General features: G+C 32.5%; 113 protein-coding genes, 2 pseudogenes and 1 riboswitch (2 of these 116 running past the window's edge). Of the genes and pseudogenes, 38 read left to right on the forward strand and 77 right to left on the reverse strand.

Features of this window, described 5'->3' with window-relative positions; translation table 11 throughout:
* The 30 genes from der to rsfS form a co-directional block, all read left to right on the forward strand.
* Positions 1 to 1,157: the 3' portion of a ribosome biogenesis GTPase Der gene (der, locus tag T537_RS0101595; RefSeq protein ID WP_027437515.1), read on the forward strand. 172 nt of this gene lie to the left of the window's left edge; only the last 1,157 of its 1,329 coding nucleotides appear in the window; its start codon lies off the left edge, out of view; its stop codon occupies positions 1,155 to 1,157.
* A complete protein-coding gene (gene plsY, locus T537_RS0101600; RefSeq protein WP_031555873.1) occupies positions 1,157 to 1,825 on the forward strand; it encodes a glycerol-3-phosphate 1-O-acyltransferase PlsY in 669 nt (222 codons plus the stop codon). The genes der and plsY overlap by 1 nt, the downstream gene beginning before the upstream one ends.
* On the forward strand, positions 1,812 to 2,822 hold the full coding sequence (locus tag T537_RS0101605) for an NAD(P)H-dependent glycerol-3-phosphate dehydrogenase (protein ID WP_027437513.1): 1,011 nt from the start codon (positions 1,812 to 1,814) through the stop codon (positions 2,820 to 2,822). Before plsY ends, T537_RS0101605 begins: the two co-directional genes overlap by 14 nt.
* 154 nt (positions 2,823 to 2,976) lie before the next feature.
* Positions 2,977 to 4,314, forward strand: a complete 1,338-nt coding sequence (locus T537_RS0101610) for an AAA family ATPase (RefSeq protein WP_031555875.1) — start codon at positions 2,977 to 2,979, stop codon at positions 4,312 to 4,314.
* A gap of 19 nt (positions 4,315 to 4,333) precedes the next feature.
* On the forward strand, positions 4,334 to 5,461 hold the full coding sequence (locus T537_RS0101615; protein ID WP_031555876.1) for a helix-turn-helix transcriptional regulator: 1,128 nt from the start codon (positions 4,334 to 4,336) through the stop codon (positions 5,459 to 5,461).
* A 95-nt stretch (positions 5,462 to 5,556) separates the two neighbouring features.
* Positions 5,557 to 6,117, forward strand: coding sequence for a 16S rRNA (guanine(966)-N(2))-methyltransferase RsmD (gene rsmD / locus T537_RS0101620; RefSeq protein ID WP_031555878.1), 561 nt, complete (start codon positions 5,557 to 5,559; stop codon positions 6,115 to 6,117).
* Between the two features lies 1 nt (position 6,118).
* Positions 6,119 to 6,598 (forward strand): pantetheine-phosphate adenylyltransferase, encoded by a 480-nt coding sequence (gene coaD / locus T537_RS0101625; RefSeq protein ID WP_031555879.1) that lies wholly within the window; start codon positions 6,119 to 6,121, stop codon positions 6,596 to 6,598.
* Positions 6,599 to 6,616: 18 nt separating this feature from the next.
* Entirely contained in the window at positions 6,617 to 7,246 is a 630-nt protein-coding gene (locus T537_RS0101630) for a FliH/SctL family protein (RefSeq protein ID WP_031555880.1), read from the forward strand.
* 117 nt (positions 7,247 to 7,363) lie between these two features.
* The gene (locus T537_RS0101635) at positions 7,364 to 8,740 is read left to right on the forward strand and encodes an RsmF rRNA methyltransferase first C-terminal domain-containing protein (RefSeq protein WP_031555882.1); all 1,377 of its coding nucleotides are present in this window, start codon (positions 7,364 to 7,366) and stop codon (positions 8,738 to 8,740) included.
* A gap of 1 nt (position 8,741) precedes the next feature.
* A complete protein-coding gene (locus tag T537_RS0101640; RefSeq protein ID WP_031555884.1) occupies positions 8,742 to 9,515 on the forward strand; it encodes a pseudouridine synthase in 774 nt (257 codons plus the stop codon).
* Positions 9,516 to 9,536: 21 nt separating this feature from the next.
* Positions 9,537 to 10,091 (forward strand): hypothetical protein, encoded by a 555-nt coding sequence (locus T537_RS0101645; protein WP_031555885.1) that lies wholly within the window; start codon positions 9,537 to 9,539, stop codon positions 10,089 to 10,091.
* Positions 10,092 to 10,114: 23 nt separating this feature from the next.
* Positions 10,115 to 11,125 (forward strand): RluA family pseudouridine synthase, encoded by a 1,011-nt coding sequence (locus T537_RS0101650; RefSeq protein ID WP_031555888.1) that lies wholly within the window; start codon positions 10,115 to 10,117, stop codon positions 11,123 to 11,125.
* The gene (locus T537_RS0101655) at positions 11,083 to 11,616 is read left to right on the forward strand and encodes a Holliday junction resolvase RecU (RefSeq protein ID WP_031555891.1); all 534 of its coding nucleotides are present in this window, start codon (positions 11,083 to 11,085) and stop codon (positions 11,614 to 11,616) included. Before T537_RS0101650 ends, T537_RS0101655 begins: the two co-directional genes overlap by 43 nt.
* A 47-nt stretch (positions 11,617 to 11,663) precedes the next feature.
* Positions 11,664 to 12,146, forward strand: a complete 483-nt coding sequence (locus T537_RS0101660) for a caspase family protein (RefSeq protein WP_031555893.1) — start codon at positions 11,664 to 11,666, stop codon at positions 12,144 to 12,146.
* Positions 12,147 to 12,349: 203 nt separating this feature from the next.
* Positions 12,350 to 13,564 carry an ATP phosphoribosyltransferase regulatory subunit gene (gene hisZ, locus T537_RS0101665; protein ID WP_031555896.1) on the forward strand — a complete coding sequence of 405 codons (1,215 nt, stop codon included), beginning with the start codon at positions 12,350 to 12,352 and terminating at the stop codon, positions 13,562 to 13,564.
* Positions 13,561 to 14,208 carry an ATP phosphoribosyltransferase gene (hisG, locus tag T537_RS0101670; protein WP_031555898.1) on the forward strand — a complete coding sequence of 216 codons (648 nt, stop codon included), beginning with the start codon at positions 13,561 to 13,563 and terminating at the stop codon, positions 14,206 to 14,208. The genes hisZ and hisG overlap by 4 nt, the downstream gene beginning before the upstream one ends.
* A gap of 15 nt (positions 14,209 to 14,223) precedes the next feature.
* The gene (hisD, locus tag T537_RS0101675; RefSeq protein WP_031555902.1) at positions 14,224 to 15,513 is read left to right on the forward strand and encodes a histidinol dehydrogenase; all 1,290 of its coding nucleotides are present in this window, start codon (positions 14,224 to 14,226) and stop codon (positions 15,511 to 15,513) included.
* 13 nt (positions 15,514 to 15,526) lie between these two features.
* Positions 15,527 to 16,129 (forward strand): imidazoleglycerol-phosphate dehydratase HisB, encoded by a 603-nt coding sequence (gene hisB, locus T537_RS0101680; RefSeq protein ID WP_242839147.1) that lies wholly within the window; start codon positions 15,527 to 15,529, stop codon positions 16,127 to 16,129.
* 24 nt (positions 16,130 to 16,153) lie between these two features.
* Positions 16,154 to 17,245 (forward strand): 1-(5-phosphoribosyl)-5-[(5-phosphoribosylamino)methylideneamino]imidazole-4-carboxamide isomerase, encoded by a 1,092-nt coding sequence (hisA, locus tag T537_RS0101685; protein ID WP_027437498.1) that lies wholly within the window; start codon positions 16,154 to 16,156, stop codon positions 17,243 to 17,245.
* A gap of 69 nt (positions 17,246 to 17,314) precedes the next feature.
* On the forward strand, positions 17,315 to 18,559 hold the full coding sequence (locus T537_RS12275) for a ribonuclease E/G (RefSeq protein ID WP_031555905.1): 1,245 nt from the start codon (positions 17,315 to 17,317) through the stop codon (positions 18,557 to 18,559).
* Positions 18,552 to 19,073 carry a phosphatase PAP2 family protein gene (locus T537_RS0101695; protein ID WP_031555908.1) on the forward strand — a complete coding sequence of 174 codons (522 nt, stop codon included), beginning with the start codon at positions 18,552 to 18,554 and terminating at the stop codon, positions 19,071 to 19,073. The genes T537_RS12275 and T537_RS0101695 overlap by 8 nt, the downstream gene beginning before the upstream one ends.
* A 47-nt stretch (positions 19,074 to 19,120) precedes the next feature.
* A complete protein-coding gene (locus T537_RS0101700) occupies positions 19,121 to 20,512 on the forward strand; it encodes a family 4 glycosyl hydrolase (RefSeq protein WP_031555910.1) in 1,392 nt (463 codons plus the stop codon).
* A gap of 116 nt (positions 20,513 to 20,628) precedes the next feature.
* The gene (gene rplU / locus T537_RS0101705; RefSeq protein WP_031555912.1) at positions 20,629 to 20,937 is read left to right on the forward strand and encodes a 50S ribosomal protein L21; all 309 of its coding nucleotides are present in this window, start codon (positions 20,629 to 20,631) and stop codon (positions 20,935 to 20,937) included.
* Between the two features lie 14 nt (positions 20,938 to 20,951).
* Entirely contained in the window at positions 20,952 to 21,278 is a 327-nt protein-coding gene (locus T537_RS0101710) for a ribosomal-processing cysteine protease Prp (RefSeq protein WP_027437493.1), read from the forward strand.
* Between the two features lie 5 nt (positions 21,279 to 21,283).
* The gene (gene rpmA, locus T537_RS0101715; protein ID WP_027437492.1) at positions 21,284 to 21,568 is read left to right on the forward strand and encodes a 50S ribosomal protein L27; all 285 of its coding nucleotides are present in this window, start codon (positions 21,284 to 21,286) and stop codon (positions 21,566 to 21,568) included.
* Positions 21,569 to 21,733: 165 nt separating this feature from the next.
* On the forward strand, positions 21,734 to 23,032 hold the full coding sequence (gene obgE / locus T537_RS0101720) for a GTPase ObgE (protein WP_031555914.1): 1,299 nt from the start codon (positions 21,734 to 21,736) through the stop codon (positions 23,030 to 23,032).
* A 49-nt stretch (positions 23,033 to 23,081) separates the two neighbouring features.
* Positions 23,082 to 23,390 (forward strand): ribosome assembly RNA-binding protein YhbY, encoded by a 309-nt coding sequence (gene yhbY, locus T537_RS0101725; protein WP_031555917.1) that lies wholly within the window; start codon positions 23,082 to 23,084, stop codon positions 23,388 to 23,390.
* Positions 23,390 to 23,992 (forward strand): nicotinate-nucleotide adenylyltransferase, encoded by a 603-nt coding sequence (nadD, locus tag T537_RS0101730; RefSeq protein WP_027437489.1) that lies wholly within the window; start codon positions 23,390 to 23,392, stop codon positions 23,990 to 23,992. Before yhbY ends, nadD begins: the two co-directional genes overlap by 1 nt.
* A gap of 17 nt (positions 23,993 to 24,009) precedes the next feature.
* Positions 24,010 to 24,603, forward strand: a complete 594-nt coding sequence (yqeK, locus tag T537_RS0101735) for a bis(5'-nucleosyl)-tetraphosphatase (symmetrical) YqeK (RefSeq protein ID WP_027437488.1) — start codon at positions 24,010 to 24,012, stop codon at positions 24,601 to 24,603.
* Positions 24,604 to 24,658: 55 nt separating this feature from the next.
* Positions 24,659 to 25,003: a ribosome silencing factor gene (gene rsfS, locus T537_RS0101740; RefSeq protein WP_027437487.1), complete on the forward strand. Its 345-nt coding sequence runs from the start codon at positions 24,659 to 24,661 to the stop codon at positions 25,001 to 25,003.
* A gap of 407 nt (positions 25,004 to 25,410) precedes the next feature.
* Here the strand turns inward: rsfS and lexA are convergent, their stop codons facing one another.
* Positions 25,411 to 26,031, reverse strand: coding sequence for a transcriptional repressor LexA (gene lexA, locus T537_RS0101745; protein ID WP_027437486.1), 621 nt, complete (start codon positions 26,029 to 26,031; stop codon positions 25,411 to 25,413).
* A 293-nt stretch (positions 26,032 to 26,324) separates the two neighbouring features.
* Here lexA and T537_RS0101750 point away from each other — a divergent pair, with 293 nt between their 5' ends.
* From T537_RS0101750 to T537_RS0101760, 3 genes are all read left to right on the forward strand, one after another.
* Complete coding sequence (locus tag T537_RS0101750; protein ID WP_051637129.1) at positions 26,325 to 26,657, forward strand: LysM peptidoglycan-binding domain-containing protein; 333 nt, start codon at positions 26,325 to 26,327, stop codon at positions 26,655 to 26,657.
* Positions 26,658 to 26,900: 243 nt separating this feature from the next.
* Positions 26,901 to 28,049, forward strand: a complete 1,149-nt coding sequence (locus T537_RS0101755; protein ID WP_027437485.1) for a DEAD/DEAH box helicase — start codon at positions 26,901 to 26,903, stop codon at positions 28,047 to 28,049.
* Between the two features lie 253 nt (positions 28,050 to 28,302).
* Entirely contained in the window at positions 28,303 to 29,361 is a 1,059-nt protein-coding gene (locus tag T537_RS0101760) for a tyrosine-type recombinase/integrase (protein ID WP_027437484.1), read from the forward strand.
* Positions 29,362 to 29,940: 579 nt separating this feature from the next.
* Here T537_RS0101760 and T537_RS0101765 read toward each other — a convergent pair.
* The 55 genes and pseudogenes from T537_RS0101765 to T537_RS0102035 form a co-directional block, all read right to left on the reverse strand.
* Entirely contained in the window at positions 29,941 to 30,336 is a 396-nt protein-coding gene (locus T537_RS0101765; RefSeq protein ID WP_027430767.1) for a methylglyoxal synthase, read from the reverse strand.
* A 198-nt stretch (positions 30,337 to 30,534) separates the two neighbouring features.
* On the reverse strand, positions 30,535 to 31,710 hold the full coding sequence (locus T537_RS0101770; RefSeq protein ID WP_031555920.1) for an FtsW/RodA/SpoVE family cell cycle protein: 1,176 nt from the start codon (positions 31,708 to 31,710) through the stop codon (positions 30,535 to 30,537).
* 27 nt (positions 31,711 to 31,737) lie between these two features.
* Positions 31,738 to 32,016: a cell division topological specificity factor MinE gene (minE, locus tag T537_RS0101775; RefSeq protein WP_027437483.1), complete on the reverse strand. Its 279-nt coding sequence runs from the start codon at positions 32,014 to 32,016 to the stop codon at positions 31,738 to 31,740.
* 36 nt (positions 32,017 to 32,052) lie between these two features.
* A complete protein-coding gene (gene minD, locus T537_RS0101780; RefSeq protein ID WP_027437482.1) occupies positions 32,053 to 32,853 on the reverse strand; it encodes a septum site-determining protein MinD in 801 nt (266 codons plus the stop codon).
* A gap of 139 nt (positions 32,854 to 32,992) precedes the next feature.
* A complete protein-coding gene (gene minC / locus T537_RS0101785; protein WP_027437481.1) occupies positions 32,993 to 33,706 on the reverse strand; it encodes a septum site-determining protein MinC in 714 nt (237 codons plus the stop codon).
* A 115-nt stretch (positions 33,707 to 33,821) separates the two neighbouring features.
* Complete coding sequence (locus T537_RS0101790; protein WP_031555921.1) at positions 33,822 to 36,575, reverse strand: penicillin-binding transpeptidase domain-containing protein; 2,754 nt, start codon at positions 36,573 to 36,575, stop codon at positions 33,822 to 33,824.
* Positions 36,556 to 37,089 carry a rod shape-determining protein MreD gene (mreD, locus tag T537_RS0101795; RefSeq protein WP_031555923.1) on the reverse strand — a complete coding sequence of 178 codons (534 nt, stop codon included), beginning with the start codon at positions 37,087 to 37,089 and terminating at the stop codon, positions 36,556 to 36,558. The genes T537_RS0101790 and mreD overlap by 20 nt, the downstream gene beginning before the upstream one ends.
* A gap of 69 nt (positions 37,090 to 37,158) precedes the next feature.
* Positions 37,159 to 38,004, reverse strand: coding sequence for a rod shape-determining protein MreC (mreC, locus tag T537_RS0101800; protein ID WP_027437478.1), 846 nt, complete (start codon positions 38,002 to 38,004; stop codon positions 37,159 to 37,161).
* A gap of 24 nt (positions 38,005 to 38,028) precedes the next feature.
* Positions 38,029 to 39,042 carry a rod shape-determining protein gene (locus tag T537_RS0101805; RefSeq protein WP_027437477.1) on the reverse strand — a complete coding sequence of 338 codons (1,014 nt, stop codon included), beginning with the start codon at positions 39,040 to 39,042 and terminating at the stop codon, positions 38,029 to 38,031.
* A 40-nt stretch (positions 39,043 to 39,082) separates the two neighbouring features.
* Positions 39,083 to 39,766: a RadC family protein gene (radC, locus tag T537_RS0101810; protein ID WP_027437476.1), complete on the reverse strand. Its 684-nt coding sequence runs from the start codon at positions 39,764 to 39,766 to the stop codon at positions 39,083 to 39,085.
* Positions 39,767 to 39,790: 24 nt separating this feature from the next.
* A complete protein-coding gene (locus tag T537_RS0101815; protein ID WP_027437475.1) occupies positions 39,791 to 40,051 on the reverse strand; it encodes a DUF4321 domain-containing protein in 261 nt (86 codons plus the stop codon).
* Between the two features lie 193 nt (positions 40,052 to 40,244).
* Positions 40,245 to 41,522: a methionine gamma-lyase family protein gene (locus T537_RS0101820; RefSeq protein WP_027437474.1), complete on the reverse strand. Its 1,278-nt coding sequence runs from the start codon at positions 41,520 to 41,522 to the stop codon at positions 40,245 to 40,247.
* Positions 41,522 to 42,180, reverse strand: a pseudogene (miaA, locus tag T537_RS11905) (tRNA (adenosine(37)-N6)-dimethylallyltransferase MiaA). The gene T537_RS0101820 and the pseudogene miaA overlap by 1 nt, the downstream one beginning before the upstream one ends.
* Before the next feature lie 11 nt (positions 42,181 to 42,191).
* The gene (mutL, locus tag T537_RS0101830) at positions 42,192 to 44,138 is read right to left on the reverse strand and encodes a DNA mismatch repair endonuclease MutL (RefSeq protein WP_031555926.1); all 1,947 of its coding nucleotides are present in this window, start codon (positions 44,136 to 44,138) and stop codon (positions 42,192 to 42,194) included.
* A gap of 72 nt (positions 44,139 to 44,210) precedes the next feature.
* Complete coding sequence (gene mutS / locus T537_RS0101835) at positions 44,211 to 46,865, reverse strand: DNA mismatch repair protein MutS (protein ID WP_031555928.1); 2,655 nt, start codon at positions 46,863 to 46,865, stop codon at positions 44,211 to 44,213.
* 92 nt (positions 46,866 to 46,957) lie between these two features.
* Positions 46,958 to 48,430: a tRNA (N6-isopentenyl adenosine(37)-C2)-methylthiotransferase MiaB gene (miaB, locus tag T537_RS0101840; protein WP_031555934.1), complete on the reverse strand. Its 1,473-nt coding sequence runs from the start codon at positions 48,428 to 48,430 to the stop codon at positions 46,958 to 46,960.
* 12 nt (positions 48,431 to 48,442) lie between these two features.
* Complete coding sequence (locus T537_RS0101845) at positions 48,443 to 49,021, reverse strand: 5-formyltetrahydrofolate cyclo-ligase (protein ID WP_027437469.1); 579 nt, start codon at positions 49,019 to 49,021, stop codon at positions 48,443 to 48,445.
* 3 nt (positions 49,022 to 49,024) lie between these two features.
* Positions 49,025 to 49,291: a DUF896 domain-containing protein gene (locus tag T537_RS0101850; protein ID WP_027437468.1), complete on the reverse strand. Its 267-nt coding sequence runs from the start codon at positions 49,289 to 49,291 to the stop codon at positions 49,025 to 49,027.
* 60 nt (positions 49,292 to 49,351) lie between these two features.
* The gene (locus T537_RS0101855) at positions 49,352 to 50,593 is read right to left on the reverse strand and encodes a hypothetical protein (RefSeq protein ID WP_031555937.1); all 1,242 of its coding nucleotides are present in this window, start codon (positions 50,591 to 50,593) and stop codon (positions 49,352 to 49,354) included.
* A 15-nt stretch (positions 50,594 to 50,608) separates the two neighbouring features.
* Positions 50,609 to 51,460, reverse strand: coding sequence for a glutamate 5-kinase (gene proB / locus T537_RS0101860; protein ID WP_031555940.1), 852 nt, complete (start codon positions 51,458 to 51,460; stop codon positions 50,609 to 50,611).
* An 83-nt stretch (positions 51,461 to 51,543) separates the two neighbouring features.
* Positions 51,544 to 53,205: an NAD(P)/FAD-dependent oxidoreductase gene (locus T537_RS0101865; RefSeq protein WP_242839148.1), complete on the reverse strand. Its 1,662-nt coding sequence runs from the start codon at positions 53,203 to 53,205 to the stop codon at positions 51,544 to 51,546.
* Positions 53,186 to 54,463, reverse strand: a complete 1,278-nt coding sequence (locus tag T537_RS0101870; protein ID WP_031555946.1) for an aminoacetone oxidase family FAD-binding enzyme — start codon at positions 54,461 to 54,463, stop codon at positions 53,186 to 53,188. Before T537_RS0101870 ends, T537_RS0101865 begins: the two co-directional genes overlap by 20 nt.
* Before the next feature lie 53 nt (positions 54,464 to 54,516).
* Entirely contained in the window at positions 54,517 to 54,924 is a 408-nt protein-coding gene (locus T537_RS13210) for a cytidine deaminase (RefSeq protein WP_278244458.1), read from the reverse strand.
* A 3-nt stretch (positions 54,925 to 54,927) separates the two neighbouring features.
* Positions 54,928 to 55,434: pseudogene (ybeY, locus tag T537_RS13215) on the reverse strand (rRNA maturation RNase YbeY); the annotation flags it as partial.
* Between the two features lie 15 nt (positions 55,435 to 55,449).
* The gene (locus T537_RS0101880; protein ID WP_027437463.1) at positions 55,450 to 56,454 is read right to left on the reverse strand and encodes a PhoH family protein; all 1,005 of its coding nucleotides are present in this window, start codon (positions 56,452 to 56,454) and stop codon (positions 55,450 to 55,452) included.
* 78 nt (positions 56,455 to 56,532) lie between these two features.
* Positions 56,533 to 56,709, reverse strand: a complete 177-nt coding sequence (rpsU, locus tag T537_RS0101885; RefSeq protein WP_005603101.1) for a 30S ribosomal protein S21 — start codon at positions 56,707 to 56,709, stop codon at positions 56,533 to 56,535.
* A 115-nt stretch (positions 56,710 to 56,824) separates the two neighbouring features.
* Positions 56,825 to 59,461, reverse strand: coding sequence for an alanine--tRNA ligase (gene alaS, locus T537_RS0101890; protein WP_031555952.1), 2,637 nt, complete (start codon positions 59,459 to 59,461; stop codon positions 56,825 to 56,827).
* 368 nt (positions 59,462 to 59,829) lie between these two features.
* Positions 59,830 to 59,982, reverse strand: a complete 153-nt coding sequence (locus T537_RS12815) for a hypothetical protein (RefSeq protein WP_155895220.1) — start codon at positions 59,980 to 59,982, stop codon at positions 59,830 to 59,832.
* 117 nt (positions 59,983 to 60,099) lie between these two features.
* On the reverse strand, positions 60,100 to 61,773 hold the full coding sequence (locus T537_RS0101900; protein WP_031555953.1) for a MutS-related protein: 1,674 nt from the start codon (positions 61,771 to 61,773) through the stop codon (positions 60,100 to 60,102).
* 11 nt (positions 61,774 to 61,784) lie between these two features.
* Complete coding sequence (gene deoD / locus T537_RS0101905) at positions 61,785 to 62,501, reverse strand: purine-nucleoside phosphorylase (protein WP_031555955.1); 717 nt, start codon at positions 62,499 to 62,501, stop codon at positions 61,785 to 61,787.
* Positions 62,502 to 62,613: 112 nt separating this feature from the next.
* The gene (locus tag T537_RS0101910; RefSeq protein WP_027437459.1) at positions 62,614 to 63,138 is read right to left on the reverse strand and encodes an adenine phosphoribosyltransferase; all 525 of its coding nucleotides are present in this window, start codon (positions 63,136 to 63,138) and stop codon (positions 62,614 to 62,616) included.
* 130 nt (positions 63,139 to 63,268) lie between these two features.
* Positions 63,269 to 63,499, reverse strand: coding sequence for a hypothetical protein (locus T537_RS0101915; protein ID WP_027437458.1), 231 nt, complete (start codon positions 63,497 to 63,499; stop codon positions 63,269 to 63,271).
* 14 nt (positions 63,500 to 63,513) lie between these two features.
* Complete coding sequence (gene recG / locus T537_RS0101920; protein ID WP_031555959.1) at positions 63,514 to 65,568, reverse strand: ATP-dependent DNA helicase RecG; 2,055 nt, start codon at positions 65,566 to 65,568, stop codon at positions 63,514 to 63,516.
* Positions 65,569 to 65,635: 67 nt separating this feature from the next.
* A complete protein-coding gene (locus tag T537_RS0101925) occupies positions 65,636 to 67,330 on the reverse strand; it encodes a DAK2 domain-containing protein (RefSeq protein WP_031555960.1) in 1,695 nt (564 codons plus the stop codon).
* Positions 67,331 to 67,380: 50 nt separating this feature from the next.
* Entirely contained in the window at positions 67,381 to 67,740 is a 360-nt protein-coding gene (locus T537_RS0101930; protein WP_027437455.1) for an Asp23/Gls24 family envelope stress response protein, read from the reverse strand.
* 248 nt (positions 67,741 to 67,988) lie between these two features.
* Positions 67,989 to 68,174 carry a 50S ribosomal protein L28 gene (gene rpmB, locus T537_RS0101935; RefSeq protein WP_027430797.1) on the reverse strand — a complete coding sequence of 62 codons (186 nt, stop codon included), beginning with the start codon at positions 68,172 to 68,174 and terminating at the stop codon, positions 67,989 to 67,991.
* A 96-nt stretch (positions 68,175 to 68,270) separates the two neighbouring features.
* Complete coding sequence (locus T537_RS0101940; RefSeq protein ID WP_027437454.1) at positions 68,271 to 68,660, reverse strand: GerW family sporulation protein; 390 nt, start codon at positions 68,658 to 68,660, stop codon at positions 68,271 to 68,273.
* A 107-nt stretch (positions 68,661 to 68,767) separates the two neighbouring features.
* Positions 68,768 to 69,712 carry a hypothetical protein gene (locus T537_RS0101945; RefSeq protein WP_027437453.1) on the reverse strand — a complete coding sequence of 315 codons (945 nt, stop codon included), beginning with the start codon at positions 69,710 to 69,712 and terminating at the stop codon, positions 68,768 to 68,770.
* Positions 69,713 to 69,723: 11 nt separating this feature from the next.
* The gene (locus T537_RS0101950; protein WP_027437452.1) at positions 69,724 to 70,050 is read right to left on the reverse strand and encodes a hypothetical protein; all 327 of its coding nucleotides are present in this window, start codon (positions 70,048 to 70,050) and stop codon (positions 69,724 to 69,726) included.
* An 86-nt stretch (positions 70,051 to 70,136) separates the two neighbouring features.
* Positions 70,137 to 71,516, reverse strand: a complete 1,380-nt coding sequence (locus tag T537_RS0101955) for a hypothetical protein (RefSeq protein ID WP_027437451.1) — start codon at positions 71,514 to 71,516, stop codon at positions 70,137 to 70,139.
* A gap of 120 nt (positions 71,517 to 71,636) precedes the next feature.
* Positions 71,637 to 72,914: a diaminopimelate decarboxylase gene (locus T537_RS0101960; protein WP_031555965.1), complete on the reverse strand. Its 1,278-nt coding sequence runs from the start codon at positions 72,912 to 72,914 to the stop codon at positions 71,637 to 71,639.
* A gap of 210 nt (positions 72,915 to 73,124) precedes the next feature.
* The gene (locus T537_RS0101965; protein WP_031555968.1) at positions 73,125 to 73,889 is read right to left on the reverse strand and encodes a PBECR4 domain-containing protein; all 765 of its coding nucleotides are present in this window, start codon (positions 73,887 to 73,889) and stop codon (positions 73,125 to 73,127) included.
* Positions 73,890 to 74,060: 171 nt separating this feature from the next.
* Entirely contained in the window at positions 74,061 to 74,837 is a 777-nt protein-coding gene (locus T537_RS0101970; protein ID WP_031555970.1) for a hypothetical protein, read from the reverse strand.
* 111 nt (positions 74,838 to 74,948) lie between these two features.
* Positions 74,949 to 76,031: a hypothetical protein gene (locus T537_RS0101975; protein ID WP_031555973.1), complete on the reverse strand. Its 1,083-nt coding sequence runs from the start codon at positions 76,029 to 76,031 to the stop codon at positions 74,949 to 74,951.
* A 316-nt stretch (positions 76,032 to 76,347) separates the two neighbouring features.
* Positions 76,348 to 76,423, reverse strand: a riboswitch (cyclic di-GMP riboswitch).
* A 349-nt stretch (positions 76,424 to 76,772) separates the two neighbouring features.
* Entirely contained in the window at positions 76,773 to 77,087 is a 315-nt protein-coding gene (locus tag T537_RS0101985) for a leucine-rich repeat protein (RefSeq protein WP_031555979.1), read from the reverse strand.
* A gap of 100 nt (positions 77,088 to 77,187) precedes the next feature.
* The gene (locus T537_RS12280; RefSeq protein WP_051637131.1) at positions 77,188 to 78,198 is read right to left on the reverse strand and encodes a lytic transglycosylase domain-containing protein; all 1,011 of its coding nucleotides are present in this window, start codon (positions 78,196 to 78,198) and stop codon (positions 77,188 to 77,190) included.
* Between the two features lie 65 nt (positions 78,199 to 78,263).
* On the reverse strand, positions 78,264 to 78,890 hold the full coding sequence (locus T537_RS0101995) for a PilZ domain-containing protein (RefSeq protein ID WP_027438183.1): 627 nt from the start codon (positions 78,888 to 78,890) through the stop codon (positions 78,264 to 78,266).
* 135 nt (positions 78,891 to 79,025) lie between these two features.
* Entirely contained in the window at positions 79,026 to 80,456 is a 1,431-nt protein-coding gene (locus T537_RS0102000; RefSeq protein WP_027438184.1) for a peptidoglycan D,D-transpeptidase FtsI family protein, read from the reverse strand.
* Complete coding sequence (locus tag T537_RS0102005; protein WP_031555985.1) at positions 80,434 to 81,762, reverse strand: FtsW/RodA/SpoVE family cell cycle protein; 1,329 nt, start codon at positions 81,760 to 81,762, stop codon at positions 80,434 to 80,436. The genes T537_RS0102000 and T537_RS0102005 overlap by 23 nt, the downstream gene beginning before the upstream one ends.
* Positions 81,763 to 84,315, reverse strand: a complete 2,553-nt coding sequence (locus tag T537_RS12285; RefSeq protein WP_031555988.1) for a U32 family peptidase — start codon at positions 84,313 to 84,315, stop codon at positions 81,763 to 81,765.
* 99 nt (positions 84,316 to 84,414) lie between these two features.
* Entirely contained in the window at positions 84,415 to 84,816 is a 402-nt protein-coding gene (gene zapA, locus T537_RS0102015) for a cell division protein ZapA (RefSeq protein WP_031555991.1), read from the reverse strand.
* Between the two features lie 99 nt (positions 84,817 to 84,915).
* Positions 84,916 to 85,920 (reverse strand): Holliday junction branch migration DNA helicase RuvB, encoded by a 1,005-nt coding sequence (gene ruvB, locus T537_RS0102020; protein ID WP_031555993.1) that lies wholly within the window; start codon positions 85,918 to 85,920, stop codon positions 84,916 to 84,918.
* Positions 85,921 to 85,938: 18 nt separating this feature from the next.
* The gene (gene ruvA / locus T537_RS0102025; protein WP_031555996.1) at positions 85,939 to 86,547 is read right to left on the reverse strand and encodes a Holliday junction branch migration protein RuvA; all 609 of its coding nucleotides are present in this window, start codon (positions 86,545 to 86,547) and stop codon (positions 85,939 to 85,941) included.
* 11 nt (positions 86,548 to 86,558) lie between these two features.
* Entirely contained in the window at positions 86,559 to 87,872 is a 1,314-nt protein-coding gene (locus T537_RS0102030; RefSeq protein WP_031555999.1) for an ATP-binding protein, read from the reverse strand.
* Complete coding sequence (locus T537_RS0102035) at positions 87,856 to 90,756, reverse strand: YfhO family protein (RefSeq protein WP_031556003.1); 2,901 nt, start codon at positions 90,754 to 90,756, stop codon at positions 87,856 to 87,858. Before T537_RS0102035 ends, T537_RS0102030 begins: the two co-directional genes overlap by 17 nt.
* 593 nt (positions 90,757 to 91,349) lie before the next feature.
* Between T537_RS0102035 and T537_RS0102040 the strand changes: the two genes are divergently transcribed.
* Entirely contained in the window at positions 91,350 to 92,666 is a 1,317-nt protein-coding gene (locus T537_RS0102040; RefSeq protein WP_197018729.1) for a sensor domain-containing diguanylate cyclase, read from the forward strand.
* Between the two features lie 183 nt (positions 92,667 to 92,849).
* On the opposite strand, the gene T537_RS0102045 is transcribed toward T537_RS0102040, so the two are convergent.
* Genes T537_RS0102045 through rsxC form a run of 6 tightly spaced genes read right to left on the reverse strand, consistent with a single transcriptional unit; the run spans position 92,850 to position 97,903 of the window.
* The gene (locus tag T537_RS0102045) at positions 92,850 to 93,650 is read right to left on the reverse strand and encodes an RnfABCDGE type electron transport complex subunit B (protein WP_031556008.1); all 801 of its coding nucleotides are present in this window, start codon (positions 93,648 to 93,650) and stop codon (positions 92,850 to 92,852) included.
* A gap of 15 nt (positions 93,651 to 93,665) precedes the next feature.
* A complete protein-coding gene (gene rsxA / locus T537_RS0102050; RefSeq protein WP_027438193.1) occupies positions 93,666 to 94,238 on the reverse strand; it encodes an electron transport complex subunit RsxA in 573 nt (190 codons plus the stop codon).
* Position 94,239: 1 nt separating this feature from the next.
* A complete protein-coding gene (gene rsxE, locus T537_RS0102055) occupies positions 94,240 to 94,944 on the reverse strand; it encodes an electron transport complex subunit RsxE (protein ID WP_027438194.1) in 705 nt (234 codons plus the stop codon).
* The gene (locus tag T537_RS0102060; RefSeq protein ID WP_027438195.1) at positions 94,944 to 95,582 is read right to left on the reverse strand and encodes an RnfABCDGE type electron transport complex subunit G; all 639 of its coding nucleotides are present in this window, start codon (positions 95,580 to 95,582) and stop codon (positions 94,944 to 94,946) included. The genes rsxE and T537_RS0102060 overlap by 1 nt, the downstream gene beginning before the upstream one ends.
* 3 nt (positions 95,583 to 95,585) lie before the next feature.
* Positions 95,586 to 96,569 (reverse strand): RnfABCDGE type electron transport complex subunit D, encoded by a 984-nt coding sequence (locus T537_RS0102065; RefSeq protein WP_027438196.1) that lies wholly within the window; start codon positions 96,567 to 96,569, stop codon positions 95,586 to 95,588.
* 14 nt (positions 96,570 to 96,583) lie between these two features.
* The gene (gene rsxC, locus T537_RS0102070) at positions 96,584 to 97,903 is read right to left on the reverse strand and encodes an electron transport complex subunit RsxC (protein WP_027438197.1); all 1,320 of its coding nucleotides are present in this window, start codon (positions 97,901 to 97,903) and stop codon (positions 96,584 to 96,586) included.
* 307 nt (positions 97,904 to 98,210) lie between these two features.
* On the opposite strand from rsxC, the gene T537_RS0102075 reads away from it, so the two are divergent.
* Positions 98,211 to 99,335, forward strand: coding sequence for a ribonuclease H-like domain-containing protein (locus tag T537_RS0102075; RefSeq protein ID WP_031556013.1), 1,125 nt, complete (start codon positions 98,211 to 98,213; stop codon positions 99,333 to 99,335).
* Positions 99,336 to 99,364: 29 nt separating this feature from the next.
* Here the strand turns inward: T537_RS0102075 and T537_RS0102080 are convergent, their stop codons facing one another.
* Entirely contained in the window at positions 99,365 to 100,144 is a 780-nt protein-coding gene (locus T537_RS0102080; protein ID WP_027438199.1) for a CheR family methyltransferase, read from the reverse strand.
* Positions 100,145 to 100,389: 245 nt separating this feature from the next.
* Here T537_RS0102080 and T537_RS0102085 point away from each other — a divergent pair, with 245 nt between their 5' ends.
* On the forward strand, positions 100,390 to 101,148 hold the full coding sequence (locus tag T537_RS0102085; RefSeq protein WP_031556016.1) for a YlmH/Sll1252 family protein: 759 nt from the start codon (positions 100,390 to 100,392) through the stop codon (positions 101,146 to 101,148).
* A gap of 141 nt (positions 101,149 to 101,289) precedes the next feature.
* Here T537_RS0102085 and rpsA read toward each other — a convergent pair whose 3' ends face one another.
* Genes rpsA through T537_RS0102110 form a run of 5 tightly spaced genes read right to left on the reverse strand, consistent with a single transcriptional unit; the run spans position 101,290 to position 105,822 of the window.
* Entirely contained in the window at positions 101,290 to 102,369 is a 1,080-nt protein-coding gene (rpsA, locus tag T537_RS0102090; RefSeq protein ID WP_027438201.1) for a 30S ribosomal protein S1, read from the reverse strand.
* Complete coding sequence (ispH, locus tag T537_RS0102095; protein WP_027438202.1) at positions 102,335 to 103,198, reverse strand: 4-hydroxy-3-methylbut-2-enyl diphosphate reductase; 864 nt, start codon at positions 103,196 to 103,198, stop codon at positions 102,335 to 102,337. Before ispH ends, rpsA begins: the two co-directional genes overlap by 35 nt.
* Positions 103,199 to 103,209: 11 nt before the next feature.
* On the reverse strand, positions 103,210 to 103,875 hold the full coding sequence (gene cmk, locus T537_RS0102100; RefSeq protein ID WP_027438203.1) for a (d)CMP kinase: 666 nt from the start codon (positions 103,873 to 103,875) through the stop codon (positions 103,210 to 103,212).
* A gap of 24 nt (positions 103,876 to 103,899) precedes the next feature.
* Positions 103,900 to 105,177, reverse strand: coding sequence for a BaiN/RdsA family NAD(P)/FAD-dependent oxidoreductase (locus T537_RS0102105; RefSeq protein WP_027438204.1), 1,278 nt, complete (start codon positions 105,175 to 105,177; stop codon positions 103,900 to 103,902).
* A 21-nt stretch (positions 105,178 to 105,198) separates the two neighbouring features.
* Positions 105,199 to 105,822 (reverse strand): hypothetical protein, encoded by a 624-nt coding sequence (locus T537_RS0102110; RefSeq protein ID WP_027438205.1) that lies wholly within the window; start codon positions 105,820 to 105,822, stop codon positions 105,199 to 105,201.
* 173 nt (positions 105,823 to 105,995) lie between these two features.
* Between T537_RS0102110 and T537_RS0102115 the strand changes: the two genes are divergently transcribed.
* A complete protein-coding gene (locus tag T537_RS0102115; RefSeq protein WP_031556019.1) occupies positions 105,996 to 107,348 on the forward strand; it encodes a sodium-dependent transporter in 1,353 nt (450 codons plus the stop codon).
* Between the two features lie 37 nt (positions 107,349 to 107,385).
* Here T537_RS0102115 and T537_RS0102120 read toward each other — a convergent pair whose 3' ends face one another.
* The 9 genes from T537_RS0102120 to T537_RS0102160 form a co-directional block, all read right to left on the reverse strand.
* Entirely contained in the window at positions 107,386 to 107,820 is a 435-nt protein-coding gene (locus T537_RS0102120; RefSeq protein ID WP_051637132.1) for a hypothetical protein, read from the reverse strand.
* Positions 107,821 to 107,899: 79 nt separating this feature from the next.
* Positions 107,900 to 108,166 (reverse strand): hypothetical protein, encoded by a 267-nt coding sequence (locus T537_RS0102125; RefSeq protein WP_027438207.1) that lies wholly within the window; start codon positions 108,164 to 108,166, stop codon positions 107,900 to 107,902.
* Positions 108,167 to 108,369: 203 nt separating this feature from the next.
* Positions 108,370 to 108,699: a hypothetical protein gene (locus T537_RS0102130; protein WP_031556023.1), complete on the reverse strand. Its 330-nt coding sequence runs from the start codon at positions 108,697 to 108,699 to the stop codon at positions 108,370 to 108,372.
* A 104-nt stretch (positions 108,700 to 108,803) separates the two neighbouring features.
* Positions 108,804 to 109,193 (reverse strand): hypothetical protein, encoded by a 390-nt coding sequence (locus T537_RS0102135; RefSeq protein ID WP_031556026.1) that lies wholly within the window; start codon positions 109,191 to 109,193, stop codon positions 108,804 to 108,806.
* Positions 109,194 to 109,449: 256 nt separating this feature from the next.
* Positions 109,450 to 110,883 carry an oxaloacetate decarboxylase subunit alpha gene (locus T537_RS0102140; protein ID WP_031556029.1) on the reverse strand — a complete coding sequence of 478 codons (1,434 nt, stop codon included), beginning with the start codon at positions 110,881 to 110,883 and terminating at the stop codon, positions 109,450 to 109,452.
* 17 nt (positions 110,884 to 110,900) lie between these two features.
* The gene (locus T537_RS0102145; protein WP_031556031.1) at positions 110,901 to 112,052 is read right to left on the reverse strand and encodes a sodium ion-translocating decarboxylase subunit beta; all 1,152 of its coding nucleotides are present in this window, start codon (positions 112,050 to 112,052) and stop codon (positions 110,901 to 110,903) included.
* Positions 112,053 to 112,125: 73 nt separating this feature from the next.
* Entirely contained in the window at positions 112,126 to 112,488 is a 363-nt protein-coding gene (locus T537_RS0102150; RefSeq protein WP_031556034.1) for a biotin/lipoyl-containing protein, read from the reverse strand.
* Between the two features lie 33 nt (positions 112,489 to 112,521).
* A complete protein-coding gene (locus T537_RS12290) occupies positions 112,522 to 113,352 on the reverse strand; it encodes an OadG family protein (RefSeq protein ID WP_051637133.1) in 831 nt (276 codons plus the stop codon).
* 18 nt (positions 113,353 to 113,370) lie between these two features.
* A complete protein-coding gene (locus T537_RS0102160; RefSeq protein ID WP_027438212.1) occupies positions 113,371 to 114,819 on the reverse strand; it encodes an acyl-CoA carboxylase subunit beta in 1,449 nt (482 codons plus the stop codon).
* A 281-nt stretch (positions 114,820 to 115,100) separates the two neighbouring features.
* Here T537_RS0102160 and T537_RS0102165 point away from each other — a divergent pair, with 281 nt between their 5' ends.
* Positions 115,101 to 115,343 carry the beginning of a thiamine diphosphokinase gene (locus tag T537_RS0102165; protein ID WP_031556039.1) on the forward strand. The gene runs 417 nt beyond the window's last position, so 243 of the gene's 660 nt are visible here — the first part of the coding sequence; its start codon is at positions 115,101 to 115,103; its stop codon lies off the right edge, out of view.

Below are 115,343 nucleotides of genomic sequence, written 5' to 3' on the forward strand. Positions count from 1 at the left end.
CTGGTGGTATTGAACCAGATTCAAGGGATATTATTTTATCCCAGATGCGTGAACAAGCACAGATTGCTATTGATACAGCAGACGTTATTGTATTTATGACTGATGTTAAGCAGGGTCTTGTAGATTCTGATGCTAAGGTAGCTGATATGCTTAGACGCTCACATAAGCCTGTTGTACTTTGTGTTAACAAGGTAGATAATTTTGACAAGCTTATGCCAGATGTATATGAATTTTATAATTTAGGAATTGGCGATCCAATGCCAATTTCAGCTATTAGTAAATTAGGTCTTGGTGATTTACTTGATGAAGTTATTAAGTATTTCCCTGAAGAAGCAGATACAACTGAGGAAGATGACAGACCTAAGATTGCAGTTATTGGTAAGCCTAATGTTGGTAAATCTTCACTTATCAATAAGCTTATGGGTAAGCAAAGAGTTATTGTAAGTAACATTGCTGGTACAACTAGAGATGCTATCGATACTGTAATTAAATACAATAAAAAAGATTATGTATTTATTGATACAGCCGGTCTTAGAAGAAAAAGTAAAATTAAAGAAGACTTAGAGCGTTATTCAATAATTCGTACAGTAGCAGCAGTTGAGCGTTGTGACGTTGCCATCTTAGTAATTGATGCAACTGAAGGCGTTACAGAACAGGATGCTAAGATTGCTGGTATTGCCCACGAAAGAGGTAAAGGTATTATTATTGCCGTTAATAAATGGGACGCTATTGAGAAAAATGATAAGACAATCTATGAATTTACTAACAAAATCAAAGATACTTTATCATTTATGCCATATGCTGAAATCATGTTTATTTCAGCTCAGACAGGACAACGTCTACCTAAGATTTATGAATTAGTTGATGAAATTATTGATAGTCAGACAATGCGTATACCTACAGGTGTACTTAACGAAATTCTTACTGAAGCAGTTGCTATGAAGCAGCCACCTTCAGATAAGGGTAAGAGACTTAAGATTTATTATATGACTCAGGTTTCTGTTAAACCACCTACATTCGTAATGTTTGTAAATGATAAGGAATTAACTCACTTCTCATATACAAGATATATTGAGAACAGAATTAGAGAATCCTTTGGTTTTAGAGGAACACCTATTAGATTTATCAACAGAGAGCGTAAGGAGAAAGACTTGTAATGTTAGCACGAATTATATGTTTAGTTTTAGGCTATCTTTTAGGTTCAATTATTCAGGGCGGATATTGGCTTGGAAGATTTAATCACATTGATATTAGAAACTATGGTAGCGGTAACGCAGGTACAACTAATGTTATGCGTACCCTAGGAAAAAAATACGGTGCATTAACTTATCTATTAGATATTTTCAAAGTTATATTAGCAGGTATTATTGTTAATTTCTTTATTGCACCTCATTTTGATGTATCAGAATTATTATTATTTTTATATGCTGGTTTTGGTACAGTACTTGGACACAATTTTCCATTTTACTTAGGATTCAAAGGTGGAAAGGGTATTGCAGCTACATCAGGACTTGTAATTGCACTTATTCCATTCCCTCATTATTGTTTTGCATTTACACTTTTTGGACTAATTACATTCCCATTAGTGTTATTCTTAACTAAGTATGTATCTTTAGCATCACTTATTGGAATTGCAGGATTTTTTATTGAATTTGTAATTTGGGATTTACTAGGTTTCTTGCCTCTTAATGGGACTGAACATATTGAAGGATGCGTAATTGTATTCTTATTTGCTGCACTAGGATTCATAAGACATGCAGCTAACATAAAAAGACTTATAAATGGAACTGAAAGAAAGATGGGAGAGAAAAATGGCAAAAATTAGTATTATGGGCGCTGGAAGCTGGGGCTTAGGTTTATCTATTTTACTTAATAATAATGGACACGATGTTACTGTATGGTCAGTTTTTGAACAGGAATTAGACGTATTAAGAACTGAGCACGAGAATAAAAAATGTTTACCAGGGGTTAAAATCCCAGACACAATTAAATTTAATGGTAATACACAAGAAGTCGTTGAAAGTGCTGATATTTTAGTACTTGCAGTTGCTTCTCCATATACACGTTCAACATCTAAGCTTCTTGCTCCTTTTGTAAAAAAAGGACAATATATTGTTAATGTAGGTAAGGGTATTGAAGAAAGTACTCTTATGACACTATGCCAGGTTGTTGAGGATGAAATTCCACAAGCATGTGTTGCTGTACTTTCAGGACCTAGCCATGCAGAGGAAGTTGGTAGAGGTATTCCAACAACTTGTGTAATTGGTACTAAGTCTAAATCAGATGCTGTTTATTTACAAAACGTATTTATGAGCGATGTATTTAGAGTTTATATCAGTCCAGACGTATTAGGTATCTGCCTTGGCGGATCACTTAAAAATGTAATTGCTCTTGCAGCAGGTATTGCAGATGGCCTAGGTTATGGCGACAATACTAAGGCAGCCCTCATTACAAGAGGTATTGCTGAAATTAGTAGATTAGGTGTAGCTATGGGTGCTAAAGTTGAGACTTTTGCTGGTTTATCTGGAATCGGTGACTTAATTGTTACTTGTTCTAGTATGCATTCTAGAAATAGAAGAGCAGGTATCTTAATTGGTAAAGGATATACTAAAGACCAAGCAATGGAAGAGGTTTCAATGGTTGTTGAAGGTGTTTATTCAGCAAAAGCAGCCCTTCTTCTTTCACAGAAATACAATGTTTCAATGCCTATTGTTGAACAGATTAATAAAGTTTTATTTGAAGATATGAATGCATCAAAGGCTGTTTCTGAGCTTATGCTTAGAGATAAAAAAATCGAAGCCGAAAATATTTCATGGGAATAAATAAAATAATAATAGTAGGATAATCAATGGGGCTAATGTATCATTAGTCCCATTGTCATAGGTATAATGGTATAGATTTACTATTTTTTTATTGAGAAGTTTGATTTATACTATTTTTGTTGGGAAAATTAAGAAAGAGAGAGGATAGTTACACATGGCGCATATTAAACAATTACTAAACAGAGCTTATATATCAACAAAATTAAAGGACAAATTAAGCTCATTTGAGCAGTACAGATATAGTTTTATCTGTGCGCCAACAGGATATGGCAAATCAGCAGTTTGCCGTACATTCTTTAAGAATTATCCAGGATATACAATTCTTTGGATAGACGCTGATTCTTCAAAGGAAGTTTTCTGGACAAATTTATGTAATGCAATTAAGCTTGTTAGTCCAAGCCATGCATCTCAGTTTATGTCCCTTAAGTTTCCTGAATCTGAAGAGGATGTTAATGAATTATGTGCTTTAATGTCTAATTTGACTAATGAAAGAGCACAGACAGTAGTTATTATCGATAATTTCGATAATGTTTTTGATGAGAATATTGCTAATTTCTTTAAGATTAATCATGCTGCATCTACTCCTGGTTTGAAGTATGTATTTTTAATTCATGAACTTCATTATCAGAGTATTTTAAGCCTTATTAGCAAGAATTCCATCGGATTAATTGATAAAAATGACCTTAGTTTTTCACCTGAAGATATTTATGATTATTTCAGACTTAATGAGAACTTAATCGATATTGAAATTGCTAAGGATATATATAACAAGACTATGGGATGGCCATATATTGTTGAACTTTATATGGATCAGAATTCTGATAAGGCTAAGTTAGCATCTGGCGAAAGTCTTGATAATTTTATTGAAACTAACATTTGGTATAATTTGGACAATCCATTAAGAGATTTCTTAATTAACCTTTCTGTTTTTCATAAATTTACAATTAGCCAGTGTGTAACACAAACTGGTCTTGATGAGAAGCTTTGTCTTGAATATTTACACAAGGTTTCATTAATAGATTATGATAAGCTTTCAAGAACATATAGCTTTAATCCTGTCTTTAGAAATTTTATGCAAAAAGTTTTTAAAGAAAAGCCTATTAATGAGATTAAGGAAATCACAATGAGAGCTGCTGACACATACCTTTCAAATTGTGATTATTTCTATGCTATTAAGCTTTATAATGAATCTAATGAATATGGCAAAATTTATACTTGTGATGCAACACTTAATAGCTTATATAGCTACATTATTCGTGAGAATAAGGATATGTTCTTTAATGTGGCTAACCAATATTGGAACGTAGACAAAAAGGGTAAATATCAATTTTCAATTGTAATTTGTTTTGCTATGTTTTTATATAACGAGAAGAATACAATGGAAAGTATCTTAAAGGATATTGAGAATGATATTAAAAACGACCCGCTAGTTGATGATATTATGCGTAATACATACTTAGCTGAAATCCAGTATATTAACGCATTTTTTTAACTTCAATGACTTTAATAAGATGAATGAAGATTTTAAAAAGGTTACATACCTTACAAAATCTCCTGTAAACTTAATTGCTTCACAATATCCATTCAGTTTTGAAAGTCCTTCTATTATGGCTCTTTACCATAGAAGAATAGGTGGATTAGATGTGGAAATGTTCTCATTAGAGGATTGCGCACCTAATTACTATAGAATTACTAATGGACATGGTAAGGGATTTGAAGCTTTAATGAAGGCTGAAAGTCTTTATAACCGTGGTGAAATTGATGGTGCTGAGATTCTTTGTCATAAAGTTATTTATATGGCTGATAGTAGAAACCAGCATGATATCTATATTGCAGCTAACTTCCTTATGGCTCGTATTTCTATTTATCATGGAGCTAATGATGCCTATAAGGAATATATGAACAATATAGAATTTAGATTAACATCTCATGAAGATGCATCTAAGAACCTTTCTAAGATGGTTGATGTTTGTAAAGCATTTATTTACACAGACCTAGATGAAGTTGATAAAATTAGTAACTGGTTAAAGGACGAGAAGCGTATTGAAGATCAAGCTAACTTTATTTCCCTTAGCTACACTAATGTTGCTTTATGTAAATACTTAATCTTAACAGAAGATTATCACCATTTCTTAGGAATTAGTGGTCAGTTAATTGGTTTGAGTAAGTTATTCTCATACATAATACCAAGAATTTATACATATATTTTCTTAAGTATTGCCAATAACGAAACTAACGATAGCGAAAAAGCTAAGAGATTCTTACTTGAGGCTATGGAATTAGCTGTTCATGATAGAATCATTATGCCATTCGTTCAAAATTATAAATACATAAGCGATATGTTAGATGAAATCACAGTAAGTAAGACACTTTCACCTTTCGTAAAAAATATTAATAAGCATGCTAAAAACTACGAAAAGGGTGTAAAGCAGGTTAAAAAAGCAGGAAGAATCCTTGCTGACTTTGGTTTAACTGTTAGAGAAGCAGATGTTGCAAAATTAGCAGCACAGCGTCTAACTAATAAAGAAATCGCAGAACAGCTCTTCATTGCTGAAAGTACTGTTAAATCTAACATGAAAGTTATCTTTAACAAATTAGGAATTAATTCACGTGGCGACCTTAAGAATTTTTTCGAATAGTGTAGTTAAAAATCTCTGATTTTTCAAGACATTACGTCCACCTATTGCGAAGCAATCTTTAATGCGGGCTTTCGCCACGTTAAGAAAGGAAACATATGAGAGTTATTGCAGGTAGTGCGAGACATCTTCCACTAAAAACAATCGAAGGGCCAGATACTAGGCCAACAACTGATAGAATAAAAGAGACATTATTCAACATTTTACAAAGCGATATCTCTGGATCTAATTTTCTAGATTTATATTCAGGCAGTGGTGCAATTGCCATTGAAGCTCTAAGTCGAGGAGCTAGAAGCGCAACTCTTGTTGAAAGCTCTAAAAATGCATGTAAGGTAATTAAAGAAAACCTTGAATTTACTAAATTAGCTCCTAAGGCTAATTTAATGGAATGTGATTGCTTGTCTGCAATTAATCGTTTAAAAAATAAAGAGGTTTTTGATATTATTTTTATGGATCCTCCATATGGTAAGGATTTTGAATACGAAACTCTTAAGGCAATTAAAGCAAGTAATATAGCTGATGAATACACAATTATTATCATTGAAGAAAAGCTTGATACCAACTTAGATTATGCCGAAAGCCTTGGCTTTGAATTAGTAAGAGCCAAGACATACAAAACTAATAAGCATTTATTTTATAAACTAAAGGGAGACAATTAAATTGAAAAAAGCAATTTATCCAGGAAGTTTTGATCCTGTGACACTTGGACACTTAGATATTATAGAAAGATCGTCAAAATTAGTAGATCATTTAATTGTAGGGGTTTTAAATAACAATGCAAAAACGCCATTGTTTTCAGTAGATGAACGTGTTAATATGTTAAAAGAGGTAACAAGTCATCTACCTAATGTAGAAGTTATGTCATTTAGCGGATTATTAGTAGAATTTGCTAAAGAACATAAGGTAAATGCAATTATTAGGGGACTTCGTGCTGTAACTGATTTTGAATATGAATTAGCTATGTCACAGACTAACAAAGTAGCAGCTCCAGAAATTGATACTGTTTTCTTAAATACAAGCCTTGAATATGCCTATTTAAGTTCAAGTATAGTTAAGGAAATGGCTATGTATAATGGGGATATTTCAAAATTTGTTCCAGAGGCAATCATAGAAAAAGTTAGGCAAAAATATAAACAATAATTTTAGAGGGAGAAGCATATGAGCAGAATTGAACAGATGATTAGCGACATTGAAAGTTATATTGATAGTTGTAAATTTTATGGTTTATCAAAGAATAAGATTATTGTAGATAGATCAGAGATGGAAGATATGTTAAAGGAGCTTCGTTTAAAGACTCCTGAAGAAGTAAAGAAATATCAAAAAATACTTAATAATAAGGATGCTATCATAGCAGATGCTAAGGAGCAAGCTGAAGCAATTCTTAGAACTGCACAGGTTCAAACAGAAGAGTTAGTTAATGAACATGAAATTATGCAAAGAGCATATTCTCAGGCTAACGAACTAATAGAAACTGCAACTTCTCAAGCACAGCAAATATTAGATAGTGCTACACAGGAAGCTAATGATATTAGATATGGTGCTATGCAATATACTGATGATATGCTTGCAAAATTACAGTTTATTATTGAACATTCAATTAGAGATAATAAGCTTAAATATGATTCATTATTAGATGGATTAGAAGATGTTTTATCTGTTGTTAATAACAACAGAAATGAATTAAAGGGAGCTACTAAAGAAGCTGAAGAAGATAATAATGCCAGTGAGGCTGCTGATGTAACTTCAGTAGAACTAGAATCTGAAGTAGCTGCTGATACAGATAATTAATATTTTTAAAATTACCAAAGTATATTAAATACATATACTAAAGCTGTTGGTTAGCTAATAAGCTTTGGTGTATGTATTTTTTTAGGACTTGTAATAATTTATACGATAGGAGTAGTTATGAATTTACCAAATAAATATTTAGAGTCAATGAAAGAAATGTTAGGCCAGGACTTTGACGCTTATTTAAAGAGCTTTGAAGATACAAGACTTTATGGCTTAAGAGTAAATAATCTTAAAATATCAACTGAGGATTTTCTTAAAATTTCACCTTTTAAGCTAACTCCTATACCATGGATAGAGAATGGTTTTTATTATGAAGAAGATGAAAAACCAGCTAAACATCCATATTACTATGCTGGACTTTATTATATTCAGGAGCCAAGTGCCATGACTCCTGCTAATGTCTTACCAATTAATGAGGGAGATGTTGTACTTGATATGTGCGCAGCACCTGGTGGTAAATCAACTGAACTAGCAGCTAAACTTAATAATACAGGTCTTTTAGTAACTAACGATATTAGTAATTCAAGAACAAAGGCTCTTTTAAAGAATGTTGAAATTAACGGATGTAACAAGATTTGCGTACTTAACGAAGATCCTAAACTTATTGCTGATAGATTTAGTGAATTTTTCGATAAAATATTAATTGATGCTCCATGTTCAGGTGAGGGTATGTTTAGAAAGGACAACAAGCTTATTAAAGCTTGGGAAAAGACAGGACCTGAGGTTTTTTCTGAAATCCAAAAAAGCGTTATTATGTCTGGTGCTAAAATGCTAAAACCTGGCGGAATGATGCTTTATTCAACATGTACTTTCTCCAAATTAGAAGATGAAGAAACAATTATGCATCTTTTAAATAACAGGGATGACTTTGAACTAGTAGATATTAAGCCATATGAAGGTTTTTCTCATGGATTTGAAATTAGTAATGAAGCTAAGGCTAAAAATATAAATAAGACTGTACGAATTTTCCCTCACAAAATGAAAGGTGAAGGTCATTACGTTGCATTACTAAGAAAGAAAGGCGACAATGAAATAAATAACATTCGCTATATTTCTCAAGGCTTTAATAGTAAAGTACCAACTGAAGTAACAGATTTTCTTGATTCCTTTAATTTTGAATATGACAAGAAATATATAAATATTAGAGGAACTTATGTATATTTAGTATCTAAATATATGCAGGAAGAAAAGGGACTACGAATCATTAGAAATGGCTTATTACTTGGTGAAATCAAGAAAAATAGATTTGAACCAAGTCAGGCTCTTGCCATGGCTTTAAAACTATCTGATTACCCTAATGTCATTAATTTAGATGTTAAGGATGAAAGAGTGGTTAAATACCTAAAAGGTGAAACCCTTGACTGTGATGACTTTACTGATGTTAAAGACGGTTGGGTATTAATAGGTGTTTCTGGTTACTCTCTAGGATGGGGTAAATTTAAAAACGGTCAGGTTAAAAACAAATACCTTGCTGGTTGGAGATGGATGTAATATGTTAGAAAGATTAGATAAATACTTGGTTGAGGCAGGTATTGCCTCAAGAAGTAAGGTTAAAGAGCTAATTAAAAAAGGTAGAATTAGCGTAAATGACAATAATAAAGTAAAAGCTGAATTAAAAATTAATACAGAAACTGATATTGTTAAATTTGATGGTAGGGAAGTGCTTTTAGAAGAATTTGAATATTTTATGCTAAATAAACCTGCTGGAATTATCTCTGCTAGCATGGATAAAAAAGCTAAGACCGTAGTTGATTTAATAACTGATAAAACAAGACATGATCTTTTTCCTATTGGTCGATTAGATAAGGATACTCATGGGCTATTAATTATTTCAAACGATGGTGATTTAGCCCACAGATTATTATCACCAAAAAAACATGTTTCAAAGACATATTTTGTAAAGGCGAGAGGTCATATAAGAGATGAGGCTATTAAGCTTTTTAATGATGGACTAGTTGTTGATGAAGAACTAACAGCTAAACCAGCAACTTTAAAAATTCTTAATACAGCCCATGAGACTATTAATTATATTGATGAAAATTCTAGACAGGAATGCCAATACAGTGGTGAAGTTACTTATTGCGAAGTAACTATCAAAGAAGGAAAATATCATCAAATTAAGCGTATGTTTAAAGCCATTGATTCTGAGGTCCTTTATCTAAAAAGACTATCCATGGGTAATCTAAAATTAGATGAAAGCCTAGATGAGGGTCAATATAGACCTTTAACTCAAAAAGAATTAAAGGACTTACAGGAAAATTTTTAAAAAAGAGGGAAGAAAAAGGATATGGAAAAGGGATGTGCAGGATATATAAAAAAGAAACGTAGTAGAAATCTAGCTATTATTCTAGCTTTTGCCGTGGTAATTGTGGGATTAATAGTTGCAGGATTAATTCTTTTTAAAACTAAGAACAATTATTGTACTTTATTAGCTGTTGTTCTATGTTTGCCTGCTGCCAAATTTGTTGTTAATTATATAGTAGTTAAAAGTGCTAAGCCAATTAATAAGGATTTTTTAGAAAAATTAAACTCAATTGATAATGCTTTTATCCTTTATGATTTAATTATTTCTGGCCAAAACAAGCCTGAATCTGTGGAAGCTGCAATTATAAACGGCAACAATATATACCTTTATTCTAAGAAAATAAATACAAAAGATTCTATTATTACAGATATAAATAAATTCCTTAAAAACGTTAAGATCAACGCAAGTATTAACGTAGTTAGTGATAATCTCAAATTTATAGAAATTGCTAAAAATAAGAGTGTGGATAAAAACGACATAGCTCTAATAAAAAAATCAGAATATGTAAAGAAGGAATTTTTAAACATGTGTATCTAAACTATGTATAAAAAGGACATTATATGAAAGAAATTATTATTAATGATAAGAATGCCAATCAAAGATTAGATAAGTATTTATGCAAATACTTATCCAATGCGCCATTGAGTTTTATATATAAAATGCTAAGAAAAAAGAATATAACTCTTAATAATAAAAAAAGTGATGGTAAAGATGTATTGAAAAAAAATGACGTCATTAAAATTTTCTTTTCAGATGATACATTGGATAAATTCACAAAAAATAAGGATTCTAAGGAGACTAACGCTCTTGAATCCTATTATAAAAAAATCTATAAAGCACTAGATGTAATTTATGAAGATGACAATTACATTTTTATTGATAAAGCTAGTGGGGTACTGACTCAAAAGGCAAAGCCTAGTGACGTTTCCCTAAATGAGTTAGTTATTGCCTATTTATTACATACTGGCTTTTTAAAGATTGAAGACCTTGAAAGTTTTAAACCTAGCGTGTGCAACAGACTAGATAGAAACACAACTGGAATTGTAGCCTGTGGTAAGACTATTAAAGGACTTCAAGATTTATCCCTTGGATTTAAAGAAAGAAGCTTTGATAAATACTACATTACAATTGTTAAAGGCGTTATAGATAAGCCTAGTATTATAATGGGCACTCTAACTAAAGATAACAAGACTAACAAAGTTACAATTACTAAAAATAAGGGAGAATCCTACATTGAAACCGGCTATACGCCAATTGCAAATAACGGACAATTAACCCTTTTAAAGGTTCATTTAATTACTGGTAAAACTCATCAGATTAGAGCCCATCTTGCTAGTATAAATCACCCATTAATCGGGGATTACAAATACGGAGATGCTAAATTTAATAACATTTTTAAAGAAAAATATGGACTTTCAAATCAGCTTTTAACAGCCTATGAACTCAATTGCAAATTGGATAAAAAAGACTTACAATGTAGAAGTAAAATTCCAAAACAATTTTTAAATATTTTAGAGGGAGAAGGATTATGGGAACCTGGAATTCAAGAGGCCTTAGAGGAGAAGCACTAGAAGAATTTATTAATTTATCCATTGATAAATATAAAGAAAAGCACCTTGCCTTAATTCAAAAAATTCCCACTCCAATTAAGCCTATAAAGCTTGATCCTAAGACAAGACAAATAACACTTGCTTTTTTTGATAAAAAAAGTACTGTGGATTATATAGGTGTTGTGCAGGGAATTCCTGTATGTTTCGATGCTAAAGAGTGTCAGACAGATACCTTTCCTCTAGCTAATATTCATAAACATCAGATGGAATTTATGCGAGATTTCGAAGAACAGGATGGTATCAGCTTTATTATTCTTTATTTTAGTAACCGCAACGAATTCTATTATGTTCCCTATAGAGACATTTTATTTTTTTGGGAAAGAATGGAAAATGGCGGTAGAAAAAGCTTTACCTATGACGAAATTGATAAAACTTATAAAATTGGCCATGCCAATAACATTATTGTGCACTTTTTAGAGCCTTTAAATATTGACTTAGCCTCTAGAGATTAGTTAAAATTACTATTGATAAAAATATTAATTTTAAAGGAGTTTTTACAATGGCTAAGTTAACAAGAAAAACTACAAAATTACTTGCCTTATTAGTTTTTGTAACTGCAATTTTTAGTTTGAATGCATGCAATAAAAAAACTAGTGAGCTTCCAACTGATGAACATGTGGTTATGATGACTGCAACATGTACTAATATTGGTACATTTGATGAAAATGAGGATTATTGGGAGAATTCATCCTGGACTGTTTATTATGACGGTCAGGTTTGCTACACTTCCACATATAATAAATCAGGAGTACTTAAAGATGAAATCTTTGATTTAAGTAAGGAGGATTTAAAGACACTTTATACCTTACTAACAGAGATGAATGAATTTGAAGATGAAGAAATAACAAGTGAATACGGAAATTCATGGTATATTACCTACTTTGATGATAAAGGACAGATGTTAGACTCATTTAGCGGTGATCTAACAAACAAGTCAACGCTTACAGATATAGAAGACATAATCGAATCACCATTGCAATAAGATAAAGCCACCAATTAAGCACCACCCGTGACTTATTTGGTGGCTTATGTTGTAATTAGCTAATATTAGCTAATTACAAGAAACTACAATTGACATAATTGCGATTTTTCTATATAATCATTTCATCTTAGTAGTATACTACTATGCTAATTAATTAACGTGTTAAAGTGATGCGATTTTTTTAAATAAATTAGGAGGTGTCCATGAAGAAGGATTTATTACATACCCCAGAGGGTTTTAGAGATATTTACAATGGTGAATGCTATCAGAAGAAGATTTTGGAGAAGAATTTACATAAGGTATGTCATTCTTATGGATATAACGATATTGAGACACCAACTATGGAGTTTTTTGATGTCTTTAATAAAGAAAGGGGATCTATTCCTTCTAATGAAATGTTTAAGCTATTTGACAAATACGGCAATACTTTGGTTTTAAGACCTGATTTTACTCCTTCAATTTCAAGAGTAGCAGCCAAGTATTTTGAGGATAGTGTATTACCTATTAAACTATGTTATCAAGGCAATACCTTTATTAATGATAACAAGTATTATCAAGGAAGATTAAAAGAGAACACTGTAATTGGTGCTGAACTTATTAATGAAACTTCCCTTGAAGCTGATTTTGAAATTATTGCCATGCTTATTGACTGCATGAAAGCTTCTGGACTTAAGGAATTCCAGGTAGAAGTAGGTAACGTGGCTTACTATAACGGATTATTACATGAAGCTAATATTAGTGGAGAGATGGCTGAAGAACTTACCAACTTGATTCGTGAGAAAAACTATTTTGGTGTAGAGGAATTGCTTAACTCCCTAAATATAAATCCTGATATTAAGAAGACTTTATTAGAGCTTCCACAGCTTTTTGGATCTGTTGAAATCTTAGATAGAGCAAAGCAGTTAACAATTAATGAAGAAATGACAGATGCCATTACACACTTACAAAACCTATATAAGCTTCTAACCGATAATGGATATGATGAATATATAAGCTTTGATTTAGGCTCTTTATCAGTTCATTCATACTACACAGGAATTATTTTTTCAGCTTATACCTTTGGTATGGGAAGAGCAGTAGCAACTGGTGGTAGATATGATAAATTAATGGGACAGTTTGGTCAGGATAAGGCTTCTATTGGTTTTTCAATTATAATTGACGCAGTTATGGCAGCCATTGAAAGACAAGGCATTCGTTTGGAAACACATGGCGAAAGCTATCTACTAGTTTATTCTAAAAATTCTTACAAAACTGCTCTTAAAAAAGCTACCAAGCTAAGAAATGAAGGTATTAAAACTTGCATTATAAAGAATAATTTAAGTAAAAACGATGCCGACTATTTAGAATATGCTAAGAATGCGTATTTAAACAAGGTGATTTTTATAGATGATAATGGAAATGAAAGGGAATGCTTATGAGATATATTACAATAGCCTTAGCTAAAGGTAGACTTGCAAAAAAAGCTTTGGAAATTTTTGAACAGGTTGGCGTTAGCTGTGAAGAAATGAAGGATGAGAAGACAAGAAAGCTCATATTTACTAATGAGGAACTTAAGCTTAAATTCTTCCTTGCAAAACCATCAGACGTCCCAACTTATGTGGAATACGGCGCTGCTGATATTGGTATTGTTGGTAAGGATACAATTCTTGAAGAGCAAAGAAATCTTTACGAGGTTTACGATTTAAATATTGGTAAATGTAGAATGTGTGTATGTGGTCCTGCAAGCGCTAAGGATAAATTAATGCATCACGAACTTATTAGAGTTGCATCTAAATATCCTAATATTGCTAAGGATTATTTCTACAACAAAAAGCACCAGACAGTAGAAATTATTAAGCTTAACGGTTCAGTTGAGCTTGCACCTATTGTTGGCTTAGCTGAAGTAATTGTAGATATTGTTGAAACTGGTGCAACTCTTAAGGAAAATGGTCTTGAAGTTTTAGAAGAGATTGCTCCTTTATCTGCAAGAATCGTTGTTAACCAGGTTAGCATGAAGATGGAAAATAAGCGCATAACAAAGCTTATTAATGACGTTAAAAATTACTTAGAAAGTAATGATTAATTTTTGGAGGAAGAAATGAGAATTATTGAATTAAATGAAGATAGTAAGAAAGATATATTAAACACTCTATTAAAGAGGAGTCCCAATAACTACGGTAAGTTTGAGGATGCTGTAGCCGAGATTTTACTTAATGTTAAACTCAAAGGTGATGAAGCACTATTTAGTTATACTAAGCAATTCGATAAGGCAAATATTAATGAAAGCAATGTACTTGTTAGTACTAAAGAACTTGAGGAAGCTTACAAACAAGTAGACCAAGAACTTATTGATGTTATTAGAAAAGCTCTAACTAATATTAAAGAATATCACGAGAAGCAAAAGCAGTACAGCTGGTTTGATTCTAAGCCAGATGGTACAATTCTTGGTCAAAAGGTTACAGCCCTATCAAGAGTTGGAGTTTATGTCCCAGGTGGTAAGGCAGCTTATCCATCATCAGTTTTAATGAACGTTATTCCTGCTAAGGTTGCTGGAGTAGAAGAAATTATTATGTGTACTCCATGTGATAAGGATGGCAATGTCTATCCAACTACACTTGTGGCAGCCCATGAAGCTGGAGTTGATAAGATTTTTAAGGTGGGCGGTGCACAGGCAATTGCAGCTATGGCTTATGGAACAAATAGCATTCCAAAGGTAGACAAAATCGTTGGTCCTGGCAATATCTTTGTTGCATTAGCTAAAAAAGCTGTATTTGGCTATGTGAGCATTGATTCTGTTGCAGGTCCTTCAGAAATTCTTGTTCTTGCTGATGAAACTGCTAATCCGAGATTTGTAGCTGCAGATCTTTTATCCCAGGCAGAACACGATGAAATGGCTTCAGCTATTCTTATTACCACATCGAGGGAAGTTGCTAATGCTGTATCTACTGAAGTTGATAAATTCACTAAGGAATTATCAAGAAGGGAAATCATTGAAAAATCCCTTGAAAACTTTGGATATATCTTACTTGTTAAATCACTTGATGAGGGAATTGAAGTTGCCAATGAAATTGCTTCAGAACACTTAGAAATTGTAACTAAGAATCCTTTTGATGTTATGACTAAGATTAAAAATGCCGGTGCTATTTTTATGGGTGAATATTCATCTGAGCCTTTAGGTGATTATTTTGCTGGTCCAAACCACGTACTTCCAACTAACGGAACTGCTAAATTTTTCTCACCTTTATCAGTTGATGATTTCATTAAGAAATCAAGCATTATTTCATACTCAAGAGAAGCACTAGAAAAAATTCACCTTGATATTGAAAAGTTTGCCACAGCTGAACACCTTACAGCTCACGCAAATTCTATAAAAGTACGATTTGAATAATTAGGAGGGGATTATGTCAAATAATCAAATAGCTAGAAGAGCAACTATTAAAAGAAAAACAAGTGAAACAGAAATCAGTCTTTTTATAAATCTTGATGGAAAGGGCGATGCAGATGTAAATACTGGCATAGGCTTTTTTGATCATATGTTAAAAAGTTTTGCAAAGCATGGACTTTTTGACTTAAAGTTACATGCACAGGGAGACTTAATTGTTGACTGTCATCACACTATTGAGGACGTGGGAATTGTTCTTGGAGAGGCAATTAGAGAAGCCCTTGGAGATAAAAAGCAAATTAAAAGATACGGGAATTTTTATTTACCAATGGATGAAGCATTAATTCTATGCGCCATTGATTTAAGTAATAGACCTTATCTTGTATTTGATGCAGACTTTAAAAGCGACTCTGTTGGCTATTTTGATACACAGATGGTTAAGGAATTCTTCTATGCAGTGTCTTATTCAGCTAAGATGAATATCCATATTAAAAAGATGTGGGGTGAGAATGACCATCACGTAATAGAGGCTATGTTTAAGGCATTTGCTAAGGCTCTTGATGAAGCTAGTAGCATAGACGAAAGAATAACTAACATACTTTCTACAAAGGGAAGTTTATAATTTATAAAGGGAAGGACTAATAAAATGAGATTATATCCAGCTATTGATATTAAAGATGGTAAATGCGTTCGTCTTAAAAAAGGACTATTTAACGAAGTGACCATTTATTCAGAAAAACCTTATGAAATTGCCATTGATTTTGAAAAAAAAGGTGCAAAGTTTATTCATGTTGTTGACCTTGATGGCGCTCTTAAAGGTTATAGGGTCAATGCTAAAACAATAGCTAAAATTGTAAAAAGCGTAAATATCCCTGTAGAATTAGGTGGTGGCATTAGAAGCATTAGTGATATAGAAGATGCCCTAAAGTTAGGAGTTAGCAGGGTAATTATTGGTACTAAGGCTGTTGAGAATCCTGATTTTATAAAAGAAGCTATATTAAAATTTGGTCCAGAAAAAATCGTTGTTGGAGTTGATGCTAAGGATGGCCTAGTTGCCATAAATGGCTGGGAAGACTTATCAAATCAAACAGCCCTTTCATTATGCCTTGCTATGAAGGAAATTGGCGTTACTAACATTGTCTATACAGATATTTCAAAGGATGGTATGTTAGTTGGTCCAAATGTAGAACAAACTAAGATTTTATCTGATAAAACAGGAATTAATATAATTGCATCCGGCGGTATGTCTTGTATTAAAGATTTACAAAATATATCAGATGCTGGAATTCACGGAGCAATTATAGGAAAGGCTATTTATGAGGGACGCATTGATTTGACTGAGGCTGTTAAGGCTTTTGAATCTGGTGATAGCCTAGAATTTGAGAAGAATAAAGAACATATTGATATTCCCTCATGGCAGGATTTAAAAAAAGACAGCAATGGTCTAATTCCAGTTGTGGTACAAGATTACATATCCAATGAAGTTTTAATGCTTGCATATATGAATGAAGAAGCTTTTATAAAAAGCTGTGAAACTGGCATTATGACTTATTATTCAAGAAGTAGACAAGAACTTTGGATTAAAGGTCTTACATCAGGTCATTTCCAATATATTAGCTCATTATCAATTGACTGTGATAATGACACAATTCTTGCAAAAGTTAGACAAGTTGGCAGTGCTTGTCACACAGGAAATAGAAGCTGTTTCTACAGAAATTTCTTTATAAAGAACATATAATTACTTTAAAAGATTAAAAAAAAGAGTTATAATACCACTTAGAATGAATTTATTCTAGGTGGTATTTTTATGTCTACTAAATATATTTTAACTAATTATGATGACAAACTAATTAGCGCAAAATACATTAATGATGAATGTAGCATGCTTAATGTATGCGATAATGAACATTTTATAGGCGATATTTTTATAGGAAGAGTAGAGAATGTCGTAAAGAATATTAATGCATGTTTTATACAGTTTAATGAGGACTGTAAAGGCTATTATGCATTATCTGAAAATGATAAACATATTTTTCTTAATAATAAAAATAATAAGCTCCCAAATATCGGAGATAAAATCCTTGTGCAGGTTAAAAATCCTCCACACAAAACAAAACCTCATACTTTAACATCTAAGATAGAAATTCCAGGAAATTTTCTAGTATTATCAAGAGATGTCTCAAATGTATTAGTTTCTAAAAAAATCCAAAGCAATGAAAATGCAAAGAAACTAGGAACTATGCTTTTTTCTAATTTAGAAGATCTAAATAATGATATTAAGCATGAGCTTTCAAATGCATTTACTAACACAAATACTGATCTTTCTTTTGGTTTTATCTTAAGAAGCAACGCAAAAGATGCTACTTTTAGCCAAATTATTGAGGAGGCTACTAAATTAAAGGACATTTATAAAGACCTACTAAGAAAGGCTATATATGGGCTTTTTTATACAAAGGTTTTTGAAAGTGCACCTTCATACATATCTGATATTAACCATCTAATGTATGAGAATGATTTTGAAGTTATTACTGATAGCGAGGAAGTCTTTAATTTAATTGCTAAAAGAACTAATATTGATAGTAATAAGCTTAGACTATATAAAGACGATTTATTGCCTCTATATAGCCTATATTCAATAAAAAGCAACATCACAAACGCTTTGAAAAAAAATGTATGGCTAAAGTCTGGTGCTTACCTTGTTATTGAAGAAACAGAAGCATTAACAGTTATTGATGTTAACTCAGGAAAATTCATTTCCAAAAAGGGTAAGGACAAAGATTTGTCAAATTATCGTGTTAATATTGAAGCTGCAAAGGAAGCCTTATTACAACTTCGTCTTCGAAACATCTCTGGAATCATTATTATTGATTTCATAAATATGAAAAGCGAAGAGCTAAATTCCAACTTATTAAGGGAACTAAGGGGACTTGCTAAATGTGATGAGCTTCCTACAAAAATAGTGGATATGACCAAATTAGGACTAGTAGAAATTACAAGAACTAAAAAAGGCCAAACATTAAAAGAAAGAATGGGATTAAACAAAAATGAGTAATTATAAAACTAGATATGATAAAGTTAGTGCTTTTTTTAATAGTCATAAAAAAGCGCTAATGACTTTGAAATTTTTTTACCGCTTTTTAATCATACCTTTTATTATTAGCTATGCTTACCTTCTCATTAAGCTTTTTAAACTTTCTGGAGATGGTAATCTAGATAATATAAATCAACTAATTAAGGCCATTTTAGCGCCAGGAACCAGCTTTATAGTTATGTCTATTCTAAGACTAGCCCTTGATGCTAAAAGACCATATGAACTTTACGATATTAAGCCACTTATAGCTAAAAATAAAAAAGGGCAATCAATGCCAAGTAGACATGTCCTTAGCGCAACACTTATTGCAATGACAGTACTTTATTTTAATCAAAGTTTAGGAATTATCCTTTTAATTCTTACTTTTTTTGTTGCAATTACAAGGGTTTTAGCAGGAGTACATTTTATTAAGGATGTCTTTATGGGAATATTAATTGGTGTGATTTGCACAATTTTTGGCTTATGGCTAATATAAACTAAAGCGACTTATAAGAATTTGACTAATCTAAGGGGGAGCAAAAAATGAAGAAAATTAAAATTGCCTATATAGGCGGGGGTTCAAAGCAATGGGCTAGAGTTTTTATGTATGATTTAGCCCTTGTAAATGATTTATGCGGAGAAATCGGACTTTATGATATTGATATAGAGTCTGCAAAAAGAAACAAAGCTATAGGTGAAAATATTAATAAAGCACCAAATGTAGTAACAAAGTGGGATTATAAGGTTTATAGTGATTTAGATTCATGCTTAAATAATGCTGATTTTGTTGTGATTTCAATTTTACCTGGAAGCTTTAATGAAATGAGAGTTGATGTTGAAACACCTATTAAATACGGCATTTATCAGTCAGTAGGTGATACTGCTGGACCGGGTGGAGTAATGAGAGCACTAAGGACTGTGCCATTTTACGAAGAATTTGCTAAGGCTATAAAGAGGATTTGTCCTAAAGCTTGGGTAATTAACTTTACAAATCCAATGACAATTTGCACTAAGACTTTATATGATGTATTCCCAGAAATTAAAGCCTTTGGTTGCTGCCATGAAGTATTCCACACACAGGATTTTTTATGTGATGTACTAAAAGAAGAAAAGGGCTATAGACCTAATAGAAACGAAATTTATACTGAGGTTTCAGGAATCAATCACTTTACATGGATAACTAGTGCAAAATATAAAGATGATGAGATTTTTGACTATTTAGATGACTATATTGACAAGCATTTTAAAGAAGGTCATTATGAACACGGCAGTAATGAGCAGTATAAAACTGATCCATTTGCCTATGCTAACAGAGTAAAAATGGACCTTTATAAAAGATATGGCGTTTTAGGTGCAGCCGGTGACAGACATTTAGTAGAATTTTTTAATAATAACTGGTATCTTAAAAACCCTGAAATGGTTAATGAATGGAAATTCGCCCTTACATCAATTGATTTTAGAGTAAATCAGATGTATGAAAGAATCCAAGAATCTAAGGATTTAGCCAGCAAAAAAAAGCCTATTGAATTAAAGAAATCTGATGAAGAGGCTGTGGATTTAATGCGTGCTATTTTAGGACTTACTAGTAAAATTAGTAATGTAAATCTTATAAATGAGGGACAAATGCCACAAATTAAGCTTGGTAGCATTGTTGAAACAAATGCAGTATTTACACATGACTCTGTTAGACCAATTATGGCTAAGCCATTACCAGAAGCAGTACTAGCACAGGTTAATAGATGCCAGACAAATGTTGAAACATTATATGAAGGCATTAAAAATAGAGATTTAAAAACTGTTTTTGCTTCTTTTGTAAATCAGCCTTTATGCTCAAATCTTACTTTAGAGGATGCCAAGGCTTTATTTAAGGAGATGTGTGAAAAAACAAAGGATTATTTAACAGTATATAATCTAGATGATCTAAATTCACTATAAAATATATTGACATACGCAATTAATTGATATAAACTTATATAGTATGCCGCTCAGTTAGGATATAAGTGGATTTTATTCCCTCCAAAACTGGCGAGTAATTAATTAGGAGGTGCCATATGTACGCAATTATCGCAACAGGTGGTAAGCAGTATACTGTTTCTGAAGGTGACGTTATTAACGTTGAGAAGCTTTCAGTTAACGCTGGTGATACTGTAACATTTGACCAGGTTCTTTTCGTTAACGACGGTGAAGCTAAGGTTGGTGAACCAACAGTAGCTGGCGCTACAGTTACAGCTTCAGTTATTGAAGAAGGTAAAGAAGCTAAGGTCGTAGTTTACAAGTACAAGAGAAAGACTGGATATCACAAGAAGAATGGTCATAGACAGCCATTCACAAAGGTTAAGATTGAGAAGATCAATGCTTAATTAAGGAGTTATCCATGACTTTGGTAGACTTATACAGAGATAGTAAATCTCATGAAATTGTTGGTTTTAAGGTGGATGGACATGCTGGTTTTGCTGAATATGGGCAAGATATTGTATGTGCTGCTATCTCAGTACTAACAATTAATACGGTAAATTCTATTGAAGAATTTACCCAAGATAAATTCGAATTAAAGACTGATGAAGACGCTGGTCTAATTGAGATTAGGTTATCTTCATTAAGTAATGAATCGAAAGTTTTATTACAGTCATTTGCACTAGGCATTAATTCTATTGCTCAGGGTAATGATGGGTATTTATTGATTAATATCAAGGAGGTGTAATTACTATGATGAATTTGAACCTTCAATTCTTCGCTCATAAAAAGGGTGTTGGTTCTACAAAGAACGGTAGAGATTCAGAATCTAAGAGATTAGGTGCTAAGAGAGCTGATGGTCAGTTTGTTTTAGCTGGTAATATTCTTTACAGACAGCGCGGAACTAAGATTCATCCAGGTGTTAACGTAGGTCGTGGTAACGATGATACATTATTCGCACTTGTTGATGGACGTGTTAAGTTCGAAAGAAAGGGTAGAGATAAGAAGCAGGTTTCTGTTTACCCAGTTGCTGAATAATATTATTCTCATCAAATTAGATGATTATCCTTGGGTTTAATTTTTCCTAAGGAGAAGCGTGAAATTGTGGCTCCAAGTCTTCGGATTTGGAGCTTTTTATTTAATTAGTATTAATTACTTACTATAAGCCAGTTAGCATTATTTGAATGCACATGGAGGTTATATATGTTTTCTGATAGAGTTAGAATCTTCATCAAATCAGGTAAAGGTGGAGATGGACACGTTTCATTTAGACGTGAATTATACGTGCCAGCCGGCGGCCCTGATGGTGGAAATGGTGGCCATGGTGGAGATATTATTTTTCAAGTAGATAAGGGTTTAAATACTCTCGGTGATTTCAGACACAATGCTAAATACGTGGCTGAAAGTGGTCAAGAAGGTGGAAAAAAACGTTGTACTGGAAAGGATGGCGAGAATTTAGTAATCAAAGTTCCAGAAGGTACTGTTATATATGATGATGCATCTGGCAAGGTTATTGCTGATATGTCAGGTGACAATCAATGCGAAACAATTCTTAGAGGTGGTCGCGGTGGTAAAGGTAATATGAATTATGCCACATCTACAATGCAGGCTCCTCAATATGCACAACCAGGTCAAGATGCCCAGGAATTATGGGTTAGACTTGAACTTAAGTGTATTGCAGACGTTGGTTTAGTTGGTTTCCCTAATGTAGGTAAATCTACATTCCTTTCAAGAGTAACTAACGCTAGACCAAAGATTGCCAATTATCACTTTACAACACTTAATCCAAACTTAGGTGTTGTTGATGTAGAAGGTGGTAGAGGTTTTGTTATTGCTGATATCCCAGGTCTTATTGAAGGAGCATCTGAAGGTATTGGTCTTGGACATGAATTCCTTCGCCACATTGAAAGAACTAAGGTTATTATTCATATTGTAGATGCCGCTTCAACTGAAGGACGTGATCCAATAGCTGATATTAAGGCTATAAATAAGGAATTAGAAAACTATAATCCAGATCTTTTAAAACGTCCACAAGTTATTGCAGCTAACAAAATCGATGTAATTTATGATGATGGAGAAACTGATCCAATTCAGGCTCTTAAAGATGAATTCGAACCAGAAGGTATTAAGGTTTATCCAATGTCTGCTGTTACAGGTAAAGGTGTTAAAGAGCTTTTATATGCAGTTAGAGAATTACTTGATAACTTCAAGGATGAACCAGTAATCTTTGAAAGAGAAATCTCTGAAGAAGAAATGTTTGATAATCCTAATGAAAGCTTCGAGGTATACTTCAACGAAGAAGAGAATATGTACATTATTGAAGGACCAAGAATTGATAAGATGCTAGGTTATACTAACCTTGAATCTGAAAAGGGATTTGATTTCTTCCAGAAGTTTATGAAGACTAGTGGTGCTATTGATAAACTAGAAGAATTAGGAATTGAAGAAGGCGCTACTGTTAGAGTCGGCGAATATCTACAATTTGATTATTATAGAGCTTAATTTTAAATATATAGATTAGGAGGAAAGCTTTTTTAAGCTTACATTAATTATGACAAGTAAACAAAGAGCATACTTAAAAAGTCTTGCTATGAATATTGACCCAATTTTCCAATTTGGTAAAAATAGTCTTACTCCTGAAAACACAGCTGCTATTGCAGAAGCATTAGAAAAGCGTGAACTTATTAAAATTCATGTTTTACAAAACTGTGCAGATGATCCTAAGGTTATTGCAGCTATTGTTGCTGAAAGAACTAGATCAGAAGTTGTTCAGGTAATTGGAAAAAAGATTGTTTTATATAAAGAATCTAAGGATCATAAAAATATCGAGCTTCCAAAGGCAAGAAAAGAGGGAAAATAATGGCAAACGGTGTTATAGGAATTATGGGAGGAACCTTTAATCCCATACATCTTGGACATTTAGAATTAATTAAAGCAGCCCATAAGCAATTTGATCTAAACAAGATTCTAGTAATGCCAAGCGGTACACCAGTTTATAAAGATCAATCTTTAATTGTAAGTGCTACACATCGTTGTAATATGGTAGAACTTGCAATTAAAGACTATAATTATATGGAATTATCTACTATTGAAATTGATAGAAAGGGTAATACATATACTGCTGATACACTTAGACAAATTGGCAATGATTATGATAAGATTTATTTTATTATTGGCGCTGATTCTTTATTTGCCATAACTGATTGGTATAAGCCACAATATATTTGTGCTAATTGCCATTTACTATGTGCAAATAGAGGGGAATATGAAATTGAAGAGCTAAATCGTCAGAAGAACCTCTTAGTTTCTAAATACAATGCAAAAATAGATTTTATAAAATGCGAATCAATTCCTATAAGCTCAACAGAAATAAGAAACAGGCTTAAAAACCATGAATCCATAGAAGATATGGTTGGAAAGGATGTTGAGCAGTATATTTTAGATAATAATTTGTATATATAATCTAGATTGGAGTAATTATGGATAATGCATATATAGATGAATTATGTAAAAAAGTACAAGAAGCACTTAAAGACGACTACAATCGCTTTAAGCACTCAATAGGTGTAGCAAATACAGCAGCGTGTCTTGCAATGCGTTATAATTCAAGTATGGAAAGAGCCTATATTGCTGGTTTATTACATGATTGCGCTAAATGCGTCCCAGATGATATTAAAATAGAAGAGTGCAAAAGAGCTAACTTAAGTATTTCTGAAATTGAATACAAAAGCCCTTATTTACTTCATTCTAAACTAGGTGCGCTTTATGCCAAAGAAAAATATAACATAGATGACAAAGAAATATGTTCAGCAATTGAATATCACACAACAGGTAAACCAGATATGTCCATTCTTGAAAAAATCATTTTCATAGCCGACTATATCGAACCTTATAGAAATAAGGCCTGGGACGTTGATATAATTCGTGGTCTTGCATTTGAAGACATTAACGAAGCTGTTTATTTCTGTTTAAAAGACACTCTTGAATACTTAGAAAGCTCAAACAAAGACATAGATGAAATGACAAGTAAAGCATATGCCTACTATGCAAGTAATAGGCTTGAGAATATATAGCTTAATATCTATTCATCAGAAACTACAAGTAAACAAAATATAAGTGAGGTAGAATATGAATTCTAATCCAAAGGAAATGGCTAAAATTGCCTTAGACGCTCTTTTAGATAAAAAGGGTGAAGATGTAAGAGTTATTGATATTAGCGAAGTATCAACTATTGCAGATTTTTTTGTAATTGCAAGCGGCTCAAATATCAATCAGGTTCAAGCATTAGTTGATAATGTAGAAGAACAAATGCATAAAGCCGGATATGTAGATCCAAAAATCGAAGGTCACGGCTCATCAACATGGGTATTAATGGACTATGAAGATATTATAGTTCATGTATTCTCAGAAGAAGATAGAAGTTTCTATAATCTAGAACGTATATGGAAAGATGGAAAAGAAATCGAATTATAACTTGTTGCAATCACAAGTGATTGCAATATAGCCTCATGCCTGCGCGAAGCGCATTTAAATGCATGAGGTTCGAGTATTGTTGCAATTGCGAAGCAATTGCAATGTAGCCTTGCGTAGCCGAAGGCTCTATAATCGCAAGGTTCTAAATTGAAAAATTGTAACAAATTCAAAACATCACAAAAAAATCCCCAGTAAAATCTATTACTGAGGATTTTTTTTGTTAATTGTTGCAATTGCGAAGCAATTGCAATGTAGCCTCATGCCAGTGCGAAGCGCATTTAAATGCATGAGGTTCCAGTAATTGTTGCAATCACAAGTGATTGCAATGTAGCCTTGCGTAGCCGAAGGCACTATAATCGCAAGGTTCCAGATTGAAAAGACTACTTAGTATTACTAAGTAGATAGTATTACACAATACCTATTCTAATAAGACCAATTACCTTACCTAATATTTCACAATCATCTACAATAATTGGATCCATAAAATCATTCTCAGGCTGAAGTCTAATATGACCATTCTCTTTATAAAATCTCTTTACAGTTGCAGAATCGTCAACTAAAGCAACCACAACCTCTCCGTTATTAGCAGTACTTTGCTTTTTAACAATGATCTTATCGCCTTCGTAAATTCCCATATTAATCATACTATCACCTTTAACAGTGAGCATAAATGTCTCTTCATTAGGAAGACACTCCTGTGGAATAGGGAAGTAGTTAGTAATATTCTCAACTGCTAGTAAAGGCTGTCCTGCAGCAACCTGTCCCAATAATGGAACATTAACAACTTCACGACGAACTAAATTAAAATTATCATCAATAATCTCTATAGTTCTTGACTTAGATGGATCTCGTCTAATATAACCATTCTTTTCTAAAGTCTCTAAATGCGCATGAACAGAAGATGTTGATTTTAAATTGACAGCTGCACATATATCACGTACTGAAGGCGGATAACCCTTATTAAGAATCTGGCTTTTAATATATTCAAGTATTTCTTGCTGTTTAGCAGTAATTCTACCGTATGCCATAATAAACCTCCTCAAACAAATTATCGTTAATGTTACAATTAATAAGCAATTGCAATTTAGCCCCGTTTAGCCATAACATAGGCAATAATGTACACGAGGTTTCTTTTATATAAAACAATTTTATCACAATAGCCAAATATTTACAAACAGAAATTCGGAAAAAATGTTCGAAATTTTTGTTCGAAATTTATTGACAAACGACTGTTCGGGTTCTATAATCCAAATTAAGAACAAGTGTTCCTACAGATGTAACTATACATATTACTATGATTCTTTTAATTTAGGAGGGTTTTATGAATACAAGAAGATTTGCAACCAAGAATACTACTAATACTGATAAGAATGGGGTATTAATATTACTATTATGTTTAACACTAGCCTTAAGTATAACTATTGCTATATTCAGCATCAATGCTAAAGCATCTACTAAGCTAAATAAGCCCCTCACTAAATATTACACAAGCATAGAGATAGAATCTAATGACAATCTATGGGACATAGAAACTAAATATAATAATGGATCTGAATCAAAAGACAGCTATATAAAGAACATAAAGCAACTAAACAACTTAAACTCAGATAAAATCTTTAATGGCCACAGTCTAATTGTTTATTATTATGAATAACTTGTTGCAATCACACTTGTGATTGCAATGTAGCCTCATGCCAGCGCGAAGCGCACTTGGATGCATGAGGTTCTCGTATTGTTGCAATCACACTTGTGATTGCAATGTAGCCTTGCGTAGCCGAAGGCACTAATAATCGCAAGGTTCCATAACATAAGCTAAAGCCGCATAATATGGACTTTCTAAGGCTTTTTTGATAAAATTATAGGGTAGATTAAATTATAAAATAAAGAAGGAAATACTATGCAATTTAATGAAATTAAAGAAATCAACAATGATATAATAGAATACTTAAATACTAATAAGATTACAGAAATGACTCCAGTACAAGCTCAGAGTTTTAAACATATTTACAACAATAAAGATATGATAATTTGTTCAAGCACAGGAACAGGAAAGACTTTAGCTTATTTATTACCGATCATTTCAAGATTAGATCCTTCAAATAAGAATATCCAAGCTTTAGTTGTAGTACCTACAGGTGAATTAGCTGCACAGATTAATTCAGTTGCTAATGATTTATTAGAAAAGAATCCAAATCTTAACGCTAATTTTGTCGTTGGAGAAGCTAATATCAAAAGACAGATAGAAACACTTAAAAAGACAAAGCCTAGCATATTAATTGCAACACCTGCAAGACTACAAGAATTAATACATACTAAGAAGATTAAAGTTCACGAGGTAAAGACATTAGTATTAGATGAATCAGATAAACTACTTAATAAGACATTTATAAATACAATTGAAAATATACGTAAATCACTAATGAAAAGGACTCAAGTAATACTTACATCCGCAAGTATTAACAACAAAACAAAAGCTTTTGCTAAAGATAATTGTTTTAATCCAATATATATGGACATTAATTCTAATTTAAACAATGAAAGCCTAATACCTAAAACAATTAAACATTTATATTTCTTTTCAGATAGACGTGAAAGAATCGAGAATTTAAGAAAGATAATCAAAGCTGCAAAGCCTAAAAAATGCATAGTTTTCATTAATTCTAAATACGATTTAGAAGAAAGCTATCAAAAATTACAATATCATAATTACAACGTAGCATGTCTTTCAAGTAAAAATAGCTCAATTGAGAAAAAACATTCAATTGAAGACTTTAAATCAGGTAAAGTAGATATCCTTATTGCAACAGATATTGCAGCTAGAGGCCTTCAAATTGATAATATAGATACAGTAATAAATGTAAATCTACCAGAAGAGAATGAAGAATATATTCACAGAGCAGGTAGATGTGGACGTAATGGAAATCCTGGAACATGCATTTCCATAATAACAGAAAATGAAACTAATAAAATAAAGAACTATCAGAAATCATTTAAGATTAACATGTTAGCTAAAAAATTATATCAGGGAAAGATCGTAGCAAAGTAATTGTTGCAATTACAAAGCATTTGCAACAATTACTTGGAACCTCATGCATTTAAATGCGCTTCGCGCTAGCATGAGGCTACGTTGCAATCACTTGTGATTGCAACAAATACCATAAGCATTTGTCCAAATATTGTATTGTAAAGGATTTTTGCTTATGGTATAATAATATTAAAGAATAACTTCGTTAAACTGGACTTTAGCGAAGTTATAAATAATTGATTAACTAGTCTCACACTGGCATTTAGGAGGATTTATGGCTGCTAATAAGAATTATGTTGAAACAATGAATAATAAATACGCTAAACAACTCAATAATCTTCTTGATGAATTACCAGATTTTTGTGTTGAATACTTTGATAGTTTAGAATTTAATAAACAACCACGTACAAAAATTGCATATGCTCTAGATATAAAGGGATTTTTTGAATATCTAATCGATGATACAAAAAGATTTGCCAACTATAAGCTTAAGGATTTTGTTGTATCTGATTTAGATAAAATAACTGGTCAGGACATAACTAATTATTTAAGATACATTAAATCCTATAATAGACATGGTAAAGACGTTCAAAATTCTGCTTCATCAGCAAAACGTAAATTATGTGCTTTAAGAAGATTCTACAACTACTACTTCCGCTATGAATTTATCAAAACAAATCCAAGCTTAAAAGTAGATATGCCAGTCATTCATGAAAAGCCAATTGTACGTATGGAGCCTAATGAAGTTGCAGAATTTCTCGATAACGTTGAATCAGGCAACAAATTAACTTCTAATCAATTAGCTAAGCATGAAAAACTAAAAACACGAGATCTCGCCCTACTTACACTTATGCTTGGTACTGGTATCCGTGTTTCAGAATGTGTAGGATTAGACATTGACGATGTGGATTTTGACAATGATAGAATCCATATCTATCGAAAAGGTGGCGCCGAAAGTTTCGTTTATTTTGGAGATGAAGTTCGATCTGCTCTTCAGGATTATTTAGTTGAACGTGAGAAAATTGAAGCTAAAGAAGGACATGAGAATGCGCTTTTTCTATCTAATGTAAAGAAACGCTTATGTGTACGCTCCGTTGAATTACTCGTAAAAAAATACTCACGTACTGTAACAACTGTTAAACACATCACACCACATAAATTAAGAAGTACATATGGTACAAATCTCTACCAGGAAAGTGGCGATATCTACTTAGTTGCAGATGTTCTTGGACATAAAGATGTTAATACTACTCGTAAACACTACGCAGACCTAGTAGATGAAAATAAACGTGCAGCAAGAAATCTTGTCAGACTAAGAAAAGAACAAAAATAAACCTTACTATTTTAATGTTTTGCCTACATGAGAAATGTGTGGGAAAGCATATAGTCTTCTAGAATTACGGAATATAGTATCTTAATCTGTGTTTTACCGTAAAGAGCGATTTTGGAAATAATACAAGTAATTTAAGCTTACGGTAAAACACAACAAAACATTATTTTTTTCTGTAAAATTTCCCTTCTAAATTCAAACATGAAAATATACTTTACAGAAAAAGTCCTAAAATAACCTTCTTTTCTGTAACAAAAATAAACATCTAAATAATTAGAAATTTATTACTACGGAAATTCCACAATAATGCGGCAACTATACCGTAGTACAAAGAATTCATTAAAAGATTAGAAGATAGTGATTACGGAAATTCTAGTATTATATGACAATTTTACCGTAATGTTAAAATTCTTGTTCTAAAAAATACCCATGTACATAAGTACATGGGTATTTATTTCCCTTATCTATTTAGTATTACTAAATACTGCAAGTCCACAATTGCAACAGTTACCAGAACCTCATGCATTTAAGTGCGCTTCGCGCGGCATGAGGCTACATTGCAATCACAAGTGATTGCAACAGTTACTGATATATTTGTCTCCATTCCATATCGCCACGTTCAAGAGACTTTATTAATAATTCAGCTGTTGCTAAATTTGTTGCTAATGGAATATTATACATATCGCATAATTCACAAATATTATTAGGATCTGGTTCATGCATAAGCGGACCCTCTACTTCTCTTAAAAATATAACTAAATCCAATTGATTATGTTCAATCTGTGAGCACAATTGTTGATCTCCACCTAAATGTCCTGCCAAAAACTTATGAACCGAAAGGTTAGTAGCCTCCTCTATTAATCTTCCTGTTGTACCTGTAGCAAATAGTTGATTCTTATTTAAAATCCCCTTATATGCTATGCAAAAATTCTGCATAAGCTTTTTTTTGGAATTATGTGCTATTAAACCAATGTTCATATTACTACCTCATCTTTTTATAAATTCTACATAGATATTATACCAATTTTTGAAAGAAATTTCATCCTTTTTTGTGTAATTTTTACAATTATTTCAACTGCTTCGCAGTTGCAACAAGTACTTAGAACCTCATGCATTCAAGTGCGCTTCGCGCCGGCATGAGGCTACATTGCAACTGCATCGCAGTTGCAACAAAAATTAACCCTTAAAATCAGGCGCAAATAAATCTTCATCTCTTTCTACCTTAGTATGTAAACCAACGTTTAATACGATACCCATTGATGTATATAAAGTTATAAGTGAAGTAATACCTGCACTAAAGAATGGCAAAGGAATACCTGTATTAGGCAAAATCCAAGTAACAACACCAATATTAAAGAATGTTTGGAATCCTATGTAGGCTGCAATACCACAACAAATAAGTCGTCCAGCTAAATTCTGAGCTTTCGCTGCCGTAATAAGACATTCCGTAACAATCAGGAATATAAGTAAAATTGTAAATACACTTCCAATAAAGCCTAGTTCTTCACCAATAACTGCAAAAATAAAGTCATTTTGCGCTTCGGCAATGTAACCTGCATTTTTTAGTGAAGTCGAATCATCGTTATTAAGACCCTTACCTGACAACTGACCAGATCCAATGGCCTGAACGGCATAATTTTGCTGATAAGTATCATCTTCACTTACTTCATCTTCTTCATCATCACCTACATCATAGTTACTGTTAATAAATGTCATAATACGGTTTCTTTGATATTTCTTAACAATAACCTGATTTTCATCAAGAATGATATATGCAAGGACAAGAATAATTAATGGAATTGCAATCGCAAGTATTCTACCAATAATTCTATATTCTAGTCCCGCACAATAAATTACCACAACACAAATTAAAAAAGTAAGTAATGTAGTAGATAAATCCGGCTGACTAAGAACAAGCAATAACTGGAAACCTGCAGTAGCAGCTAATACTCCAACAAATTTATAAGTATTAAGTTTTTCCTTATACATTTGAATAAGTTTTGCCAAAACAAGAATCAATATAAGCTTAGTAAATTCCGATGGCTGAATTGTAAATGAGCCAATACCAAGCCATCTCTTAGCACCTTTAGCACTTACACCAACAACCTTTACAGCTAAGAGAAGAATGGTAGAAATTATGTACCATAACCAATAATATTTAATGATCCAATTATAATCTATAAAAGACACTACAATCATAACAACAAAAGACAGAAGCATACCAATGCCCTGTCTTGTTGTATATGATGAATTAGCACTATTCACAACTAAAAGCGAGTAAATACTTGTAATTACAAGTAATGCTACAAGTCTAAAATTATAAGATCTTAGTTGATATTTCTTAAAAAACATTTGCGTACCTCTAATTATTTCAAGAAACTATTCTCTAGAACCGCCTCTCATATCTTTAATAGGAATATTAGCAAATAGTGTTGGAACATTACCCGCATCCCCTTCTAGAGGAGTTGATGTAATCTGAATATCCAATCCATCTGTATCAATATCCATATATTTTGAAATAACTTCAATTATTTCGTTTTTAATTTTTTCCATAGTTTCAGGAGAACAATTAGTTCTATCAGAAACTAATAAAAATTGCAATCTATCTTTTGCTACTTCAGAAGAACCCTTCTTCTTGAATAAATCTAATAAACTCATAATATTCCCTCCCACTAATTTTAATTTTGAAAAATTTTATTTCTTGAATGCAGAAACTAACTTCTTAAAGAAGCCATTCTTGCTGCTTAAATCAAGGAAAGGAACAGAATCACCAAGTATTCTCTTGCAAATATTAAAGTAAGCCTGACCTGAAAGTGAATCATCACCAACAAGTGGCTGTCCCTTATTAGTTGCAACAACTATATTCTCATCATCAGGAACTGCACCGATTAAATTAAGATGAAGAATATCATTAACATCATCAATAGACATCATATCGCCATTCTTAACCATATCTACTCTAATTCTGTTAACAATTAAATCTTCCTTGCCTCTAAGACCATTAGAATCTAAAAGGCCAACAATTCTATCAGCATCACGAATAGCTGATAATTCTGGTGTTGTAACTACTAAAGCTCTATCAGCACCAGCAATGGCATTCTTAAAGCCCTGTTCAATACCGGCAGGACAATCTAAGATAATATAATCGAAATTTTCAGGATCAGACTTAATCTCATCTAAAACCTTAATCATCTGTTCTGGAGTAACAGCATCCTTATCTCTTGTCTGTGCAGTAGGTAAAAGGTAAAGATTAGGACATCTCTTATCACTAATCATAGCCTTACGAACTGGAACAGTACCTTCAGCAACATCTACAAGATTGTAAACGATTCTATTCTCCAAACCAAGAACAACATCAAGGTTTCTTAATCCTGTATCAGTATCAATCATAACAACTTTCTTACCTAATTTTGCAAGACCAGTACCAACATTAGCTGTAGTTGTAGTCTTACCAACACCACCTTTACCAGATGTAACAACAATTACTTCACTCATTCTTTATTTCCTCCCTAAGAAAAAATTATTAAAATAGATTCTATTTATTTCGTATGCCCCTCTGACATCAAAATACCACGTTGTTTAACACATATAATTATGCAAGAAAACAGATGTTTTTTCAAGCATTTTAGTAAAATTAAAATTGAATATCTGATAAAACATCCTGTGAAAATTCTTCAATATAAATGTTATTATCATAAACATAAGCAATCTTAGGTTCAATAACAATGTCTTTCTTAGTTTTTCTGCCTTTTCTAATAGTATCTTCATTATCCTGACTTCTAGCAATAATTTCACCAATTTGGATCTGCATAGGCTTCATTTCTAAAGCATATACAAATGAGCCAGGATTCTCATTGCATCCAGCTGTAATATATCCCTTTAGGGAACCTAAAATCACTACATTATCACCAGCAATAACCTTACCTCCTGGATTAACATCTCCAAGGATTACAGCACTACCTTCAGTTTCAAAAACCTGACCTGATCTTAATGTACCCTTGTAAAAATGACAAGGCTTATCAATTAAATCAAGTCTTGATTGAATGGCATCATCAACTATTTTGCTAATGCCATCTTCAATCATTCTAGAAGACTCGTTATTCTTATTAATTACACAGACAATATTAAAGTCAGAAACTCTGCGTATAACATCAACAAGCTCATTTTCCTGAGCAGAAGTTAAATTACGGCCCTCAAAAGTAATAGCCAAATTAGCCTCTTTGAAGAATTTAGCTGAATCTCTAAATTTTTCTTCAAGTCTTTCTTTTAAATCTTCAAAGGAGCAATTCTTATCCAAAAGGACAGTAATCCCCTTCTTACCACCTTTAATAATTACTGAATTATCCAATGTCTCACCTCATAAAAAATCTTATTAGATTTAAAGTAAACCTAAATTTACCCTTAATCCCCACATTTATTTATTATATTCTAATTTCAAACAAATAACCATAGAAAATTAAATTTTATTCAATTCCGTAGTATGCTTTGTAAATATCAGCTGAAAGAGCTATTGCATTACCTGATGTATAACCATTTTGAATTGTTACAGCTACACAAACCTGTGGATTATCATAAGGAGCATAACTAATCATCTGAGCATGGTCAGGAGAAGTTTTCTTTTCCTGTGCTGTACCAGTCTTAGCAGCTATTTTTAAATTAAGCTTATTAACACCTGAATAAGATGCACCAGCAAGCTGCATACCAGTATGCACTGCATCCCAAATCGAGCTATTAAGCTCAACCTTATTATTCACAGTTGCACTATTATCTCTTATTACATTACCATCAGGATCAGTAATCTTATCAACTAATGTCATATTATAAACAGTACCTGAAGTTGCAAGGGTTGTAACATATCTTGCAAGGTTGAGAGTTGAGTATTTATGAGTACCCTGACCAATAGCTGATGCAATTGAGTCTGTTGATGAAGCCTGAGGTGTACCCTCTTCTATCTCAATACCTGCTGTAGTTGATAAGCCAAGCATATCTGAATAATTTTGTAAAATACTAGTACCATAAGTGCTATTATATGAACCATTTTTCATAGCAAGCTGATATCCAATGTTGTAAAAGAATACGTTACATGAATCTCTAATAGCTTCTGTTACTGATTCTGAACCGTGACCCCAAGTCTGCCAACATTTTGGTGCTGGAGTTACTAAGTCAAAAGAACCGCCACAATAAAATGTTGATGATGTACTTATAAGTCCAGTATTTAAACCAACAATTGATGAAACTAGCTTATAAGTTGAACCAGGAGCTATAAATGACTGTGTTGCTCTATTAAGAAGCGGACTAGCATTATCAGTTACAAGCTGATTGTAATACTTAGAATCAATAGTTCCTGAAAGCTTGTTGTTATCATAACTTGGGTATGAAACTAAAGCTAGGATATTACCTGAATTAGGGTCTGTAACAACTGCAGAACCTGAGCAAGGTTCAAGAGCTAATTCACCAGGTGTAATAACCTTATTGCTTATAACATAAGAAATAAAGTCATAAGCTGACATAGAACCATTTAATAATTCCTGATATCTTGAATTATCAGCATTTGGGTCTAGATAACCCTGTTCATATAATAATAAGCACAAATCATGTCCAGATACTGATCCCTCAGAAATCAAGTATTCATACATTTCCTTGTAGAAGGAAGTATCTGTATCAAGAGCTGAAATAATGTAATTTACTAATACATCATATGATTCCTGAAGAGATGTATATTTTTCATCAGTTAACTTAGACATATCAATCCAGTTCTTAGAAATACCATAAGTTAAGAGCGATTGAAGGCTTACGTTACTATTATCCCCAATCCATCTTGAATAAATATCATCGGATGTATCAACATTATTAGAATTAAATACGCCCTCTGTCTTAAGCATAGTGTAGATGTACCAAATATAACTCTGCTCTTCTTTTGATAAATCACTGTATCCAGTATTTCCTGTTGTTAATTCAGATCTAACCCAATCAAGGACCTGAGCTTTCTTTGACAAAAATGCATTATAAACATTCTTAGCTGTTTCAGTATCTGAATTTGCAATCTGATTTAATGAAATAAGATTATTATCAACAAAAGCATAATAAACCTCATTAGCAGTTACAAAAACATTGCTAACCTCGCCACTTGAATTATATGAATACTTTGTAGTACCTGAAGTTAAATGACTAGAAAGAATTGAAACCAATTCATTTTCAATAGCATCATAGGTAGCCTTTTGTAAATTAACATCAATAGTTAAGTAGACATCATTACCTGCAGTTGCATCTTTTTCAGAAATAACCTGAGTAATTCTACCTACAGTATCAACATAAACAGTTTGAGAGCCCTTAGTACCAGCTAACTCACTTTCAAGAGAAGCCTCAATACCGGACTTACCAATAACGTCATTACTTTCATACTGATCTCCCATTTCTTCAAGTTCAGTTGAAGAAATTGTACCAGTGTAGCCTAAAATCTGTGAAACATACTTGCCATATGTGTATCTTCTAATGTATTTTTCCTCAACCTGGATGCCGACTAATTCATCAGAATTTTCCATAATCGCAGCCATTGTTGCATCAGAAACCTCATTAGCAATTGTAAATGACATATATCTATTATATGAATTAGCAGACATATAACGTCTAAGATTTACAATAACTAATGCATGTTCAACGCTATAATCATCAAGAGAAACTTCGTATTTATCAAGATAATAATCAAATAAATCCTTGGCTGAAACACTCTTTTGTTCATCAGTTAATGCAGCAATACTTGCCACGCCATAAGAATCTCTAATAAAACGAAGAAGTGTTGTACCTTCTACATTATATGAATAAACACCATTTTCATATACAATTGGAAAATCGTTAGTATATTCATCATTGTTTTTCTCAATAATATCAAGAGCCTTATCTATACTTGAATTAATAGACTTATTTTTAGCTGAAACGCTGCTATAAGAACCACTATCACTTATAGTTACAGCATAAGCTAAGTCATTAAAAGCAAGTAAAACACCGTTTTTATCAAAAATTCGACCACGAGTTGCAGTAACACTCATGTCTTTTTGAATAGAACTATTAAGATTTGAAACGTATGAATTACCATTAATAATCTGTAAATTAAATAATCTAGTTATTAGGATGCTAACTAAAATCACAAAAACCAATACAAGAGGAAAAATTCTTGATTTTAGTAAGCTAAGTATATAATCAAATATTTCCTTCATCATAATTCACACCTCTTTTCTTTTTGTTTACAATATTGAGTTTGTCATTAAGATATTCAAGTCCTTTATATAAAATAAAAGTGCAAATGCATGTATATACCACTTCTGGCATAATAATACGAGATATGAAAAATCCTGCATTTAATCTGTTATGTAATAGGAAATTACCAATATAGCCAAGGAAGCCATAAATAAAATCCGATACAAAAACCATAGCAACAGGGATTAAAATTTCGTACTTTTCATACTTTTCGTAGAAAAATCCAGCTATAAAGCCAGCATAAATAAATACTAAAGCACTAAAGCCAAAAAGATTTGTAGAATATAAATCATACATTACCCCTGAAAAAAATCCAACAAACATACCTTCATTTCTACCATTTAAGAAACCAAAAACTACTGGCAAGATAATAAGAAAATTAGGCACAATACCACCAATTGCTATTACTCTTCCAATAGAAACTTGTAAAAGATAAAAAACAAGAATAAGAACAAGTTCAGTTATTTTTCTCTTCATAGATCCACCTCAAAACAAAAATAGGGAAAGGCAAATAAATAAAACCTTCCCCTGGAAATTTAATATTATTTACGTAGTTGTCTTTAAATCAGTAATAATTAATACTTCCTGTAAATTATTAAAATCCACAGCTGGAATTAAATAACCTGATTGTGTTAGATTATTAGAGTCTGGGCTAACCTCTGATGCGTATCCAATAAGTATGCCCTGTAAATATTTATCGCTAATATTAGATGTAACAATCTTGTCACCATCTCTTACAGTTGTACTAGCACTAAAGTGATTTAAATGAACTTTACCTGTATCCATAAGTTCTACATCACCCTCTACCATACAAGTCTGGTTATTATCAATAATCATACCACTTACATAACTCTTATCTTCTACAATGGTTTTTACAATAGAATAATTAGGTCCAACCTCTGTTATAATACCAACTAAACCACCACTTGCTACAACATTCATGTCGACGCTAATACCATCATTAGATCCCTTATCAAGAGTTAATGAAGAATACCAGTTATCAGACGAAATACCAATAACATTAGCACCAACTTTATTATATTGTGAATATTGATTATCAAGAGCATAAAGTTTTCTTAATCTATCTAACTCATAAGTATCTTGTTTAAGTAAATTATTTTCTTCTGTCAAAGCATCAACTTGACTTTGTAATTCTTCATTCTTAGCTAAAACGTCTGAAATTTCCTGCATATTATCGATTTTATCAGAAATCCATAAGCCGATGTTGTTCATACCCTTTTGAAGAGGAACAACAACATAAGAAATAGCTGTTTGAAGTGGTTTCGTCAAAGAATCAGTAAAAAACGAAGTTCCAATAAAGAATAAACATATTACAGTTAAGCCAATAAGAATATATTTTGATGTAAGAAAAGATTCAAGTTTCTTTCTCATATACCTTATTACCTCTCTTTATTATTATTCGAAAGTTCTATCCTGTGGTGTGTAAGGAATCTTAGAAAATTCAGGGTTTGTAACAACTCCCATTAAGCCTCTTACAACACTTTCAGCAGGATTTTCAACAATATTTACATTAAGATTTGTTTCATCTTTAATGAATTTTTCTAAGTTATTAATCATAGATGTACCACCAGTGAAGTAAACACCATCCTTAATAATATCAGCAGCAAGTTCTGGTGGAGTTCTCTCTAGGATAACTTTTATTGAATCCATAATTGAATGAAGGGAATCAATAATAGCCTCATAAATAACATCAGATGAAATCTGAACGCTAACTGGTAATCCAGATAAAATATTACGGCCAAAGCCAGGTGCAAAGCTTTCTTCAATCTTAACAGCACTACCAAGCTGCTTCTTTAAGCTTTCAGCAGTCTTAGAACCAATTACTAAATTATAAGCCTTTCTTACAGCACTAATAATGCATTCATCAAGCTTATTACCACCAATTTTAACAGATTTACTAATAACAATACCGCCAAGGGATAATACTGAAATTTCTGTAGTTTCAGCACCAATGTTAACAACCATAATACCCTTAGACTTAGTAACATCAAGGCCAGCACCAATTGCATCAGCAACAGGCTTATCTACAACATAAACATTCTTAGCCTTAACCTTAGATTCAACAACTAATTCATAAAAAGCTCTCTTCTCTACTTCTGTTACATCAGTAGGTACAGCAATATAAAAATCTGTATTGCCTGGCTTTTTCTCCTTATTCATCTTCTCAAAGAAACTATATAAGAGACTTTGCATATTCTCAATATCAGCAATAACACCAAATTTAACTGGGAAAGAAACCTCAATATTTTCTGGTGTCTTCTCATACATATCGTATGCTTCATCACCAAAAGCTAATAATTCGTTCTTATTAGCAATAGCGATGATATTCTTCTCATTAAGGATTTCATTATCCTTAGTGCACATTTTAAAATTACTTGTTCCAATATCAATTCCGTATACGTTAGACATAAATTTCCTTTCTTTTTGGCATTCGCCCAATAACTTTATTTCAAAACAATCCCTTTTCTCTAAGACTTACATAAAGTTTATCTCCAATAATAATATGATCAACCAAATTGATGCCAATTAATTTACCTGCTTCATAAACTTCCCTAGTAACCTTAATATCAGCACTACTAGGTGTTGGATCACCGCTAGGATGATTATGTACAAGAATAATCATAACAGCATCAGATTTTAAGGCATTAATAAAAACATCCCTAACACTAATTAAAGAACTATTAAAAGTTCCAATTGTAAGTGTTAAATCCTTAATAAAATTGCATTTGCTATCTAATAAGACAAGTTTTAAATGTTCTTGCTTTAAATGCCTTAAATCCTCCATATAATAACTAGCCACAAGATCAGCTTTCTTAAAATTAATCTTTTTAAAAGCTCTTGATTTAGCAAATCTTTTGGATAATTCAATAATGCACCTAATTTGAATAGCCTTAGCCATTCCAATGCCTTTTATCTTAGATAAATCCTCAAAACTTAGATTAGCTAAATCACCAATCCCATTACTACCAGCTTTTTTTAGAATGCTTTCTGATAAGTCCAGAACACCAATTCCAGAAACGCCGGTATGAATAATAGCAGCTAAAAGTTCTACATCCGTTAAAGATGATACTCCATATTTAACAGCCTTCTCACGTGGCATTAAATTATATGGATCATTATTTTTCTTATTCATATTTAATTAAGAGATAACCCCCAATTAAATTACCTTAAAGACTACGATTGAAAGTATAATGCCAATAATACTAGCAACAGTTAATTTAATCTGAAAAGCAATTGTAAGCACAATTACTCCAAGATCAAATGTAGTTATATCACCGTCTACAGTTCCAATTGTCTGACCGTAGCTAAGCCAAGAAATTCCCGATACACCTCTTGCAGCTTCTCCAATTAAACCGCCAAGAACAATTCCGATTATAATAAACAGTAATAATAACCATCCGTTTTTATATTTAGCCATAAAGCCCCCCTCTTATGCTCTCTATGATTAAAAATCAAAAAAAATTATAACACATTCTTTATAATTGTGAAATAAAATTAAAACATAAATTAGTAAGACTTTAATTTATTGCTCGTTAACTGTTGCAATTACCTTGTAATTGCAATGCAGCCTCATGCTAGCGCGTAGCGCCTTTTAATGCATGAGGTTCAAATTAAATGTTAAATAATCCGGCCTTATACATTTCGTTGGCACTCATAATAATACCTAATTTTGCATGATACCAAGTTAAGCCACCTTGGAAAAATACAAGATAAGGTTCTTTAACTGGACCATCAGCACTAAGCTCAATAGATGAACCCTGTACAAAAGCGCCTGCAGCCATTATAACATCTGAATCATAACCTGGCATAGCCCATGGTTCAGGAGTTAAAAAGCTGTCAACTGGTGCTGCCATCTGAATACCCTTACAAAATGCAAGTAAACCCTCTTTAGAGCCAAGTTCCACATTCTGAATAATATCAAAACGGTCTTCACTAGCATTAGGTCTACATTTAAATCCAGCTTTTTCATAAACATTAGCAGCAAAAATTGCTCCCTTAAGAGCCGATGCTACTACTGTTGGTGCAAGGAATAATCCCTGATAAAAACTCTGATTTAGAGTAAGGCTTGCTCCAACTTCTTTACCAAGGCCAGGAGAAGTTAAGCGATATGCACACCTTTCAATGCAATCCTTTCTACCAACAATGTAACCACCACAAGGAGCAAGTCCACCACCTGGATTCTTAATTAAAGAACCAACGCACATATCAGCTCCCACTTCAGTAGGTTCAATAGTCTCCACAAATTCACCATAACAATTATCAACCATACAAATAACTTCTGGCTTAATAGACTTAATAAACTTAATTAATTCTCCAATTTGCTCAACTGATAAAGTAGGTCTTGTTGCATAGCCCTTAGATCTTTGAATAGTTACAAGCTTAGTCTTATCATTAATTGCAGCTTTAATTCCATCAAAATCAAAGCTACCATCTTCTAATAAATCAACCTGTCTGTAGGAAATACCATATTCAGCTAAACTACCAACAGATTCTCTAATACCAATGATTTCATCCATAGTATCATATGGCTTGCCAACAGGTGATAAAAGTTCATCCCCTGGGCGAAGCTGCGCAGCAAGTGCCACATTTAATGCATGAGTACCGCAAGTAATCTGTGGACGAACAAGGGCATCCTCAGCCTTAAAAATATCTGCATAGATCTCTTCTAAGCTATCTCTACCTAAATCATTGTAACCGTAACCAGTTGTTCCATTTAGATGAGCTTCTGAAACCTTTGCTTTTTGCATAGCACTAATAACCTTAAGCTGGTTAAATTCTGCAATTTTATCAATCTTTAAAAAACGTTCTTTTAAACCAGCTTCAACGCTTTCGCAAAAATCATAAACCTTAGGATCAATATTAAATCCATTACAATATGCTTCTTTCACTATATGCCTCCAAAAATTTGCCTTTTACTTAATTCAAGTTTGAAATAATCTATAATCTTATCAAAATCATAATTGTATTGGCTTATATCCACCCAAATACAATCCTTCTCACGTCTAAACCAGGTAAGCTGCCTTTTAGCAAATCTTCTAGTATCTCGCTTAATAATCTCTTTAGCCATATCAAGAGAAATCTCGCCATTAAAATAGTCAAGAATTTCCTTATAGCCAATCCCCTGCATAGACACAAGGTCTTTTCATAAAGTTTATTTCTATATTCGTTGTTATCATCCTCTGTCTTAGTAAATTCAATATCATATAAAACTGCCTGTACATAAAAGCCTGTACCACCAACAATTATAGGAATCTTTCCTTCACGTCTAATTTCTTCAATAGCTTTTTTTGCCATATCCTTAAAAATCATAACGTTGAATTCATCAGTAGGCTCAAGGCAGTCAATTAAATAATGCTTAACTCCATCCATTTCTTCTTTAGTGATTTTGGCAGTACCAATATCCATACCTCTATAAACCTGCATAGAATCAGCACTTATAATAGAACCATTAATAGCCTTTGCAAGACTAATAGAAGTCTTTGTCTTACCAACAGCTGTAGGTCCTGAAATAATCACTAAAGGTTCTTTATTGTCCAAATTATTCATAAAGCTCCTTATTAATTTACTATTCTTTTAAATTTTCTTTCTATGTCGTATTTTGTCATAACAATAAGTGTAGGTCTGCCATGAGGACAATTATAAGGATTATCAAGAGTCATTAACTCATCCATTAAATTGCTTATTTCCTCCATTGACAACTTGTTATTACCCTTTACTGCAGCCTTACAAGACATTGTAGCAACTCGATCAGTAAAAATTTCTGCATCTCCTGCCTTATAATCCTCGCTTAAAGAACCAAGGATTTCAACTAATAATGCCTTATAATCAAGGCTTGGAAGGCCTGCAGGAATGGCAGTAACCTTATATTCATTACCACCAAAACTTTCAATTTCATAACCTAGAGAGGTAAATCTTTCCATGTTATTATTTAGAAGATTTTCTTCCCTAGGATTAAGAGTCAAGATAATAGGTGGCATAATCATCTGAGATGACATACGACCTTCTCTAATATTTTTCATGAATCTTTCATAGAGCACCTTTTCATGGGCAGCATGTTGATCCATCATATAGAACTTATCTCCTAATTCAAAAAGCCAATAGGTTTCAAAAAGCTGACCTAAAATTCTATATTTTATTTTATTTTCTTTAGAAATTAATTTATCATCAAACATAGAAATCTGAGACATGATCTTTTTGTCTTCTTTTTTCACAGCCTCATATTCACTTATATCTTCCTTAATAAGTTCATTACTTCGTTTAATTTCAAAAGGTTCAGGAAGACGTGTAGTTGAAGACTTTACATCTGACCTTGACTCAGTTTTTAGCTCAGGCTTTATATCAGGCCTAGTTTCTAAACTTTCTTTAGCTTCAAGTCTTGACTCTGGCTTAACTTCAGGCCTAGCTTCTAAGCTTTCTTTAGCTTCAGGTCTTGGCTCAGGCTTAACTTCAAGCCTTGGCTCAGGTTTTAGCTCCTTTATCGCTTTTGTATCTGTATCAAGGCTTACACGTGCCACAAGCTCCTTATCCTTTAAACACGAAAGCACGCTTGTGTACACAAAATTATAAATATATTCATTATTAGAAAAACGTAATTCCATCTTAGACGGATGAACATTTACGTCAATAATTTCCGGATTAATAGTAAAGTGTATGGCTGTAAAAGGATAATTTTTAGGCATAACAAAGCCCTTATAGGCATCCTCAATAGCCTTATTAATAATATTACTCTTTATATATCTGCCATTAATATAATAATTCTCGTATGTTCTATTACCCCTACAAATAAAAGGCTTGCAAATATAGCCCTTCATTACAACGTCCTGACCCTTATTATTAATTTCATAAAGATTTTGTGTTACTTCTCTTCCATATACATTATAAATAATGTCCTTAAGATTAGTATTTCCCGATGTATGAAGCTTATTTTGATTATTATTAATAAATCTAAAGGAAATATCTGGATGAGAAAGGGCCAAATACTGCATCAGAGAGCTTATATAGCCTCCTTCAGTATTAGGACTTTTTAAAAATTTTCGTCTAACAGGTGTATTGTAAAAAAGATTTCTTACCACAATTGTTGTACCATCAGGAGCTCCAACCTCCTCAAGGCTAACTTCCTTGCCACCTTCAATAACATATCTATAAGCACTAATTGTGTCCTTAGTCTTAGTTATAAGTTCAACCTGAGCAATCGCTGCAATACTAGCAAGGGCTTCACCTCTAAAGCCAAGACTTGAAACATTAAGTAAATCCTCTATGGACTTAATTTTACTTGTTGCATGTCTTAAAAAAGCAGTTGGAATCTCCTCTCCATTAATACCACTACCATTGTCAGTAACTCTAATAAAAGAAATTCCACCCTCTTTAATCTCAACTGTAATTGCACTAGCCCCAGCATCAATAGCATTTTCAACCAATTCCTTAACAACTGACTGAGGTCTATCAACAACCTCACCAGCTGCAATTTGGTTAATTGTACTTTGATCAAGCATTTTAATTGCCATAAATTACCTCCCAGCTTTTATCCAAAAATCTGATCCATCCAAATACAAAGTATCTGGATAGATCAGTTTCTATTACCATCTATTTTTTAGTTTTCCCTGTAATTTATAAAGCTCATTTAAGGCGTCAATAGGCGTCATATTACTAATATCAAGCTCTCGTAAGTGGGCTAGAATATCATCATCAGGAAGGGCATCAAAAAGAGTCATTTGACGAACATCTAAGTCATTAACATTTTTATATTCATCATTAATTTTTTGACTTTTCTTTGAATACTGAGCGATATCCTTAGCTTTCATTTGAATGTCAGCATTGCTTAATTCATCAACTAATTCCTTAGCTCTATCAAGTACAGATTCTGGCACACCAGCAAGTTTAGCAACCTGAATACCATAACTTTTATCTGCACCACCCTTAACGATTTTTCTTAAGAATACAATGTCATCGCCCTTCTCCTTAACAGCAATACATAGATTCTTGACACCTGATAAACTACCCTCTAATTCTGTAAGCTCATGATAATGAGTAGCAAAAAGAGTCTTAGCACCTAAAATCTTTGTATTTGCAATGTGTTCAACCACTGCCCAAGCAATACTTAAGCCATCAAAAGTAGATGTACCACGTCCAATTTCATCTAAAATAATTAGAGAATTCTTAGTGGCATTTCTTAAGATATTAGCAACTTCTGTCATTTCCACCATAAATGTAGACTGACCAGAAGCTAGGTCATCTGATGCTCCTACCCTTGTAAAAATTCTATCCACAAGACAAATATTAGCGGAACTTGCAGGAACAAAAGAACCAGTTTGTGCAAGTAAACAAATAAGTGCAGTCTGTCTCATATATGTTGACTTACCAGCCATATTAGGTCCAGTTATAATTGCAACTCTATTAGAATTATTATCAAGATATGTGTCATTACAAATAAACATATCACTTGAAATCATCTTCTCCACAACAGGATGACGACCTTCTTTAATATCAATAATTCCCTTTTCATTAATCTTAGGTCTAACATAATTATTATTCTGACTAACAAGAGATAAAGATGTAAATACATCAATCATAGCTATAGCTCTTGCAGTCTTTTGAATTCTAATTACTTCCTTAGAAATTGTTTCTCTAACTTCCACAAATAAATCGTATTCTAATGAATAAAGCTTATCTTCTGCACCAAGAATCATATCCTCAAGCTTTTTTAATTCATCAGTTGTATAACGTTCTGCATTAGTTAAAGTCTGCTTTCTTACCCAATCCTTTGGAACAAGTTCCTTAAATGAATTAGTAACTTCAAGATAATAACCAAAAACCTTGTTATATTTAATGCGAAGATTCTTAATTCCTGTAGCTTCTCTTTCTCTTTCTTCAATGGCAGCTAACATATCTTTTCCATTAATTTTTGCATTTTTTAATTCATCTACGTCACTCGAATAACCGTCTTTAATTAAACCGCCATCGCGCATTGCAATTGGTGGATCATCAATAATTGCCTTATCTATAAGTGTGAATAAATCAGACAAATCATCTAAGTCTTCATAATACTCTTTGAATAAATCGGACTTAAAATTAGAAATTATTCTCTTAATGTATGGCAGCATCTCTAAAGAATTCTTAAAAGCAATTAAATCCCTAGGATTAGCACTTTTACAGCTAATCTTAGTCATAATTCTTTCTAAATCGTATACAGAATTTAGATATTCTCTTAATTCCTCTCTATCAATTGCATTATTATTAAGTTCCTCTATTACATCCTGTCTTTTTAAGATTTCCTCTTTATTAATTAATGGCTGCTCAATTAATAATCTTAAAGATCTAGCACCCATTGCAGTCTTTGTCTTATCTAAAACCCAAAGAAGCGAGCCCTTTTTTTGCTTCTCCCTCATAGTCTCAACTAATTCAAGATTTCTTCTTGAAGAGCTATCAATAAGCATATACTTGTTATTAGTATATGTATGAAGATTTGTTATATGTGAAAGCTCTGTCTTTTGAGTTGTTTTTAAATAAACAAGTAATGAACCTGCAGCATTAATTCCAACAGTTAAATCCATAAGTCCAAGGCCTGCTAGGTCTGATACATGAAAATGTTCATAAAGATATCTCTTTACAATATCATCATCAAAATACCAATTATCAAGAGTTGATACTGCTATTCCTAATTTTTCACATAGCGGATTAATATCAATTCCTGACATAAGGAAATATTCATTAAGAATAATTTCTGATGGAACAAATTTGTTAATTTCATCAATAAGTGCAGCCTTAGAATTTAATTCTGTTACGAAATATTCTCCTGTTGAATAATCAACAAAGGAAACACCTAATTTGTCTCCAAGGTAAAAAATACTCATTGTATAATGATTCTTAGTTTCATCAAGATTGTTTGAATCAATATTAGTACCTGGAGTTACCACTCTTATTACTTCTCTTTTTACAAGACCCTTAGCCTTCTTTGGATCTTCCACCTGTTCACCAATGGCAACCTTATGTCCATTGGCAACAAGCTTATCAATATAAGTTTCAGCAGCATGGAAAGGAATACCACACATAGGTGCTCTTTCTTCCTGGCCGCAGTCCTTTCCAGTTAAAGTTAGATCAAGTTCCTTAGATACTAATATAGCATCATCAAAAAACATCTCATAAAAGTCACCTAATCTGTAAAAAAGAATGCAGTCCTTATATTCTTCCTTTGTTTTTAGGTATTGCTGCATCATTGGTGAAAATTCAGCCATTATCCTTTTGCCTCCCTTACTTGAACCTTGCGATTATAGTGCCTTCGGCTACGCAAGGCTACATTGCAATCACTTGTGATTGCAACAATATTCTATTTAACCATTTCACCCATATAATAAAATCCCTTGCATTCCACAAGTTTAACATCTACTAAAGAACCAATTAAAGATTCATCCCCCTTAAAGTGAACAAGGATGTTATTAGTCATACGGCCTGTAACCATGCCTTCTTCATGATCATCAACAGTTTCAACTAATACTCTTGCTACACTGCCTTCAAATCTTTTTGAATTTTTGTGACAAACTTCATCAACAACTTCAAGTAAGCGGTTAAATCTATCCTTTACCACATCTTCTGGAACCTGATCTTCAAATTTGGCAGCAGGTGTACCAGTTCTCTTAGAGTAAATAAATGTATATGCACTATCGTAATTAGCCTTACGTACCACATCAAGAGTTTCTTGGAAATCTTCCTCTGTTTCACCAGGGAAACCGACAATAATATCAGTTGTAAATGAAACATCAGGAAGTTTTGCTCTAATTCTGTCGATTAATGCAAGGTATTCTTCTTTTGTATAACGTCTGTTCATCTTCTTTAAAAGACGTGTACTTCCGCTTTGTACTGGCATATGGAAGTGATTACAAATCTTAGTAGAATGTGAACAGACTTCAATAACATCATCACCAAAATCTGATGGATATGGTGTCATAAATCTAATTCTTTCAAGACCTTCAATCTTATCAATTTCAGCAAGTAACTTAGCAAATGTTACATCTCCATCAAGGCCTTTACCATATGAGTTAACATTTTGTCCAAGTAGCATAACTTCCTTAACGCCATCAGCTACTAAATGCTCAATTTCTCTTACGATTTCCTTTGGCTCACGGCTCTTTTCTCTACCTCTAACATAAGGTACGATACAATATGTACAGAATTTATCGCATCCATACATAATATTAACCCCTGACTTAAAAGAGAACTTTCTATCAACAGGTAAATTTTCTACAATAACATTATTGTCCTTATCAATATCAATAACCTGCTTATTTGTAGTAATTCTTTCATAAATTAACTGAGCTAATTTATAAATATTAAATGTACCAAATACTACATCTACGAATTTATATGACTTCTTAATCTTCTCAACCACATCTGCTTCCTGCATCATACAACCGCAAAGTGCAATCATCATATGTGGATTTTTTCTCTTAATGCCACGAAGCTGACCAAGTCTACCATATACTCTTAAATTAGCATTCTCTCTAACAGTACATGTATTATAAAGGCAAAAATCTGCCTTTTTCTCATCATCAGTTTCAACATAACCAATTTCCTTTAAGATACCAAGGAGCTTCTCTGAATCTCTTGCATTCATCTGACATCCAAATGTATTAATACAAGCATAAAGTGGTCTGCCAAGTTTGTTCTTTAAATCCATAATATATTCCTGGCATTTAGATATATATTCAAGCTGGTTTGCTAACTGTTCACTACTCTCCACCGCTTCCTTAGTCTTTCTAACTGGTTTAATACTTTCTAATTCTTCTAAAACTTTCTTTTCCATTGTATTCTTCCTTTATTTACATCTAATAATTTCTTTCTCTGTAATAACCACATCAACACTTACGTCAAATTCGTTAACGCTTACACTATCTACAATCTGATAGTCAAAACTTAATGCTACCTTTAAAAGATCATTAGTGACACGATTACAAAATCTATCATAAAATCCGCCACCATATCCTAATCTATGTCCATTTTTATCAAAAGCCAAACCTGGCATAACTAATAAAAAAGTACTGTCTATTTTACTTTCATCTAATTCTAAAAGATTTGATTTTGGTTCTAATATATTCATACAACCAACTTCTAAATCATCAAGACTACTAATCTTTATAAAACGCATAAGTCCATCTTCTAGATTAATGACCTTAGGAGTATAAACATTTACCCCTCTATCAAGCAATTCCTTAATTAAGTCAATTGTGCCAACTTCTAATTTAGTGCTGACATAAATTAACACATTTTTCTTATTCCTACATAGGTCTAAGCCAAGAAATTTTTCTTTAATCATATTACTAGAAGATGAACTATCATTTTCTGTCATATTTTTTCTTTTATTTTTTATAACTTGTCTTAATTTAAGCTTATCCATTTCTTAATTTCCATTAGCCTTAGCTTCTTCTGTTTCAAGTTCTGCCTTTAGTTTCATTTTCTGGTCATGTCTTTCCTTGACATCAATTATGCTACCATCTGGATTCTGAATCTTAATTGTTTCAAGGGAACCTCTTAAATTCTCACGGAATATCTTAACATATTCCTTTCTTAATCTATCCTGTTCTTCCTTTTCAGCCTTAGTTAATCCTTCAGCCTGTGACTTTCTATAAAGATCATTGATTCTTTGTAATCTTTCTTCCATGTTCATTTTTCTATAATTTCCTTTCACTAAACCTGATTTTCTTAAGTTATTCTATTTAAAGCAAGCCTAATATGTAAATAACAATAAATTAGTGCCTGTTGATATACAATATTTATAATCTGCCTTAGTAGAAAAAATCTTAGTATGTATATCTGGAAATCTTACTACTTCAATATAGTTTGATCCTTTTTTTAATAGAGGAATCTTATGCCTTTTGTGACTGCATACAATTAAGTCATCCTCTATAAATTTAACACTTATGTCTCCATTAAATTTGGCTTCCACCTTTTGATTGTTTAAATTAATCATAACGGTTTGAGTTTTGCCTCTTTTTAAGAGATATGGAGTATCATTTATAATATATGTATAGCTTAAATCTGCATTCTTAGAAACATTATTATTAAGTCTTACCTGTTTTACATCATTCTCATAATCATAAAAAACGATTTTTTCAGAATGATATTCTGCTGAAAACTTAGAATAGCAAATCCTATTTCCTGTAATCTTAATATAAGGAAAAGTTGTATCTTCCTTTGCTAAATCTAACCTATGCATATTAACATTACCACCCTCAAGACAGTTCTCAGAAATAAATTGTCTAATATTTACAATTCCAATCATCTCTGTGTCTGGAGTAATTCTTTCACTACTATCAAATTCATCTACAACATCTGCCTCATCCACTAATGAATAAGAACTAATAAGAATATCTCTTTTTTTAATGTCATTTCTAATTTGTTCAAATGACTTATTTTTACCTAGCTTAACCACACAATTATTACCTGAAATAGGTATAATTCTTTCAACTCCAAGTGTACCAATTAAAGATTTTTCAATTGGCATATCCTTGTCTAATTCCGTTTCATGTAGAATTATTTTTTTGAAGCTCTTATCTTTAGCATCAATTTGCTCAATTAAAATAAAATTACCATCAATGGCAAATATTCTAACTTCATCATCAATGTCTGATTTATTCATAGTAAATTTATAACTAATGGTTGCAGTATTATCATCATATTGGTATTTATATATAAGCACATTAAATTCAGATTCGTTTATACTCTCAAGGGATGTAAAATAAACAAATTCTGGATTCTTATTAGCATATATTATTTCACCATATAGGTATTTTTTAATGCCTAATCCTATTTCAAAACGCTCATTAGTTGAAACGTTTAAAAGGAAGTGATTCTTTCCCTTAATCTTATCCTCATACATATATTCTGCATCTTCAGTTTGCAAAAGGATTTCTCCCCTTAGAGGTATATATTTACTATTCTCGGCATTCTTTATTAACTGAATATCCATTCTACCTCCAAAAAACTAATCTATTAATGTATTTAGATCTAAATTGCTTACTTTGTTGCTTTTAAAAAATGTACCAACATTCTCGCCATTAAAAATTCTTGTAATATTCTCAATGTCATTGCCATTAGTTATAACCATATCAGCACCTGAATATGTTGCAATCTTAGCAGCCACTAATTTAGCAGCCATGCCACCAGTTCCAACACTACTCTTTGATGTAGACTTACCCATATCAAGGGTCTTATCATCAAGAGTATCAACATAATCTATAAATTTGGCATTAGGATTCTTATTAGGATCATCAGTGTATAAACCATCAATGTCTGATAACAAAATCAGTAAATCAGCACCAACAATTGATGATACAATAGCTGATAATCTATCATTATCTCCAAAGGTATTTAACTGTTCAATCTCATATGTAGAGACTGTATCATTTTCATTAACTATAGGAATAGCGTGTAACTTTAGTAATTCATTAAAAGTATTTCTAGCGTTTAGTCTATTAGTCTTATTCTGAACTGTATTCTTAGTCATAAGAACCTGGGCAGCTAAAGAATTATATTCAGCAAAAATCTTTTGGTAAACCATCATTAATCTAGCTTGTCCAATAGCTGCACAAGCCTGCTTAACTGATAATTCAGTTGGTTTAGTATCAAATCCAACAGCACTTCTTCCAACTGCAATAGCACCAGAAGAAACCAAAATAACATCCTTACCTGAATTCTTAATATCAACCAATGTTCTTACTAATTTCTCAATTTTTAAAAGATTAAGTCTATCAGTCTCATCATGCATAAGTGATGAAGAACCAATCTTTATAACAATCCTTTGTTTGTCTTTAATTTTTTCACGTAAATTATCCATATAGTCACCTTCAGCCCTAAAAAAATCCTTGTAAAACCTATAGTTTCACAAGGATAAATTTTACTATATTTCATAAAAAAAGTCTAGTTTAACAATTCCTTTGCAATTGCTTCGCAAACCTTGATTCCATCTACGCTAGCGCTAGTTATACCGCCTGCGTAACCAGCTCCTTCGCCACATGGATAAAGACCTTTAGCATTTATTGAATATAAATTCTCATTTCTAATAATTCTAACAGGACTAGATGTTCTTGATTCCACTCCTAAAAGAAGTGTATCTCCATTATCAAAGCCCTTAATATATCTATTAAAGCCATGAATTCCTTCTACTAAACAATCAGTTAAATATTCAGGAAGAACTTCTTTTAAATTGGCCATATTAGTTTCCCCCTTAGTATTAGGTGTAACCTTACCAAAACTTGTGGATTTAACTCCATTACAAAAATCCTCAAATAACTGTACAGGGATTTTTCCATTGCCAGCTCTATAAGCTGCCCCTTCTAACTTTCTTTGGAATGCCACACCTGATAAAACACCATCACCAAAATCCTCTGGTGTTACAGTTACAATTATGGCACTGTTAGCATTTTCTCCAGCTCTGCTTGAATAACTCATACCATTAACAGCTAAAGCATTCTCTTCACTTGATGCATTAACAACATAGCCGCCAGGACACATACAAAATGAGTAAACACCCCTCTTAGTTCCTGTACAAGTAGACTGATAAGTAACCTTATAATCTGCTGTTGGCAAGTTATATTTAGGATTATTAACTGCCTCACCATATGCATTGTAATTAATTAATTCCTGCTTATGTTCAACTCTAACTCCCACAGCAAATGGCTTTGGCTCCATACAAATTCCAAGATCATTTATCATTTCAAAAGTATCCCTTGCACTATGTCCAATAGCAAGAACTACTCTTTTTGCATTTTTTGTAAAAATTTTACCAGTAGATAAATCTCTTAGTTCTATAGAATCGACCTGTCTAGCTTCCTCATTTTTAACTAGGTTAATTTTTTCCAATTTAGTGCCAAAGAAAATCTCGCCACCATTAGCAATTATTTCTTGTCTAATACTTACAATTACCTTAGCAAGCACATCTGTACCAATATGTGGCTTATTAACATAAAGAATCTCATCACTTGCGCCATGCTCAACGAAAGTTTTTAGTACATAGCTTATTCTTCCTGTTGTTTCATGAATTTGTGTATTTAATTTACCATCAGAAAAAGTGCCAGCTCCGCCCTCACCAAATTGTACATTGCAATTAGTATCAAGAGCTCCTCCATTCCAGAATGTATTTACCTTTTCCCGTCTTTTACTAATCTCAAGACCTCTTTCATAAACTATTGGTCTAAGGCCTAATCTACTTAAATTTAGAGCAGCAAAAAGGCCAGCAGGACCAAAGCCTATAATTACCGGTCTTTCTTCCTCACTAAGTTCTATATTAGCTTTCTTATAATCATCTAGCTCATAATATACTTTCTTAGTAAGTAAAACACTCTTATCCTTAACCTTTTTCATTACAGATTCTAGACTTTTTTTAGATACCTTTAATACATTAACACTATAAATGTACATAATATCTGGCTTATGTCTTGAATCAATTGATCTTTTGGCTATTTCAAAAACAAAATCGTCCTTTGATAACATCAACAATTTGCTTATTTTTTTCCTGATTACATCCAAGCCATCATTTGGCTTACATTTTATATTGTTTATCCTAATTATTTGTCTTTCCACTATAATCTCCTATTATGCTTCTAGCCACTAAATGTGCTGAAGACCATGCCCATTGCAAATTGTATCCGCCACATTTAGCATCCACGTCCACAATCTCGCCACATGCATATATATTCTTGTATCTAATAAGTTCTAGATTATCATCTAATTCCGTAAAGCTAATACCACCTTGACATACTTGAGCTGCACTAATTCCCTTAGAATCTGTTATATTAAGAACCATATTCTTTAAGGCATCCGCGATTTGTTTTATATCATAATCAGTGCAATTTTCTGCCTTCATATCAAGATTAGCACCTACATACTTTAATACAAATTCCATTAATTTATGATTAATAATGCCATCAAAAACTTCTCTTAATGTCTTTTTCTTACAATTTTTAATTGTGGATTCCAATACATTAACTAGCTCTTCATAAGAAAAATCCGGAGTTAAATCAAGGCTAGCCAGGACTTCCTTTCCTCTATTTAGAGCATCCACTGCATATCTACTTACTTGAAACACAGGTATTCCTGAAATTCCATAATCTGCATATTGAATCTCGCCAATATCACTGGCTACTTCCTTTGAATCAACTAATACTTTTACGCATCCATAAGCTCTAACACCCTTAGCTAGCTTTATATTATTATTGTCAGTCTTTAGAGCAACTAATGCTGGCTTGAATTTTATAAATTTCAAGCCTAAACTCTTAAGAACATTTTCTTCTTTACCTGCCTTTTTAGGATCTAGGCTGGCAGCAGAACCTGTAGCTATAATTAGGTATTTACTTACAATTTCAATTAAAATTTCCTTATCTTCAAAAGATTCCACACAGAAAATACGTATATCTTGTCCATTTTTTTCTATTTTATTAGCCTTACAATTTAAAAATTGCTTTACCTTACTTGCCTCTAAATCAAGTCTAAAAGCATTAGCAACACTAAGTGCTGTTTCAGACCTAGGATAAACATATCCATCTCTAATCTTAGGATAGATTCCTAGAGTCTTAAAGTATTCAATGGTTTCTAGATTATTAAATTTTTCAATAATTTCAAAAGCCCTTTTATTATCACTATTCTGGTAACAATCCTGTTGCATATGTAAATTGGTATAATTACATTTACCGTTACCAGTTTGCAAAATCTTAGCTCCTAATTTATTATTCGCCTCTATAATTGCAGTTTTAATATTATTCTTTCCAAGGATACTAGCAGCAAAAAGGGCAGCAGCTCCGCCACCTATTATTGCCACATCATACTCAAAAACCTTTTTCATTGTTATCCCTTTCAATCTTAACTTATCTTAACTTTAGTGTCTTTAGCTAAAAATTAGAGTTCAAATGCAAAAGGTAAAATTTCTTCAAGTCTAAATCTCTTTATTTCCTTATTAACTTCAACTAAAACAATGTCGTTTTTATCCATAAATTCTGACATTACCTGTCTACAGATTCCACAAGGGTAAGCATCTCCCTTTTTAGCAACTATAGCGATTTTTCTAATTTTTCTTTCACCTTCACTAACTGCTTTAAAAATTGCTGTTCTTTCAGCACAATTAGTTGCTCCATAAGAAGCATTCTCAATATTACATCCTGTAAAAATCTTACCTGAATCTGTAATTAAGGCTGCTCCTACTGGGAATTTAGAATATGGAGAATATGAATTCTTCATAGCTTTTCTTGCTTCCTTCATTAATGCTATGTCTTCTGATGTTGCCTTATTTATAAGCTTAATATCCACATCCCTAGAAATTCCAAGTCTTTGTAATACTTCTTCTTGCTTGCCTTCCATTTCCTTAGCTTCAAGCTCTGTCATATGATCATATCCAAAAAGGTGCATCATACTATGTGCTACTAAAAATGCTAATTCTCTTAATGGAGAATGTCCGTATTTAGTTGCCTGCTCGTATACCTTTTCTACAGAAACAACAATATCACCAAGCATTAATTCATCTGTATCAAGATTAAAATAATCCTCATAGTTATTCTCTAGTTCACTTTTTATGGATTTAAAATCTCCAGCTGTTACATATTCAAGTCCAGGGAAAGATAATACATCTGTCGCGGAATCTACATTTCTATATTCCTTATTGATTTCATGTATTGTTTCATTGTCAGTTATAGTAACATTAACCTCTGCCTTATAAGGGCAAGAAACGTAGTTTAAAGCCTCATCAATCACACTTCTTATAACGTCTTCATAGCTAAAATCAAATTTTTTATCTGTCTCATATTCAATGTAAATTCCCATTAGATTACCTCACTTTTATCTTCTAAAGCCCTTTTTAACTGGAGCCTTTTTTCTTTTTTCTAGTTTTTCTTCGTAACTTTCATATGCCTTTACAATTTTTTGTACTAATGGATGTCTTACAACATCCTTATTAGTTAATTTAGCAAATGCAATTCCATCAACCTTAGATAATACCTTAATTGCCACCTCAAGACCTGACTGTGTATTAAATGGTAAATCCTTCTGCGTCATATCACCGGTTACAACTACCTTACTACCAAAGCCTATTCTTGTTAAAAACATCTTCATCTGGGCTGGTGTAGTATTCTGTGCTTCATCCAAAATAATATAAGCATTATCAAGAGTTCTACCTCTCATATATGCAAGAGGAGCCACCTCTATAAGCCCTTTTTCCATATTGGCATTAAAGCTTTCAGCTCCCATAATTTGATAAAGTGCATCATAAAGAGGTCTAAGATAAGGATCAACCTTACTCTGTAAGTCTCCAGGAAGGAAACCTAATTTCTCCCCTGCTTCAATTGCTGGTCTTGTAAGAATAATTCTATTAACCTCGTTATTTTTAAAAGCTGTAATTGCCATTGCCATAGCAAGATATGTCTTACCTGTACCTGCAGGGCCAATACCAAAGGTAACCATATTATCTCTAATCATATCTACATATTCTTTCTGACCTAGAGTCTTAGGCTTTATTGGTTTACCTGCAATTGTTCTTGCTATTACGTCTGTATCTATTTCAAGCATCACTTCTGATTGCTTATCTTCTAATGTAAGGGAAAGGGCATAATCTAATGTCTGTCTTGTTATTTGATTACCTCTGTTGTGAAGTTCCAAAAGATTAGACAACACATCTAATGCCTTCTTAACACTTCTTTCCTCGCCAATAACCTTAACATTCTCATCTCTTGCAATAATATCCACATGTAAGGTTCTTTCTATTGCCTGTACATATTCATCAAACTGTCCAAAAATATTAACTGCAGCCTGTGCTGGTATATTAATTAATTTTTCTACTTCACTCATCCACTACACTCCACACTCTAAATTGATAAAAAAGCTAGCATACTACGTATGCTAGCCTTATTATCTTTACAATTATAATTAGTTGTACTTACGTTTTCTAGCAGCTTCAGACTTCTTCTTACGTCTTACGCTTGGCTTTTCGTAATGTTCTCTCTTACGAATTTCCTGCTGAATGCCAGCCTTAGCACAGTTTCTCTTGAATCTGCGTAAAGCGCTATCTAATGATTCGTTTTCTTTAACGATTACGTTTGACATACTTCCCTGACCACCCTTCTGTTGCAAATTGTGCATCAATACATAATTATAAATATAGGGTATTCTAATCGCACATCTAAAATTATACCATATATTTTCGATTCGTCAACTCTTTTTAAAAAATTTGGCCTGCTAATTCTTCTTCAACTTTTGATAATAATTCATCAATACCTGCAGGATTCTTACCACCAGCCTGAGCCATGTTAGGACGACCACCGCCGCCACCTCCAACGATTGGAGCTAAGCTCTTAATTAAGTTACCTGCATGAGCACCAGCCTTAACTGCATCATCTGTTGCCATTGCAATTAAATTAACCTTACCATTAACTTCTGAAGCAAGTAATACAACGCCTGAACCAATTTCAGCCTTTAATTTATCACCTAAGTTTCTAAGTTCGTTCATATCAACATCTGAAAGCTTTGTAGCAATAAGCTTAAAGCCCTTAACTTCCTTAGCATCACTTGAAACATCACCAAGAGCGTTGTTAGCTATTTCAGCCTTAAGTTTTTCATTTTCACTTGAAAGAGTCTTAACTTCTTCATTAAGTGAGTTAATTCTATTAATTAACTGTGCAGGTTCAACCTTAGCAGCCATTGAAGCCTTTAAGATCTGTTCTTCTAAGTTATTATAGTAAGCAATTACTCCCTTATCTGTTAAAGCTTCAATTCTTCTAACACCTGAAGCTACACCACTTTCAGAAATAATCTTAAATAATCTAATATTGCTTGTATTAGCTACATGTGTACCACCACAGAATTCCTTAGAGAAATCTCCCATAGATACAACACGTACCTTCTCGCCATATTTTTCACCAAAGAGAGCCATAGCACCAGTCTTTTTAGCTTCTTCAATTGTCATAACATCTGTTACAACAGGAACAGCCTTTAAAATCTGCTCATTTACTAATTCTTCTACCTTAGCTAATTCTTCCTTAGTTACACTCTGGAAGTGTGTAAAGTCGAAACGAAGTCTTTCTGGATTAACAAATGAACCCTTCTGTTCTACATGATCACCAAGAACTGTTCTTAATGCCTTTTGTAAAAGGTGAGTTGCTGAATGGTTCTTACATGTATCTAATCTATCGCTTTCATTAACTGTTAATGTAACCACATCTGATACCTTAATCATACCCTTTGTCATTACACCAACATGTCCAATTTTTCCACCCTTTAAGTGAATTGTTGTTTCAACTCTGAATTCTCCGTCAGCTAGGCTAATTACACCCTTATCGCCTTCCTGGCCACCCATTGTTGCATAGAAAGGTGTCTTATCTACAATAATTGTTCCTCTATCACCTTCTGTTAATGCATCAACAATTTCTTCTTCAGTTGTTAAAACTAATACCTTAGCTTCTGATGAAAGCTTGTCATAACCTACAAACTCAGAGCTAATTGCTGGATCAATTTCATCATAAACTGTAGCATCAGCACCCATGTAGTTAGTAGTCTTTCTAGCATTACGAGCCTTTACTCTCTGCTCTTCCATTGCAGCCTTAAAGCCTTCTTCATCAACTGTAATATCTTTTTCTTCAAGGATTTCCTTAGTTAAGTCAATAGGGAATCCATATGTATCATATAACTTAAATGTATCAGCACCGCTAAGTACCTTAAGGCCTTCCTTATTTAAGTCAGCCATCATATCATTTAAGATTGAAAGACCCTGATCAATTGTCTTATTAAATTTATCTTCTTCTTCAGAAATAACCTTTAAGATAAATGTCTTCTTTTCCTCTAATTCTGGATAACCATCCTTAGAACCTTCAATAACTGTTTCACAAAGCTTACCAAGGAATTTATCCTGAATTCCAAGTAATCTACCGTGTCTAGCTGCTCTTCTAAGTAATCTTCTAAGAACATAACCTCTACCTTCGTTAGATGGCATAATACCATCAGATACCATAAATGTAACTGAACGAATGTGGTCAGTAATTACACGAATAGAAACATCCTGCTTTTCTGAATCCTTATATTTAACACCTGCTATTTCGCAAACCTTATTACGAAGAGCCTGTAATGTATCTACATCAAAGATAGAATCTACATCCTGAACAACTACAGCAAGTCTTTCAAGACCCATACCTGTATCGATGTTCTTTTGTACTAATTCCGTATAATTGCCCTTGCCGTCGTTGTTAAACTGTGAGAATACGTTATTCCATACTTCCATGAATCTATCGCCTTCGCCACCCATAACATCTTCAGGGCCATTACCATACTTTTCTCCACGATCATAATAGATTTCTGAACATGGACCACAAGGACCAGCACCATGTTCCCAGAAATTATCTTCCTTACCAAATCTATAAATTCTATCAGCTGGAATGCCAATTTCCTTATTCCAGATTTCAAATGCTTCATCATCATCCTTATAAACTGATGGATAAAGTCTATTAGCATCAAGACCTACTACTTCTGTTAAGAATTCCCATGACCAATGAATAGCTTCTGTCTTAAAGTAATCACCAAATGAGAAGTTACCTAGCATTTCAAAGAAAGTACCATGTCTAGCTGTTTTTCCTACATTTTCAATATCGCCAGTTCTAATACACTTCTGACATGTTGTAACTCTTCTCTTAGGTGGAATCTCCTGACCTGTAAAATAAGGCTTTAATGGAGCCATACCTGAATTAATAATAAGTAAACTGTTGTCATTATGTGGAACTAATGAAAAACTCTTCATCTTGAGATGATCTTTGCTTTCAAAGAAATCAAGATATAATTTTCTAAGTTCATTTACACCTCTGTATTGCACTGTTTCTTCCTCCCGAATGCTATAAATATAAATTAATTTTAATTAAAAACTATATATCCTAAAAATGCGCGCAAAAAACCCGCAATTTTTAATCAAACACTTTGTAAATATACCGCAAATAAAGCATTGTGTCAACTTACGAAGTAAGTTGACATGTAGGCTCGACCCATCGCCTAGCGATTCTCATGGGAGAGCTTCCCTCCGTTGTGTCAACTTACGAAGTAAGTTGACATGTAGGCTCGACCCATCGCTTGGCGATTCTTATGGGAGAGCTTCCAGTCGTTGTGTCAACTTACATCAAAAATCTTCACAACAAAAAAGACAAACAAAGCCATTCGCCTTGTTTGTCTTTATTATTGAATAAAAATTTATTTATCCTCTGTCTTAGCAGCCTTTTTAGCATCTGAAGACTTACGCAATTTAGCGCCGCATACACATGCTACACAAATTGCTGCAATAAATACTACAAATTTAACCGCCTCATAACAAATTTCGCCTAGTAAAGTAGTAAGTACAACCATATAACGCCTCCATTAAAATATTCGTGCTTTCACGTAAATTGAATTCACATATATGTCATATTATATACTATTTTATACGAAATTTCAATATTTACCTGTATTTGAACCTCGCACATCTTAGCTCCAAAGGCCACTATTAAGGAATGCCCTTGCTCTATTATTAGAATTCTCCACTATTTCATCTTTAAAGCCTAAGACTTTTAATAGTTTTATAGCATTACGAGTGCTTGCCGCACCATCTAGTAGCTTATAATCAAATAATACCTGATCATTTGTGACATTTTCCTGGAAATGATAGTTTTTATATTCGCCTTCTAGTAATGTAGTAAGTTCTACATCATGAGTTGCAGCAAATATAAAGGCATTCATGTAAGATAAGTTCTTTAAAATCTCTGTGGAAGCTGCTACTCTTTCAACTGTATTAGTTCCCTTTAAGATTTCATCAATAAAAATAAGCACTGGTAAATCGCTCTCATCCATTGCATCAAAAATCCTTTTTATAGACTTAATTTCAACAATATAATAACTATCATTACCTTCTAAGTCATCTCTTAAGGCCATGGAAGAAAAAATCCTAAATTTTGGCGCCTTATATTTTTTACTAACACTTGTAAAAATCGTCTGACTAAGTATTGCATTTATTGCTACAGTCTTTAAAAATGTAGATTTACCTGATGCATTAGAACCTGTAAGTAAGATATTATTATCCTCTGTCAAAGAATTACTTACAGCATTCGCAATTAAAGGATGATAAACATCAATTATTTCCATTCCTTTTTTGCCAGCAACAAATTCCGGCTTTGAATAATAATCTAAGCTTTTTCTAAACGAAGCAATTGCTATGCAACTTTCAATATATCCCAATGTGTTCATTAATTCATAAATTTCTTTTTCTTTATTGTTAAGAAGCTTCACCATATTGTTAAACTTAATTAAGTCGATATGAGTTAGCATTCTTAAATAATCAAGTAAAATCTCTGATAATGAACCAGTTACATTGCCATTTTCAAGCATTCCAGCATTTTTATATACCTTATCAAATTCCTTAGATAGAGAAGATAATTTTTCGTTAATATCAGCTAAATAAGAAAGATTTAATTTTCTAATATCCTTAGCTGCTTTTATCATCTTTACAATCTGACCTATACAAACAAAGTATTTCTCCACATCAGCCTTAAATCTATAATATGTTATTACAGAAAAAGCCATAGCTGCAATTACTAACAAAATTCCCACAGCAGAATTAACAAAAAGCATAATAACAAGTGATACTATAAGAAAAACTGGTGATAAATAATTAATCACATTGGATTTTGGCATTAAGTCAACTACCATGCCTACATAATCAGATACAGCCATATGCTTAGCATATCCAATAAAAGCAAAAATCTTTTGACATTTTATTCTGCCATCCTCATCCCCATCAAAGGAATCTGCTAGATTATCTGTCTCTTTAAGTCTAGCCTCATCATTAATTGGCTCACGTAGCATCTTATATAAATATTCCTGACCTATACTTGAATTAGTATTATTAATTGCCTTATAGACTCTATCCATGTCTAAGTCGTTCCATGTTATATCATCTATATAATATTTTGCTCTGCTATTTTTATAAAAATGTGATATCTGTTCTAGTTCATCAACACTTATTTTTTTATTGGCTTTTTTGCCATAACTTTTTATTAATCTATTATGCAATCTTTCCTTTGCACTTTTTATTGAATTAAGATATGCAATAATTGCGCAAACTACTGCTAATATAATAAGAATTAATATGTGATTATTCTCCATACAAGTCTCTCCTAGTCCGCAAAATTAATAGCTGTATTAAGGGCAATTTCCATCATGTTAGTAAAGCCAATTTGTCTTTGCTTTGCATCAAGTTCTTCTTTTTTGTAAATGTGATCTGAAATTGTCAATATACAAAGTGCCTTTTTACCAAGTCTTTGAGCATTTAAATAAAGAGCTGCAGATTCCATTTCTACACACATTACACCCATTTTATGCCATGCATCATTAGCGCTTGTATCATCACTATAAAATGTATCTGAAGATAAGACATTACCTGCCTTAACTCTAACTCCTAATTTGCCTGCTTCATCAAAAGCAGTCTTTAATAAATCAAAGTCAGCTGTTGGTGCAATTACACCTGGTAACTTGTACTGACTTGCATAATTAGAATTTGTACTAGCAGACATAGCAAGTACCACATCCATACAATTTAAATCATCTAAAAGCGCACCTGCTGAGCCAATTCTAATAATGCTCTCAACTCCATACATTGTGTATAATTCGTAACTATAAATACCCATAGATGGCATACCCATGCCACTTCCCATAACTGATATTTTCTTACCCTTATACATTCCTGTATAACCAAACATATTTCTTACAGTATTAAACTGTACTACGTCTTCTAAATAATTTTCAGCAATAAATTTTGCTCGGAGTGGATCTCCAGGCATTAAAACAATCTTTGCAATATCGCCATTACTTGCTTCATTATGTGGTGTTCCCATAAATACCTCCATTAAATGTTACAAAAGCAGTGTATTTTAAAATACACTGCTTATTATACTATCTAATATTATAACCTATTTTTTCATAAAGAGTATTAAATTTTTAAAAAATTTATTTACCTTCATACTTAATTACAGAATCAACATTGTAACCTGCAAGCTTGTCACGACCCTTTAATCCTTCAAGTTCCATTAAGAATACAATCTTAACTACTTCTCCGCCAAGTCCTTCGATAAGCTTTACAATAGCTTCAATTGTTCCACCAGTAGCGATTAAGTCATCAACAATAACAACCTTCTGACCTGGCTTAATTGAATCCTTATGCAATTCAACAACTGCTTTACCATATTCAAGATCATATTCAGCAGAAACAGTTTCACATGGAAGCTTACCCTTTTTTCTAGCTGGAACAAATCCTTTATTATTCTTATATGCGATTGGTACGCCAAAGATAAAACCTCTTGATTCTGGACCAACTACAATATCATAGTCTACATCCTTTAGAAGGTTATCAATTTCATCAATAGCTAATTTAAATCCATCTGGATCTTGAAGAACAGTTGTAACGTCTCTAAATACGATACCCTCTTTTGGGAAATTCGGAATACTTCTTACATAATCTTCAACCTTTTTCATTGCAACAAACTCCTTAATATGCTTAAACTAAACTACCTAAAATAAATATTAGGTTAATTATGACCACCTTTGTAATCATATATAAAATGACGCATTTTTTATTATACCATAAAATTTGTATTTTGTATAATCATTCGTCAAATTCACATAAAACGTAGAATCCTCTGTTGGTCTCGCCAACTTCCTTAACCACACCAGTTCTAGATTTAAGGCGTTCCGGTGTGGTGTAATTACCAGACATTGCCACAGCTGGCTCTATTGTATAATAATAGCTACTTGGTAGCTTACCCTCTGTAATTTCTACAACATCACCCTCCTTTACAAGTCCTGGTCTACTCATTGTAAAAGACATTTCTCTCATAGTCATACCTCCCACTACAAGTTAATCTTTTCTAATACTTTTCCTGTGTATTCAATTACTTTTTTCTTTAGATAAATATTGTCCTTACTACTAAGAGTATTATCACTATCATAAATAGTCTTAGCAGCGTCTGCACATTCTTTTAAAGTCTTAGAATCCGCAAATACATCCGCAATTCCAAAATCAAAATCGCCACTTTGTCTCACCCCAAAGAAGTCACCAGGACCTCTAAGTTCTAAGTCTTTTCTTGCGATTTCAAATCCATCATTGCTCTTATTTAATATATCAAGACGTTTTTTAATTTTTTCTGATTTCTTGCCAGTCATAAAAATGCAATAACTTTGTGCATCGCCTCTACCTACTCGACCTCTTAACTGATGAAGTCCTGCAAGTCCAAACATCTCTGCATTCTCAATTAACATAACTGTGGCATTAGGAACATTAACACCTACTTCAATAACTGTTGTTGAAACAAGAATATCAATTTCCCTGTTAGAAAAACGCCTCATTATCTCTTCTTTTTCCTTTGGTTTAAGTTTACCATGTAAATACTCTATTTTGCAATTTGGAAGTTTAGTTTTTAAATTCTTAGTATAGTCTATTACATTGGCAGCTTCAAAATTTTCACTTTCTTCAACCATAGGACATATAACATAACACTGATGTCCTTTTGACACCTCTCTATTTAAAAAACTTTCTGCATTTTTTCTATAGGATTCATCAACAACAGCATTCTTAATTGGCAAACGCCCCTTTGGCATTTCATCAATTATGGAAATATCCAAATCCCCATATAAAATAATAGCCAATGTTCTTGGTATAGGTGTTGCAGACATTACAAGAATATGAGGTCTATTACCCTTTCCCGCAAAATTTTCTCTTTGACATACGCCAAATCTATGCTGTTCATCTGTAATTACCAAAGCTAAATCCTTATAGACAAGTTTTTCTTGAATCAAGGCATGAGTACCAACAATTATCTGGCTTTCTCCGCTCTCAATTCTTTCATAAGCCTTCTCTTTTTGCTTTTTAGTCATTGAACCTACCAAAAGTTCAACCTTAATATCAAGATTATTAGTTTCAAAAAGACTTTTAAGTGATTCAAAGTGCTGAATAGCCAAAACCTCAGTTGGAACCATCATAGCCCCTTGATAACCATTAAGTGCTACTTCAAGCAAACTTATAGTTGCCACAATAGTCTTACCTGAACCTACATCCCCTTGAATTAATCTAGACATGGTTCTATCCCCTGTTAAATCAGATCTAACTTCATCTAATGTCCTTAACTGAGCATTAGTAAGCTTAAAGGGAAGATCATTCAAAAGTTCATCTACTTCTTTAAGCCTTTTTATATGAAAGCTATTAGGATTAGATTCTTTAGTTGATTTTAAGCTAAGGGTTGCAAGTATAAAGAGGAAAAATTCTTCAAAAGCAAGTCTATGTCTAGCTTTTATATAATCATCAAATTCCTTTGGAAAATGTATATTCTGTATTGCAAAATTGTGTTCTGCAAGCTCATATTTTTCTCTAACCCAACTAGGAATAAATTCTGGCTCAAGATAATCCTTATTAATATCTAAAACCTGGCTTATACATTTAAGCATCATATTATTAGATAATCCCTTAGTTAGCGGATAAATAGGCATCATCGTACCTTTAAGCTCATTATATTTAGCAAGGGTAAAAATCTTAGGCTGTTCTAGGCAATAATGATTGCCCTTTATTTTAAATTTGCCTCTAAAGACATATCTAGCACCTAGCTTTAAACTTGCCTTTAAATAAGGCATATTAAAAAATACCACTTCAAAAATTGTGCCATCCATGTCCTTAAGCTTAGCTGATAAAATCTTTATCTTGCCACTACCAAAAATATCTGGACTTTTACAAACCACTCCTTCAATAGCAGATTCCTCATCTAGGTCTTCTAAAGTCTTAATTGTAACTGGCTCATTATAAATATCATAAGTTCTAGGATAATGCTTTAACAAGTCCTCTGTGGTATATAAGTCAAGCTTTGCAAAATGCTCTGCAGTCTTTTCTCCTACACCTTTTAATTTAGTCAATTCCATATTAATCCCTAAATAAATAAATCAACGCATATAAATATACGTTGATTTATTATATACAAAAATTAATTTATTCTACTGAAACAATATAATAGTAAACTGGCTGTCCACCATATTGTAATTCTACTTCTACATCAGCAAATTTAGCACTGATTGCACTAACTGCTTCATTAGCTGCTTCTTCAGTTACATCGCTACCATAATAAACAGTAACTAATTCAGCATCATCAAACATCAAATCATTAATAAGATCTGTTAATGTTGTAATCATATCTGTACCAACTGAAGATAAGCCCTTATCTCCTAAACCGATATAATTATCCTTCTTAATTTCCTTACCATCAATTGATGTATCTCTAACAGCATATGTTAACTGACCTGATTTAACAAGTCCTAAGCTTTCCTGCATAGATTCTGTATTCTCATCTTTGCTTCTACTTGCTTCAAAATTAATTAATGCTGTAATACCCTGAGGTACAGTCTTTGTTGGAATTACAATAATTTCCTTATCTTCAATAATGCTTGCTGCCTGATTTGATGCAAGAATAATATTGCTATTATTAGGTAATACATAAATTGTATCTGCATTAATCTTATCAGCTGCATTAAGAATATCTTCTGTTGAAGGGTTCATTGTCTGACCACCTTCAATTACCTGATCACAACCTAAATCTCTAAAAATCTGACCAATTCCTTCACCAGGTGCAATTGTAATAAATCCAAAGTCTTTCTTTGGTTCATCTGCCTTGCTATCCTTAACTTTAGCCATTGCTTCACTAGCTGCAGCAGCCTGCTTTTCAGCCTGAGAGACAACCTTCTCATTATGTTCTTCTCTCATATTATCAATCTTCATTCTTGTAAGTGAACCATACTTAAGACCTTCCTCGAATGCTAAACCAGGGTGGTTAGTATGAACGTGAATCTTAACAATATCATCAAGAGAAACACATACTAATGAATCACCAATTGAAGTTAAGAATTTTTTGAAATTCTCTTCATCTTTTTCTGTGAATTCTCTCTCAAGATTAATAATAAATTCTGTACAATATCCAAATTTAATGTCTACATTCTCTATAGCAGCACCAACGCCTGCTTTTTCTTCGCTGCTTGGCTTACTATCGCTTTCTGTAATTGTAAAATCAGTTACCTTACCAATAAGAGCATCATAGCAACCCTTTAATACTACTACTAAGCCCTGTCCACCTGAATCTACAACGCCTGCTTCCTTTAATACTGGTAGCATATCAGGAGTCTTAGATAAGACAAGTTCTGCTTCATCTATTAATTTAGAAAGGAATTCTTCAACATCATCTGTTTCTCCTGCAAGTTTAGAAGCCTTATCAGAAACGCCCTTAGCAACTGTAAGAATTGTACCTTCCTTTGGTTTCATAACTGCTTTATAAGCTGTTTCTGTAGCTCTCTGACAAGCAAGAGCAATTGTCTCAACATCAATAGTTGTTGCAGTCTTAACTTCCTTAGTAAATCCTCTTAAAAGCTGAGATAAAATAACACCTGAGTTACCTCTAGCTCCTCTTAAAGAGCCTGATGAAATTGCCTTTGATAAACTTGCCATATTAGGATTAGCAATTGCACTAACTTCTCTAGCTGCTGACAAAATTGTCATTGTCATATTAGTACCTGTATCACCATCTGGTACAGGGAATACATTTAAATCGTTAATCCATTCTTTATTAGCCTCAAGATTCTTCGCTCCAGCAAGAAACATCTTCTGCATAAGCGATGCATCTATAGTTTTTGTAGCCACTTTAATATCCTCCATTCTGCCAGGTATCTACACCTGTCATTAAAATTTTATTAATCTATTACTCTTACGCCTTCAACAAAAATATTAATTTTCTTAATTTCAAGTCCAGTAAATTCTGAAACCTTATATTTAATATTCTGAATTAAATTGTCAGAAACCGTATTAATACTTACGCCATAAGAAACAATAACATGGAAATCAATAGTTATCTTGTTGTCTTCATCTATATCAACTTTAATACCTCTTGTTAAGCTATCGCCACGAAGAAGTTTAACTAAACCGTCCTTCATGCTAACTGCAGCCATACCAACAATACCAAAGCATTCAACAGCTGTTGTACCTGCGTATTGTGCAATTACCTCAGGATCAATAGAAACCCTTCCTAACTCGTTATCAAGAATACCCTTCATATCTCGCCTCCGCTCTGCGTCTTAATTTGTTGGGACGGTATTAAACCGTAAGCTTGCGCAGTAAACTTTATCCCTATTATTGATGCCATTATACTATTATAATTGCTTAAATTCAAGATTGTGTATCACAAGGAAAAGAAACTTTTTAATGTTTGAGTTTCTAAGTTTTTTGCAAAAAATAAAGTGAATTACGAGCTTTATGTTCCGTAATTCACCTTAATTACCTAAAGTATACATGCAGAAACTAATTAAGCACGTTCTACAGCACCAGAACGTAAGCATGATGTACAAACATACATCTTCTTAGATCCACCTTCAACCTTAACTCTAACAGACTTAACGTTAGCATTCCAAATCTTATTTGATCTTCTATGAGAATGGCTCACAGCATTACCAAAGTGAGCACTTTTTTCACAAATCGCACATTTTGCCATTACTATAACACCTCCTTATCAAACTTGGGGGTATTTTACCCACAACGTTAGTTATTATATCAGATAAAAATTAATAATGCAACAACATTTTAAAATTTAGTGACTTGCCTCATCTATAGCTTCATCTATCTTCTCATCAGTCTTTACTTTGCCAGCCTTACCTGTAAATTTGTCGATAATATCTGGAGCCATATCTAAAATCTTAGTTACAGTATCTTGATTTTTAATATTAACAAGCTTAGTTGCGCCATTCTGAATCACTAATACAGCGCTTGGTGTAACTTTACCTGTCATTGCTCCGCCTGCGTTATTCTTCTTATCTCCAGCAAATGCGCCAGCGCCTACGCCAAAGGATACATCTACAAGAGGTAAAATAATTGTGTCATTAACCTTAACTGCATCTCCAACTACAGTTTTTGCAGAAACAAACGCATCCATCCCCTTAAAAAGAGAAGCTACTGTTGTATCAAAATTATTGTTAGCCATATATTCCTCCCTAATTGTTTGCAAAAATGCAATTAACCTTATTTATATCTACCTAATTTAATCCACAAGGTCCAAAAATATTTCTTGTTTATTATAACATAATATTCTTATTTGAAAACAAGCTCTCTAAATTTTTTATTTAAAACAAGCTTAATAGCTATTACTAAAATGCTAATTAATCGAACATGACCCTTTAGTTTTATATCAGCTTCCTTTACATCCCTGTCAAATTCTGCATCTATATCCATAAGTAAACCTGTAAGCCCACAAAATGGTGCAATAAACATTAACACCTGCCCTGTAGTTGCTGGATCTTCAAAACCTATATGTAACTTTATGCTATATTTTCTAGGTTTAATTGCTCTAAAGATTTCCTTAACTCTAAGAAAAATAAAGTGCACAAAAGCTTTGTTTTCCTCATCTTCTATTATGTCTTTTACTTTGTTTATTTTTGATGATATATCTTCTTTTTTAGTCTTTATATCATTATATGTCTTTTTTATTCCTTTTAATAGCTTGCCTATTTTATCTCTTAGATTTCTGTAGGCATGTCTTATTTTTTCAAAAACTGATTCCTTCTTTATTTGTTCGCTTATGTCCTCAACATCATCAGGTTCAACAACACCCTTATTGTCCTTAACATTTTCGTCTTCAACATCCTCAATGCCTTCACTATTAGCAGTAAGAAAATCATCTTCTTTGTCTTCTTTTTCTTCCAAATCATCTTCAAAATCATCATCAAAGACGTTTTTTTCTTTCTTTGTTGCAGTTTTCTTTATAGCGTCTTTACTAGGGCTATCACTTTTTAAAATATCAAACACTAAAATTCTTAATCTATATTTAAAGTCATCATTATATTCTGCTTTAAATGAAATTAATCTTAGTAGCCAACTAACTCTTATTTTTACATCTAGCTTTTCGTGATAATCCCCATAAATGTTATATTTAATGGGAACAAATAAAATAAGGCACAATAAAAAAATCACAAGACAAATCAAGCTAAGAATAATTATAGCTAATACTTTTAATATCATTAATAATACGCTTAACATCTCCACCCTCGCTAATTATTTATTCCAAGATATGCCTTAATATTAAAGCCTCCTGTTTCCTTATAAACCCTGTCAATTAAATCTCGCACAATTAAAAAGGCCTCATCCTTTCCCTTAGCAATTCCTATAACAAAGAGTTTATCTTGGATTTCGCTATTTTTATAATGTGCTTGTAACAATTCATTGCTTGAGATTATATCAAGTAAATTATTAGAGTTTGATGGAAATGTAATAAGATATGTATCTATAGAAAAGTCGTTTTTCTTCAAATGACGAAATATTTTATATTTAGTTTTCTTTGCTTTCTCACCAAATATAAGATGTTTATAAAATACCATGCAATCCCTCTAATCTTTAAATATAGCGGATCTAAATTTGCATTTAAATCCGCTTAATTAAACTTAAATAAATTCTACCACTAATTTTAACCTTTAACAACAGATTTTATTATTTCAACAACCGCCTTCTGCTCAGCTAAATCGCTGCATGAAATAAGTGATGAATTAATATAATCCTGTATTTCTTTAGTATCATTAAAAAAGACTGGCAAATTTGATAATACTGATGCTTCAACAGCTCTCTTAGTGAGATTTTCCATACCCTTAAAGCTTTCATCAAGTTCCTTTATAAGCTTCATAGCTGTATCATCAGCATAAGAATTATCAGGAATTTCCTCGGCTGCATCATCTACAAATAATGACACAAAATCACTACCTGACTGTAATTTAGTAACCTTTAATAGATTCTCATATCCTGCCTTTAAATAATCATCAAGTTCATTAGTTAATTCCTTATTAACATAGTCAATTATATAATCTGAGCTTGTAATATTCTCTAAGAGTTTTTCCTGCTTGCCCTCAAATTCTGTGAAATTCTCAGCAATTGAATCCATGCCAGTTCTTGTGATTGCAGCAGTGCATGTATCAAGAATAATCTTAGTAGCTAATGTAAGTTCTTCATTATTACCAAGACTGTATTCTCTAAGAAGTGAAATTGTAAGGAAATCATTAAGCACCTGTGTTAATAAAACATAGCCATCAGCTATATTATTAATATTAGCACTTGCAAAATCAAAAGCTTTCTTTAATTCTTCATACTCTTCCTTAGTTACATCGCCATATTTAACATTAGATAATTTATCAAGTGCTGTTGCCACTTCTTTAAAGCAACTAATATCACCTAATTCCTTTAACATAGCAGTTGTACTTAAAGAATAGTAAAAATCATCAATTGAAGACTTTGTTGCGCCATGATACAAACTAAAGGCATCTTCAATATGATCAAAGAATTTTCCCTTAGACATTCTCATTGGAAGTTGTCCAATAATTTCAGAAATTTTTGTATTAATAACCACATTATCCTTATCAGCTAATATATAATGCATTACCTCATTAGTTAAATAAGTATTGTAGTAATCATAGTCAAATTCACTATCCTTAAATTTATATTCAATTCTATTTAGAACATATTCATAAATTCTTAGTCTATCAACAATATTAGTTACCTTCTCCATAGTGCTAATAAAGTCTTGTCTAATTTGTTCTAATGTAGAAATATTTTCTATTTTAAAGCCGTTTTTAAATGAATCTTCTACTATGCTTCTAACCTTCTCAAAATCAGAAACAAAAGAATCGTTAATATCCTGTTCTAATAAAATATCAACTAAAGTGTAAAAATTCATTGATAATTTAATAGCGCCTAATGTGCTATATAACGAAGATGCAGACTTTAAATACATCAAAAGATTATTATCTAATTCCTTGCCGTTATTTATTTCCCTTGCTATATACGATAAATTTTTCAAGATAATCTCCCTTTCTATGCATTTTTATTATAATAAAACACATACATGTTATAATACACTTTTAGGCGCTCTAAATCAATATATCAACTTTCAAAGCTACTTAAATTCTAAACCTTACCCTTATTTAGTAACTTTTTCATAAAATGGACAAAAATCAAATGTCTTAAAATAATCTTCTGGAGTCTCAGCTCTTCTAATAAGTTGCACATCTCCATTTTCTTTTAATAAAAGCTCAGATGATCTTAATTTACCATTATACTGATAACCCATAGCAAAACCATGTGCACCTGTATCATGAATAATTAAATAATCTCCCATATCGATTTTTGGTAATTTTCTATCAATAGCAAATTTATCATTGTTCTCACATAATGAACCTGTAATATCATAAGTATGATCACAAACTGCGTCTTCCTTACCTGCTACTGTAATATGATGATATGCTCCATACATTGCTGGTCTCATAAGATTTACTGCACATGCATCAACCCCAATATATTCCTTATATGTATGTTTTTCATGAATTGCCTGAGTAACAAGACAGCCATAGGGAGCTAGCATAAATCTACCAAGTTCTGTATAAATTGCCACATTTCCTAAACCTGCTGGCACTAAAACTTCATCATAAACCTTATGAACTCCATCACCAATTACTAAAATATCATTAGGAGTCTGATCTGGCTTATAAGCCACACCAACACCACCTGAAAGATTAATAAAGCTTACACTAATGCCTGTCTTTTCCTTAATTTCAACAGCAAGTTCAAATAAAATCTTTGCAAGTACAGGATAGTATTCATTAGAAACTGTGTTACTTGCAAGAAATGAGTGGATACCAAAGCGTTTAACACCTTTTTCCTTTAAAATCTTAAAAGCCTCAATTAACTGGTCATGAGTCATACCATACTTAGCATCTCCAGGATTATCCATTATATCTGTACCCATCTTAAAATAACCGCCTGGATTAAATCTACAACTCATTGTTTCAGGAAGCTTACCCCCTGCAATTTCCTCTAAAAACTCAATATGAGTAATATCATCTAAGTTAATTGTTGCACCAATTTTTAGGGCAAGTTCATATTCTTCTCTTGGTGTATCATTTGATGAGAACATAATCTCCTCTGGTGCTACTTCTAAAGCCTTAGCCATCATAAGTTCTGTATATGATGAACAATCAAGGCCGCAACCATAATCTCTTAGAATATTAATAATAAATGGGTTTGGTGTAGCCTTAACCGCAAAATATTCTCTAAATCCCTTATTCCATGAAAAAGCCTGCTTTAATTTAGCAGCATTTTCTCTAATTCCCTTTTCATCGTATAAATGAAATGGTGTTTTGTATGTCTTTACAATATCTTCAATTTTGTCTAATGTAACAAACGTTTTTTTACTTTCCATAATTGTCCTCTTTTCTTACTTTACTACATATTGTGTACAATCTAAATCAATAAAACCCTTTTAAAATAAGGGCTTAGTAATTTCGATTCACTTTTTGATAGTATTAAATTTCTCTTTCCTTGTCAAGTAAGCATTTGTATCAGCAAGAAATTTCTCTAAACCTGTTCATATATAATAAAATAAGGGCTTATTTACATAAACCCTTATATACTATTCTGAATATATTGTGTTATTAATAGAACAGAGGATATCATTATTTTTTGCTAAAGTAATATAAGTTTTAGCATTTTGTTTATCAATTAATAAATTACAATTATTACGATAACATGCATCTAGTATATTTATTTTCTGTATTTTACTGTATTTATATTCTTTTCTACGTTTTAATTCTGAATTTTTATCGAATTCTAGAACATATCTTATCAATTCCACATCTTGATTAGGAAGGTATTTTTCTTTTTGCGTTTGCGAACCCGATGATTCGTCAATCCAACTGCTAATACAATATTTAGATATGCTTATAGTATTATTAATTGGTACATCTTTATTATAAATCCACCCTAACATATATCCCTTATATAAATCTTGAATAAGCAAATCAACATTATTCAATTTAGAATTATTTTTATCTGACTGATATTTTACAATAATTGGACATTTATTGTTTAGTAATATACTTTTGTTGTCTGTAAAGTTATTAACCTTTAAATACATTTTAGAGGAAGAAGATATTTTTCTTGGTATAATCTTTTTACTTATTTCTTTACCATTAATTAAGTCGTTAAATAATCTTTGCGGTTTATTATACCCATTTGAATTATATGTTTTCTTTTGAATTCCCATTAAATGAGGGAAGTTTTCTTTTTCTGCTATTAAAATAAAGCCATTACCATTATATGTAACAACTATATAAAAACTCTCCAAAAAACTTTTTTCAAAATACTTTGCTGCATTAATAATATCTTTTATATCCATAAAAACCTCATAATAAAAAAACTAAAGCTCAAAGGAAATACCTAAGAGCTTTAGCACTGGCAATCGTTCACGATTCTTTTTTATACAGGGAAGTGCTCGGTTCAGCCAGCATGAATCCCTCGGCAAGCGAGCCTGTCTATATATAATATATAACATATTCTCTATTTATTGTCAATATAACAGCAATGTAGCATTAATAGAATAAGTATAGCCTTTTGTAACGTTCATATACACATCGCTTTGCCATGCATTTGAATCAGATATTTTAAAATTACCATATGAGCCATCTGTAAATTCCTGCCATGAAGAACCAGTCCAATATAGCGGATTTACATTTAAAACCTTTTGTTGATCTGGATCATCTTCCCAAACGATTGTGATGTTGTAATAAGAATTGTCTTCTCTTGTTGTAGGTTGTCTACCTGCATTTTTATCAGCAAGCCAGTCTCCTTCATAAATACCACAATCTACCAAGATTGAATACTTATCTGGCTGATATGTAGACATATATCCCGAATCATCCCTAACACCTGCAATCCTCTTACCTTCTGGTGGGTTAGTTACTTGAATATAAAGATATGGAGTATGACTAGTAAAATTTCCACTTACAGATGTTCTTGAAACATTAGAACCTTCAGCTCCGAAAGTAAAATCTTCTGTCAACTTACCCCAAGTATCCCTACCGTTTTCTTCTAAGGACTTCCAAGCTTTTTCTGCCGATGTACCACTACGCATATTTGCTTCATTGTCATCCGAATCATACCAAGTAATTGTATATGAACCATTTCCGCCCTCTTGATAAATCTTAATATAAAAACGTGCGTCTGCCGTATTTAGAGCATAAACTACCTTAGATGAAATTGTTATAAATAATAACATAATTATAAATGTAACTAGAACTAATGACTTTCGACCTTTGTCCTTTTGTGATTGCCATGCTTTTATCATACTTAACCTCCTAAGATTTATTTTTTGAGTATTATTACCTCATAATAAATATAGAAGATTAATAATAAAAAAATAGCTACCTCATAAGAGATAGCTATATATAATATATATTTAGTCTATTCCATCGTCTAAGGCTGATCTCCACACAGAAGCTACTGCTTTTTCAAAGCCTTCATCCTCTGGGAAAAATCTACTTGCCATAACCATACGAGCGACAGTATTATCTTTATTAAAGACATAAAACCTACCCTTAGCTGTTGGAGTAGCATCTGAATATCTCATAAAGAATATTTGTGGATAGTTAGGAATACGCTCTAATTCATCCCATGTTAATTTCCAACTATCTGTTAAATCACGACCGTCAATTAAATGAATAGCTGTAATATACTGACTATCTGAACCACTTGTATCACTAGAACTTGTATCTACTGAATTTGATGTATCATTTGCAACTTCATTAGATGAAGAATTATTACTAGCATTTAAGTTAGTAGTTACATTAGAAGAACTATTTGAGTTTGAAGCCTGTGCCTGTGCTTCTGCCTGAGCCTTAGCTGCTGCTTCTTCGGCTTTCCTTTCCTCTTGTTCAATCATATATGTTGCATATTCACTAGCTGTATAAAACTTTAAACCATCATCTGTTGTGAGTACATTAGTTACAACGTCCTTATCAACATCAAAGCATACACAGAAGTACAGATATACGCTAAAGTGTGTTGTTTCAAAAGTTACTGTGCTATCTTCATAAGTTGTGTTACAAGCTTCAAGAGTGTTTGTATCTGGATTGTAGTAATAAACTCTATATTCTGTTGTATACCCCTCTGGAGCATTTAACTTATCTAATGTCTTAGTGATAGAAACTGTTCCATTTGGCTGAACCTTCTCGTTATTAGCATCTGTCATATTTAAATCAAATGACTTGACTGTTGTATAACCGCCATCAAGACCAGCGTTGGTAATTGCAGTAGTCATATCAGCAGTTACTTCAACTTCCGAAGAATTAAATGTAAGTCCTTCAAGTTCAACGCCCTCAACGCTTGAACCATCTGCACTTGTAAGAGTATCAGAAGTTGCTTCCGTTACAACTTCTGTTGCATTTTCTGATGTATTTTTCTTTGTTCCACATGCTGTTAAAAGACTTGATAAAGCAAGTGTGGAAATTAAAAGTGTTGTAATTATTTTTTTCTTTCTCATAAATTTCTCCTTGTAATTATATTGTAAAGAACTGTTTTGTTCTTTTCTGCATTAAATATATAAGTTTTTTTGGTGGATTTTGCGAAATATCTAAAAAATTTAGTTGGCTTTGAATGTGAAAGATAGAAAGTTATATATAGCTTTTGCCTTTTAGACTTTTTGTAAACTTAGTGGTGGGTTTTCTAAGTCTTCTTGTAAACTTAGTGGTGGGTTTTTATTTCACCAAAATAAATTTACTAGATAAATAAAAAAAACGCCATGAACCCATGACGTAAAAAGCTATTAGTGTTAATAAAAATATGTGCGAACTTTTATCTATAGCAACTGGCTGGCATTTTAAAGCCCCTTTAGTTTTGTGTCATAAAGTTTCCTTTATTTTACCTTTTATATATTTACTTAGCAAAAACATTATATAGGGATGAAAGGTGTATGTCAAGGGAGTGGAATCCCCATATTAATAAAGCTCAAAAATACACAAATCCCCATATTGAAAAAGCCAAAATATACATAAATCCCCATATAATTATTAAAATGATCCTAAAAATAGAAGATTACTATTGTAAAAATATGTATATCACTCCATCTCTAACAACTAAAAAGTCGACTAGAAATCAGAGTTAAAGAAGCAAAAATAACCCTCTTTACTGAAACTACACATTGTCCAGTAAAGAGGGTACATATCATTATAACCAGCTTTTTTATTTATATAATTATTACAATTATCGCAAATCTTTTTATTTATTATAAATTGCAACCAACAAATGCTGTTTCTGAAACATCGACTTTTTCGGAAATCTCAGGTTTCTTTAGATTTACGCAATTTCTAAATGCTTCATTTCCAATAACTCTAAGAGTATTAGGGAAAAAGATTTCACTAAGTCTAAAGCAATTCTCAAATGCATTAGCATCGATTTTCTTAACTCCATCTGGTAACCAAACGCTTACAATATCACTTCTATTAGAGAAGAGCTCTTCTGGAATTTCTGAGAAATCGCTCATATCAATTTCCTTATAAGTTTTGTTGTACAATTGTACTTTGATTCTTTCTTGTTTCATATCCTCCCTCTTTCTACATGTAAAACATGTTGCCATTTTTTTGGATGGCTCCTTCATTTGTGCCTTGCTTTTAGCAATGGCTTTATATAAGCACCAACGTCTAATTTATGCCACGTAATTTAGCAATCCTTGGACTAACAGTCGCTGCACTAGCCTCATAAAGACCGTACAAATCTGTATTTTCAGTGCTTTTTGCGTTATTAAATAAATTGTTACCAAGGGCAACAACATCTCCATACAAGCCATAATCCATATTAGGATAATCCTTTCCATTAGTAAGCTCAGCCAGGTTTGTATCCTTATCATTTGTAATTAAACTAACTAATCTATTAGCAATGTTTTCTATCTTATTGCTATAAGCCGAATTTGTACTATAATCGCTACTATAAATTTTTAGAAGTTCTAATAAAATTCTATCAATAGAAACCCTTCTAAGGGACCTGTTAGTGTAGGAATAATCACTACTTGAAGCAGTTCTTTTAGGAATCTGTTCATTAAGCCTACTATTAGATGCTTCAGTAAATTTACTAGCACTTGGCACTTCAATGTCTACATTGGCATTTTTAAGATCAGTAGGACTTAAATTGTCCAATGTTCTAGAGTCATTATCTAGGGCATTTGACAATAAATTATTAATTTTTTCTATGTAATTATTTGTCTCTGTATATGGCGGCACACCATTGTATTTGTCCACTGCTCCAGAACCTGCATTATATGCCGCAAGACTTAAGGTAACATTTCCATTGTATTTATCAAGAAGGGAAGCAAGAATTTGTGCTCCACCATTAATATTCTCTTCCGGGTCGTAGGGGTTAGATATCCCAAGATCACTAGATACAAAAGGCATAAGCTGCATAATGCCCTGTGCTCCACAGCTTGATGTGGCATTAGCATCAAAAGCTGATTCTGCATAAGCTACAGCTTTTAGTAAATTCACATCAACATTATTGTTACTTGCTGCCTTTGAAAAAATCTCATTTAATTCATCTGGTGAATTAATCTCATTAAAAACAGTGTCAAAGGACGCACCTGTGACACTGTTAGAATCATCTGAATATTTAACTTGATAGACATTGCCATCAAGTGCTTCTACTCCATAAATCCCATTCATGTTTATCCTCCAAAGTTAAGCCTTTGAAAGCCCCTCGTTATCCTCTCTAAATTATCCTCTATCTCTTAAGCAAACATCTTTCTTCGTCTTATCTGTTCCTTCATAATAAAACCGCCAAGCAATTCATCAAACTCTGGCATCTGACAACCATAGCTATATTTGCCGGTTTCACTATTATACGTGGACCTGATTATATAAGCATTCATTAAAAACTCCTCGTCATCTGGTGAATAAGAAAGTCTTACCTTATCTCCCGTCTTTAACTCGTTGTCTGAAATAAATGCAAATCCTGACTCAGATATGTCCTTTACATATACATTAGTTTCTAAAAGTTTCGCGCCATCATAAACTCCTAATAATAAAACCTCATCAATAGGAAGACGATATGCACCACGTCTATTATAGGCTTCGCTCTCAATGTTAGTATCCATAATTCTATAATAAACTCTGCCTCTTAGTGGCAAGGTGTCCACTTTAACACCCTTCCATATATATAGTTTATTTAACAATTGACAATAGATATTAATCCTTGAAAGTGGCATTCTAACTGCCCTTCCATTCACTTTAACACTAGCTAGAATAAGTATGCCTTCCTTCTTCCCTATAATTCTTGTCTGGAATTCACATACTCTATCCGATAAAGGAACTTGAAGTGTTACCATATTGCCCGTAATCAACTCAGATAAATTCATACTAAAATCTCCCCTTTAAGTCAAATCTATCATTCACGGTTTAAAGCACTAAACTATTAGTAACGCTTATATAAGTATTATACTCTTAGCATAGTATTATCGCAAGAAGCAAGATGCACAAATTTTAATATATTTTTAGTATCCGAAATATTCATCTAGCACATCTCTTGCTACATATTGTGCTGATGCTACACCTTTATATCCACCTTCAAGTACAACGCAAATTGCAATCTTTGGATTATTTGCAGGTGCAAAGCCAACAAACCACGAATGATAATCAGAACCGTCTCCATACTGAGCAGATCCTGTTTTTCCTGCTACTGATACATCATAGTTTCTAAAAGCTGTTCCTGTACCTGTCTTACATACCTGTTCCATGCATTTTGTTATGTAATTTACCTGTGTTTGTGACATCATAGTACCAAGATTTTCTGTAGTGTAAGGAACAACTGTGTTACCATTGCTATCAACTATTTTATCGACAAGTTTTGGCTTTACCATAACCCCTTTATTAGCAATTGATGAAACAATCATTAAATTGTGTAATGGACTTATCATTGTTTCACCCTGTCCTATTGCAGTTTCCTCCACAGCACTTACTGATGAATTTTCATTTAGCTTAAATGAACTTTGATTATATGTAAAATCAACTCCTAGAGATTCATTAAAAAGGAATCTAGAAACTAAACTTACATATTCAGTTCTTGATAGGGAAACACCCATGGTAGCAAAAGCTGAGTTACATGAATTTGCAAAAGCTGTAACTAAAGTTTCATATCCATGAGCTGTATTTCCTGCACAATTAATTCTTGTTCCACCAGTGATATTTACTCCACCACTACAACTAAAACTAAAATCTTCATAGTCAGAATTTTGTTCCATATAAGCTAGTAATGTAAGTATCTTAAAAGTTGATCCTGGCGGATATAGACCCTGTGTAGCTCTATTAACAAGCACCGAATCTTCGCTATCATAAGTTAACCATGTACTATAATCTTCAACAGCACTGTTAGGATCAAAGTTTGGATAAGAAGCCATACATAAAATCTTTCCTGTAGTTGGATCCATAGCTATAACAGCACCTTTATTAGTTCCAAGGGATTCTACTGCAGCTTTTTGTAAATCAACATCAAGAGTAGTATAAACATCATCACCCTGATACTTTGTTCCCTCAATATCATCATTAATCTGAGTAAAAATATTTTCTGCCTTTGATAATAAATAATAATTTTGTGATAGTTCAAGTCCACTTCTACCATTATTGTTAAATCCTACCACATGACTAAAAACGCTTCCTAGTGGATACTCTCTTGTCTCATTTCCTGCTGCATCAATTTTTGTTGTAGCAAGAACTGTACCATCATTTGCAAGAATATCACCACGAATAACATCATCTACGTGGGAATCAATTAATGAATTGTATGGATTATTTAGAATATTTTTTGCTAAAAAGGCATTAAATACAACTATGTAAACTATCATAATTCCAAAAACCAACATAAAGGCGTATGAAATTCTATTAGTTTCTTTATTTTTATCCGTTTTATTTGTTTTTTTCTTTCCCATTTGCTAACTCTCTTTCATCATGTCTCATATTATACATAGCATTAATTAGTGCAAACATCACAAGTGAACTTAAAATCGAACTACCACCGTAACTTACAAATGGCAATGTTACACCTGTCATTGGAATAAGCTTTGCAGCTCCACCAACAGTTAAAAAAACCTGGAAGCCATATGTACATCCAAGTCCTACAGCAACTAATCTATAAAACAATGTATTACATTTACTTGCAATACTCATCATTAGAATTAAGTTATTAAGACAAACAAGTACTAATGCCAAAGAAAAAATAATACCAAATTCTTCTGATATGGCAGAGAACATAAAGTCCTTAATTGCAACTGGTATTCTTTCAGGTGCTCCCTTAGTTAGGCCATAACCAAACCAAGAACCCATTCCAATTGCAAATAAGCTCTGTGTTATCTGATATCCTGTTCCATCTATTCTTGACCAAGGATCAAGCCATATTAAAACTCTTTGTTTAACATGTCCAAATAAATTATATGCCAAATAAGATGCCACTCCAAAGGATAAAAATCCGCAAGCCAAGTAGCCACCCTTTTTAGTAGCAATATAAAGCATAGTCATATAAACAATAAATAAAATTAAAGCTGCTCCAAGATCTGTAGCACATACAAGCAAGAGTACATGTACGGCAGCAGCTATACTTACATAAACTACATTCTTAAATTCTGTGCTCTGATTAAATGCAGAAGCAACAAATAATACAAAAGAAATTTTTACAAATTCCGCAGGCTGTATTGAAAACTGACCAATAGAAATTGTTAAATTAGCACCAAAAACCGTGTTTCCAAGTAAAAGCACAATTAAAAGTGTAATACCAATAAAGCAATATACCCATGCAAAATTTCTAAAGGTCTTAACCTTTTTAAACAAAGCCGGAATTATAAATGTGATAACTGTTGAAATTGCAGCTATAGTTAACTGTTTTAAACACTTATCATAATCAAGTCTAGCTATCATAATAAAACCAACCATCATAAGAAGGCACATATTATTAATAAGCAACTTAGAAGCTTTTGGATAGAGCAGGCTATAAACCCCTATAACAACTATAAAGTACATCACTTCTATGAAATACAAGTAAAAATATTTATAATCGTCATATGCAATAAAAAGCATCCAATAGCAAAGCAAATGTATTAAAAACATAATGCAGTACTGCCAGAAATAAATTCCTCCACGCTTCTTCTCCTTAGTTGTATATCCCACATATGAAGCTAGGCAATAAAATGCCATTAAAAAGGCCAATACATATTTTGATAAATCGAAAAGTAATGATTGCATTTATTCAACTCCTCTATAAAAATGTCCATATTCTACAATTCGTTTTTCATTGTATTTATCCATTATATCAAGTAAACTGTAATCTTCAAGCTTTTTAAAATGTCTTATTAGTTCAATTAAATCATTTTCTTTTTCAATATCAAATCTTAAATAGCCAACTTTAAGGTCTTTATACTCATTTGTGTCTAGTAAATTAATCTTTTTTGAATTCATCTGCATATAACAAAATGAACATATTGACATAATTTCGTAATCATTGCCCTTATGGCTTTTTAATAGATAATTTTCCCTTTGCTTATTACATGCATTAAAGGTTCTTTTTGGGCACTGCTCACTTATCATAAGTGGTGCAGTTGTTAAAACAGGCAATTCAAAGGATTCATCAAGAACAGATCTTAATTCCCTTTCATTTAATTCAAGGGCTGCGCTAAATCCCTTTATTTTAAACTTGTTTAATGGTATTTTTAAAAATTCTTCCTTAGCCCATGTGTTAAACACATACATATTACTATCAAGTATTACATCTAGGCTCCTATCTAATTTAGCAATATATTCATCTATAAAAGCTAGCTCTTCTAAACTTCTAATTAAAAATCCATCCACATCTAAATAAATTGCTGTGTCTATTAATTTCTTAAATGTATCCAAATGACTAGTCTTTAAAACATGTGGAAGTGCCATATAAAGCTTTGTATTAAATGACTTTATTCTACTAATTTCTTCTTTATATTCACTTAGTTTACTATCGTCTTTAAATTTAGAAGCAAGGCTAAATAAATCATTAAAATCTATATAAACCCTTGAAATCAAACTATAATTTGTAATTTTTTTGCTTAAATCTATGTCCTTAAAATACAAGCTTAGCTTTTTATCTTCACTATTAGAAGCCATATCTTTAGTTAAGCCATCTTTATCAAGGATTTCTGGTTTAACATAAGTTCTTTTATGATTATTTTTTATCTTTTCTTCAAGTAATCTTAACACTTCTCTTCTAGCCTGTTTAATCTGTCCCATAGGAAGAAAAGCATTGCCATCAATATTAATCTCTGCATTTCCAAGGACAAAATTAGTATCTCCCATTGCGCAAATACCCTTTAATATACTTTCCTTAGTTATGCTTGCACTCTTAGCTTTGCTAACTACAGGCCCTATATAACTAACATCTAGATATTCATAATCCTCGTAATCATTTGAATAATATGTGTCCTTTTTATTCTTTAATTTACCATAGTATTTATTGTTATAATCTGGATTTTTAATACTAGCATTAAGGACTAATTCACTGCCAACACTAACATACATGCTTAAATCCACTTTAATCTTAGGAGGATTATCAACGTATTCTGACATGACCAAAGCCTTTAATTTAGCATTATTCATTCTATTAATAACTCTACCCTCAAAAAGCTTATATTTCTTAGGTAAATTAACTACTAATGTATCATTTCTTTTGACATTATTACCACTTGTAAAGCTTATTCCATCCTCAATTTCAAAGACATCACCAGCATTAATATCCTCTAATGCCTTAAATGTAATTTTACCTGATACATTCTTTAGAACCCGTAGAGCTTTAGTCCCCATATGGTTTGGTCTGTTTAGAGAAATCATTTCTCTTCCCTTAGTGCTATTGTAATAGCCAGTGGTAAACATTCCTCGATTATATATATCAAGTAAATTATCAATGTCTTTTTTATCCACTTTATAGCCTTCTCTACCCCTTTCAAAATACATATCCAAATACTTACGATACATACTTGTAACATAACTTGCATAGGTAATATTCTTCATTCGACCTTCGATTTTTAAAGAATAAACCCCTGCTTCAATTATATCTGGCAAAATAGGAATACTGCACATATCCTTTGGACTTAGGATATATTTTTCGTTATTTTTATTAATTGTTTGACCATTAAGCATACAATCATAGGCCATTCTACAAGGCTGAGCACATCTACCTCTATTTCCGCTTCTACCACCATTAAATGATGAAAGTAGACACTGGCCAGAATATGAATAACAAAGAGCACCATGAACAAAGCTTTCAATTTCTAAGTCAGGAAGCTCCTTATGTAATTCACTAATTTCTGAAAGGCTCATCTCTCTTGATGTAACAACTCTTGTAGCTCCAAGTTCTCTTAAAATTTTACTTCCCTTTGGGCCTGTCTGTGTCATTTGTGTACTTGCATGAATATCTAAATCAGGAAAATTTTCATGAATTAAGTTAAACACGCCTAAATCCTGTACAATTACTGCATCAAGTCCATTCTCGTAAAAAGGAATTAAAAAATTTATCAAATTATTATCTATTTCATTCTGCTTTAAAAGTGTATTAACAGTTAAATACACCTTTCTTCCAAATTTATGGGCGTAATCAAGTATTTCAAGCATTTCCTCATTGTTTAAGTTACCTGCATAAGCTCTTGCACCAAACATATCTCCACCAAGATAAACCGCATCTGCTCCTGCATTAATTACGGCCTTCGCTATTTCAATAGAACCGGCTGGTGCTAAAACCTCTGCCCTTGATCTATTATTAAATTCAAAATCCATCTATTTATCATCCTTTATAAAACTTTATACAAAAATATAAGGGGATTTTTAAAACCCCCTTGTGAGCATATTATAGCATACTTGTACAAAAAATATCATCTAGTGCATTTTTTCTTTTGTCTCAAGTCGTACAATTTCTTTTTGATATTTTTTTATCTCTTCTTTTAGATTCTCTATCTCTTTATTAGCTGCATCCTGCTTAATTCCCGCAGCTATAAGTTCATGCTTTAAATCATAGATTTCCTTATCTTTACGCTCTAAATCTTCTCTAATTGTATCTCCTAAATTCTTAGATTTAAAATAATCATCTGCTATATTTAGAAAAATTAAAGTCGACTTTATATCAGAAGATAATCTACTAAAGCCATCTTCCTTACTAAATTCATCTAATTTATTATTAATATAGGATGCAACTTTTTGAAGATATTCTTCGCTTTCATATCCTCCAACAGTATATACTTTTCCGCCTATAACCACCTGTGCAGTGTGCTTTTCTTCCATATTAAGTCCTCCCTATATTGGGTTTATATTTTCACAATTACCTTAAAATAATTATACTGTATTTTTTAAATACAATCAACATTTATTATATAATAAGTATTATGAATGCTCGTTCATTTTTCTTCCAAGAATATCATAGGCTTTCTTCGTTGCAACCCTACCCCTTGGTGTTCTATTAACAAAATTATTCTGTATTAAATATGGCTCATATACATCTTCTAAGGTGTTGCCATCTTCACCAATGGATGCTGCAAGGGTATCAATTCCAACAGGTCCGCCCTCAAACTTATCAATAATTGTTTCAAGAATAAGTCTGTCATTTTTATCAAGGCCTGCTCTATCCACATCCAATAAATCAAGAGCATAGTCGCATACATCCTTAGTTATTACACCATCATATTTAACCTGAGCAAAATCTCTTACTCGCTTTAAAAATCTATTGGCAAGTCTTGGTGTACCTCTTGATCTTCTTGCAAGTTCAAAAGCACCCTCCTTATCAATCTTAACCCCAAGCTTATCAGAGCTTCGAATAATTATTTTCTCCAATTCACTTTCGTTATAATATTCAAGATGTCCTATTACTCCAAATCTATCACGAAGGGGCGCAGATAGTAAACCAGCTCTTGTTGTAGCCCCAATCAAGGTAAATTTAGGTAATTTAAGTCTTATGGATCTAGCTGTTGCGCCTTTACCAATCATAATATCAATTTCAAAGTCTTCCATAGCAGGATATAGTACTTCTTCTACCTGTCTATTAAGTCTATGAATCTCATCAACAAAAAGCACATCGCCCTCACTTAAATTATTAAGAATAGCAGCCATTTCCCCTGGTTTTTCAATTGCAGGACCAGAGGTTACCTTAATATTAACTCCCATTTCATTGGCGATAATGTTAGAAAGAGTGGTTTTACCAAGTCCTGGAGGTCCATAAAAAAGGCAATGATCAAGGGCATCTCCCCTTTCTTTAGCAGCTTCTATATAGACCTTTAGATTTCTTTTTATCTTCTCCTGTCCAACGTAATCTTCCAAATATAGGGGACGTAGAGAGCCTTCTGTTTTTACATCTTCTTCAGTTATCTGTGTAGAAATTAATCTTCTCTCCATTATTTTTCCTCTTTAAATTTATTTATTAGTAAGGTTTTTTAAGGCCTCACTAAGAATCTCATCTGAATTTTTACCTGTAATATCCACAAGTTTAACAGCCCCAATAGCTTCCTTTTGAGCAAACCCAAGGGCAACTAATGCTTCAATTGCATCGTTTTTAAGCATTAATTCATCCCCGCCAGATTTAGCCTTATTAATGTTAATAAATGCTGTTTCTTCACTTTCAAGCTTAATCTTATCCTTAAGTTCAATAATAAGCTTTTGAGCTGTCTTAGCTCCAATACCTGGTGCAGCTTTTATAGTAGCCACATCATCTGATAGTACAGCATATCTTAAATCATTACAGCTAATTGTAGAAAGAATGCCAAGAGCACCCTTTGGGCCAATGCCATTGACTGTTATAAGCATCTTAAAGATATTCAAATCATCCCTTGATAAAAAGCCGTATACATTAATAGCATCTTCTCTAACATAAAGGTAAGTATAAACCTTTATTTCCTCACCAATACTAGGCAAGCTTTCAAGTACCGTTGCTGGAACAAAAATATTAATTCCAATACCGTTATTCTCTACCACTATTGTATTTCCAATAATCTCCTCTAATTCTCCCTTAACATAAGATAACATAATCTTCTCCCTTACATTTCTTTGCTAAGACAATAATTTACAAAATTCCTTGCAGTTCTACCAGAAAATCCACCATGAGAAATTTCCCACTTATTAGCTTCTAGTAAAAGTTCTTCCTTACTTAATTTAATATTGTTGTCTTTAGCAAGCTCTAATACTATATCTTCATATTCAAATTTACCTGGTTTACCGTAATAAATCTGACATCCAAATCTATTAACTAATGAAAGCTTTTCTTCCATGTTATCCGATTTATGAATACCATTATCCACTTCAACATCCGCTCTATCTTTCCAAGTCTCTTTAATGATATGGCGTCTATTAGATGTTGCATAAATAAGGATATTATCAGGCTTTGTCTCAACGCCACCTTCAATTACAGCCTTAAGGAATTTATATTCAATTTCAAATTCCTCAAAGGATAAATCATCCATGTAAATTATAAATTTGTAATTTCTATTCTTAATTTGCGAAATGATATTTGAAAGGTTCTTAAATTGATGCTTATAAATTTCAATCATTCTAAGGCCCTTATCATAATACATATTAACAATTGCTTTAATTGATGTTGACTTACCAGTTCCGCTATCGCCATAAAGTAAACAATTATTAGCCTTTCTTCCCATAACAAAACCTTCAGTATTCTCAATTAATTTCTTCTTTTGAATCTCATATCCAACTAAATCATCAAGAACAACATTATCCATATTATTAATTGGAATTAAACTAAAGTCTGTGCCATCACTTGTTTCCTTAATTCTAAAGGCCTTATTTAAGCCATACATACCAACACCATATGCCTTATAAAAATCCGTAATTATATTAAAGAAATCATCTCCAGATTTTGCAGCCTCAAGCTTTTTACTTACAGATTGAACCTTAGTTGAAACATTGGCATTATACATTAGCTCACTCTTCTTAATTGATACATAATTAGATATTACACTAAAGCAGGAAATATCAAGTTCTTCCTCAATCTTACTGAAATCGTAATTAAAAATATTATAGAAAATTTCAAAATCCTTTTTAGCAAAAATATTAACACTTCCAGTCTCACTTGCTCCTTGGTTCTCACAAGTAATACTAAAAGGATTCTCAGTAGTAATTAGTAAAAATGCGACATAATTGTGCCATAAATTATTATTGAATCCATAATCAGTTGCAACTTCTAATAGTCTTCTTATCTCGTTGTTTATTCTTTCTATTAATTCATCCTTGTTGTAATTTTCTAAAGAAAAACTCTTGAAAATATCAGACATCTTATAAAGAATGCTGTCTTTGCTTATGTTACTGTAAATCAATAATTTACTAACTTCCCTGTACATTTTTCTTTCCTTTCTTTAATCGTCTTTCATAAGAAATTATATAGGCAATAATAAGTATGATTCCTATTATGCTTATTATCTTACCTTCCTTAAATAGCGGAGTATTATAAACCAGTTTAATAGTATGTTCGCCCTTTGGAACATATATGGACATATAAGTTAAATTGCCCTCAAAAACACTTGTCTTAACTCCATCTATATAAGCTTCCCAACCACGTGAATATGGTATAGAGAAGGTAAGTAATCTATCAGAATCCGCATCAAGAGTACCACTAACCTCATCATTAGCTATTGTAATATCTGATAAGGAGTATTCAGATAATTTGTTAACGTAACTTGAAACCTTATCTGTCTCCTGACTCATAATCTTAATGTCATCAAAGGAATAAATACCTACCTTTGGGAAGGTAATTGTAATTGAATTAACTACATCATTGGAATAACCCATATTAACACAAAAATCCTTCTCCCCATTATAGTAACTATAATTTGGTGTAAAATAACGCATATTCTTTACAGAACCATTAGATGCCACAAGATTTAATTCCACATTAGATGAAGAAATCTTATGGAATAACCATTCACTAAAAATAGCGCTTTTTTCATAATATTCTAAATTATCCCAGCCTTCCTTATTGTAATTATCATTAGGATCATATTTAGTTTTTCCCTTATAAAGATCATAAGTTGTGGCATAGTCATAGTCCATGCCATTAATTACAAAATAAGTTTCTGTATTTTTTCGACCATTAAAAGTAAAGGTTACACTAGCACCAGCCTTAGTTATTGTAATATTGTCATCATTAACAATGGCATCCTTTGAATCTGGACTTGCAACAAAATCCAAAGATTCGCTTGAAAGTCCGATTTTTTCATAAAATTCATTTAAAGAATCCTTATCATCTACACTTTTAATGCCTTCTATATTCTTTAATTTATTGCCTTCACTATTACTTACAATTAAAGAATTCATCATTACTTCCTGAAGTTCAACTCCATTAAGATTTCCTAGCTGATCTTCTGTCACAAAGGAATCATAAGAATAAGCAAGGGGAAGTGCATTAACATTCTTATAAATCTCATATCCTAAATACTTTCCAATATAGACAAATCCATTAGGAATCTGCACATTATCTGTAATATCTACCACATAATACATAGTTGAAGATAAAGCTAAAAGGAAAGTTCTATCATCATATCCAGCATATTTATGTGGAAGATCCGTATTTAGCGTAAGTCCTAGTCTTGATCTAAATCTTGACACAAATTGGTTAGTAAGAGTCCAATAATACTGTGAAGATGACAAGTTATAAAGCATATTAGAATTGTAATCAAGTTTAGAACCTGTATATCTAATAAAGGATGTATCCAAATTAGAATTATTAAGGAAAGTAATCAATGCCTGATTTTCATTACTATTAAGCAAAAATCCTACATCATCACTTGATACACATTCCTTAATATAGCCTTCTCCTGAAACAGAATTCTTATAAAAACTATTAAGAGCAATACTAATAATTGCCACAAGAAGTATAAGAATTTCTTTACTTTTTTTGTTTATAATCGGTGTCCCATTTTCATTTTTAAAAACTGGAATAAGAATAATAAGAAGTACTAAACCAAGCATAAGCTGAGTTAATGACTTAGTATTTCTAGCATATTCTATAATTATACAAAGGCCCATATAAACAACCATTACAACTAATATAATAAAGCTTTCTTTAACCTTTATATTAATTAAGTCATCCCACATTAAACAAATTGTATATGCATTCAACAATGCAAAGGCAAAGCACCATCTATTACACATATATGACATTCCATTTAAAATTTGACCAAATGCAGGAATAAGCATTATTACAAAAGAAATTCCAAAAACAAATTTAACGAATCTATTTTTAGGCTTAATAAATAATAATATAACAGCAAGTAAAGTTGGAATTGCAAAACCCATGCAAAGCCAATAACTATCACCTTCTGATACATAATTAGAAATCATCTGTAAATAGTATTTAATTGGATAAACCAAATGAAATGGTGTACTTGTCTTAAAACGCGAATCTGAAAGAAAAGCATTTAAGACAGGCATTAGAATAATAGCTGCAACAAGCACAGCTAAAATTGAATTTAGGGCAATAGTACATATTATCTTTAGTATGATCTTTATGTCCTTTTTATACAAATAAATCAAACGAATAACTACATATCCAACTGTAAGTAAAACCTGCATATAAAAGAAATAAAAATTGCTTATTGCAGCAACAAAGACCGAAAAAATAAATAAATAGGGCCTTTTTTTCTTAATGATATGCTCTACTCCAAGAATGATTAAAGGAAAAGTAATCATTGGATTTAAAAAATATGGATGTCTTAAGGAATTAAGCATTCCCCAATAACAAAACACATATGTAATTGCACCTGTTAAAATACCCATCTTCTTAAAATTACCTGTGCTATATGTAAAGTAAGAAAATGCAAGTCCTGCCAAATATAGACGAAGTAAAATCATAAGCTCATAATATATATACATATAAGATGCTGGTATTAAGAATGAGAAAAATGCAAATGGATCTCCTATAACATAATAATTAAGGGTGTTTAATACATCTCCACCCTCACCAATAGCAAAATCCCACTGATTAAATTCTATTCTATGTTCAACAAAGAGCTTATAAAAAAACTCCCTTAGATACTGACTATAATATAATAGTGCCTTGTAGTGTTGTTCCCATCCATCTGCTTTCCAAATAAATGTCTTATCTGAAATGAAATTGTACATAAAAACAAGAACCATAACCACAAGAAAAACCAAGGTGTATAGTCCTAAATAACTAAGTATCTTATTTTTGCTTTTGTTTATTTTTAAAGAATCTATTCTAATCATGTTAATCATTGCCTTTTATTTATTATTATCAAATATGAATATCAGATATTTCCTATATTTTATCACAAGTTAGGTCTTAATACTAGAACAAATTATCGATTTTATATTTTTAGATTTTTGGAAAGTCACTAAAAAAGGGTATGAATCTATTCCTCTTCGCACAATTCTCTTGTACCATCGGTCGCTTTTCATTACGCCATTTGCAGATCCTATGAAAGAAGGTATTCAGGTCTATTCTTTAGATTCTACAAGATATGCTTATAATACAAGAGGGCAGTATGCAGTTGTGGTTGAGTAATATTTTCAGAAATAAGACCTTTGATTATTTAAAATATGAAAATGTGTAATAAATTGTAATAAATTATAATTAATCTAGAGAATTATGTATTTATATGATATAATTACTAAAGATATATTTTTATTGGTGATGAGATTTCTGGTTTTAGGGGACAGAGGATTATCCGATGAATAGAGTGAATAATTTTATAAAAAGCAATAAGTTATTAATTACAAATATTATTATTATAATTATAGGGTCTATTTTTGCGTCCATTATGTCTTACTCCTGTATTAAATCAATTATGAGAAAAGACGTGGCGAACACTACAAATGCATTATTTGATGGAATTTATGGAAATGTAAATGCCATTTTAACTTATCCTATTAATTACACTAAAGGAATGAGCAATGACTATCTATTGCAAAGCATTTTAGACAAAGAAGATGAAATGCCTGAGGATGAGTTTGAAGTAGTTATGGCGCAGTACCTTGAAAATATATGTAATGTTAATAACTGGGAAGCAATGTATTTAATTTCTTGTGATACTAATAAGTTTTACACACCTTCTGGCTTAGGCAAGGTTATAGATTCAAAAAATGATGAACAAGATGTTTGGTATGATAACTTTATTGAGTCTGGTTTAGAATATGGAGCAGATATAGCTTATGATATGTTAAATCCTGATGAGTACGTAATCTTTATTGATAGGAAAATGGAAGTCAATGGCGAGTTAAGAGCGGTGCTTAGTTGTGCAATCTATTTATCTGATTTAACGGATTTTATGAATTATTGCTATCAGGAATATGATGTGGAAGTCTATCTAACGGATACAGAGGGAAATGTAATTCTAGATATTAATAGCGTTAATCTTGTGGAATCCTATAAGGATAGCTATGAAACTGATATTTTGAATAAAGAAGAGCATATGTATACGGAGGGTGGCTATATTATTAAAAGTTATGTGCCAGATTTGGGCATGTATTTAGTGGTAAAGAATTCTAATTATACCTTGTCGGGAAAATTTATAAAGATATTTAGAGGCGCTGTTATTTATGTAGTTACTATGATTATGGTGCTTACAATTATGAACTTCTATCGTTTTAGAGAGGAGAAGGCGGTTTTAAAAAATAATATATATACCGATTTTTTAACACAAATATCAAATGTAAAGGGTTTGCAAACTAATATAAAAACCTTTATAAATGGCACAAATAGTAATAAAATTGGTGGTTCTATGTTTATATTTGATATTGATAATTTTAAGATGATTAATGATACTTTTGGCCACGCTAAAGGAGATGAGATTTTAAAGAAATTTGCTAAAGAGCTCTCTAAAGACTTTAGAGCCTGCGACATTGTAGGGCGACTAGGTGGAGATGAGTTTATGGTCTTTTCACCAACTCTTATAAATAAGGAGGCTATTGAAAAGAAGGCATTAGAACTTATTGATTTATTTAATTGGACCATTGAAGAGGAAGATAAGAAGGTGAAAATGTCAGTAAGTATAGGCATTTCGGCCTATCCTAAAGATGGCAATAGCTATGAGGAACTTTATAAAGCAGCGGATAAGGCGCTTTATTATGTTAAGAAACGTGACAAGAATGGGTATAGTATTTATGGAAGAGAATAAATCTTTTTATGTGGCAATATATTTCGCTTTTTAAAAACACTCGTATATTTGTTCGATTAGCTAAGGAAAAGGGCGTGTGAAAAAATGAGAAATCATTTTTTCACACGCCCTTTTAATTATATCTGCATCGCACATTCGCGCCAGTCAATTACGGGAACCTCGCGCATTTTAGTGCGCTTCGCGCTAGTGTTCATGTATAACTTTCTTTGGACATTTTTCTGCGCACATGCCACAGCCAACACACTTACTATAGTCAATAACTGCTACATTATCTACTACGTGAACTGCATCAAGCTTACATGTTTTTTCACAGATTCCACATCCAATACAACCTGTGCTACATACATCAATAACTGCCTTACCCCTATCCTTATTAGCACATTCAACTACGAATTTTCTCTTAGCCTTTGGCTTATATGGAATAAGTTCAATTAAGTTTCTTGGACAGATATCAACACACTTGCCACAAGCCTTACACTGTTCCTTATCTACCTTAGCAACTCCATTAATTACATGGATTGCATCAAATTGACATGCATCTACACATGAGCCATAGCCCATACATCCATATGTACATGCCTTTGAACCACCATTAGGTACTACGTTCATAGCTACACATTTTTCAACGCCTGTATAAACATAGTTTTCCTTAGCCTTATCACATGTTCCTGAACACTTTACAAAAGCTGTCATACGAACCGATTCTGTAGCTTCCTGGCCAAGAATTGCACCAATTTTTGCTGCAACTGGTGCACCACCAACAGGACAAGCATCAATAGCTGCTTCTCCTGCTGCAATAGCCTTAGCTAGGGCGTCACAACCTGCATATCCACAACCACCACAATTGTTACCAGGTAATTCATTTCTTACATCAATTTCTTTTTGATCTACTTCAACGTAGAACTTCTTTCCCATTACACCAAGGAAGAGGCCTAGAAGTAAACCAGTTATACTAACTACTGCAGCTGCAATAACTACTCCCATCTTATACTCCTCCTTTTATAGAATTCCTGAAAAGCCAAAGAATGCAATTGACATAAGTCCTGCTGTAAGTAGAACTATAGGCATTCCCTTAAAGCTTTCTGGAATATCGTTATATTCATTACGTTCACGAATACCAGCCATAATAATAATAGCAATAGCAAAACCAATTGCTGTACCTAAGCCAGAAATAACTGATTCAATGAAATTATAGCTATTCTGAACGTTTGTTAATGCAATACCAAGTACTGCACAGTTTGTTGTAATTAAAGGAAGATAAACACCAAGTGCTTCATAAAGCGCTGGACTTGTCTTTTTAAGTAACATTTCTACAAACTGTACAAGTGTTGCAATAACTAAGATAAATACGATTGTATTTAAATAAACTAAATCAAGTGGAGTTAAAATAAAATCATAAATAAGACTACAAATAGCTGACGAAATTGTAATAACTCCAATTACAGCGCCACCCATACCTGCAGCTGTGTTAATCTTCTTAGAAACACCAAGGAATGGACATAATCCTAAGAACTGACTTAATACAACATTATTAACAAGTGCTGCTGAAATAGCAATTATAAGTAAATTCATACTATGCCTCCTCCTTATCATCTAATGAACCTAGCTTGTGACCAAGTTCGTCTGTATCACCATCAAGGTAATCTGGAACCTTAGCAGGCTTCATTCCCTTGCTTCTCTTTACTCTATTCATAATTGCAACAAGCATTGCAAGCATGAAGAATGCACCAGGAGCTAAAATAAAGATACTTGCTGGTGTGTAACCAAACTTAGTTAAATCTACTAAAGCAGATGAACCTGTTGAAAGGATTGTTCCTGCACCAAGTAATTCTCTACAAGCACCAAGAATTGTAATAGCTATTGTAAAACCAAGTCCCATACCAAGACCATCAAATGCTGATGGAAGTGCAGGGTTTTTAGATGCATAGCTCTCTGCTCTACCAAGAATAATACAGTTAACAACAATAAGTGGAATATAAATTCCAAGTGAATCATAAAGTGATGGTAGGAATCCTTGCATAAGGAACTGAACCATTGTTACAAATGATGCTACAATTACGATAAATGCTGGCATTCTAACACCATCTGGAATAACTTTTCTTAAAAGTGAAATTACAAGGTTTGATAATACTAAAACCACTGTTGAAGAAAGTCCCATACCAATACCATTAATTGCTGATGTAGTAACCGCAAGTGTTGGACACATACCAAGAGTAAGTACAAGTGTAGGATTTTCCTTAATAATACCGTTATATAAACGTTCTACGCACTTATTCATTAGTTGTTACCTCCTTCAGCTAATTTTTCAAATACAGCAAGTGCTGCGTTAATTCCCTTAGTCATAGCCTTTGATGTAACTGTTGATCCTGAAATAGCATCTACTACTTCATCTCCATCAGTAGCACCTGTACCATCTGTAACTAAGCTAAATTTATTAGTAGTTGCACCCTTAAACTGATTTAAGAATGAAGGATCTGTCTTAGCTCTCATACCAAGACCAGCTGTCTCGCCAATTGCAAGAATTGATGTGCCAAGGAATTCTCCTTCCTTTGAAACACCTACAGAGAACTTAATATCTCCTGCATAACCATCATGTGCTACTACAGTAATTACATAACCTACTGTTTCACCATTTGACTTACCAGCTACAACTTCTGAAATATCATCCTTAGAAAAATCCTCAGATGCATTGCTTAAACATTCTGTAAGCCAAGCCTTTTGATCTGGGTCTTCTTCACTATATATAACTTCAAATTCATCTGCGCTTTCTAGTACTGTTTCATAAGCCTCTTGTTTTGCTTTTTCATTCTGAGCTGCAATTGGTTCCTTAGTTACCTGATAAACTAAACCAAGTAACACACCTGCAACTAATGTAATAATAAATAGAACTGAGGCATCTTTAAAAATCTTTCCCATAATTTAAGCTACCTCCTTCTTTTTCTCTGGCTTTTTCTTACCAAATGACTTTGGAACTGTTACCTTCTCAATTAAAGGTACAAGTAAGTTACTAAAGATAATTGCATAAGAAACACCTTCTGCAGAACCACCATACATTCTAAAGATGAATGTAAGGATACCAAGTAAACAACCAAATACTAACTTACCATTTGGAGTAATTGGTGATGTTACATAATCTGTTGCCATGAAAAATGCACCAAGAATTAAACCACCACCGCAGATTTCCTTAGCTAAATAAACACAATCAAAGTTGTGTCCTGGAGCTAATAAGAAAATAAGTACTGCAAATGTAAGAATATATGCAACTGGGATTCTCCAGCTAATAATCTTTTTGCAAAGTAAATAAATAGCACCAATAAGTAAGCAAATTACTGATGTTTCACCAATAACACCTGATGTAGTACCAATAAACATATCAAGTAGTTTTGGCTGACTAGCAACTACTTCTGCACCTGGCTTTAAGATTGCAAGTGGTGTAGCACCAGTGTAGGCATCAACAGCAAATGAATGCTTTGTTACAAAATTTGTCATTGGACCTGTGTATGCAATAAGTAAGAAGCATCTAGCACCAAGGGCAGGGTTCATGAAGTTCTGACCAAGGCCACCAAATAACTGCTTAACAATAATAATTGCAAAAGCACATCCTACAATTTCAAATCCCACATTAAGTGTTGATGGGATATTAAGTGCAATAAGTAAACCAGTAACTGCAGCACTTAAGTCAGATACTGTAACCTTTAAATGCATAAAATATTGATATACAGCCTCAATAGCTACACAGGCAACAATACCAACAATAATTCTAATTAATGCATCAAAGCCAAAATTATAAATACCAAATAGCGAAGCAGGTGTTAAGGCAATTAAAACATCGCGCATAACTGACTGAGTAGTTACCTTACTACGCACATGTGGATTTGTTGAAACGTTAAAAATCTCGCTCATGTTTTTATTCCTTTCTACTTCTTTCTTCTATTAGCAAGTACTGTACTTCTCATAGATTTAATCTGCTGAGTAAGTGGTCTCTTAGCTGGACATACATAAGAACAGCTACCACACATTACACATTCCATACCATCGAACTTAACAAATCCAGCCTCATCTCCACGAGATGCAAACTCTGCAAGCTTTGTTGGAAGTAAATGCTCTGGACATCCTTCTGCACATCTACCACATCTAATACATGCACTAGCAGATACCTTAGAAACCTCATCTTCCTTAAATACAAGAAGTGAAGAACTTCCCTTTACAACAGGTACATCAAGGCTATACATAGCAAATCCCATCATAGGACCACCAGAGATATACTTTTCTGGTTCTCCTACAGGACCGCCAGCAGCCTCAAGAAGCTGTCTATAGTTAGTACCAAGCCATACATAGAAGTTTCCAGGATTTTTAACTCCATCGCCTGTTACTGTACAAATTCTCTTTGTAAGTGGCTTACCTTCAATTACAGCTAAATAAATAGAAAATGCTGTATCAACATTATGTACGATACAACCAGCATCAGCTGGAAGCATTGATGAATTAATAGCTCTCTTAGTAGTTGCATAAATAAGACTACGCTCACCACCCTGTGGATACTTTGTCTTTAATTCGCATACTTCAATGTTTGGTTCATTAGCTACTAATTCCTTGATTTTTCTAATTGCTTCAGGCTTATTATCTTCAATAGCAATAATACCCTTAGCATGATCAAAAATCTTAAGAGCAACCTTAAGACCTAATACAACCTTATCGCCTTCCTCAATTAATCTACGATAATCTGAAGTAAGATAAGGCTCACATTCTGCACCATTAATAATGATATAATCAATATTTTCTGGATTCTTAGGTGATAATTTTACGTTAGTTGGGAAACCAGCGCCACCCATACCAACAACACCTGCATCTTTAATTCTTTCAAGAATTACTTCTTTTGTTAAGTCCGAAAACTCAAGTCCCTTATACTCTATCTCCTTATACTCTCCATCATTTTCAATAATGATAGAGTTACACTTGCCACCAGTAGCAAGTGTTCTTGGCTCGATAGCTTTTACAACACCTGAAACAGATGAATGAATATTCGCAGATACGAATCCGCCTGCTTGGGCTATAAGCTGTCCAGCTAATACGTAGTCACCCTTTTCTACAACGGGTACGGCAGGTGCTCCAATATGCTGTGAAAGTGGAAAAACCATCTCGCCAACAGCTGGGAACAATTCCTTAATAGGCTTATCCTTAGATAATTCTTTGCCATCGTAAGGATGTATACCTCCCTTAAATGTACACTTTCCCATGACATTCTCTCCTTTTTTTGTTTTTTGCTCTATTATTTTCGTTTGTTATAAATCAAACAAAGTCCTTAAACGAAAAATAACTCACTAAAAGCTCTGAAAAATAGAACTTTTGGTGAGTTAGATTTAGAGCATTTACCATTAATTTTCTTAATGATAAATTTTAACTAAAATCTCTTACTTGATTATTTTATATCATTAAGAAAAATAAATCTACTTTTTTTTGCATATATTTTCGTATATAATAGACAAAAAATGACATTTTCTTAACATAGTATTTTGTTAATTTTATATCAAGGGAGGCCAAAGATTGTATACTGTAGACAAAATTATAAAAGATAACAAGCTGATAAACTCTATCAATAACAGCCTTAAACATAAGGGCTTAGAAGCTGAAAATACTGTATTTTTAGATATAGAGACCACAGGTTTATCCTCTAGAAATTCCATGTGTTTTTTAATAGGATTATTACATTTTGATGGAAATAATTTCCTAATAACTAATTTATTTTGCGAAAAATATGACGAAGAATTTTTAATGTATCTAACACTAAATGCGATTTTAAAATCAAAAAAGAATTTAAGTCTTATTAGTTATAATGGAGATACTTTTGATATTCCCTTTATAAATAAAAGAGCCCATATGCTTGGACTAGAAAAAGACAATTTTCTCTTACTTAATGAAGACTTTAATTCCATCGACCTTTTAAAGCACTTTAGGAAATACGCTAAATTACTAAATTTAGAGAATCTAAAGCAAAAGACCATAGAATCTAGTCTATCAATCAATCGTACTGATTCTTTTTCTGGCAAAGAAGTTATTAATCTTTACAAAGAGTTTATTGCCTTTAAGGATATAGAAAAAAGAGATCTTATACTTCTTCATAACCAGGATGACTTAATTGGCATGACTGCCCTTTTAGATGTGCTTAACTATTCTGATCTAGCAAAGCTAGAATTAAAGGATGAGGATATTAGTCTTTACAATACACAAGATAAACTTCACATAACTGCCACTCTTGATTTTAAGCTATTAAAGGACCTTGATTATAAAGATTCATATTTAGAATTAAAAGTTACAAATAATAATCTAGATATTAAAATAAACATTGTAGAAAAAAGTCTAAAGCACTTTTATAGTAACTATAAGGATTATTACTACATTCCATCAGAGGATAAGGCTATTCATAAATCCGTTGCCACTTATATTGATAAGGATTTTAGAGAAAAAGCAACTAAAGAAAATTGTTATGTAACTCTTAATAGCCAGTTCTTACCAGTATTTAATATAGATTCCGTAAATCTAACTTTATTTAAAGAGGATTATTCATCAAATGTCTTTTTTATTCAAATGTCTGATTTTTACAAAATAGCTAAAGGAGAATACATTAAAGATATTCTAGAAAGCACAATAGAAAAGATGCGAAAGAAATAACTTTCGCACCTTTTTTTAAAGAGAATATCTTACACTTTTCTATAAAAGAATAATTCATCAAAATCAAAGCCTAATTCTTTGTAGTTAATAATCTGTTCTGTATTACCAACAAAAAGGCATCCATCCTTTACTAAAGACTTATTAAACTTCCTATAAATCTCATCCTTAGCCTCTTCTGTAAAGTAAATCATAACATTTCTACATACAATTAAATGGCAATTAGTTGGATAACTATCCTTTAGTAAATTTGCCTTTTTAAATTCCACGCATTTTTTGATTTCATCAGAAATCTTATAATACTTATCTCCCATTTTCTCAAAGTACTTGTCTTTATATTCCTTTGGAAGACCTGCTAGGGAATTTGCGCCATAAACACCGTCCTGTGCTTTTTGAAGCACCTGGCTATCAATATCTGTGGCATAAATCTTAACCCTATTAATTGGTACAAGTTTTGCCATTACCATTGCAAGAGAATAAGGCTCATCTCCTGTAGAACAAGCAGCTGACCAGATCTTAATATTCTGACCAAACTTCTTAATTAAGTCAGGCAAAATCTGAGTTTCAAGGGTTTTCCAGAGATTTGGATTTCTATAAAACTCGGAAACATTAATTGTAAGATAATTTACAAATTCATCTAGCTTTTCTTTATCTGTCTTTAGAGCTTTACTATAGGAATCATAATCTTTAAAGCTATTACGTGAAATTAAAGTATCAATACGTCTCTTCATCTGCCTTTCTTTATAGGCATTCAAATCAATTGAAGTTGTATCTAATACAAACTTTTTGAATTCTTCGTAGTCTTTAATCATGTATCCTCTTTCCTGTAACCTTTCACGGACTATCGCTTATGAAGCGAATTGTAGTTACATATTGTATTAAAACATTTCTATAGGTATTATACCATGTAGATTTTTACTAGTAAAGAAAATGCGTGATATCTTTGGAAGATTCTCCCCATATGTCGTCATTAATAGTTTTTATTGTAAAAATTTCTATCTGCATTTATAATTAGATAATTAATACTATAAATTACAAAAAGACTGAAAGGGATTTTATGAATGAAACAGATCTTTTAAAAAGGAAACTTTCTGACCTAGCAAGAAAGGCCTATACAAGCAATTCATATACATTTACTAATTTCTTAAGTTTACAAGAACTTAGTGTCTTTGCTTCAATGAAAAGTGAACTTTCCTTTATAGAGGCTAGTATATTTGGCGGAATAGATAATGCTGAGCGATGTGTAATACGTTTTGGCAACAAGGATGAATTAGGATATGAGCTTGATTTTCCTATTGATATAATTAAGATTTCTCCTTTAAGCCCTAAATTTAGCGAAAATCTAAGTCATAGAGACTACCTTGGTGCCTTAATGAACCTAGGCATTAAACGTGAGCTTCTTGGGGATATTATAGTTAAGGATAAAGATGCATATCTTTTCTGCCTTGACCATATTACTGACTTTATCCTTGAAAATGTAAATAAAATCCGCCATACCAACGTTTTTCTTACTAAACTAGATTCTGTAGAATTAACAAAAATACAAGCTAAAAAAGAAGAAATACAGCTTATTGCAGCCTCTCCTAGATTAGATGCTGTTGTTAGTAGCATAACGAAGCTTTCAAGAAGCAAGGTAAAGGATTTATTCCTGCAAAAGAAAATCTTCGTAAATGGCCTATGTAACGAGAATGTTAGCTATAATCTCAAAGCTGGAGATATATTAGTTATAAGAGGTGTTGGAAAGCTTGAATTTTTAGGACATGGAAAAGAAACTAAAAGTGGACGTATTTATGTGCATCTAAATAAGTATATCTAAGATTCTTAAAATACATAAAAAAAGCAAATAAATAAAAAGCATATTAACAAAAAAGACAAAAATTAAAAGGCATATGTATTAAACATATGCCTTTTATTTATATCACAACTTAATTCTAATTAATTTATTTCTAATTAATAATTAGTTCTCTTCGCTTTCAACTTCTTCAGATTCTGTTAAAGCCTTTACTGATAAAGAAATCTTCTTGTCAGCATCGTTAAAATCAACAACCTTAGCTTCAACTTCCTGGCCAATTGATAATACGTCTGATGGCTTATTAACATGTTCCTTAGAAATCTGTGAAACATGAAGAAGTGCATCAATACCATCTTCTAACTGAATGAAAGCACCAAAGTCTGTCATTCTAGCAACCTTACCCTTTACAACGTTGCCGATAGCGTATTTAACATCAGCACCGTTCCATGGATTCTGGTCTGGATACTTAACTGAAAGAGCAATCTTGTCACCATTAATTTCCTTAATGAATGCCTTAACTGAATCTCCAACCTTATAAACCTTCTTAGGATTCTCTGTTCTTCCCCAAGACATTTCTGAAATGTGAAGAAGACCATCAACACCACCTAAATCAATGAAAGCACCAAAGTCAGTTACGTTCTTAACTGTACCTTCAATTGTATCGCCTTCCTTAATCTTAGCTAATAATTCCTTAGAAGCTGCTTCTTTCTTAGCAACGATAAGCTGCTTAGCATCACCAATGATCTTACGATTCTTTGGATCATATTCTGTAACAACAAATGTTACTTCCTTGCCATTAAATACTGTTAAATCCTTTACAAATGTATCAGATACAAGTGAAGCTGGAATAAATACTCTAGATTCTTCAACGATAACTTCTAAACCACCCTTAATTGCCTTAGCAACGCCTGTGATTTCAGTCTTATTATTAAAGCTATCTTCTAATACCTTATTACCGTTATCTGCAACAAGCTTTCTATATGTAAGAAGAACCTGTCCTTCTCCATCATTAGTCTTTAATACCTTAACTGTTAAAGGATCACCAACCTTAACAACTTCTCTTAAATCCACACCAGGTGTAGATGTGTACTCATTACGAGTAACGATACCATCAGCCTTATAACCAATGTTAAGAATGATCTGATCTTCTTTAACATCAATAACAGTGCCTTCAACAACCTCTCCTGTATGAATTTCCTTCCACTCTGAATTATCTAACATCTCTGCAAAACTCTGTTCTGACATTAGTATAAACCTCCTCAATGATATTCTGTGGGGTCGATGCCCCTGCTGTAATACCTATGTAGTCTGACGAACTAAGCTTACTAAGCTCAAGATCATTAATTGTCTGAATATAAAATGTATTAGGACATTCCTTCAAACAAATCTCATACAGTTTACGTGTATTGGAACTGCTGCTGTCTCCGATGACAATCATCGAATCAACTTGACTAGCGATTTGTCTAGCCTCGGTCTGACGTTCCTCAGTAGCATTACAAATCGTATTACGAATAGAAATATTGTAACCTTTTTTACTTAAAATTTCAACTAAATCTTGAAATTTCTTATAATTAAAAGTCGTTTGTGATACTATAACCACATTTCTATTAGTATCCAATTTAATTTCTTCCGCTTTTTCCTTAGTGTCCACAATATATACGTCGCTTGTAGCCCATCCTTTTATTCCCATAACCTCAGGATGATTCTCGTTTCCAATAATTATTATTTGGGAACCTTTCTTACTTTCCTCTTCCACAATTTTATGAATTTTAAGTACAAAAGGACATGTAGCATCTACAATTTTAGCTCCAGTTTTTTCAAGTTCTTCCTGTGTCTTTTTAGATATACCATGGGATCTTGTAATTATGGTTGCACTAGCTGCATCTTCTACCTCACAGCTGTCTTTAATAACCTTAACTCCATGGTCCTCAATATCCTTAACTACACATTCATTGTGAATTATTGGACCATAAGTATAGACGTTTTTTTCTCCAAAACGACTATAAACTAAATCTACTGCTCTTTTTACGCCAAAGCAAAACCCTGCGGACTTTGCAAGAATAATCTTTGCCATAATAAATCCTCTTACATTTCTTTTTGTCTAATTAATTCTTTAATTTTTGATACAACTTCTTCAATATTTAAATCAGATGTATCTACTAAAACAGCATCTTCTGCTTGTACTAATGGGCTTATTTTTCTATGAGAATCCTCATAATCTCTATCTTCAATATCTTTTTTGATAGTATCATAATTAGCCTCTTGGCCCTTAGAAATTAATTCATCATATCTTCTTTTTGCCCTTGCATCACTTGTGGCAGTTAAAAAGACCTTAAGATATGCATCTGGTAAAACCACACTGCCTATATCTCTACCATCCATTATGCAATTGTTCTTTTTTGCAAGCTCTCTTTGTAAATCTACAAGCTTTGTTCTAACTGCGCTATATTTAGATACCTTAGAAGCCATCTTGCCAGTTTCTTCTGCTCTTAGAAGATGTGTAACATTTTCATTATTAAGAATAACTTGTTGAATACCATTGCTATATTCAATGTCAATATTTACCTTGTCTGCTGCCAGCTTAATAGCCTCTTCATCGTAAGGATCAATGTTATTTTTTGTAAAATACACAGCCATAGCTCTATACATAGCTCCTGTATCAACATAAATATAACCTAACTCCTTAGATAAAAGCTTAGCTATTGTACTTTTTCCAGCTCCTGCTGGTCCGTCTATTGCAATTGATTTCATTTAATTACTCCCCTTATTATAACTTTATTCGCTTAACATATGTGATCCACAGGCATATCCCATAGACCAAGCCATTTGTAAATTAAATCCACCAGTTAAGGCATCCACATCCATAACCTCTCCTGCAAAATAAAGGCCTAGAACCTTTTTTGATTCTAAAGTCTTAGGATTAACTTCTTTACAATTAATTCCGCCTCTAGTAATAATAGCTTCATTAAAACCACGTAAATTAGTAAGTGTTAAGTGGAAATTTTTAAGGCAATCCACAAGCATAGCTCTTTGTTCCTTACGTATTTCATTAACTTTAGTATTAGGATTAATACCTGTCATTTCAATAACGATAGGTATTATCTTTTTAGGAAGAAGCTTATCTAGTGAATTTTTAAAGGCCTTATTTTTAAGTTCGTCAAAATCTCTTAAAATTCTTTCATCTAATTGTTCCTTTGTAAGGGCTGGCTTTAAATCAATATAAAGGTCTAATTCCTTATCCTTTAATCTTTCTCCAACCTTACTACTAGCTGAAAGAATTATAGGTCCACTTACGCCAAAATGAGTAAATAACATTTCTCCAAAATCCGAATGAATCTTTTTATTATTATCAAAAATGCTTATTTCTACATTTTTTAAACTAAGTCCCATAAGTCTTGGAATAAAGTCTTCTTTAACCTGAATTGGCACAAGACCTGGTAGAAGTGTTGTAACTGTATGACCTAACTCCTTAGCCCATTTAAATCCATCACCTGTTGAGCCAGTCTGTGGATATGATATACCACCTGTTGCCACAACTACTCTTGATGTATGTATCAGTTCTATCTTGTCGTTATTAATGTGCTTTATCTTAACTCCTGAGATTCTCCTGCTATAATCTTCTTGCTTATCTCCCATACCATCGCATAAAATCTCAAGTACCTGAGTATTAAGCATTATGTTAACACCAAGATTTTTAAGCTCATGTTCTAATACACGAATAACATCAGATGAATGGTCAGATTCAGGGAAAACTCTATTTCCCCTTTCCACCTTTATTCTTAAGCCTAATTCATCAAGGAATCCAAGCATATCGTAATTAGAAAAAGTTGCAAGGGAGCTATACATAAATTTCTCATTAGAACAAATAGAATTTCTTATATCTTCCTCATCACCTGCATTAGTAACATTACATCTGCCCTTACCTGTAATAAAAAGCTTTTTTCCTAATTTTTCATTTTTTTCTACTAAAGTAACATCTAATCCATGTCTAGCTGCAGTTATGGCAGTCATCATGCCTGCTGCCCCGCCACCTATTACAATAACTTTCTCCATTTTATTTAGTCCTTATATTAATTATTTTTCTTCCTCAGCAATAAACAAATCCTTAAAGTATGGAAGTGACTCTGCCCAATCACAAAATTCATGCCATTCAGCTAACTTATGATTCTTTCTTGAATGATACATACTGCAAAGATTCTCATAACTAAATGTGCATGTTCTCATCTGATTGTAACTTTCTGGTAACATCTGAATTAATGTATACCAATAAGACTTATCCTTTGTCTCTACGAATTTAAGTCTTGTTTCTTCAAGGAAATCAATAGTCTTATTCATAAATGCTAATCCATCATCAGTTAAGTGGTCCACACTAAAGTCCTTTAATTCAAAAGGCTTTGAATGAATCTTGTGCATTGTAGAAGTAGAATTAGCTACTGTACCAACCTTATATGTATCATATTCTTTCCACCAATAAATTGGTGCTGTTATATCAACTGAAACAAAAATCTGTCTTACAAACTTTCTATGATCTGAGCCTGACTTACATAATCTTTTTGCTAAATCTAAGTCATTAGGGCCAAATTTAAATTCACCATCAACAATTTCGCTATCAGATCTAGCCCAACTATTAAGTGGGTTTCTAGCACCTCTCATAGCATTATGCATATTAAGTACTTCATATCTTTCAAACTTTATCATATTATACCTCCGATTCTTACCATCTTTACTATTTTAAACTATGGGATAGTTAAAAACAATGCCCTACTTATAAAAATAAACTTCATAAAAACACTAGTAATATTATTCATTTTGTTATAGAATAGATGTTATCGCGGTTTAACGCGGTAAAGTACAAAACAGGAGACACATTTATGGAGAGAGAAAATTTTAGGTCACGACTAGGCTTTATTTTAGTAAGTGCTGGTTGTGCAATTGGTATTGGTAATGTATGGAAATTCCCATATGTAGCCGGTCAAAATGGTGGAGGAATATTTGTTTTATTTTATCTACTTTTTTTATTTATTATGGGAATGCCTATTCTTACAATGGAATTAGCTATAGGTAGATCCACTAAGAAGAGTATTTACAAGGCTTATAAGACACTTGAGCCTAAAAAAAGTCATTGGCATATTCATGGTATTGTATGTATTCTTGGTAGTTTAATGCTTATGATGTATTACACAAGTGTTGCAGGTTGGATGTTAAATTACGCTCTTAAATTTGCCACAGGTAGTTTTGATAAAGTAAATGATGATACCGTAGCAACTATCTTTAATAATATGCTAGAAAGCCCTGCACAAAGTCTTATTTTTATGGCTATTACAGTAGCCTTTGGAATCATTGTTTGTAGTTTCGGTTTACAAAATGGTATTGAAAAAATCACTAAGTTTATGATGCTTGGTTTAATTAGCCTAATTATTCTTTTAGCAATTCATTCTCTTACATTAGATAAAGCTAGCGAAGGACTAAAATTTTATTTATTACCTAACACTAGTAACATTAAATCCGTTGGTATTGGAAATATTATAACTGCTGCCATGAATCAAAGCTTTTTTACACTTTCTATTGGTGCTGCTTCAATGGAAATATTTGGTAGTTATATGAATAAAGACCATTCACTTACAAGCGAAGCCCTAAGAATCAGTATTTTAGATACATTTGTTGCTATTATATCTGGCCTTATTATTTTCCCTGCTTGTTTTTCATATAATGTTGAAACAACTGCAGGTCCTTCTCTAATATTTATTACCCTTCCTAGGGTATTTATTAATATGCCTTATGGTAGAGTTTGGGGAACTTTATTCTTTGTATTTATGACTTTTGCTTCTTTTTCTACAGTTATAGCTGTATTTGAGAACTTAATTGCATCAGGCATGGATAACCTAGGATTTAGCCGTAAAAAATCTTCTATCATTAATTTTATTATCCTTCTTATCACATCTATTCCATGTGCTCTAGGATATAATCTTTTAAAGAATGTTCACTTAATTAAGGGTATGGACATACTTGATAGCGAAGATTTTTTAGTTAGTAATTTAATTCTTCCAATTGGTGCTTTAATAATCCTTTTATTCTGTGTTACTAAATACGGATGGGGATTTGATAAATTTAGAGAAGAAGCCAATGAAGGTACTGGTCTTAAGATACCTAACTTCTTTAAATACTATTTTAGATTTGTATTACCAATTCTTATTATAATCATCCTTATTCAAGGTCTAATTTAATAATAAAAGCCCTATTAAGATTTAATCCTAATAGGGCTTAATTATTATCTTCTTTAGTAAATCTCATCTTTGAGTCTTTAAAGCTTGATCTATTAACTATCATTTTTACCTTTTTTTCAGGCTTAGGTTCTAGGCTATCCTTTATCTCGTTAACCGACCTTTTTATTCGTTCACTACAATCTTTACAATACTTACCTGTAAATATCATACTTCCACATCTTTCACAGGTAAGCACAATATCTGAATCTGGTGTAATCTCTATTCTTTCATCCCTAAGCCACATCATTATTTGCTCATGGCTTACTCCAAAGACTTCCTTAAGCTTTTTTTCTGTAGTTCCAGGATTATCCCATAAATAGTCCTTAACTCTACGTAGTAAATCTTCTTCTAATTCACGACAATCCGGACACATAGTATATTTGCCAAAGATATCTTCAAACATATTATTACAATTACTACATACCCTTACCATATAACACCTCTTAAGCGATTATTAATGGTTTCTAATATTATAGTAACATATAAGCTGCTTAAAGAATAGATATTTAACATTAAAACTGAAGATATTTATTATATTCTACTAATGCTTCTTTAAGCTCATCTACATCCTTGTCCTTGTAATCAGAAACATAGAAAAACTCTGTCCAACTACCAACATCAATCTTCCATTCACCATCAAGCTGTCTAGCCTTCATGTGTATTGCATTAAATCTATGATCTTCCATATAATCTGACATATCTGAAATAGCTTCATCTACATTGTTAACTTCAGAAATAAATATTCTCTTACCATTACCATTTGAAAATTCAACTCTCATATATTCACCTTTTCCTTAAAAATTATATGTAAACGTTTTCATATATTACATATTAGTTGATATAATACAGTAACAATATATAAATTACAAGTGACTTTACAAAAAATTAACAAAAAGGACAAGAAATTTATTCTTGTCCCTTTTTCTTAAAACTAGATATTTACTTACTCTAGCGTAATTCTATAATTTATTTTTTCTTATAGCTATTCTTCAAATAAGCTTTCTGGTAAATATGAAAAAATATATGTAACATCAGAATTTTCTACTTCTTCTCTTGAAAATGTAATTCCCCCAGGAGTTTCACAATCAAGATAATATCCAGATAATTCATTGTAAATTACCTTATCTCCAATTTCTAAATCTGCTTTATTTGCTTCTTTAGTCCCCTCCTCTGTTTGCTCGTATAAGGTATTTTTATTTTTACTTTCATTAAGCGAATTAGTAGTTGCTTTAACAGCATATATACTCGTTAAGGATATAAAAACTGCCAGTAAAGAAACTAAGCCTAATTTTATAAATTTCTTTTCCTTCATAAAAACCTCCATATTATAACTTATAGGCTTTCACCAAACTTATAACAATTGCACTTATATACATAATAGATTAACTCATCATCCCCAAAATTTCATAAATTTACTCAATTTATCCCAGTTAGTCTTGCCTCATAATTTATATTTCCCCAAATATCCAGATATACATATAAGTCATAATACGCTGTCGCACCTGTATTTAGATTAGTTATTGAAAATTTTCTTATACAATAATCTTGTGAATTACTACCACCTCCATATCTACTTGAAGAATATAAAGTTCCTGCAAATCCATTGCAACTATTAAAATCTAGCCCAACATTTTTTATCCATGCCCATTCACCATCAGTATATGAATATGTTATCCTAATTCCAACTGTTGTAATCACTTCATCATTATTAGGATTTAAAAAAATCTGTGCATCATACTCTGTATACTGACTGTTCAAGCTTGTTACCAATAATTCGTTAGTATCTTGCTGTTCACAACTAGCCATTTCACTAGTATTTACAGTTTCTGCCTTTACATCTTTTTTTTCAAAGATAAAAAAACAAAGAGCAAACGATGTAATAATTAAAAATTTTATTATTTTTTTCTACATAAAGCCTCCATTTCGTTATACAATATGATGATATCAATCTATTATATTCTAATAGTATACCTATTGTTTTAAGAATGCAAGTATTTTTTCTAATAAATAAGAGGAGCATAAATAGCTCCCCTTATAATTTAGCTAATATAATTTTATAGATTTACACTGGATATGCCTTATTCTCACTATCCACCTTCTTAGAATCCACTTTTGATTCCTGAGCTTCTCTATACTTAAAGAATTCAGTTGCTACCTGTGGGAAGAGGGCGTAACTTAATACATCTTCATCCTGTCTTGCATATTGCTTTACAATAGGGTCATTACGATATTTATCAAGCTGTGGCTCAATTAAGTCTGCTGGTCTACAAGTAATTGGCTCCTTATCTCCAATAGCCTTCTTTTGAACCTCTTTATTAAATGGCTTAATTGTCTTACCAAATTCGCCTGCTAATACCTTTTTAGACTCCTTAGTAATCATCTTATATCTTTCGCCCTGTAGGACGTTTAGTACAGCCTGTGTACCTACAATCTGTGATGAAGGTGTAACAAGAGGTGGTTCACCATAATCCTTACGAACTCTTGGAATTTCCTCTAATACAGCCTGATACTTATCTTCTGCTCCTGCTTCTTTAAGCTGTGATACAAGGTTAGATAACATACCACCAGGTACCTGATAAAGTAGGGTCTTTATATTAACACCTAATACCTTAGTGTTCATAAGACCTGACTTAAGAGCTTCTTCTCTCATTGGCTGGAAGTAAGCAGCGATTTCAGCAAGTAACTTTTGATCAAGTCCTGTATCGTAAGGAGTTCCCTTAAAGGTTTCTACCATAACCTCAGTTGCTGGCTGGCTAGTACCCATTGAGAATGGTGAAATAGCTGTATCAATAATATCAGCTCCAGCCTCAACTGACTTAAGATATGTCATTGAAGCTACACCTGAAGTATAATGTGTATGCATTTCAATAGGTAAATTTGAACCTGCCTTTAGAGCCTTAACAAGCTTTGTAGCCTCATAAGGAACAAGCAAGCCTGCCATATCCTTTATACAAATCGAATCTGCACCCATCTCTTCAATAGCCTTGGCAGTCTTTTCCCAATACTCTAGTGTATAAGCATCACCAAGGGTATATGAAAGAGCGATTTGAGCATGTGCCTTAGGATTTTCCTTCTTAACTAGCTTAACTGCATTAACTGCTGTTTGTAAATTTCTTAAATCATTAAAGCAATCAAAAATTCTAATAATATCAATACCGTTAGCAATTGATTTTTGAACAAAATATTCAACTACATCATCTGCATAATGATTATAACCTAAAATATTCTGTCCTCTAAAAAGCATCTGTAACTTAGTATTCTTAAAGCCATCTCTTAGCTTTCTAAGTCTTTCCCATGGGTCTTCCTTTAAGAAACGTAGTGATGCATCAAATGTAGCACCACCCCAGCATTCTACTGCATGGTATCCAACCTTATCCATTTTATCTATAATTGGTAGCATCTGCTCTGTTGTCATTCTTGTAGCAATAAGTGACTGATGAGCATCTCTTAGGACTGTCTCTGTAATCTTAAGAGGCTTTTTAATTTCTTCTGCCATTTTTTATCCCTCCAATTTTAATATATGCCAAACATTGCCATAAAAGTTCCTGCTGCAACTGCTGTACCAATTACACCAGCTACATTAGGTCCCATAGCATGCATAAGTAAGAAGTTACTTGGATCTGCTTTAGCACCTTCTTTTTGTGATACTCTAGCTGCCATTGGCACTGCTGATACACCAGCTGAACCAATAAGTGGATTAACCTTGCCATGAGTAAGAAGGCACATTAACTTACCAAATAATACACCTGCTGCCGTACCAAACATAAAGGCAACAAGACCAAGACCTACAATCTTTAAAGTATCAAGGTTTAAGAATGCTTCTGCACTTGTTGTAGCACCTACTGATGTACCAAGAATTATTACAACGATATACATTAAAGCATTTGATGCTGTTTCTGTAAGCTGCTTTACAACACCTGATTCTCTAAATAAATTACCTAGCATTAACATACCAACAAGTGGTGCTGTTGTAGGTAAAATCATAACAACTACGATTGTTACAATAATTGGGAATAGAATCTTTTCAAGCTTAGATACAGGACGAAGCTGCTCCATCTTAATAGCTCTTTCCTTCTTAGTTGTAAGTACTTTCATAATTGGTGGCTGAATAATAGGTACAAGTGACATATATGAGTATGCTGCAACTGCAATTGGTCCCATATATTTTGTCTGACCTAGCTTACCTGCAAGGAAAATTGATGTAGGACCATCTGCACCACCAATAATTGAAATTGCTGCTGCCGCCTTATCTGGGAAGCCCATAAAGATTGCCAGAATGTAAGCTGCAAAAATACCAAACTGAGCTGCAGCTCCAAGTAAAAAGCTCTTAGGATTAGCAATCAAAGGTCCAAAATCTGTCATTGCACCAACTCCTAGGAAAATAAGAGATGGCAAGATGCTCCATTCATCTAACAAATAAAAGTAATGTAACAAACCGCCTACACCATTACTTGAATCTTCTATTGCAAGCATAATATCTGGATAGAGATTTACAAGTAACATACCAAATGAAATTGGTACAAGTAGGAGAGGCTCATATTCTTTCTTTATAGCCAAATACATAAAAAACAACGCTACCAAAACCATTATATAATTGCCCCATGTTAGGCCAAAAAAGGCTGTTTGGTGAACGAGGTTTCCTAGTGTGCTTATTATATAACTCATTAAAATCCCTCCGATGTCCATTTCTTTCTAAAAAAATAAATGTCTTTATTTTTCAAAAGAAATCTCTATATTCTTAGTTTAAAGATGCCAAAAGCTTTCCTGACTCAACAGAATCTCCAGCTGCTACTTCAATTGAAGCTACAACTCCATCCTGTGGTGCTTGAATTTCATTTTCCATCTTCATAGCTTCAAGTATCATAAGGACATCGCCTTTCTTTACTGAATCTCCAGTCTTTACATTAACCTTTAAAATCTTTCCTGGCATTGGAGCATTTACCTTTACTGCACCAGTTGTGCCTGTTTTTGTTGGTGTTGCTGCTTTAACTGCTTTTGTCACTGTATTTGCTTTCTTTTTACTATTATCTGCTCCGTTTATTCCCTCTTCTACAGTAACCTCATAAACATTACCATTTACTGTAATTGTATAATTCTTCATTAAACTTATCCTCCATCTTTTAATCTAAAGATTCTATCTTTTTCGTCTTATAGAACGAATTACTAATCCATTTGAGTTTTTCTCACCTTCATAAGCTGTAATAGCTGCTGTTATAACCGCTACTAGTTCAAGGTCATCTACTAACTCTTCAGATTCATTATTTTCTACAATTTCTTTATCATCTTTCTCATCCTCTACCTTCTGCTCTTGCTTTCGGTTTTGGAATTTATTAATAAACTTAAATAACGAGATGATAAAAGAAATAAAGACTAATACAACAAATACTGTTCCCATTCCAATTACTGTATTCATTGCTGCTTTATAAAGCTTTTGTGATGTTGAATATGTTGGATTAATTGCTGCTCCTGTAATGTAATATTCATCATCAATTGTAAATTCAAAATTCACTTCTTCATTTTTCTCATATGCTGCGTTAGCACTTATAACACAAAGCTTTCCAGTTTCTTTACTTGGAGTGATTTTTATAGAATCTGTATCTATTTTATTAAGCTTTCCAAGTTCATCCCTTGTGGCATTCCATGTGTTATATACCTGTACTGTGCTGTCATTAAATCCGTAATAATTTACTAGATATCGATTTCCAGTTATATCATATAGACTAATATTATTATTAGCATCTGATATTAAGCCATCTTCGCTTCTTGCATCTAGATAAGTTATAAAGTCTATTACCCATTGCTTAATACTTGTTTCATAAGTATCAATTATTGTTTGCTTAGACTGCATTTTTACTGATGCTGTATCAATTGTCTTGCTCTCCTTAAAGCCACAAGCAGTTAATCCAAAACACATTACTATCATGCAAAGAAGTGATATAACTCTTTTTAAATATTTTTTATTCATAAAAGAATCTCCATTCCATTAGATTGTTCCGTGTTTTTTGTCTCTACGAAGTTCCTGCTTTCCATAAAGCATTTCAAGAGCTGCTGATAAATACTGTCTTGTACACTCTGGTGCAATTATTGTATCTACATAACCTCTCTTTGCCATACTTAAGGTTGAGTTATTTAATTCATTAAATTCTGATACTTTTTCCTGAATTTTTCCAGTTACGTCTGATGCATTATTAATCTCGTCTTCGTAAATTATCTTTACTGCTGACTCTGCATCCATAACTCCTACTAAAACTCCATCCCAAGCATAAACTAAATCAGCTCCAAGAGATTTAGAATTCATTGCTAAATAAGCACTTCCATAAGAATCGCCAACAATTACATTGATTTTTGGTACATCTGCATTAGCAAAGGCATATGTTAACTTAGCTACTGCTCTTGCAATTCTTTTTTCTGCCTCTACAGTAGCTTCATAACCTGATACATTAGTAAGGGATACTATTGGAATTTCTAGGGCATTACAAAATGTAACAAAGTCTGCTGCCTTAGTTGCTCCATCCACTGTTAATCCCTTAGCAAATTTAGAAATTTCCTTGCCATCCTTGTCATAACAGCAAATTCTATTAGCTACAGCACCCATTGTAATGCCATCAATTCTAATAAAACCTACTACCATTTCCTTAGCAAAGTCTTTCTTAACTTCAATAAACATATTGTCATCTGAAATTTCTGTTAAAACTAAACTTGGATCATTTACGTTAGCATAGGCATTCTCACATAGTCTATTTAGATCATCTGTTGATGATACATCTACTAACTGACCCTCTTCGTAATTAGCTGGTAAAATAGAAATAAGATCTCTAATGCCACTAGCTATTGTCTCCTCATTACCAGTAAAATCAACTACACCAGATTCTGCCATAAACTTAGCAGATGATGTATCTAATTTTTCCTCGTAATTTCCTTCTAGAGCATTAGGACTATTGACGAATAACTTAGCATTTGTCTCTTCCATAAATGAAAAATCAGACATTTCTAGAACTACTGCTAAGCCACCTCCACAAGTTCCATACACAGCACTTATCATTGGTATAACACCTGAGCATTCGCTCATTTTTGAATAAATTTTACCGAATCCATAAAGTGCATCTGTTGCTTCTTGTAATCTTAAACCTGCACAATCAAGCAAACCAATTACTGGTGTTCCACTCTTTAGTGCTAAATCAAGAAGGTTAACAATTTTTCTAGCATGCATCTCCCCGATTGTACCGTTAAGTACTGATGCATCCTGACTGTAAATATAAACAGGATTTCCATTAACTGCTCCAAAACCGGTAATTACACCATCTGATGGAGCTTTCTTTTCCTGACTGTTAAAATCAGTTGCTCTAGCTGTTACTAAGCTTCCAATTTCAACAAAGCTATTATCATCAAGAATTGACTCTATTCTTGATAATGCTTTTGTAGTATCGCTCATTATCTCTAGCCCTCCTCCATTAATTGTTAATGTAAATTATACATAACTAAAATATATTTTATAATATAATCGCCACAAAAACAAGGCTTTTTGCACAAAGAAAGATGGGGCTTTTACTATATTTTCATAAGTTTTTTACGAGATTATGTCTATTAATTTTGTTATAGAATAGATTGCATATAATATATATTTTTGTATTGATTTTTGATTAAAATAGACATAAAATTTGATAAATCCAAGGTCTTATGCTAGTCTACTAGATGGATACATGGAGGTTTATTATGAATAACGACTATTACGATAATGTTCTTATAATTACAGGCGGAAGCCTTGATATTTCCTGGGCCAAGTCTTATTTATCCCAAAATAAATTTGATTATCTTATTGCTGCCGATAGCGGACTTGCATATGTTAAGGAGCTTAACCTTTGCCCTGACTTTATTCTTGGGGATTATGATTCTGTAGATTTAGAGCTTTTAAACTACTTTAAAGATAAGGATATTAAGACCTATCCAAAGGAAAAA

The organism is Lachnospira multipara LB2003 (assembly GCF_000702205.1).
Classification (GTDB): domain Bacteria; phylum Bacillota; class Clostridia; order Lachnospirales; family Lachnospiraceae; genus Lachnospira; species Lachnospira multipara_A.

Excerpts from the sequence above, each read along its gene's own strand:
- plsY (WP_031555873.1), top strand. The coding sequence starts at position 1,157 with ATGTTAGCACGAATTATATGTTTAGTTTTAGGCTATCTTTTAGGTTCA.
- T537_RS0101605 (WP_027437513.1), top strand. The coding sequence starts at position 1,812 with ATGGCAAAAATTAGTATTATGGGCGCTGGAAGCTGGGGCTTAGGTTTA.
- T537_RS0101610 (WP_031555875.1), top strand. The coding sequence starts at position 2,977 with ATGGCGCATATTAAACAATTACTAAACAGAGCTTATATATCAACAAAA.
- T537_RS0101615 (WP_031555876.1), top strand. The coding sequence starts at position 4,334 with ATGAATGAAGATTTTAAAAAGGTTACATACCTTACAAAATCTCCTGTA.
- rsmD (WP_031555878.1), top strand. The coding sequence starts at position 5,557 with ATGAGAGTTATTGCAGGTAGTGCGAGACATCTTCCACTAAAAACAATC.
- T537_RS0101630 (WP_031555880.1), top strand. The coding sequence starts at position 6,617 with ATGAGCAGAATTGAACAGATGATTAGCGACATTGAAAGTTATATTGAT.
- T537_RS0101635 (WP_031555882.1), top strand. The coding sequence starts at position 7,364 with ATGAATTTACCAAATAAATATTTAGAGTCAATGAAAGAAATGTTAGGC.
- T537_RS0101640 (WP_031555884.1), top strand. The coding sequence starts at position 8,742 with ATGTTAGAAAGATTAGATAAATACTTGGTTGAGGCAGGTATTGCCTCA.
- T537_RS0101645 (WP_031555885.1), top strand. The coding sequence starts at position 9,537 with ATGGAAAAGGGATGTGCAGGATATATAAAAAAGAAACGTAGTAGAAAT.
- T537_RS0101650 (WP_031555888.1), top strand. The coding sequence starts at position 10,115 with ATGAAAGAAATTATTATTAATGATAAGAATGCCAATCAAAGATTAGAT.
- T537_RS0101655 (WP_031555891.1), top strand. The coding sequence starts at position 11,083 with ATGGGAACCTGGAATTCAAGAGGCCTTAGAGGAGAAGCACTAGAAGAA.
- T537_RS0101660 (WP_031555893.1), top strand. The coding sequence starts at position 11,664 with ATGGCTAAGTTAACAAGAAAAACTACAAAATTACTTGCCTTATTAGTT.
- hisZ (WP_031555896.1), top strand. The coding sequence starts at position 12,350 with ATGAAGAAGGATTTATTACATACCCCAGAGGGTTTTAGAGATATTTAC.
- hisG (WP_031555898.1), top strand. The coding sequence starts at position 13,561 with ATGAGATATATTACAATAGCCTTAGCTAAAGGTAGACTTGCAAAAAAA.
- hisD (WP_031555902.1), top strand. The coding sequence starts at position 14,224 with ATGAGAATTATTGAATTAAATGAAGATAGTAAGAAAGATATATTAAAC.
- hisB (WP_242839147.1), top strand. The coding sequence starts at position 15,527 with ATGTCAAATAATCAAATAGCTAGAAGAGCAACTATTAAAAGAAAAACA.
- hisA (WP_027437498.1), top strand. The coding sequence starts at position 16,154 with ATGAGATTATATCCAGCTATTGATATTAAAGATGGTAAATGCGTTCGT.
- T537_RS12275 (WP_031555905.1), top strand. The coding sequence starts at position 17,315 with ATGTCTACTAAATATATTTTAACTAATTATGATGACAAACTAATTAGC.
- T537_RS0101695 (WP_031555908.1), top strand. The coding sequence starts at position 18,552 with ATGAGTAATTATAAAACTAGATATGATAAAGTTAGTGCTTTTTTTAAT.
- T537_RS0101700 (WP_031555910.1), top strand. The coding sequence starts at position 19,121 with ATGAAGAAAATTAAAATTGCCTATATAGGCGGGGGTTCAAAGCAATGG.
- rplU (WP_031555912.1), top strand. The coding sequence starts at position 20,629 with ATGTACGCAATTATCGCAACAGGTGGTAAGCAGTATACTGTTTCTGAA.
- T537_RS0101710 (WP_027437493.1), top strand. The coding sequence starts at position 20,952 with ATGACTTTGGTAGACTTATACAGAGATAGTAAATCTCATGAAATTGTT.
- rpmA (WP_027437492.1), top strand. The coding sequence starts at position 21,284 with ATGATGAATTTGAACCTTCAATTCTTCGCTCATAAAAAGGGTGTTGGT.
- obgE (WP_031555914.1), top strand. The coding sequence starts at position 21,734 with ATGTTTTCTGATAGAGTTAGAATCTTCATCAAATCAGGTAAAGGTGGA.
- yhbY (WP_031555917.1), top strand. The coding sequence starts at position 23,082 with ATGACAAGTAAACAAAGAGCATACTTAAAAAGTCTTGCTATGAATATT.
- nadD (WP_027437489.1), top strand. The coding sequence starts at position 23,390 with ATGGCAAACGGTGTTATAGGAATTATGGGAGGAACCTTTAATCCCATA.
- yqeK (WP_027437488.1), top strand. The coding sequence starts at position 24,010 with ATGGATAATGCATATATAGATGAATTATGTAAAAAAGTACAAGAAGCA.
- rsfS (WP_027437487.1), top strand. The coding sequence starts at position 24,659 with ATGAATTCTAATCCAAAGGAAATGGCTAAAATTGCCTTAGACGCTCTT.
- lexA (WP_027437486.1), bottom strand. The coding sequence starts at position 26,031 with ATGGCATACGGTAGAATTACTGCTAAACAGCAAGAAATACTTGAATAT.
- T537_RS0101750 (WP_051637129.1), top strand. The coding sequence starts at position 26,325 with ATGAATACAAGAAGATTTGCAACCAAGAATACTACTAATACTGATAAG.
- T537_RS0101755 (WP_027437485.1), top strand. The coding sequence starts at position 26,901 with ATGCAATTTAATGAAATTAAAGAAATCAACAATGATATAATAGAATAC.
- T537_RS0101760 (WP_027437484.1), top strand. The coding sequence starts at position 28,303 with ATGGCTGCTAATAAGAATTATGTTGAAACAATGAATAATAAATACGCT.
- T537_RS0101765 (WP_027430767.1), bottom strand. The coding sequence starts at position 30,336 with ATGAACATTGGTTTAATAGCACATAATTCCAAAAAAAAGCTTATGCAG.
- T537_RS0101770 (WP_031555920.1), bottom strand. The coding sequence starts at position 31,710 with ATGTTTTTTAAGAAATATCAACTAAGATCTTATAATTTTAGACTTGTA.
- minE (WP_027437483.1), bottom strand. The coding sequence starts at position 32,016 with ATGAGTTTATTAGATTTATTCAAGAAGAAGGGTTCTTCTGAAGTAGCA.
- minD (WP_027437482.1), bottom strand. The coding sequence starts at position 32,853 with ATGAGTGAAGTAATTGTTGTTACATCTGGTAAAGGTGGTGTTGGTAAG.
- T537_RS0101790 (WP_031555921.1), bottom strand. The coding sequence starts at position 36,575 with ATGATGAAGGAAATATTTGATTATATACTTAGCTTACTAAAATCAAGA.
- mreD (WP_031555923.1), bottom strand. The coding sequence starts at position 37,089 with ATGAAGAGAAAAATAACTGAACTTGTTCTTATTCTTGTTTTTTATCTT.
- mreC (WP_027437478.1), bottom strand. The coding sequence starts at position 38,004 with ATGAGAAAGAAACTTGAATCTTTTCTTACATCAAAATATATTCTTATT.
- T537_RS0101805 (WP_027437477.1), bottom strand. The coding sequence starts at position 39,042 with ATGTCTAACGTATACGGAATTGATATTGGAACAAGTAATTTTAAAATG.
- radC (WP_027437476.1), bottom strand. The coding sequence starts at position 39,766 with ATGAATAAGAAAAATAATGATCCATATAATTTAATGCCACGTGAGAAG.
- T537_RS0101815 (WP_027437475.1), bottom strand. The coding sequence starts at position 40,051 with ATGGCTAAATATAAAAACGGATGGTTATTATTACTGTTTATTATAATC.
- mutL (WP_031555926.1), bottom strand. The coding sequence starts at position 44,138 with ATGGCAATTAAAATGCTTGATCAAAGTACAATTAACCAAATTGCAGCT.
- mutS (WP_031555928.1), bottom strand. The coding sequence starts at position 46,865 with ATGGCTGAATTTTCACCAATGATGCAGCAATACCTAAAAACAAAGGAA.
- miaB (WP_031555934.1), bottom strand. The coding sequence starts at position 48,430 with ATGGAAAAGAAAGTTTTAGAAGAATTAGAAAGTATTAAACCAGTTAGA.
- T537_RS0101845 (WP_027437469.1), bottom strand. The coding sequence starts at position 49,021 with ATGGATAAGCTTAAATTAAGACAAGTTATAAAAAATAAAAGAAAAAAT.
- T537_RS0101850 (WP_027437468.1), bottom strand. The coding sequence starts at position 49,291 with ATGAACATGGAAGAAAGATTACAAAGAATCAATGATCTTTATAGAAAG.
- T537_RS0101855 (WP_031555937.1), bottom strand. The coding sequence starts at position 50,593 with ATGGATATTCAGTTAATAAAGAATGCCGAGAATAGTAAATATATACCT.
- proB (WP_031555940.1), bottom strand. The coding sequence starts at position 51,460 with ATGGATAATTTACGTGAAAAAATTAAAGACAAACAAAGGATTGTTATA.
- T537_RS0101870 (WP_031555946.1), bottom strand. The coding sequence starts at position 54,463 with ATGAAAAAGGTTTTTGAGTATGATGTGGCAATAATAGGTGGCGGAGCT.
- T537_RS0101880 (WP_027437463.1), bottom strand. The coding sequence starts at position 56,454 with ATGAGTGAAGTAGAAAAATTAATTAATATACCAGCACAGGCTGCAGTT.
- rpsU (WP_005603101.1), bottom strand. The coding sequence starts at position 56,709 with ATGTCAAACGTAATCGTTAAAGAAAACGAATCATTAGATAGCGCTTTA.
- T537_RS12815 (WP_155895220.1), bottom strand. The coding sequence starts at position 59,982 with ATGGTTGTACTTACTACTTTACTAGGCGAAATTTGTTATGAGGCGGTT.
- T537_RS0101900 (WP_031555953.1), bottom strand. The coding sequence starts at position 61,773 with ATGGAGAATAATCACATATTAATTCTTATTATATTAGCAGTAGTTTGC.
- deoD (WP_031555955.1), bottom strand. The coding sequence starts at position 62,501 with ATGGGAACACCACATAATGAAGCAAGTAATGGCGATATTGCAAAGATT.
- T537_RS0101910 (WP_027437459.1), bottom strand. The coding sequence starts at position 63,138 with ATGAAAAAGGTTGAAGATTATGTAAGAAGTATTCCGAATTTCCCAAAA.
- T537_RS0101915 (WP_027437458.1), bottom strand. The coding sequence starts at position 63,499 with ATGAGAGAAATGTCTTTTACAATGAGTAGACCAGGACTTGTAAAGGAG.
- recG (WP_031555959.1), bottom strand. The coding sequence starts at position 65,568 with ATGGAATTGACTAAATTAAAAGGTGTAGGAGAAAAGACTGCAGAGCAT.
- T537_RS0101930 (WP_027437455.1), bottom strand. The coding sequence starts at position 67,740 with ATGAAGGGTATTCTTGATAACGAGTTAGGAAGGGTTTCTATTGATCCT.
- rpmB (WP_027430797.1), bottom strand. The coding sequence starts at position 68,174 with ATGGCAAAATGTGCGATTTGTGAAAAAAGTGCTCACTTTGGTAATGCT.
- T537_RS0101940 (WP_027437454.1), bottom strand. The coding sequence starts at position 68,660 with ATGGCTAACAATAATTTTGATACAACAGTAGCTTCTCTTTTTAAGGGG.
- T537_RS0101945 (WP_027437453.1), bottom strand. The coding sequence starts at position 69,712 with ATGTTAAGCGTATTATTAATGATATTAAAAGTATTAGCTATAATTATT.
- T537_RS0101950 (WP_027437452.1), bottom strand. The coding sequence starts at position 70,050 with ATGGTATTTTATAAACATCTTATATTTGGTGAGAAAGCAAAGAAAACT.
- T537_RS0101960 (WP_031555965.1), bottom strand. The coding sequence starts at position 72,914 with ATGGAAAGTAAAAAAACGTTTGTTACATTAGACAAAATTGAAGATATT.
- T537_RS0101965 (WP_031555968.1), bottom strand. The coding sequence starts at position 73,889 with ATGGATATAAAAGATATTATTAATGCAGCAAAGTATTTTGAAAAAAGT.
- T537_RS0101970 (WP_031555970.1), bottom strand. The coding sequence starts at position 74,837 with ATGATAAAAGCATGGCAATCACAAAAGGACAAAGGTCGAAAGTCATTA.
- T537_RS0101975 (WP_031555973.1), bottom strand. The coding sequence starts at position 76,031 with ATGAGAAAGAAAAAAATAATTACAACACTTTTAATTTCCACACTTGCT.
- T537_RS0101985 (WP_031555979.1), bottom strand. The coding sequence starts at position 77,087 with ATGAAACAAGAAAGAATCAAAGTACAATTGTACAACAAAACTTATAAG.
- T537_RS12280 (WP_051637131.1), bottom strand. The coding sequence starts at position 78,198 with ATGAATGGGATTTATGGAGTAGAAGCACTTGATGGCAATGTCTATCAA.
- T537_RS0101995 (WP_027438183.1), bottom strand. The coding sequence starts at position 78,890 with ATGAATTTATCTGAGTTGATTACGGGCAATATGGTAACACTTCAAGTT.
- T537_RS0102000 (WP_027438184.1), bottom strand. The coding sequence starts at position 80,456 with ATGGGAAAGAAAAAAACAAATAAAACGGATAAAAATAAAGAAACTAAT.
- T537_RS0102005 (WP_031555985.1), bottom strand. The coding sequence starts at position 81,762 with ATGCAATCATTACTTTTCGATTTATCAAAATATGTATTGGCCTTTTTA.
- T537_RS12285 (WP_031555988.1), bottom strand. The coding sequence starts at position 84,315 with ATGGATTTTGAATTTAATAATAGATCAAGGGCAGAGGTTTTAGCACCA.
- zapA (WP_031555991.1), bottom strand. The coding sequence starts at position 84,816 with ATGGAAGAAAAGCACACTGCACAGGTGGTTATAGGCGGAAAAGTATAT.
- ruvB (WP_031555993.1), bottom strand. The coding sequence starts at position 85,920 with ATGGAGAGAAGATTAATTTCTACACAGATAACTGAAGAAGATGTAAAA.
- ruvA (WP_031555996.1), bottom strand. The coding sequence starts at position 86,547 with ATGTTATCTTATGTTAAGGGAGAATTAGAGGAGATTATTGGAAATACA.
- T537_RS0102030 (WP_031555999.1), bottom strand. The coding sequence starts at position 87,872 with ATGTACAGGGAAGTTAGTAAATTATTGATTTACAGTAACATAAGCAAA.
- T537_RS0102035 (WP_031556003.1), bottom strand. The coding sequence starts at position 90,756 with ATGATTAGAATAGATTCTTTAAAAATAAACAAAAGCAAAAATAAGATA.
- T537_RS0102045 (WP_031556008.1), bottom strand. The coding sequence starts at position 93,650 with ATGGGAGTAGTTATTGCAGCTGCAGTAGTTAGTATAACTGGTTTACTT.
- rsxA (WP_027438193.1), bottom strand. The coding sequence starts at position 94,238 with ATGAATTTACTTATAATTGCTATTTCAGCAGCACTTGTTAATAATGTT.
- rsxE (WP_027438194.1), bottom strand. The coding sequence starts at position 94,944 with ATGAATAAGTGCGTAGAACGTTTATATAACGGTATTATTAAGGAAAAT.
- T537_RS0102060 (WP_027438195.1), bottom strand. The coding sequence starts at position 95,582 with ATGGGAAAGATTTTTAAAGATGCCTCAGTTCTATTTATTATTACATTA.
- T537_RS0102065 (WP_027438196.1), bottom strand. The coding sequence starts at position 96,569 with ATGAGCGAGATTTTTAACGTTTCAACAAATCCACATGTGCGTAGTAAG.
- rsxC (WP_027438197.1), bottom strand. The coding sequence starts at position 97,903 with ATGGGAAAGTGTACATTTAAGGGAGGTATACATCCTTACGATGGCAAA.
- T537_RS0102080 (WP_027438199.1), bottom strand. The coding sequence starts at position 100,144 with ATGATTAAAGACTACGAAGAATTCAAAAAGTTTGTATTAGATACAACT.
- T537_RS0102085 (WP_031556016.1), top strand. The coding sequence starts at position 100,390 with ATGAATGAAACAGATCTTTTAAAAAGGAAACTTTCTGACCTAGCAAGA.
- rpsA (WP_027438201.1), bottom strand. The coding sequence starts at position 102,369 with ATGTCAGAACAGAGTTTTGCAGAGATGTTAGATAATTCAGAGTGGAAG.
- ispH (WP_027438202.1), bottom strand. The coding sequence starts at position 103,198 with ATGGCAAAGATTATTCTTGCAAAGTCCGCAGGGTTTTGCTTTGGCGTA.
- cmk (WP_027438203.1), bottom strand. The coding sequence starts at position 103,875 with ATGAAATCAATTGCAATAGACGGACCAGCAGGAGCTGGAAAAAGTACA.
- T537_RS0102105 (WP_027438204.1), bottom strand. The coding sequence starts at position 105,177 with ATGGAGAAAGTTATTGTAATAGGTGGCGGGGCAGCAGGCATGATGACT.
- T537_RS0102110 (WP_027438205.1), bottom strand. The coding sequence starts at position 105,822 with ATGATAAAGTTTGAAAGATATGAAGTACTTAATATGCATAATGCTATG.
- T537_RS0102115 (WP_031556019.1), top strand. The coding sequence starts at position 105,996 with ATGGAGAGAGAAAATTTTAGGTCACGACTAGGCTTTATTTTAGTAAGT.
- T537_RS0102120 (WP_051637132.1), bottom strand. The coding sequence starts at position 107,820 with ATGGTAAGGGTATGTAGTAATTGTAATAATATGTTTGAAGATATCTTT.
- T537_RS0102125 (WP_027438207.1), bottom strand. The coding sequence starts at position 108,166 with ATGAGAGTTGAATTTTCAAATGGTAATGGTAAGAGAATATTTATTTCT.
- T537_RS0102130 (WP_031556023.1), bottom strand. The coding sequence starts at position 108,699 with ATGAAGGAAAAGAAATTTATAAAATTAGGCTTAGTTTCTTTACTGGCA.
- T537_RS0102135 (WP_031556026.1), bottom strand. The coding sequence starts at position 109,193 with ATGGCTAGTTGTGAACAGCAAGATACTAACGAATTATTGGTAACAAGC.
- T537_RS0102140 (WP_031556029.1), bottom strand. The coding sequence starts at position 110,883 with ATGGCAGAAGAAATTAAAAAGCCTCTTAAGATTACAGAGACAGTCCTA.
- T537_RS0102145 (WP_031556031.1), bottom strand. The coding sequence starts at position 112,052 with ATGAGTTATATAATAAGCACACTAGGAAACCTCGTTCACCAAACAGCC.
- T537_RS0102150 (WP_031556034.1), bottom strand. The coding sequence starts at position 112,488 with ATGAAGAATTATACAATTACAGTAAATGGTAATGTTTATGAGGTTACT.
- T537_RS12290 (WP_051637133.1), bottom strand. The coding sequence starts at position 113,352 with ATGAATAAAAAATATTTAAAAAGAGTTATATCACTTCTTTGCATGATA.
- T537_RS0102160 (WP_027438212.1), bottom strand. The coding sequence starts at position 114,819 with ATGAGCGATACTACAAAAGCATTATCAAGAATAGAGTCAATTCTTGAT.